The organism is Asticcacaulis sp. P4_H10 (assembly GCF_056400965.1).
Window position 1 is genome coordinate 115,343 of record NZ_JBFUKH010000002.1, and the last position, 110,512, is coordinate 225,854.

Below are 110,512 nucleotides of genomic sequence, written 5' to 3' on the forward strand. Positions count from 1 at the left end.
GGTCTGGACGGCGCCTTGGTCATTTCGACATAGTCAGTAAAAATTGTGTCGAAAGCGCCGCGTGTCCATTTCGCACGCTGACCGACGGCAGGCTGTACCACCCGCACCATCAGATCGGACGGTTGAACGACGGTCGTCATGAGACGAACTTCACCGGCGACAAAGCACGTCAACCAAAGACCGGCGCCAAGCACGACCGGCCACCAACCCCTGATGCCTTTTCCCACCTGTACAACCGCCACGGCGGAGAAGATCAGCACGGTGATAAAGCTCAGGCCGTAGACGCCGACATAGGCCGCCATCTGAGACATGGCGCCGCCGGCTTCCCAGGTCGCGCCGGCGGGATTCCATGGAAACCCGGACAGGATCGTGCCGCGCAGAACTTCGAACAGGCAGAAGAGACCGGTGAACAACAGGTAACGGTACGCGCCTTCGGGGCGCAGCCAGCGGTACAGGAGCGCAAAGGCGCCCCAGAACAGTCCTATGCCGGATGGCAGGAGCGTGGCGGCAAACGGTGCCATCCAGCCATAGGTGGCGGCATCGACGAGAAACGCCTCCGCGACCCAGAAACAGCTGACGAGGAAATAGCAGAACCCCGCCAGCCAGCCGGCGAAAAAGACATCGCGGCGCGGCTTGACACCGAAATCCTGCTCGAGGGCGAACAACAGGAGCGCGTAGCCCAGCAGGCCGGGCAGGAAGCCGAACGGCGGCTGGGCCAGGGCGATCAGAATACCTGAAACGGCTGCCAGGATACGCGGTCGTTGGCGCAGGCGGCCGATTTCGCCCACGAGACGGGCGGTAACGGGACGGTCAAGCCAGGCGCGCGCGCGTTCAATCATCCGCAGGCTGAAGATCTTCGGTCGCGGCCATGCGTTTGTGCAGGCGCAGCTTCTTGATGCGGCGCGCATCGGCATCGACGACTTCGATATCGTAGCCGGCCGCAGGGTAGGGAATGACCTCGCCACGTTGTGGGACGCGCCCCGCCAGCATAGTCACGAGGCCGGCCAATGTGTCGACCTCCTCTTCCGAGTCCGCCGGTACCAGATTGAGGCCCAGCCGGTCCTCGAGCGCGCTCAGCTCGACGCGGCCGTCGGCTTCGATCTGACCGCCCGGCAAGTTGCGGATATCCTCTTCCGCCGCCTCATCGTATTCGTCGTCGATGTCGCCGACCACAGCTTCCACCAGGTCTTCCATCGTCACCAGCCCATCGGTACCGCCGAATTCGTCGATCACCAGCGCCATGTGCGTGCGTTGCGCCTTCATGCGCAACAGCAGCTCGGCGGCGGTCATCGACGACGGCACATACAGGACTTCGCGGCGCAGGCGATGCAGCACGGGTTCAGCCCAGTTCGGCGCCGCCCGGCCGGGTTCCGGTGCCAGCAGTTTCAGCACGTCCTTGATGTGCAGGACGCCGACCGGGTCATCGAGTGTCTCGCGATAAATCGGCAGGCGCGAATGTTCGCTTTCGACGCACAGACTGACAACATCGGCCAGCGTCGCGGACAGGTCGACCGAGATGATGTCGACGCGCGGCGTCATGACATCGGCGACCGTCAGGGTCTGGAATTCGCGGGCATGCGTGATCAGGTCGCTGGTCGCCGCCGTGTCTTCGACGACGGCGCCAGAGGCATCCAGACGCTCCGTTGGCTTCTTGCCGAAGCCGAAAAAGGACAACAGGTTGAACCCCTCAGGCCTTCGATCGCTATCAGCCATGGGCGTGATCCTGGGCGTAAGGGTCGGGTAAGCCCAACCCTGCCAGAATATCGCGTTCCAGCGCTTCCATGGTTTCGGCCTCGGCGTCGTCGATATGATCGTGACCAAGCAGATGCAGCGCGCCGTGAACCGCGAGATGCATGACATGGTTTTTCAACGGCTTGTTCTGTTCTTTGGCTTCGCGCACGCAGGTTTCATAGCCCAGCGCCATGTCGCCCAGGTGTTCGAGCACGCCCTTGACGCGCATCGACTTGGGCGCCGGAAAGCTCAGGACATTGGTCGCCTTGTCCTTGTTGCGGTATTCGGCGTTGAGCTGCTTCATTTCGCCGTCGTCGCACAATAGGACGACGATATCGGCCTGTTCGGTGAACTTCGCGGCTTTCAGCGCAGCGGCAATGCCGGTTTCAACGATCTCACTCACGTCCGGCAGGGTGTCCAGCCAGCGTTCGTCCTCGATCTCGATATCTATAAGCGGCTCCATTAGCCGGCAGCTCCGAAAGCGTTCTTGTGTTCGTTATCATAGGCGCGAACGATGCGCGCGACCAGTTCGTGACGAACGATATCATCTGCCGTCAGTTCTGCAACGCCAACGCCTTTCAGCGTGCCCAGCAAACCCATGGCATGGGTCAGGCCGGAATCATTGCGGTTCGGCAGGTCTACCTGCGACGGATCACCGGTGACGACCATCTTCGAGCCTTCGCCGAGGCGGGTCAGGATCATCTTCATCTGCATGCGCGTCGTGTTCTGCGCCTCGTCGATGATGACATAGGCGTAGGACAGGGTGCGGCCGCGCATATAGGCCAGCGGCGCAACCTCGATCTCCTTGGTCTCGCGCTTCTTGGCCAGGGTCTGGGCGCCCAGAATGTCATCGAGCGCGCCCCAGATCGGCGTCAGGTACGGATCGATCTTCTCGTTCAGGTCACCCGGCAGGAAGCCCAGGCGCTCGCCGGCTTCGACGGCCGGGCGGGTGATGATCAGCTTGTCGACGCGGCCTTTCAGCAGCAGCGCCACGCCATGGGCCACCGCCAGGAAGGTCTTGCCCGAGCCTGCAGGTCCCAATGCAAACACCAGATCCTTTTCGGACAGCTCTTTCAGATAAGCCGACTGACCGGCAGTCTTGGCCGCGATGGCGCCACGGCGGCCCATGACGACCGTGCCGCGTGAATCGTTCTGCGGCGACGACTGGTTGGGCTCGCCTTCGCCGGCCAGCGGCTGTTCGATCAGCTGGCGGACATCGACTTCGGTGATGTCGACGCCCTGGTCGTACAGTTCCGCCAGGGCAACGATGACCGACTTCGCCTTCAGGCGCGCGCGCGGATCGCCGGACACGATGAGACCACCGCCGGGCATTTCGACCAGGACCTTGAACGCCCCTTCGATCATTGCGAGGTAGCGCTCGGTGGGGCCGACAATAGCCAGGACGCAGGCGTCGGACAGAGCGATGAAATCTTCTTTGTTTATGGCCATCAAGCGATCGCGGGCGAAATCAGCGCGCCCTGAAGAGAGTTATTGCCATTTGCGACGATCTTGACCGGCACGATCTGGCCCATGAGGTGATCTGCGTCTTCGACATAGACCGATTGCAGATATGGGGAGCGACCAATCGCTTGACGACCGAAGCGGCCTTTTTTTTCGAACAGGACGTCCAGGGTCTGGCCGACCAGCTTTTCCTTGAAGGCCTGCTGCTGTTCTATGATCAGCGCGTTAAGGCGTTGCAGGCGCTCATCCCCGACGTGGGCCTCGACCTGGTTCGGCATGGAGGCCGCCGGCGTGCCGGGACGCGGTGAATACTTAAACGAAAACGCCGAAGCGTGTCCGACCTGACGGACGATGTCGAGTGTATCTTCGAAATCCTTGTCCGTCTCGCCCGGGAAGCCGACGATAAAGTCACCCGACAGCGCCAGGTCCGGACGGACGGCCTTGATGCGGGCGATCAGGTCGATATAGGCCTGACGGCCGTGCTTGCGGTTCATGGCGCGCAGAATCTTGTCCGAGCCCGATTGGACCGGCAGGTGCAGATAGGGCATCAGGGCGGGCAGGTCGCGGTGGGCGTTGATCAGGTCGTCGCCCATATCGTTGGGGTGCGAGGTCGTATAGCGCAGGCGATCCAAGCCGCGGATTTCGGCCAGGGCGTACATCAGCTTGGCCAGGGTCGAGCCCGAGCCGTTATAGGCATTGACGTTCTGGCCCAGCAGGGTGATTTCGCGCACGCCTTTGGCCGCGAGTGCCTTGGCTTCGTCGAGGATGGATTCGACCGGACGCGACCATTCGGCGCCGCGCGTATAGGGCACGACGCAGAATGTGCAGAACTTGTCGCAGCCTTCCTGAACGGTAAGAAACGCGGTCGGGCCGGTGACTTCACGCTCAGCCGTCAGGGCGTCGAACTTGGCTTCGGGGGCGAAATCAGCGGCCAGGCGTTCGCCCTTGGTGCGGTGGGTGCGGGCGATCAGTTCGGGTAGTTGGTGGTAGGCTTGCGGCCCGATAACCAGATCAACCGCTGGCGCGCGGTTCATGATTTCCTTGCCTTCGGCCTGGGCAACGCAGCCGGCGATGGCGATGGTCATGCGGCCTTCGCCACGCGCTTCTTTTTCTTCGCGCAACTCTTTCAGGCGGCCGATTTCGGAATAGACCTTTTCCGAAGCCTTTTCGCGGATGTGACAGGTGTTTAGCAGGACCAGGTCAGCGCCGTCCGGCGTGTCGGAAACCTCATAGCCTAACGGGCGCAGGATATCGGTCATGCGCTCGCTGTCGTAGACGTTCATCTGACAGCCGTAGGTCTTGATGTGGAGTTTCTTGGACGGACGGACGTGTTGGTTCATCGGGGCGTTATGACGGCAGATCGGGAAAAAAGCAATAAGACGCAGGGGTCGCGGACCCCTGCACCCCGAAACTTATTCGAGAAGATACTTTAAAGCCGGGCCTTTTGGGGCCCGGCTTTAAAGTATCTTATAGGACAACTTCTGAGGTGCAGGAGGCTGTCCCTCCTGCGTCTTATTATTTCTCGTCCCCAATCGGCACGGCATAAAGCTCCAGCTTATGCCCGACCAGCTTGTAACCCAGCTTCTCCGCCAGGGACTCTTTCATCTTCTCGATTTCGGCATCGAAGAACTCGATCACCTCACCCGTCTTGATATTGATCAGGTGGTCATGGTGGTCATTGCCGGCTTCTTCGTAGCGCGAACGGCCATCGCCAAAGTCATGACGTTCCACGACACCGGCTTCCTCGAACAAACGCACCGTCCGATAGACGGTCGCCAGCGAGATGTGCGGATCGACGGCATGAGCGCGATTATACAGCTCCTCGACATCCGGATGGTCCTCGGCATTCGACAGGACGCGCGCGACTACGCGGCGCTGATCTGTCATACGCATGCCTTTTTCAATGCACTGTTTTTCAATCCGGTCCATAGCTGAGACCTCCGTATCCCTGCGAAGCACCTCACATGTAAGGCCCGCGTTAAATCAGCGCAAGCCTTAGTATATGCCCGTCGACCGGTGGACCGATCTTGCGGCTGTAATAGGCCTTGCGCAGGCCCGTCCGCTCAAAGCCGCAGCCGCTATAGAGCGCCAGAGCCGGAGCATTGTCGACGGCGACTTCCAGGAAAAGCGCTTCCTGCCCCTCGGTGCGCAGTTCGGTAATCACGCCCTCCAGCAGACGACGGCCGCACCCCCTGCCCTGCGCGTCCGGATCGGTGGCAAGTGTCAGGATTTCCCCCTCACCGACCACCACCGACAAAACGATAAAGCTCACGACCCGGCCATTGTCTTCCAGAATGTAGAGGCGATGATGCGGCTTTACTGCGAGATCGGCAAAGACACCGGCGCTCCACGGATGATCGAAACAGCGGGCATGAATGTCCGCGATCTCCGCCGGCGGCTGGTCGATCCGGCGGATCATGCCTGCAGCGAAATAATGCCGCGCGTCGATGCGATGGCGTCCGCTCCGCGCATATAAAGCGGCGTCAGGTCGTCGTGACCGCCGGCCACCGTCAGTGCGACCAGAGCTTCGAGCACCGGATAGGCCTGTGTGAAAACCTCACCGTCCAGCAGATGCGCACCTGGTCCGGTCAGGATACCGCTGACGATCTCGCCAGCCTGAACAGCGCGCGGCTCACCCTGCCCTGTGGCGGAAAATTCCTGGATATAGATCTGTCCGCGGCCGCCGTCGATCACCGCCACGCGGTCCTTACCCAGCAAATCGGGATGATGACCCATAGCTTCCAGGGTACCAATCCCCTGAAGCGGCAGGTTCAACCCCACCGCCAATCCCTTGGCGAAGGACAGGCCGACTCGCAGTCCGGTAAACGAACCAGGTCCAAGCGTCACGCCAATATGGGTCAGTTCACGCGGACGCACACCAGCATCATCAAAGGCGCGCGCCGCCATGGGGCCAAGCGCTTCCTGATGGCCGCGCTGCATCGGTTCGGATACGGAAAACAGTGCGGCGCCGTCACGGAAAAGCCCGACTGAGCAGGCATTTAGCGACGTATCGATAACAAAGGTCAGGCTCAGAGGACGGCCTCGATCTGCTTCACTTCGGGCACATAGTGCTTCATCAGGCTTTCAACGCCCTGACGCAGAGTTGCAGACGACGACGGACAACCGGCACAAGCGCCGCGCATATGCAGGTACAGCGTGCCGCTTTCCATGTCGAAGCTGTCGAATTCAATGTCGCCGCCGTCCTGCGCCACGGCCGGCCGGACGCGGGTATCAAGCAGATCCTTGATCTCAGCGACGATCTGGCCCAACTCGCCTTCGTAGACGATTTCGGTCTTGGTTTCGGTTTCGGTCAGGATCGGCTGACCCGAGGCATAGAAGTCCATGATCGCGGCCAGGATCGGCGGCTTCAGTTCTGCCCAGATCTTCGAGGATTCCGGGTCGCGGCGAACCGTCAGGAAGTCGCTGCCGAAAAACAGCGCCGATACGCCGTCGATGCCGAACAAAGCCTGGGCGAGCGGCGACACTGCGCCCTCGTCCTTTGAGGCAAACTGTTTCGTACCCGTTTCCAGCACGATCTTGCCGGGCAGGAACTTGATGACGTCAGGATTGGGCGTGGCTTCGGTCTGGATAAACATGGGCTGTAAATGGGCGCAGATGCTCAAATTGGCAAGGGGTTTGTAACGCCCCTTGCGCAAGTCACAGCTTTACGACCCATTCCCTGAGCAAGGCATTGACGATGGTCAGCTTGGCAAAGCTCCAGCCGCCCGTCGTCATATCCTGCATCATCTGACGCAGCGGCTCGACCAAGGCGCCATTTTCCGCCTCCCAGCTTTCGGCAATGGCGCGCGGACTTTCGTCGCTCTTCATGCGCGCCATCATGGCATTGACCACCGCCTTCTGCTCGGCGCGGACGTCTTCGATCAGGCGGCGTGTCGCCATGCGGTCCCACGGATCGGCGCTGGACATCTGGCCCGCCGCTTCCGCCAGCTTCTCGAAGCCGAAACGTTCGCCGGTCAGGAACCACAGCTCGGCCGTCTTGGTCAGGTCCTTCCTGTGATCCGTCGCCAGTTCGATGATTTCGGGCGCCCGGCGCATAAAGGCCAAACGCGCAATCCGGCGCGCCAGTTCCTCAGGCGCGCCCAGACCGGTCAGGGCCGTCACGCGGGCTTCGATATTGCCGCGTGTCGTATCGTTGAGCATCGCCGGATCAAGACCCGTCAGTGCCTGAACACCTTCGCCATAGGGTGCGATCATCGTCTTGAGGTCGTGTGGCACCTGCGCAAAGCGACGTGCCGTCCAGTAGGTCTGCCGGCGCAGGAAGCGCGCCAGTTCCTGATAAAGCGCAGTCTGGGCCGCGGCCGGGGCATGATTATCGAGCGCATCGATTGCACGCCACAGGCCGCTGACGTCATAGAGCCGGCGCGTCGCTTCAAAAGCCAGGACCAGCGCACCCGTATCGACGCCGGCCCCGCGCGTCACGCGCTCGGCAAAGCTTGGACCCGCCATGTTGACGATGCGGTTGGCCAGCACGGTAGAGACGATTTCGCGATAGAGACGGTGTTTGCGGATGGCGTCTCGCTGGCCATGCAGCGCTTCCGGGAAGTAGTCGATGGCGATGTCGAACAGGCCGTCGTCATCGGGCGCGGTGCTAGCGACGATATCGTCGAACAGGACGATCTTGCCGTAGGCGGTCGTAACAGCCAGTTCCGGACGATAAAGCCCCTTGCCTTCGATCTTCCGCGCTTCCATGGCTGCGTTGGACGGCAGGCCTTCGACCTTGCGGTTCAGCTTGCCGGCTTTTTCGAGCGACGTCATGAAGGCCTGGATAGCGGGATTGTCTTCCCGCGCCGTGGCTTCCTGAAGCGACAAGGCCAGGGTCTGGTCGTAGTTGTGACGCAGGACGTGTTGCGCCACATCGTTGGTCATCTCAGACAGCAGTTTATCGCGGGCTTCCAAAGTCATCTGGCCCGAGGCCACCAACTGCCCCACCAGAATCTTGATATTGACCTCGTGGTCGGAACAATCGACGCCGGCGGAATTGTCGATGGCATCGGTGTTCAGGCGGATGCCGCGTTCGGCACAGGCAATGCGTCCGGCCTGGGTCATGCCGAGATTGGCGCCTTCGCCGATAACGGCGGCGCGGATCTCGGTACTGTCGACGCGGACGGCATCATTGGCCTTGTCACCGACATCGAGATGCGATTGCGCCGGGGCTTTGACGTAGGTGCCGATCCCGCCGAAATAGAGCAGATCGACGCGCATGCGCAGGATGGCCTGCATCAGGTCGAACGGCGACACCTCATTGGCGTCTATGTCCAGCAGGGTCTTGATTTCCGGCGACAGCGGGATCGACTTCTGGCTGCGCGGGAAAACACCGCCGCCCTTGGAAATCAGTTCCTTGTTGTAATCCTGCCAGCTCGAGCGCGGCAGGGCGAACATGCGCTCGCGTTCCTTATGCGAAACGGCCGGGTCGGGATTAGGGTCGATAAAGATGTCGCGGTGGTCGAAGGCCGCCACCAGCAGGGTCTTGTCCGACAGCAGCAGGCCATTGCCGAAAACATCGCCCGACATGTCGCCGACGCCGGCACAGGTGAACAGTTGCGACTGGATATCCTTGCCGGCCTCACGGAAGTGGCGCTTGACCGCTTCCCAGGCGCCGCGTGCGGTAATGCCCATGGCCTTATGGTCGTAGCCGACCGAACCGCCCGAGGCGAAAGCGTCACCCAGCCAGAAGCCGTAGTCGGCCGAGACGCTGTTGGCGATGTCGGAGAAGGTCGCCGTGCCCTTGTCGGCGGCGACGACCAGATAGGGGTCCGGCGCATCCCAGCAGACAACGTCCTTCGGCGGAACGGTCTTGCCCGCGGCATCGATATTGTCGGTCAGATCCAGAAGGCCGCTGAGGAAGACCTTATAGGCCTTGATCGCCTCTTCGCGGATGGCGTCAGGCGTCCCGCCCTTGGGCAGGCGCTTCGGGAAGAAGCCGCCCTTGGAGCCGACCGGGACGATGACCGCGTTCTTGACCTGCTGTGCCTTGACCAGGCCCAGGACTTCGGTTCGGAAATCGTCCTTGCGGTCGGACCAGCGCAGGCCTCCGCGCGCAACCGGGCCAAAGCGGCAGTGGACGCCTTCGACGCGCGGCGACCAGACGAAGATTTCGCGATAGGGCTTGGGCTCGGGCAGGTCGGCCAGTTCGCGGCTGGCGATCTTGAACGAGATGTAGCGCTTGTCCTGGAAATAGTTGGTGCGCTGGATGGATCGCACCAAGGCGGAGAGACGGCGCAGGACGCGGTCGTGGTCGAGGCTGATGACCTTTTGCAGCAGTTGCTCGATTTGCGTGACCGCCTCGGCGACCTTGGGTTCGCGGTCAGCGACAGCATCACCCGGCGCGAACTTCAGCGTAAACAGATCGATCAGCGCCGAGGTCACAGCTGGATTGTCGCGCAGAGCCTGCTGCTGGACATCGGCGGCGGGATCGAGGCCGGATTGTGTGCGATAGCGGCTGAGCGCGCGGACCAGGGCGACTTCACGCCACGAATGACCACTGAGCGCCAAGGCGTTGAAGCCGTCGTTTTCTGTCCGGCCCCGCGACAGGGCCAGCAGGGTCTGTTCGAAATCGTCGCGGAAGGCGGCAAAACCGGCATGGCTTTCCGGCAGCTCGATGATGAATTCGTGGACCCAGAGGCTGCCGACATCCATCGAGCGGACATTGTAGCCGTATTCCTCAAGCGTCTTGCAGCCCATATTGTCGAGGACCGGCAGGATGTCCGACAAGGGAATGGCGCGGTCGCCGCGCGTATACAGCTTGAAACAGAAAACGCCTTCGGAATCTTCGAGACGCTGATAAGCCCTTACATCAACGGGATTGCCGTCGCTGAGGCGGCTCAGGTGGCCGATATCGCGCACAGCTTCGGAAATCTCATAGCGATCGCGATAACCGGCCGGGATGGCCTGCGCCCAAACCATCCAATCGGTGGCTTCGTCGATCGCCGGCAGGGTGGCCATAAAGCCATCGTCGTGGACCAGGGCGTCGAGCTTCTGCGGCCATGAGCGGACGATGTTTTCGATATCGGCTTCGACGTCGCTGATGTCCGGGTCAAAATGGTCGCCCGGCGTCACACCGATAATATAGTGGACGCACGACAGAAGCGATTCCGAGATATACGGGTAGGACGCCGAAACGCGGCCACAATAGGCGCGGGCCAGGATCTCGCCAGCTTGCTTCTGCATCTGCGACTGATAGAGTTCACGCGGCACATAGAGCAGGACCGAGATAAAGCGGTCGAAGGTGTCGTTGCGCGTAAACAAACGCACGCGCGGCCGGTCGGACAGATGCAGGATGCCACGCGCAATGCGCAGCAGATCGGCCTCCGCCATCTGAAACAGCTCATCGCGCGGATAGGTCTCGATGATGTTCTTGAGCCGCTTTTCGTTGTGGCCGCCGTGGAGACCGATCGTCTTGGCCTGTTCCAGCACGCGCTCGGCTTTGCGACGGATCAACGGCACCTCAAAGACCGGGCGGTCATAGGCTTCGGCAGTGAACAGGCCGACAAAGCGGACCTCGCCGGAGGGCTTGCCGTCTGGGCCGTAACGCTTGATGCCGATATAGTCCATATAGACGCGGCGGTGGACGCGCGACTTGATATTGGCCTTGGCGACCGTCACCGGCTCGGACAACACAAGCTGGTCGAGGACCTGCTGGGTCAGAACGGCCGGTTCGCTGGAGCGGCGCAGGACGCCGCGCCTGGCATCGCGCAGGATACCGAAACCTTCCTGAAGCTGGTTCAGCGGTTCTTCACGGGCATAGGCGCCATCGCCGCTGCGCGGATACTGATAGCCGCGCGCCCCGATAAAGACGAAGCGGTTCTCATCGATCCATTTCAGAAAGGCGATGTCTTCTTCCAGCAGGGCCGGATCTATCTGCACGGCCGTATTGCCACGCAACGATTCCAGATCGGCAATCTCTTCGGCCAGTAGGCGCTGCATACGCGGGAAATCGAGCACGGCCAGTTTGAGATCGTTTAGGCTCTCGTCGAGGCCGGCCAGAACGGCGGCGTGCTTTTCCGGATTGAGGCGCTCGATAAAGACCAGCATCAGCGATTCCGCCATCTGACCGTCTCGGTCCTGACGCACACCTGACGCATCACGCCCGACCTTGACGACCGGGTGGAACATGGAACGGACCGATACACCCTGTTCGATGAGCTCGCCCATGACGGTTTCGACAATGAAGGGCTGGTCGGCCTGGACAATTTCGACGACGTCGTAGGCCGTCGCTTCGCCCTTGGCGCCGGTGAATGGCCGGATGCGGCGCAGCGTCTGGTTCACATTGCCGCGCTCGGCCGCGTAGGCCCAGAAGCCGGCGATCGCCTGGTTGAGGTCGGCCGTCGACAGGTCGGGCAGTTCATCGAGTTCCAGGTCCTCCAGGATCTGGTTGAGATAGGCTGTCTCGAAACTCGCCAGGCTCTTGCCATCCTTGTGTACCGCGGCGGCAAATGCGGAAATCAGTGCCTCGCGCTCGGCGCCGGCAATGTGCGAGATGTCATCCATGTGACTGCCCTATTGGTTTGCTGGGTAATGGTCACGTTATGCCAGACCCGTGCCCTGTTTGATGTCACTCTCGCGTTATTTGTTTAACAAATGCTAAGATCGTTTGCGCAGCCATTAAGTTACCGACGTTACGAGTCTTGCCGGATAAAATCGACCGCGGCGAGACTCTATTTTAAACTTTTTGAGGCAGGATAAGGTCTTATGATCGAACCTGTACTCGCCCTCATTGTCTGGTCCATGGTGATGCTGGTCTGGCTTTACGCCCGCCGGCTGCCGTCACTGTTGCGCTATGCCGTCACCGAAGAGCGGCTGGAGACTGGTGAGGCCGTGCGCCGCTTGCCCGCCAGTGTGCAGTGGCCTGCTGACAACTATAACAACCTTATGGAACAGCCGACCCTGTTCTATGCACTCTGTATCGCGATCTACGCCACGGGCAAGACTAGCTTCGACGTCGAATATCTGGCGTGGCTCTATGTTGCCCTGCGTATCCTGCATTCGCTGGTTCAGGCGACGGTCAACATCACCGTCATCCGCTTCGGCCTGTTCATCGCCAGTTCTGGCGTACTGTGTCTGCTGAGCCTGGCCGCGATGCGGCTGGTATTCGATTTCTAAAGCATTGCCGGGTGGCTGAGGGCCATAGGGTCTCTTGGCTGTACGACCAAGCTATCGCCCTTAACTACCCGACCTTTTTTATTCAGCCGGTGGCGAGCCGGTAATCTGGCCGACCGGTTCCGCGCTGAGCCAGCGATAGCTGACCCCGCCGACAATGCCGCCGGCAATAGGTGCGATCCAGAAAAGCCACAGTTGCTGCAGAGCCCATCCGCCGGCAAACAACGCTACGCCCGTGCTGCGCGCCGGGTTTACCGACGTGTTCGTGGCATCGATGCTGATGAGGTGAATGAGCGTCAGGCCAAGCCCGATGGCCAGCGGCGCAAAGCCTGCGGGCGCCTTGCCGTGCGTTGCGCCCATGATGATGAACAGAAAAACGGCCGTAAGCACGAATTCAACCACCAGGCAGGCAAGCAGTGAATAGTGTCCCGGGGAGTGTTCGCCATAACCGTTCGACGCAAAGCCTGCTGTGACATCAAAGCCGGCCTTACCCGTTGCGATGACATAGAGGACGGCGCCCCCAATCAGGCCGCCGATGACCTGGGCAATAACATACGGGATGATCTCCTTGGCCGGAAAGCGACCGCCGGCTGCCAGACCCACGGTAACGGCCGGATTAAGGTGGCAGCCTGAGATATGACCAATGGCATAGGCCATGGTGACGACTGTGAGGCCAAAGGCAAGCGAAACACCGAGATATCCGATCCCAACGTCCGGCAAACCTGCGGCGATGACCGCGCTTCCGCACCCTCCAAAGGTCAGCCAAAACGTGCCGATCGCCTCTGCCGAATATTTCTTGATGTTCATAGCCAACCTCTCAAAGATGTCGCCGTTAACCACGGACGATCAATCTTATAGCGCGTGAAGATTGAAAAGCGCAATATTGCGCCTCAGGGTCGGCTGTACGCGCAATCCGGTTGCGACAAGGATAATGGGAACGCCGTGGTCGCGCACGCCTATGGCGTAAACGGCACGATGCGATACATGCGCAGCACGTGCTTGATGCGGCCAGCTTCTGTCCCGGCGCGCTTACCTGCACCGACATAGAGATCGGCGCGGACCCTGCCCTTGATCGCCCCACCCGTATCAAGCGCGGCGACGACTCGCTGATAGATCGGGAAGGCCCCCGTCAGGGTGCCGGCATTGGCATCGATCCAGTACAGATCGCCCATGGCGTGGTGCGCCGGGTCGACCGCAATGGCTGAGCCCGGCGGCAACGGAATCCCAGCGGCGCCATTCGGTTCGGTCTGAGTGGGATTTATGACGAAGAAGGCGTAGCGCGGATTGGCATTCATCACGTCCTGCGCTTCCGGTCCGCGATGGGCGGCCAGCCAGGCGTGGATATTGTCACCCGAGGTTTCGTTCTTGGCCAGCAGGCCGCGTTCGACCATGATCTTGGCGATGCCGACGAAGGGCCGGCCATTGTCAGCGGCATAGGCAGCATAGACGCGCTTGCCGTCCGGCATGTCGAGAAAGCCCGAGCCCTGGAGCTGCATGAAGAAATAGTCTTCCGGCCGCATGTAGTAGTTTGTCGTCACCGGCATCTGTTCGATTTCAGCGCGGCTGTAATAGGCGACATAGGTGTCATCCACCTTGCGCGCCGCGATCTTCGTGGCGGTCTGCGCCGGGGTGAGTTGTGAACCCGTAACAGTCTCCAGGTCCGCCGGACGCGGGCGTACGGGCTGCGAGAATTCTTCCGTTGCCGTGTAACTGGCTGGATAGTCCGGCACGAAATAACCTGTGAGGGTCCCCTGCCCGTCCAGCGGTTCGACCTTCATATTGTGGTCGAGGAAGGTCTTGATCTCTTCGGGCGAATTGAAGTCGCGGCCAGCAATCGCCTGGCAAAGGTTGGCGTACTGGCGGCCCTTCTTGTAGGTGCAGGTGCTGCGCAGGGCTTCGAGCGCGATAAAGGCATCGCTTGTTTCCCAGCCGGCCAGCTCCGACAGGCGCTGTCCGACAGGAACCGGATTCGGTCCTGTTGACGGTTGCACCGGCGGCTGGGTCGGCGGTGTGACGGGAGGCGTTATGACCGGCGGCGGCGTGCGTTCGGCACAGGCGGCCACGAACAAAGTCATGGCCAGGACGGCCAGAGTTTTGAATTTCAAGCCGCCCAAGATCGTCTCCCCCGCTTTTATTATGCTTTTGCCGCTTCGACGCGCGCCAGCAGCCACGGATTGGCCGGCGACTTAAGGCCCTTCTGGAAGGTCCAGTATTCAGCGGTACGGCGATAGGTCTTTTCCGGCTTGGCGTCAGCGTCCGTCGCTTCGGCTTCATAGAGCAGCTCGGACAGGAAGCGGACGCGGATTTGGGCGATGTCGTCCTTGAAATCGATGACGTCGATATCGGCCTTGGGCGTTTCGACGAAGCTCAGGCGAGTCGTTACAGCTGCACCTTCGCGCGCTTCAACCGCCTTGGCGAAACTGCCGTAGACCGTCTCGGTGAGGCGGTCTTTTACCGTATCCAGTTCGCCGCGATGAAAGGCCAGTACAACCTGTTCATAGGTTTCGCGCGCCTTTTCAACGAAGTTGATTTCGTTGAAATTGACGTCCCGGGATTTCAGCACATCAAGGTTCGGAAACTTCGGCGGTTCAGCCGGGCGTTCCAGTTGAAGCTTGCCGTCGACATCGTCACCGGTCTTGGCCAGCACCTTGTCTTCGACGCGAAAGCCGACTTTCCGGCCCAGCACGCTATACAGCTGTACCAGGATGATGACGGCCACGATGGCGAAGATAACAAGGACGACAATATTATTCACAGCACGAATCTCTGATTTTGTTCGGAAAACGCTTACAAGGGGCACGGCTGTCGCAGGCATATATGGATTGCCCGCGAACCTCAACTATATAGGATAAGTTTCGCTCAATGGAACTGTTCGTTTCATTGCGTAAATTTTTCTTATCTGGTACGGGCCTTTCCCACATCAATACGTGGCATGGCGAATGACCGCGTGACCACCCGGAGTTATTTCATCTATGTCCGACCTGCCCGAGGCCCTGCCTGAACAACCGCCCGCGCCGAACATGACCGTTCTGGCCCAGTTCATCCGCGATTTTTCGTTCGAGAATCCGCGCGCGCCGCAGTCGCTGCGCATGGAATCGCGTCCGGAAGTGGATCTCGGCGTCGAAATGAGCGCCAAGGGCCGCAATGACGGTCTGTTCGAAGTCGACCTGAAGCTGTCGGTCAAGGCTTCGACCCCGGACGGCGCCATGTTCGCCATCGAGTTGGTCTATGGTGGCCTGTTCCAGCTGGGTAATATCCCCGAGCAGATGGTCGAGCCGACCCTGCTGGTCGAATGCCCGCGCTATCTTTTCCCGTTCGCGCGCCGCATCATTGCCGACGTCTCGGCCGACGGTGGTTTCACACCGCCCTTCTTCCTCGATCCGATCGATTTCGGCGCCCTGTATGTGCAACAGCGCAACAATGTGTTGGCACAGCAGCAGACCGCAGGTCAGGCGTAAAAAAACGAATGGGGTTTGGGGCCTGAGGCCCCAAGACTTCTATCCAATAAAAAAGCCCTGCCTGAAGGCGGGGCTTTCTTTATTGGAAATAAGGTTTTGTGGGGTCACGGACCCCACGCCCCACTCGTTTTCTTCCACCCGATCAGCACCGGCATCACCACCAGCGACCACAGATCGATGCCCGCATGGATCGCCACGGCCAGCCAGATATTGCCGCTGTAGAGATAAACGAAACCCAGGACCGCTCCGACAATCGTCGTCATCACGATCCCGGATACACCCTGATAGATATGGCCGAGGCCAAAGATCAGCACCGCCAGCCAAAAAGCCTGTCCGCCATCGCCCACCAGCGGCAGCAATAACAATGGTAAGGCCAGGCGGAAAAACAGCTCTTCGGACAGGCCAGCGTTCAGAGACACCAGAAATCCCCAGCCGCGCTCCCTGCCCGTCTGCGGCAACAAAGCCCCCAAGGCGCCGTTCGGCATCTCCGCTCCGGATTCAACGATGCGCTTCATCTGCCAGCCGCCCATCAGCGACGCCAGGCAGATGACAAAGACCCACAGTGCAATCACGCCATAGATAAATTCCGGCCGCACGCCCGACAGTACCGAGCGCACGACTTCGGCGCCGAACACTTCGGGCACAGTCACCAGTGCATCGGTCCGCCTGAGCAGGATCAATGTCACCACCGCCCCACCGGAAAACAGGATCAGCGACCGTACAAGGCCCGAACGATAAAACGCTACCCGGTCGATCACCTGGTCGGCTTGCAACGCCTTGAATCGTCCGATGCTGAGCCACGCATTGATCGCGAAAGCTGCCAGCAGCAGGACTAGGAGGGCGATGTTTATTTCCAGAGGGTTTTCTCTTTGAGATACTTCTGCACGAAAGCCGTATGCGCGGCTGCCTCACATGCAGTGATGCGCGACGCCAGCGGACGCGGGCGTGGGCCATAGGATGTAAACGCCGCGATATTGATCGCATTGGTGCTGGCCGAGGCCATTTCGAGGTCGAGGCCCCGCTCCTTCCCGCCCAGCAATTCCAGATAGACACTGGCCAGCAAGCGGGCGTCGATAAGGGCGCCGTGGAGGTCGCGTTCGGCCAATGAGATGTTGAAGCGCTTACACAAGGCGTCCAGCGAATTGTGCATGCCCGGAAACTTGACGCGTGCCAGGGCCAGCGTATCGATCCACTGATCATCCGGCGGGCAGACCCGCGCCATGCGCTCGAGTTCCATATTCACGAAGCCACGGTCAAACGCTGCGTTGTGAGCGATAATCTTGCGATCGCCGATGAACTCCATCATCTCTTCGCAGATCTGGGCGAACTTTGGCTTGCCCCTCACCTTTTCATTGGTGATGCCGTGGACACGGATGGCGTCCGGCTCGATTTCGCGTTCCGGGTCGATATATTGGTGATAGGTCCGCCCGGTCGGCAGAAGGTCTTCGATCTCGATGCAGCCGATTTCGATCAGGCGATGTCCCTTGCGCGGATCAATGCCTGTGGTTTCAGTATCGAGAACGATTTCAGTAGCCATGGACGTTTATGTATTTGATCCGGAGTCCAGATCAAGAGGCATTCGTTTGTGAAACGAAGCGGTGCACAAGCGCGCGCACCTCTGCACGACAGGCATCCAGACTCTGCGACGTGTCGATAATGAAATGCGCGCGTTGGCGTTTTTCGGCGTCCGGTATCTGCCTGCTGAGGATCGCGGCGAACTTTTCCTCGGTCATGCCCGGCCGCGCCATGACGCGCTGGCGCTGTATATCTGCCGGCGCCGACACCACCAGGACGTAGTCAAGATGGCTTTCCGCCCCGGTTTCAAAGAGGAGAGGGATATCGGAGACGACCAGATCCGCGCCGTGTCTTTCCTGTGCGTCCAGAAAAGTCTTGCGGTCATCGACGGTCAGCGGGTGAACAATGGCATTCAACCGATCGAAACCGTTCTCCGCCGTCTTCAGCGCGGCCGAAAGCTTGACGCGATCTACGACTGTGTCGCTCAGGATGTCGCCAAACGCTTCGGTAAGCTGGGATTTCAGGGCCGGGGAGGTTGCGTAGAGCCGATGGACGGCCTCATCGGCATCCCACACAGGCACGCCTTCATCGCGAAACATCTGCGCGATGGTCGACTTACCCATGCCGATGGAGCCGGTGAGGCCCAGTCTGATCATTTTTCACCCAGATATTCGAGCGCCAGGCCGCGAATGTCGAATGCGCCGTCAGGAAGCTGGCCATAGAAGGCTTCGAAGCTCGGCCGCGCCTGTTCGATCAGCATGCCCAGGCCATCGACCGTTTTCAGACCACGCTCTTCGGCGGCCTTGAGCCAGTTGGTCTTCAGCGGCCGGTAGGTCATGTCCATGATCGTCGCATTGTCGTCCAGCGCATCGAACAAGGGCAGGGGGCCGCCCGACGCGGCATTGATGACGGCCACGGCGCCGGTGAAGGCACGATCGACGTCGGTCAGTTCAAAGGCGGTGACTTTCTGGCGGAAGGAGATCGTCTTTTCCTTACCTGTCAGGTGAATGTGCGCCTGGTCGGTGTGGAAGGCGAAGACCAGTTCTTCTGCACGGGCCAGGGTCCTGTTGACGATGCGCACTTCGGGGCTGCCGGCTTCCAGCATGGCGGCAACGGCTGCGCGTGAAGCCCCGCCGGCGCCCATAATGACGACAGGACCGGATTTCAGATCACAATCTGGCGCCTGAAGTTCGAAAGCACGGATCAGACCGTAGCCATCGGTGCTTTGGGCGTGGACATAGCCTTCATCGTCGAAGGTCAGGACATTGGCCGAACCGCAATGGCGTGCGCTTTCGGCGACTGTGTCGGCGAGGGCCAAGGCCTGGGCCTTGAAGGGGGCGGTGATGTTCAGGCCCTTGATGCCATTTGTGCGGCACGACAGGATCAGGCGTTCGAAAGCGTGTTCGTCCTTGGGTCCGAAAGCGGCATAGACGCCGTTCATCTTCATGGTGCGCAGCCAGGCATTGTGCAGAAACGGGCTCATTGAGTGGTGAACCGGCTGGCCGACGATGGCGGCGACCTTGGCCGCGCCTGTGGGGAGGGTATCGATCATGGGTTCAGCACCTTCAGTTGGCGGAGTTTGCCCAACAGGGGCAGGAGAGGGAGGCCGAGTACGGTGAAATAGTCGCCGCGGATGCTGTCGAACAGTTGCACGCCCAGGCCTTCGAGCATGTAGTTGCCGACAGTCGACAGCAGCTTTTCGCCGGCTTCTTCGAGGTAGCGGTCGATAAAGGCATCGGTGAGGGGGCGGACCGTCATTTCGGCGGTTTCGACGCCGGACCAGATCAGCTGGCCGTTTTCGCACAGGGCCATGCCGGCGTGAAGATAATGGGTCTTGCCACTCATGCGCTTAAGGAGGTCGCGGGCGGCATCCATGTCGGGTGACTTGCTGATCAGGTCGTTGTCGAGTTGCAGGACCTGATCTCCTCCCAAAACCATTCCGGGGTTGGCAAGTGCGATCTGCTGGGCCTTGGCTTCGGCCAGGCGCATCGCGATGGCCTTGGGCGTAAAGCCACGCAGCAGGCATTCGTCCTTGATCTGGTCTTCGTCGACCGTCGAAGGGATTTTGATGAAGGGGATGCCGGCATTGCTGAGGAGCATGGCGCGGGAGGCGGAGCCGGAGGCAAGGATCAAGGTCATTTAGATTATGCAGGGGTCCCAAAGAACGAAGCTTGGCCCCTGCACCCCATAACGCGACAGTGTTGAGTTGGATCAATAATAAAAGCCGGGCCCTTTTAGCCCGGCTTTTATTATTGAAGCAATTCATCACTTAAGACTTTTGGGGTGCAGCCCCCCCCGCCCCTGCGTCTGATCTAAATACCGCCCAGGCGCCCGGTCCGCTTCTCATTCAACAGGCTGATAATATTCGCCGCGGTTTCTTCCACAGACCGCCGCGTCACATCGATTACCGGCCATTCCTTGCGCTCGAAAAACCGCCGGGCGGCGATGATTTCCTGCCGCACGGCTTCCTGGTCGGTGTAGGTCGAGGGCCGGTCGTCATTATTCAGCGTCAGTAAGCGGTTGCGGCGGATCTGGATCAGCCGCTCGGGCGAGGCAATCAGGCCAACGATCAGCGGATCGTTGAGATTTTCGAATTCTTCCGACGGGTCGCGGCCAGGCACGAGCGGGACGTTCGCCGCCTTGATGCCACGGTGCGCCAGATAGATGCAGGTCGGGGTCTTCGAAGTCCGCGACACACCGACCAGCACGACATCGGCCTGGCGCAGCTTATCGGCCATAGCGCCATCATCGTGAGCAATGGCGTAGTTCAGCGCTTCGATGCGTTCGAAATACTCGTTATCGAGATTGTGCTGGGCGCCGACGCGCTTCGACACCGAAGCGCCGAGATGTCGCGAGAAGGCGACGACCAGGGGGTCCAGCACACCGATGGCCGGAATATCGAGCTCACGGCAGCGCATTTCCAGGGTTGTCCGCAACTCGGCGTCGACGATTGTGTGCAGGACAATGCCTGGAAAACTTTCGATTTCCAGCATGGCGCGGTCGAGCTGCTTTTCGGAGCGGATCAACACATAGATATGTTCGATCGGCAGGATGCCTTCGAAACGCGCGGCTGCGGCTTTGGCCAAAGCGTTCAACGTTTCACCGGTCGAGTCCGATATCAGGTGAACGTGGAAATAGGTGCCGATACGGCCGGCGGTCAGGGTGTTGGCGGTTTCGGACATGAGGAGCCTTTGTACCGGGGTGCGGGGTCTCGACCCCACGAACCTGCTTTTATCTTTCCCTGCCTTTCACCCGCAAGGGGTGAAAGCAGGAAAGATTGATGAAGCCTTGGGGCCCAAGAAGCGTTTCTGGCCTCAAACCCCGTTCAAAAAGAATCCTGTGCATCGAATCCGTGGACAATCCCGTACAGTTTAGGTGCAACTGTCAGGAGAATTTCAAGAACGCTGTTCCCCTGTGATTAGAGGTGGAAAACAGTCACATTTATCCCAAATCCGCCCAAATGGTTAATGATGTATGAATGTGTGACGGTTTCATGTGAATGGCTTAACACTTTATTAACCATTCACACCCAACTGGGAAAATCTCTTTACGAAGTTTTAACTATAGTTAGCATTTGGTTAACTATCCCAGCTTCCCACAGGCTGTGGACAGGCTTTTTCCAGAACGGGACGAATTGTGAAGAAGCCGGGAAAACCGCAAAGCCTGCGGCGATTTTCCACGCCATCCACCCTACTAAAAACCTCTACTTCCTCTTTCTTCTTACTAGAGGGTTCTCTAAGAGGGAGCTTCATTTTGTACCGGGATTGACTCCATGACCCTTCCTCAGGCATCCATACTCCGGGTTCTCGCCGGTGAGACCGTTAGCCCTACACCGGTATGGTTCATGCGTCAGGCCGGGCGCTACCTGCCGGAATACCGTGAGCTTCGCGCCTCGACTTCGGGCTTCGTCGATTTTTGTCTGAACCCGGAAAAATCAGCCGAAGCGACGCTGCAGCCCATCCGCCGGTTCGGCTTTGATGCAGCCATACTTTTCTCTGATATCCTGATGATTCCGCTGGCGCTTGGTCAGGACCTGACCTTTGCTGTCGGGGAGGGGCCGATCCTCGGAGAACTGCCCGACACCGCACTCATGCGCGACAAAGCTCAGGCTGCTGGCGAGGCCCTCAGGAACGTCGGAGAGACTGTGGGGCGGGTACGCAGCGCCCTGGGTCCAGAAACAACGTTGATCGGCTTCTGCGGCGGCCCCTGGACCGTCATGACCTATATGCTGAACGGCAAGAAGGCCCACGATCGCAGCCTCATCCGCAGTTTCGTCTATGAGCAACCGGAAAAGGTCGCAGACCTCCTCGATATCGTCATCGAAGCCTCCGCCCATTATCTCAAGATGCAGGCGGATGCCGGAGCACAAGTCCTGAAGATCTTTGAAAGCTGGGCAGAAGGTTTCCCCGATCCCTATTTCGACCAACTGGTTATCCAGCCGCATATCCGCCTGATCCAACGCGTCCGCGACCTGGGCGTAACCCTGCCGATCATAGGCTTTCCGAGGGGAGCCGAGGCCCGCTGCCAGAGCTATCTCGATGTCGTCCCGGTCGATGCCCTGGCATTGGGCACAGCGACACCCCTTTCGCTTGGCAAACAGCTTCAGGCGCAAAAGCCAATCCAGGGCGCGCTCGATCCCGTGGCCTTGCGTTCCGGCGGCGCGGCATTGGACGCACAGGTCGACGGAATTCTCGAAGCCTGGGGGCAGGGGCCCTTGATCTTCAATCTGGGCCACGGCATTTTCCCGGACACGCCCATCGCACATGTCGAACAGGCGCTGAAACGGATCAGAGGCTGATGAAACGCATTGCCGTCTTGCTGTTCAATCTTGGCGGGCCGAAAAACCCGGAAGACGTCAAGCCGTTTCTCTACAACCTGTTTCGCGACAAACGCATTATCGATTTGCCGTTCGGCATCCGTCAGGGCGTTGCCTCGATGATCGCCAGCCGGCGGGCGCCCGAAGCGCGCAAGAACTATGCGCATATGGGCGGCGGGTCCCCGATCCTGCGCGAGACTGAGGCGCAAGCCAACGCGTTGGAAGCCTATATCAACAGCCACACCAGGGGCCTCGAGACCCGGGTATTTGTCGGCATGCGCTACTGGCATCCATTCGTGGAGCAGGCGGCGGCCGATATCGCTGCCTGGCGCCCGGATGAGGTGGTCCTGCTGCCTCTCTATCCGCAGTTCTCGTCGACCACGACCCTGAGTGCTGTTGAGGCTTTCAAGAAGGCATACAAGGGTTCGGCGAAGGTCACCGAGGTCTGCTGCTATTCGCACAATGATCATTTCATCAAGGCACACGCTGACCTGATCCGGACGAAGCTGAAAGCCGTCAAGGATCGCAAGGACTATCGGCTGTTGTTCTCGGCGCATGGCCTGCCGGAAAAGATCGTCAAACAGGGTGACCCTTATCAGTCGCAGGTCGAAGCCACGGTTGCGCGCGTTATGACTATGCTGGACATGCCGGTCGAGCACATCATTTGCTACCAAAGCCGCGTCGGACCGTTGAAGTGGATCGGGCCGTCGACCGACGAAACCATCCGTCAGGCGGGGAGGGACGGCAAGAATGTCATCGTCGTGCCGATCGCCTTTGTCTCCGAGCATATCGAGACCCTGGTCGAACTGGACATGGAATATGGCCATCTGGCGAAGGACGCCGGCATTGCCGATTACATCCGTATCCCCGCGTTGGGTGTGGATGAAAACTATATCAAGGCCCTCAACGACGAGGTGCTGAAAGCCGTCGGGTCTTCCGAAGCGGTGATGGGCGATCATGATTGCGATTCCTGCCATCGCTTCTGTCCGAAGAGGAGGGCAGGGTAATGAACTGGTATGATCTGGCACGCGGGCTGCACATTCTTGCGGTGATCGCATGGATGGCGGGGCTTCTTTATCTGCCGCGCCTGTTTGTCTATCACGTCCAGAACGCCGAGAAGCCGGATGTCGTTAGCGTGTTCGCGGTGATGGAGCGCAATCTGCTCAAAATCATCATGAACCCGGCGATGATTGCCGCCTGGGTGTTCGGGGTGTGGTTGCTCTATCTGCGCTTTTCGCCTGATTGGTCGGTGGCGATGAAGCAGCCGTGGTTGCATGTCAAGCTTCTGGGGGTTGTGCTGATGACTGGTTATCACCACTTCCTACTGGCACGTTTCAAGAAGCTTCAAGCCGGTCAGCCGGCCGGCAGCGAGAAGTTCTGGCGCCGAATCAATGAGGTGCCCTTCTTGCTGGCGATTGTTATTGTGACGGCGGTGACGCTGGAGTACGGCGCAAGATAACTTATGGGGTGTGGGGTCTTGACCCCATAAACCTTTGTTCTTTTCTTAGCTCGGCCAAAAGGGCGGGCTAAGAAGAATAGAAGACTTGGGGCCGCAGGCCCCAAACCCACAAGTTTATCTTGACCGTTCCCACGGTAGGTGTATTTTCCCCTCGATTTTGCGCAGCTGCACTCTTCGCGCGCAATACACAAACACAAGGCGCCACGGTTCTCGTCGGATAGCCTCCCCACTAAATTTCATCGTCTTTTCAAACAGTTGTACGAAAAGGCATCAGGTTATTCGTCCCTCGCAGGTGTCATCACCTTGCGCGCGGTCGCATATCCTAAAGCATACGAAAGCAAGACCATGAGTGAAGATTCCGAAATCGAAGGTGTTGGCGAAGAACTGCTCGATACCGAAGCCGAAACGGAAACCGAGGATCAGGACGAAGAGGCCAGTGAAGGCTCCATGAAGGGCGAGAAAATGTCCCTTCAGACCCTGAAGGACAAATCGCCTACCGACCTACTCACCTTCGCCGAAACCCTCGGTGTCGAAAATGCCTCCAACCTGCGTAAGCAGGACATGATGTTCGCGGTCCTGAAGGCCCTGGCCGAAGAAGGCGTCGAAATCACCGGCTCTGGCGTCGTCGAAGTCCTCCAGGACGGCTTCGGCTTCCTGCGTTCGCCTGAAGCCAACTACCTGCCAGGTCCCGACGACATCTACGTTTCGCCCCAGCAAATCCGCCGTCACGGCCTGCGCACCGGCGATACTGTCGAAGGCCCGATCCGCAGCCCCCGCGAAGGCGAACGCTACTTCGCCCTGCTGAAAATCCAGACCATCAATTTCGAAGACCCCGAGACCATCCGTCACAAGGTCCACTTCGACAACCTGACGCCGCTCTACCCTGAACAGCGTCTGTGGATGGAAATCGAAGACCCGACCCTCAAAGACCGCTCCGGCCGCATCATCGACATCGTCGCGCCGCTCGGCAAGGGCCAGCGCTGTCTGATCGTCGCCCCGCCGCGCGTCGGTAAGACCGTAATGTTGCAGAACATTGCCAAGTCAGTCGCCGCCAACCACCCGGACTGCTACCTGATCGTTCTGCTCATCGACGAACGCCCCGAAGAAGTGACCGACATGCAGCGCACCGTGCGTGGCGAAGTCATCTCCTCGACCTTCGACGAGCCGGCCACCCGCCACGTCCAGGTCGCAGAAATGGTCATTGAAAAGGCCAAGCGCCTGGTTGAACACAAGCGCGATGTCGTCATCCTGCTCGACTCGATCACCCGTCTCGGCCGCGCCTACAACACGGTTGTGCCGTCGTCGGGCAAGGTCCTGACCGGTGGTGTTGACGCCAACGCTCTGCAGCGCCCCAAGCGCTTCTTCGGCGCCGCGCGGAACATCGAAGAGGGTGGCTCGCTGACCATCATCGCCACCGCGCTGATCGACACGGGCTCGCGTATGGACGAAGTCATCTTCGAAGAATTCAAGGGCACCGGTAACTCGGAAATCGTCCTTGACCGTAAGGTCGCGGACAAGCGCGTCTTCCCGGCCATGGATGTTCTCAAGTCCGGTACGCGTAAGGAAGAACTGCTCACCGAGAAGTCGAACCTGCAGAAGACCTACGTCCTGCGCCGTATCCTCAACCCGATGGGTGCCCAGGATGCAATCGAGTTCCTCAGCGACAAATTGCGCCAGACCAAGAACAACGCCGAGTTCTTCCAGTCGATGAACACGTAAGCGTTTTCGAACAACATAATTAACTCTTGCCAACCCGATATGACACCCTCATATCGGGTTGTCATCTTTCTGGAGCTCAACATGAAGTGCACGGTCAATGTCGAATGTACACCGCAAGAGGCCCGCGCGTTTCTGGGCTTGCCGGACGTTGAGCCGCTGAACGATTTTGTCGTCGAGCAGATGCGCCTGAAGGTCGAGCAGAACATGCAATCCATGCAGCCGGAAGAGATTATCAAGACTTGGTCGAGCCTGGGCATCACGGCTCAGGATCAGTTCTTCAAGCTGTTCCAGTCGGCGGCCAAGGCCAGCATGGGCTCGTTCGGAACGGGCAAGGATATCAAGTAAGGAGTGTTTCACGTGAAACACACCATCTTCGCCCTGGCGAGTGCGCAGGGCAGGGCAGGCGTGTCGATCATCCGCCTGTCCGGACCAGAAGCTCTTGCAACCGCACAAGCGTTGAGTGGCAAGACGTTCAAGCCGCGGTTTGCGACCTATACCGATCTGGTCCATGACGGTGAACTGCTCGACCAATGCGTCGCAATCTGGTTTCAAGGGCCGAACAGCTTTACCGGCGAAGATTGTGTCGAGTTTCATGTTCATGGGTCTCGCGCCATTATCGACCGGCTTTACAGTGTCCTCTTGTCCATGGGACTTACGCTGGCCGAACCGGGTGAATTCACGCGCCGGGCGCTGGAAAATCATAAGCTTGATCTAACCCAGGCAGAAGCTATTGCCGACCTGGTCGATGCTGAATCCGAAGCGCAACGCCGCCAGGCATTGACCCAGTTGGGCGGGGGCTTGCGCGCGCGCTACGAAGGCTGGCGGTCAGAGCTGATCGACCTTTTGGCGCGGCTTGAGGTCTATATCGACTTCCCGGATGAAGACTTGCCGGACGATCTCAGCCAGTCGATCTTGAAGCGCATTACGAGTTTGGAAGCGTCTTTGCGTGACGCCCTGGCTGATGAAAAGCGCGGTCGGCAAATCCGAGAAGGCTATCGTATCGTTATCCTTGGCGAGCCCAACGCCGGTAAGTCGAGCCTGTTTAACGTGCTGCTGAATACCGAGACAGCGATCGTCACACCGGTAGCGGGGACGACGCGTGATATTCTCGAGGCTCAGCTGCGCATCGGCCCTTATTCCGTTTTGCTCTACGACACAGCTGGTTTGCGCGAAACGGAAGAGATCGTGGAGCGCGAGGGTATTCGCCGGGCGCGTCAACGTGCCTCTGAAGCCGATCTTCGTATCTGGGTGATTGATAGCCAGAATCCCTCAGAGCCGGAACCTAAGCTATTAACAACTGGTGATTTTATCGTTTATAACAAGATGGATAACGGGAGTGTTTCACGTGAAACACGCCAGTTCGACGTCAGCACTGTAACGGGTGCGGGCTTAGATGCCCTTATCAAAGCGCTTGAGGCACATGTCGAAAGCGCCTTGTCGCTGCAAACATTCCCGGCCGCAACGCGCGATCGTCACCGCGCGCGATTGGCAGAGGCCCATGGGCATGTTCTGCACGCTTTGAATTCTCGTCTGCAGGTGCCGGAGCTAACGGCAGAAGACATCCGGATGGCGATTAACAGCTTCGAAGCGCTGTTTGGGCGTTATGATGTTGAGCAGGTTCTGGACGAAGTCTTCTCGTCCTTCTGCATCGGAAAGTGATCCGGTGTTTCACGTGAAACACCAATTGCAGAGTCGACCCCTCGGCCGTTGTCTGCTATAGGCACCGTCCATCTCCTGAGGACATTGATGACCGATTATTCGAACACGTTATGGGACGTGATCGTCGTTGGCGGCGGCCATGCCGGCTGCGAGGCCGCGACGGCCTCCGCGCGCATGGGAGCCAAGACCTTGCTGCTCACCCATCGCAAGGAAACCCTGGGCGAGATGTCCTGTAACCCCGCCATAGGTGGCCTGGGGAAGGGGCATCTGGTCCGCGAAATCGATGCTCTGGACGGCGTCATGGGCCGGATGGCAGATATCGGTGGCATCCAATACAAGGTCCTGAATAAGTCCAAAGGTCCGGCCGTGCGTGGTCCGCGCGCCCAGATCGATCGCAAACTGTACCGCGCAGCCATGCAGGCCGAATTGGCGCAGACCCCAAATCTCGATATCGCCGAAGCCGCCGTCGAAGATCTGATCCTGGAAACCGGCCGCGTTGTCGGTGTCTCCGACGCCAACGGCCAAAGCTACGAGGCGCGTGCCGTTGTCCTGACGACTGGCACCTTCCTGCGTGGTGTCATCCATATTGGCGAAAAGCGCATGTCCGCCGGTCGCTGGGGCGACCAACCCGCCAACGGGCTGGGCCAGCGTCTTTACGATCTTAAACTCGATATGGGCCGCCTGAAGACGGGTACGCCGGCGCGCCTCGATGGCAAGACGATCCAATGGGACCGTCTGGAACAGCAGGTTGGTGACGATCCGATCGAGCCTTTTTCCTATCTTACGGCGTCAATCGACCGCCCCCAGATTGCTTGCGGCATCACCTATACCAACGAAAAGACCCACGCGATCATCGCCGACCGTATCAAAGAATCTGCGGTTTACGGCGGGCATCTTTCGGGCCGCGGTCCGCGCTATTGCCCGTCGATCGAAGACAAGGTCGTCAAGTTCGCAGACAAGACCAGTCACCAGATATTCCTGGAACCGGAAGGTTATGACGATGACACCGTCTATCCGAACGGTATTTCGACCAGCGTGTCCGAAGCCACGCAGGAAGCTTTCCTGCGCACCATAGTGGGCCTGGAAGACGTGGTCATCAAGCGCTACGCCTACGCCATCGAATACGACTACGTCGATCCGCGTGAACTACATCCAACCCTTGAGCTGAAGCAGTTGCCGGGCTTGTTCCTGGCCGGGCAGATCAACGGCACCACTGGCTATGAAGAGGCGGGTGCTCAGGGGCTTATGGCCGGTATGAACGCCGCGGCGCAAGCCGGTGGTTATAGCCCTGTGATCCTTGGCCGCGACGAAGCCTATATAGGGGTGATGATCGACGATCTGGTGACGCGTGGCGTCACCGAACCTTATCGGATGTTCACCAGCCGGGCGGAGTTCCGCTTATCTCTGCGCGCCGACAATGCTGATCAGCGCTTAACGGATAAAGGCATTGCTAATCGCGTCGTTGGCAGCCACCGTGCGACAGCGTGGTCGGCAAAGCGAGATGCTCTGGCTGAGATTCGTAGCCGCGCGACCGAACTCGTTGCGACGCCGCGCGAGGCTTTGTCGCAGAATATTCAGGTCAATGGCGATGGCCAGCGACGCAATGTCGTACAGCTCATGGCCTATGACAGCTGCTCTCGCAGCAAGCTCGAAGCCCTGTGGCCGGAGATCGCCGCCTGGCCGGAAGCGCTTTATGAGCAAGTGGAAATCGATGCCCTCTATGCTGGCTATATGTCGCGCCAGAAGGCAGAGATCGAGTCCTTCCGTAAGGACGAGAACTTAAGCCTGCCTGAGGATGTCGACTACGCCACGGTGCCGGGGTTATCGAATGAAGCGCGCGAAAAGTTGTCGCGCATTCGGCCGCAAACCTTGGGGCAGGCGGGCCGTATCGAAGGCATGACGCAGGGCGCGCTGACCACCCTGCTGTTCTTTGTCCGCAATCGCGTGAAGAAGTCGGCCTGATGACAGACACACCCATGACGCCGCAAGAGATGGCGGCGAAGCTGGTGTTTCACGTGAAACACGAGGCGATCGCCGACCTCGATATCTTTCGCGAATACCTCGTTAAACAGAACGAAGTCATGAATCTGGTAGGTCCCGCGACCGTGCCACATTACTGGTCGCGGCATGTGCTCGACAGCGCGCAACTACTGAACCAGCGGCCAGATGCGCGTGTGTGGGCCGATCTAGGCGCCGGCGCCGGCTTTCCGGGCCTGGTATTGGCTATTCTGCTCAAGCACAGCGAGGGGCCGGCACCCAGGGTCTATCTGATCGACTCACTGACCAAGCGCTGCCGCTTCCTGCAAGAGCTGGTCGATCAGCTGAGTCTGCCGGCCGAGGTCATCAACGACCGGTCAGAAAACCTCAATCTCAAGGTCGATGTCGTCACAGCGCGCGCCTTTGCCCCGTTCCCACGTCTGTTTACCTTTTCCGAAAAATTCTTTCGAAACGGCGCCGAAGGCTGGTTTTTAAAAGGGGAAAACGTGGAAAGTGAACTGACTGAGGCTGGCAAACAGTGGCGATTCGAAGTAGAACAATACGAGTCCCTTAGCGATCCACGTGGTCGCGTTGTCCATATCCGGAGGCTGACACGTGGCAGATAGCGCCCTGGAACAGGAAAAATATCCCGTTCGCGTCCTGGCGATCGCCAATCAAAAAGGCGGAGTAGGAAAGACCACGACCGCCATCAATCTGGGTACCGCCCTGGCCGCCATCGGCCAACGCGTCCTGCTGATTGATCTGGATCCTCAGGGCAATGCCTCGACAGGATTGGGTATCCCCAAGGCCGATCGCGTCAGTTCGCTGTATGACGTCATCGTTGATCAGGCGCCGATTGGCGACACGGCTTTGAAGACGGCGGTGCCGGGCTTATGGCTGCTGCCGTCCGATCCCGATCTGTCGGGTGTCGAGATCGAACTGGGCCAGGCCGAGCGCCGTTCCTACCGTTTGCGCGACGCACTCGACAGCCTGGATCAGGACAAACCGCCTTATGATTATATCCTGATCGACTGCCCGCCATCGCTTAACCTGCTGACGGTCAATGCTATGAGCGCTGCAGATGCCGTCATGGTACCTTTGCAGTGTGAGTTCTTTGCGCTGGAGGGGCTGAGTCAGTTGATGCGGACGATCGATCTGGTGCGCGGCTCACTTAATCCGCGCCTCAGCCTGCAGGGCATTGTCCTGACTATGTTCGACAAGCGCAACGCGCTATCGGGTCATGTCGAACGCGACGTCCGGTCACACTTTGGTCAGCTCGTGTATGACACGGTCATACCGCGCAATGTGCGGGTGTCGGAAGCGCCCTCCTTCGGTAAGCCCGCCCTTATCTACGATATGAAATGTTCGGGCAGCCAGGCCTATATCAAGCTGGCCAAGGAGCTGGTGGCGCGTGAGAAATCGCGCCGCGCCCAGGCCGTCAAACAACCGGCCTGAGCCGGAAGGAAACATATAAATGTCTGAAAAACAAAGAGGTTTAGGTCGGGGACTGTCAGCGCTTCTTGGCGATTCGGGAGCCCAAGCCGTGGCCGCAGCGCCTGTCTCCGATCAGCCTTCCGAGCCTTTCCGCACGCCGGAACAGCCGATAGATCTGCTGGTTCGCAACCCGGATCAACCGCGCCGAATTTTTACCGAAGCGGACATCGACGATCTGGCGGCTTCAATCCGTGAGAAGGGGGTATTGCAGCCGATCCTGGTACGTCCAGCGCCCGGTCAGCCGGGTAAATACCAGATTATCGCCGGTGAACGCCGCTGGCGCGCGTCGCAAAAAGCCGGCCTGCATTCTGTACCGGTAATCGTGCGTGATCTTGACGATCTCGAAGTGCTGGAGATCGGCATTATCGAAAATGTCCAGCGCGCTGATCTAAACGGTATCGAAGAAGCGCGGGCCTATAAGGTGCTGATGGAGCGCTTTGGCCGAACCCAGGACGCCCTGGCGCAGGTCGTCGGCAAATCGCGTAGCCACATCGCCAATATGCTGCGTCTGCTGGCCTTGCCCGAGGTCGTTCAGGACCATGTGCTGCAAGGCCGTCTGAGTGTGGGTCATGCCCGCGCCCTGGTCACGGCTCAGGACGCTGAAGGTCTTGCGGAGAAGGTGATCGCGGCTGGCCTGTCGGTCCGTCAGACTGAAGCGCTTGTGCGCGATGAGATGGCGCCAGTGCGCAACGCCGCGCCTCGTGTCCGTGTTGCTGGCAATGCCGATACGCAGTCGCTGGAGCAGGACCTCCAGGAAGCCCTGGGCCTCAAGGTGCGGTTGGATGACAAGGGTGGGAAGGGTGAGATTCGCCTGGCTTACGCGACGCTGGAACAGCTCGATGAAGTCTGCCGCCGGCTGATGAAAAACTAATGGGGTGAAGGGGCCCGCGGCCCCTTCGTCTTATAACCCGGCGCGCGTCGCCTTGCCTGCGACCTGCATATACAGCCGCTCGGCAATCAAGAGGTCCGGCATTCCCGTCGACTTGACCATCTTGTCGGTATCGATGATGTCGCGCGCCAGCCCATCCAGGATATCAATATTCCACGACTTGGCCTGGCGCAGCATATCGTCCTCGTCCTTCCAGAATATCCCAGAATTCCGAGCCGCCGTCTTGGGATCGAGGCCGCGTAGCAGGTTACCCTTCAGCACCTTGACCTTGTTGTAGTGCATGCTGAGCGCGCGCAGAGCATCCGGTCCGCTTTCGCCCTCGGCAAACGCCCGGCGCAGACCCGCCTGAGCTGCCTTCATGCGGCCGCCAAAAGCATCCTGTGCAGCCTTGAAGAGGGAGGCTTCAGGCTCGACGCCGAGAAAATCCTGCAATTCCGTCTCGGTCAGGGTCTTGTTCGACCCAGGCCCGATAAACAGCACCAGCCGCTCGATCTCCTGGCGCGCAATGCCGCGCTCTTTCGGCAGGCGCTGGGCAAATATATCCATGGCCGCCGTGTTCAGCCCCACTCCATTTTCCTGGAGCGTCTCACGCGCCATACGGATGATGTCGCCGGTCTCATCGTCGTAACACGCGATGCTGACGAGGTTCTTTTCGGCATCGGCTAGCTTCCTGAGCGCAGAATCTCCGCCCAGATTGCCGGATTCGATGATGATAAAGGCATCGCGATTGTAGTCACCAGCCGCATGGGCCTTCACAATCGCTGCAACCGCCTTATCCAGCGCCGATTTTTCGGTGAAGAACTTCAAACGGATCAGACGCCGCCCGCCCATCATCGACAGGGCCTGCAGCTCGCCTTCCAGCTTACCTATATCGCCATCGATATCGGTTTCGGTCAGCAAAGAGACGTTGAATGGGTCGGTGATGTCCGGCACCGTCTTTTTAGCCAGGACGGTTGATCGCTCCAGCACCTGGCTACGGTCCTTGCCATAGATCAGCACGCCGACGACATTGGCCGGCGGTTTCTGGAAAAAGACGTCGATCTCTGCCTTTTTGGACAGCTTCATTGTCTAGGTCTGACGCTTACTTGCCGTGGAAGTGCAGGGCGATCGCTGTCTGGATCTTCTGCGCGGCACTGGTCGCAAGCCGTTCCTGCGCGTCCTGCTGCGACACAATGCCGGTAAAGGGCGACGACGAGGTTGAGTAGGTAACGGTCTCGGTAAAGCTGTCCTTCAGGACCACCTGGCGCGTGCGGTTGTCGGTCAGGGCGTAGACCACGCTCGACGTCAGTTCGGACCGCGTTGAAGTGTCATCGACGCGATAACCGACCTGATAGTGGCGTTCATCGAGTTCGATAGCCAGAGTGTAAAGCGGGGTCTTTTTCGCATCCGACGCCAGGCCATTGCGCAACTGCTGACCCAGGAAGTAGCCGGTCCGCGTCTGAGGCGTCTCGACAGCGACCTGCGACAAGTTGCTGGTGACGCCGGTCTGGGCGTACATCGGCGTAAAGCCACACGCTGTCAGTGACACAGGCAGGACCGCAAGGCAGCACAGGGCCAGAAGCTTGAAAACCTTCATCTATCCCACCACGAAGTTGAGGATCCGGTTCGGCACGATAATGACCTTGCGGATTTCGACGCCCGCAAGATGCCGCTTAACGTCTTCGTCCGCAAGCGCGGTTTCGCGAATCTCGGCCTCAGTGGCGCCATTGGGGATGCTGATCTCACCACGGCGCTTGCCATTGACCTGCACAGGCAGGATGTAGACGTCGTCTTGGGCGAGGGCCGGATCAAACTTTGGCCATTCGGCCTGGGCGATCAGGCCGTCCTTGCCAAGGCGGGCCCAGCATTCTTCGGCCAGGTGCGGCGTCACCGGTGCGATCAGCCCGGCCAACAGGGTCAGGGCTTCGCGGCGGGCAACCGAACCGGTGAGGGCGACGTCGCTGGTGCGGATGATGGTGACCAATTCGTACAGCTTGGCGATGGCGGCATTGAAGCGGAAGCCTTCGAAGCCTTCGGTGACCAGCTTGACCGTCTTGTGGGTGGCCTTCAGCAGCTCGCCGGCGGCTTTTTCATCCGCACACGGAATATTTTCGTCGCCCAGGCCGTCGAACAGATCCCACACGCGATGGGTAAAGCGCCATGAGCCTTCGACCCCCGAGGTTGACCATTGCACGTCGCGTTCCGGCGGCGAGTCGGACAGCACGAACAGACGGGCGGAATCGACGCCATAGGTGTCGAAGATATCGCCGGGGGCGACGGTATTCTTCTTCGACTTCGACATCTTTTCGCTGTCGCCGATGACCAGGGTCTCGCCGTTCGAGATACGCTTGGCGATGCGTTGCCCGCCGTCAGCCGAAACGTCGACATCGGCCGGCTCGACCCATTGGCCGTCGGCGGCCTTATAGGTTTCGTGCGTCAGCATGCCCTGCGTGAACAGGCCGGCGAACGGCTCCTTAACCTCGAGATAGCCGCAATGGTTCAGCGCACGCGTAATAAAGCGGGCATAGAGCAGGTGCAGGACGGCATGTTCGATGCCGCCGATATATTGGTCGACCGCGAGCCAGTAGTCGGCCGCGTCCTTGTTAACCGGCGCGTCGGCATTCGGATCGGTAAAGCGCGCGAAATACCACGACGAGTCGACAAAGGTATCGAGCGTGTCGGTTTCGCGGCGCGCATCCTTGGCGCAGTGCGGGCACTTGACGTGCTTCCAGGTCGGATGGCGCTCCAGCGGATTACCGGGAACATCAAAGGTGACGTCTTCGGGCAGGACGACGGGCAACTGATCATCAGGCACAGGCACGACGCCGCAATCATCGCAGTGGATGATCGGGATCGGGCAGCCCCAATAGCGCTGACGGGACACGCCCCAGTCGCGCAAGCGGAACACGGTCGCGCCCTGACCCAGGCCCATGCTTTCGATCTTGTCGATCGCGGCGTTTTTGGCGTCCTCGATCTCCAGACCGTCCAGGAAGGCCGAGTGAAAGAGGGTGCCGGGGCCGGTATAGGCCTCGTTGGCGACGGTGAACGCTTCCGGGTCGGCGCCTTGCGGCAGAACGACTTCGGTAACGCTCAGATCGTACTTGCGGGCGAAATCGAGGTCGCGTTGATCGTGCGCCGGGCAGCCGAAGATGGCGCCGGTGCCGTAATCCATCAGCACGAAGTTGGCGACCCAGACATCGAGCGTCTCGCCCGGCTTGAACGGGTGCTTGACCTTGACGCCGGTGTTGAAGCCCTGCTTCTCGGCCGTGTCGATATCGGCCTGGGAGACGCCGCCCTTGCTGATCGACTTGATAAAGGCGGCCAGTTCAGGGTTAGCGGCCGCAGCGGTCTGGGCCAGCGGATGGTCGGCGGCAATGGCGATAAACGAGGCGCCAAACAGCGTATCGGGACGCGTCGTGTAAACCTCAACCCCACCGTCACGATCGACAAACGGGAAGGTCATCTGCAGGCCGCGTGACTTGCCGATCCAGTTCGACTGCATCAGCCGCACCTTTTCCGGCCAGCGTTCCAGCGTCGTCAGGCCTTCGATCAGGTCATCGGCAAAGCGCGTGATGCGCATGAACCACTGGGTCAGCTTCTTCTTTTCGACAGGCGCGCCTGACCGCCAGCCGCGGCCTTCGATAACCTGCTCGTTGGCGAGCACGGTCATGTCCACCGGGTCCCAGTTGACCTGGCTTTCGCGGCGATAGACCAGGTCGTTCTTCAGCAGGTCGAGAAACCACTTCTGCTGCTTGCCATAGTAGGCCGGGTCACAGGTGGCGAATTCGCGCGTCCAGTCGATCGACAGGCCCAGGCGCTTCAGCTCGCCGCGCATATTGGCGATATTATCGTAAGTCCAGCCCTTGGGGTGGATCTTGCGTTCCATGGCGGCGTTTTCGGCCGGCATGCCAAAGGCGTCCCAGCCCATGGGGTGCAGGACATTGAAGCCGCGCGCGCGCTTGAACCGCGCCACCAGATCGCCCATGGCGTAGTTGCGCACATGGCCCATATGGATCTTCCCTGATGGATAGGGGAACATCTCAAGCACGTAGTATTTCGGCTTATCCGCGTCCTGGGTCGTCAGAAACACCTGCGCGTCGTCCCAGCGTTGGCGTTGTTTCGGTTCGGTCTCTTTGGGATTGTAGCGGGCCATGGCTTTGCAAACTTAAGGAAAATGTGGCCTGCTTATAAGGTGGTGTGCCCTGTGGCGCTATAGAAATATGGCATTAAGCGTTGTCGCATTTCCTAACGGCGAACCGGCGGCCACTTCGCCGGGAAATGCTTAGATCGCGTCGATCCTAAACCACGGATCGCGGTCGGGCACGGTCGCCAGCCGGAAGACGGGCAGGATGGGCCGTTTGTCTTCCGCCACGACGTGGTGGCGCGCCAAAAGGCTGGCCAGGATGATCTGGGCTTCGACCATGGCAAAGCCAGCGCCGATACAGATGCGCCCGCCACCGCCGAACGGCAGATAGGTGTCCATACTGGTCCATGGCGAGGGGATGCCGTCGAAGCGCGAGGGTTTAAACGCGGTCGGATCGTCCCAATGCTTGGTGTGGCGATGAATGATCCACGGGCTGATCCACACATCGGTGCCGGCGGTGACGGGGTTACCCATGATGACGTCGTCATTAATGGCCTTGCGCACGACATAGGCGACGGGTGGATAGAGCCTGAGCGCTTCCAGCAGGGTGTTTCTCAAACGCGGCCAGTTCTTGATATCGTCCATGGTGGTGACGCGCTCGACCGGAAAGGCGCGGACCTCGTCGCGGATGCGTTCCTGCTCAACGCTATCGAGGCTGAGGAGATAGGTCGCCCAGAACAGCAGGCGCGAGGTTGTTTCAAACCCGGCGGCCAGAAGCGTTGCGCACTGGTCGCGAATTTCGGCGTCATCAATGGCCGCGCCCGTATGTGGATCGCGCGCAGCCAGCAGGAGATCGAGCAGGTCGCCGCGCTTGTGCTGGTTGTCAGAGCCCGAGCTTTTGCGATCGGTGATCACTTCGTCGACCACGGTGCGCCATTCCTTCTGGAACCGCCGGCGGTTGCCCGACGCCCAGCCGAAATGCTCCTCGGTGGGTGCGATGGCGTCGAGTACGGTTGGCCGGCCCGCGCCTTCGAGGTACTGGCGCGCAAGCTGCGGAATGCGAGCGCGGTTGTCGTCGGCCTGGAGGGAGAACAGTGCCTTCAGGACAGCATCGAGCGCGGCGCGGTGGAAGACCTCGGTGAAACGCACGCGTGGCAGGCCTTCGAGGCGCTTCACCATCTGCTCACCGGCGGACTGGAAATGCGGGATCAGGTCGCCGATGGCAGCGGGGCTGAAGATCGGCGCCAGCATCCGCCTTTGCCGCCGCCATACCTGGCCTTCCGACAGGAACAGCCCGTTGCCCATGACCGGCCGGAACAGCCGCGCCTGGACGATCGGGCGCAGATAATTGTCCATATTGGTTTTAAGGACATGGTTGATGCCTTCGGGATCGGCGACAGCGACCGTATCGACGCCCAGCGCACGCGCGCGGCCGAAGGTTAGACGGAAGGAGTCTTCCGAATAGATGGTCAGCGGATTGATGAAGAACTGCGGGACCCACTGCCAGCTGGGCAGCGGCTTCTTGTGGACCGGATGAGCGGGGGGAACGATAGGGCGAAGGTCGTCCATGGGGCATCTCCTGGGCAGACTATCGGCTCGTCTGCAGGAGGGATCAACCCCCCTGCGGCAAAAGGTATCTGCGCCATTCATCCGCGCTTAATCCTGCGGCCACAAACCGGAATTTTACGTCTTTTTCACGCCCTTGAATTGCCGGGGAGGGGGTTTAGTGATCTATGGGACGAGAGATAAAGGACATAATATGCTGACCCGCCGCCTGCTTTTGACGACCCTGGCTGCCGCCTGTGTGACCGCGACGTCGCCGGCCCTGGCCCAGTCGGGCAAGAACAACTTCACCACCTATATCGTGCCGCCGAAGTTCAACGCCGCCGATCAGGCGCGCATTACCCAGGCGACCAGCTATCTTCAGGGGCTGCGCACCGCCCAGGGCCGTTTCGAACAAAGCGATTTTCGTGGCCGCAAGACGCAAGGCGCGTGGTTTCTGGCACGTCCGGGCAAGATTCGCTTCGAATATGACGCGCCGTCGTCGCTGCTGATCGTCTCGGACGGCAAGCAGGTCAAGATGTGGGACCCGCGCCTGAAGTCGTTCGACGCCTATCCGCTCGATGAAACGCCGCTGTCGCTGTTTTTGTCTAAGCAGATCCGCTTCGACCAGGGTGTGGTCGTCACCGCTGTGTCGTCGAGCCCGACCGGTTTCATGCTGAAGGCGCGCGACCGCCGCAAGCAGGTCGAAGGGGCGATCACGCTGAACTTTGCGCAGGCGGCCAATGGCGCTTTGACGCTCAAGGACTGGGTCATCGTCGACGCACAGGGTCGGGCGACGACCGTCCGTCTGGTCAGCCTGACACCTGATTCGCCGCTGAAGCCGGAATTGTTTGTGCTCAACAAGCCGCAGTTAAAAAAATAATGCCGGTTTGACATTTTTCATTGCGCTTTTTTAGAAATGGTGTCATTATTCACACATAGAAGGGCTACGGCGGTAGACTTTCTGGACGTGCGTTTTCCCTTTTTTCTCTTCGTGTTATGTGCCAAAATCTGGCCCGGTCCGCGCCCTCGGACCGGGTCTTTTTTGTTTGGCTTTTCAGTCTTTTAGGCAGCGCCTGGACACTGACGCCCTCTTTTTCCGGACACCATGCGCTTTTCTCTCGTTACCTGGAATATCAACTCCGTGCGCCTGCGTATGGAGCAGGTCGCCAAATTCCTGTCACTCGCCTCTCCCGACATGATCTGCCTGCAGGAAATCAAGTGCCAGGAGTCCGAGTTCCCCTATGAGGCGTTTGTAGAGGCCGGATATCCCCACATACATGTGACGGGTCAAAAGGGCTGGCACGGCGTCGCCCTTGCGTCAAAAGTGCCGTTCGAGCCGATCGGCTCACCGCCCTTCTGCCGGCGTGGCGAGGCGCGCGCCCAGGCGGTGCGCGTCCATGGCGTCGAGATTTGGAACTTCTACATCCCGGCCGGCGGCGATGTGCCCGACCGCCTGAGCAATGACAAGTTCGACCATAAGCTCGAATTCTACGAACGCATGAGCGAGCATCTGTTCAAACGTGCCAAGGACTATCCGCTGCTGATCTGTGGTGATCTGAACATCGCGCCGGGTGAATTTGACGTCTGGAGCCACCGCCAGATGCTGCGCGTCGTCAGTCACACGCCGGCGGAGATCGAGGCCTTTGGGGCCTTCATGGATGCCGGCCAGCTGCACGATCCTTTCCGTGTCGCCTATCCTGATCCACAGAAGATCTTCACTTGGTGGAGCTATCGCGCCGCCGATTTCCGCAAGAGCAATCGGGGCCTGCGGCTTGACCACATCCTGCTTAATCCAGGCCTGATGGAAAAGATCACCGGCCCGATCGCGGCGAAGATCCACGATACGATCCGTGAATGGGAAAGGCCGTCCGACCATGCGCCGATCCAGGTAACCTTCGAGATTTAGATGTCTGACTTGATTGAAAACAGGCTGCCGGCCGAAATCCTGGCCAAGGCCGACCTCCGCCATAACGAATACGCCTGGCGGGTTGACGATTTGCCGGCGGTCATCGCGGCGGCAAAGGCGCTCAACCTGCTCAACCTCGGTGGCCAGTTGCAGCTGCGGACGGCTGAAGCGATCGGGGAGGTCTACTGGGTTGCCGTCGATCCATGTCAGAATGTGCCCGAAGACCTGCCTTGGGACGTGCGCGTCCGCATGGCCGCGGATTTCTCCCTGCGTGATCTGGCGGAGATTCAGGCCGAGTTCGACTTCCTGCAGGAACTGCGCGATGCCTTTCCGGAGCCGGTTGCAGACCTTTTGGCCAACGGCGGCAAGCTGGAAGAGGCCCTGTGGTTTGCTTGGTATGTCGACGCAGAATCATAGAGCAATCGACTTTGCGCTGATCTAACCTGGCTTTGAAATCTAACAGCTAATTCCTTCCTCGTTCACGGGGAAGGTGGCGTCGCCGGAGGCGATGACGGAAGGGGGACGTCCAATTCCGCCATCCGCGCAAGTGTTACTTCGATCACACCTGTAATTGTCTCATCGGGAAACATCAATAAGTCGCGCGCGATTACGCGATGCGTGGCTATGCCTAGCTCGGCAAGATGCGCATCTCTGGCTGCGTCTTTTGCCTGTTGCTCATCGTGAGTGTGCGTCTCGCCATCGACTTCGATCGCAAGTTTGGCTTTGACACAATAGAAGTCGAGAATATACGGCCCGATAGCATCTTGGCGGCGAAAGACAGGTCCAGCCGCGTGCTGACTTTTCAAGCCACCCCACAGCCAGACTTCAGGCTTTGTCATCGCTTTGCGGAAACGACGAGCGATTGTGATCTTGGCGTCCTTCCGCATGTCCCCCTTCCGTCAGCTTCGCTTTGCTCGCTGCCACCTTCCCCGTAAACGGGGAAGGAACAACCGATTATCCTAAATAATAAAAAGCCGGAGCGTTTAAACTCCGGCTTTTGTCTTAGAACTGCAACCTGTACCCACCGGCATCCGTCATCAGCAGACGGGCATTGGCGGGATCGGGTTCGATCTTCTGGCGCAGGCGATAGACGTGGGTTTCCAGCGTATGGGTCGTCACGCCGGCATTATAACCCCACACCTCGGTCAGCAGCTCCTCGCGCGTGATCGGCTTGCCGCCGGCACGATAGAGGTATTTGAGGATATTGGTTTCCTTTTCGGTCAGGCGCGTCTTCTTTTGCGTCTGATCGACCAGCACCTTGAGCGCCGGCTTGAATTCATAAGGCCCGATGCGGAAGGTGGCGTCTTCCGACGTTTCATGGCTGCGGACCTGGGCGCGGATGCGCGCCAGCAGCACGGCAAAGCGGAACGGCTTGGTGACGTAGTCATTGGCGCCGGCATCGAGGCCGAGAATAGTGTCCGAATCCGAGGTCTGGCCCGTTAGCATAATGACCGGCGTCGTCAGGCCGCCCTTGCGCAACAGGCGGCAGGCTTCGCGCCCGTCCATATCCGGCAGGTCGACGTCCAGCAGGATAAGGTCCGCATTTATGGTCTTGCCGAGGCGAAGGCCTTCGGCGCCATTGGACGCCTGAACGACCTTGAATTCTTCGTGAAGTTCCAGCTGTTCGGCCAGAGCTTCGCGCAGTTCATCATCATCATCGACGACAAGAAGGGTTTTTTGTTGCACCATGATCCTGTATCTTTGGGTTTCTTATAGTTGTTAGCCGCAAATCACCCCGAATGGTCAAGAAATTTACCGCATATAGCGACGGACGGCTAGGTCTAAACCTACATAGTGTGCAGGCAGCCCTTGGAAAAGGGGGCGTAACCCCTGCCGCGGACAAAAGGGAAGGCGACGGCAAGTCGCCTGTGGGTGAATGGCCGATCCGCTACGTCTTCTACCGGCCGGATCGCATCGCGCCGCCGCAGACCGCGCTGAAGGTGGTTGCCCTGTCGCCGGATGACGGCTGGAGCGACGATCCTCAGAGCCCGGACTATAACCGCCACATCAAGCTGCCGTCCGAATTCGGTCATGAGAAGCTGTGGCGGGACGATCATGTCTACGACCTTATTGTCGTTTTAGGGCACAATGATGACCCGCCCATAGCCGGTATGGGGTCGGCTATCTTCATGCACCTGGCCCGGGATAATTATGCAGGGACGGAAGGCTGTGTGGCGTTGGCGAGTAACGATTTGCTGGAGTTGCTGAGAGAGGCAGAACCAGGAAGTACAGTCGAGATCAAGGCATAGGGCCTCCGGCGGCCAAGGTCCGAAGGACCTTGGAACCAGAACTCACCGAGTCCCGAAAATGGCAGAGCCGACGCGGACCTCAGTCGAGCCGAAGGCGATGGCCGGTTCGAAATCGTCGCTCATGCCCATGCTGAGATTGGCAATCCCATTGCGATCGGCGATCTTTTTCAGCAGGGCGAAGTAGGGGCCGCGTGGACCGTCGACCGGCGGAATGCACATCAGACCAGATATCGTCAGGCCGTAACCACGGGCAGTTGCGATGAAAGCGTCAGCCTCCATAGGCAAAACGCCGGCCTTCTGGTCTTCCTCGCCGATATTGACCTGGATCAGCAGTTCCGGTGAGCGGCCTTGCTTCTGGATTTCATCAGCAATGGCGCGGGCGATCTTGTCGCGATCGATGGTCTCGATGACGTCGAAGAAGTCCACCGCGTCGCTCGCCTTGTTGCTTTGCAACGGCCCGATCAGCCGCAGTTCGAGGCCCGGCCATTTATCGCGCTGACCCTCCCAGCGTTCCATGGCCTCCTGAACCCGGTTCTCGCCGAACCGGCGCTGACCGGCCGCCAATACCGGCAAAATCCGTTCCCACGGCTGGGTCTTGGACACGGCGGTCAGGATGGCGCTATCGGACGCGCGTCCTGAGGCCTTTAAAGCCGCATCCATTCGGTCTATAATCCGCTGATAGTCTTCGGTATCCGGCGATGACATATGCAACCCGCTTCCAGTATCTGCTCGACAAGGCGACCGTCATAGCGCACGCGCGGACGGCTTTGAACCCTGGCGGCCCGCCATTGCCGGTACTTTTCTTCGTCACCGACCCGGCGCGCATTACGCACCCCGAAGATATCGCCGAACATCTGCCTGCCGGCTGTGGCATCATCTACCGCCATTTTGGCGAAGGCCACGCCCTTCAACGCGCACGGCTACTCAGCCGGATCGCCACCGAGCGCCATCTGACCCTGCTTATCGGCGATGACGCGGACCTGGCCTTCGAAGTCGGGGCCCATGGCGTCCACTTGCCCGAACGCAGTCTCGACAAGGCGCCGGGGCTGGCTGCGGAATTTCCGGACTTCATCCTCACTGCCGCCTGTCACAGCGTGGAGGCCCTGCACCGGCCGGAAATCGATGCGCTGGATGCGGTTTTTGCCTCACCAATTTTCGCCAGCCGCAGCGCATCGGCCGCGGAAGCCACCGCCCTGGGCGTCAAAGGCATTCGCACCTTCGTCGATGCCTCGCCCGTGCCGGTCTACGGCCTGGGCGGGATCAGCTGTGACACGATACCGCAATTGCGCGACAGCGGCCTTTGGGGCGTCGCGGCGGTCGATGCATTCAGTTTGAAAGATTAGAACTTGCCAGTGCTCAGAGTCTACGGGTTCTTAAAACTTACCAGCTCTTAAAACTTGAACGTCGTTTCCAGACGGACGCGCGGCTGCGTCTTGGCGTTTTGACTGCGGCCGGTTGCTTCGGGCTTGAAGGCCTCGGTCTTTTCACCGAAACCGACGGTGCCGCCGACACGCAAAGACGGGGTCAACTTGTAGAAGGCGCCAGCGTCAACGTCATTGAAACCCGACGGACGGCTTTCGGCCTGGTTGACATCGAACTTCAGGCCCCACTTACCCTTGAGGTCGAACTGGAAGATGTTGGACTTCTGCTCGGGCTTGGAAAGGGTGGTCGTCTGTTCGCTGATGTAGCTGTCGCTGACCGTGATAGGCGCCAGACCGGCGATTTCCGTTTGCTTTGACGGCTTACCTTGCGCCAGCGCACCTTGGCTCATTCCGGCGGAGACCAGAAGGGCTAGTGTCACAGCGAAGGCGGCAACGGGTTTCATGGGTCTTACTCGAACTGCGTCTGTTGAACGGCATTACGGTAAGCTGTTGTCGTGGAAAAACGTTCGCCCCGAAAGATATCCTGCGATACCCCCCAAAGTGAAACAGCCCATCCCGAAACTAGCTGTCCATCATGTCAGAACTACACACTGTTATTGGCACTTATATGTCAAAAACCGATTAAGCCCAATTCGCTGACAGGGTCAATTTCTGTCAGCAGCGAAAACCCCTTTGGAGCAGATTCCCCGAACAGATGTGTTTTATTGGTCACGGATTCAGTGCCAAACGGCGTTAACGAAGGTAAACAAGCTGATAATTCAACAAGATGGGCAAAACTATGTCACGGCTGAAACTGAGCGTCTCAAAGGCCATAAGTTTGCGGTCTGTTGGACTTAAATTTGCCGGACTGTTGGGTTTGATGTAAACGAACTCTTGTCACACCCCCTTGCGCGCATGCTATAGAGGAGGTTGTATCAAGAGGCGACAAACCGGCGATAACCACCAGGTGGCCTATGGGGGCCTTTGCAAGAGCTTGCGGACCCAATCGCAACAACATGCGGAGTGAATTTTCGATGACGACTAAGCTTAGCCCGGCCCTGGTTCTGGGTGCACTGGCCGCCTGCCTTACCCTGAACGCCTGTGCCGGCAAGCCCGCCGCGTCGCCAACGGCTACGGCGCCTGTCGAAGACAGCAAGTTCCTGGGTCTGTTCGGCGGCAAGAAGTCGACCGCGCCGTCCTACAATGAGCAGGCCGGTATTGGCGTGAACGCCTATCTGTGGCGCGCCTCGCTCGACACCATTTCCTTCATGCCGCTGAACTCGGCCGACCCGTGGGGCGGCGTGATCATCTCGGACTGGTATGCCAACCCGCAAAAGCCCGATGAGCGTTTCAAGGCGACCATCTACATTCTTGACGCCCGCCTGCGCGCCGACGCGCTGAACGTCTCGGTCTACAAGCAGGTCCAGACCGGCGGCCAGTGGGTTGATGCGCCGGTGGCCCAGCAAACCCAGCTTGATATTGAAAACGCCATCCTGACCCGCGCGCGCGAGCTGCGCCTGTCGAACACGAAATAAGCGTTTTTACAGCCAAACAAAAAAGCCGCCGGATCATCTCCGGCGGCTTTTTCTTTGCGTGCGTTTCCGCTGTCGCGAATCCGGGCCCAGAGTCGTTACGACCCTGGCTAGATAGGCGGTGGGCCGACCAGGATATCGCGCTTGCCGACATGGTTGGCGGGGCCGACCACGCCTTCCTGTTCCATCTTCTCCATCAGCGAAGCGGCGCGGTTGTAGCCGATCTGCAGCTTGCGCTGGATGTAGGAGGTTGAGGCCTTGCGGTCGAAGGTGACAAAGTAGACGGCCTTGTCATAGAGGTCGTCGCCCGAACCCCCGCCTTCGCCCATGCCGCCGCCTTCGCCGGAACCGGCCTCTTCGTCGCCGCCATAGGTGACGTCATCGAGATAGTTCGGCTGGCCCTGGTCGCGCAGGAACTGGGCCACGGCTTCGACTTCGCCGTCGGAAACGAACGGGCCGTGCAGGCGGGTAATGCGGCCGCCGCCGGCCATGTAGAGCATGTCGCCCTGGCCCAGCAGTTGCTCGGCGCCTTGTTCCCCCAGGATGGTGCGGCTGTCGATCTTGGAGGTGACCTGGAACGAGATCCGGGTTGGGAAGTTCGCCTTGATGGTGCCGGTGATGACGTCGACCGACGGACGCTGCGTGGCCATGATCAGGTGGATGCCGGCGGCGCGGGCCATCTGGGCCAGGCGCTGGACGGCGCCTTCGATGTCCTTGCCGGCGACCATCATCAGGTCGGCGACTTCGTCCACCACGACGACCAGGTACGGCATGGGCTCGGGCACCATTTCATCGTACTCGTAGACGGGCTGACCCGTCTCATCGAAGCCGGTCTGGACCTTGCGGATGAAGTTCTTGCCCTCGGCAGCGGTAGCGCGGGCGCGTTCGTTGAACGAGGCGATGTTGCGGACGCCGATCTTGGACATGCGGCGATAGCGGTCTTCCATCTCCTTGACGGTCCACTTCAGCGCCACGACGGCCTTTTTCGGGTCGGTGACGACCGGGGCCAGCAGGTGCGGAATGCCGTCATAGACGCTGAGTTCCAGCATCTTGGGGTCGATCATGATGAACTTGCACTGTTCCGGATCGAGGCGGTACAGGATCGACAGGATCATGGCGTTGACGCCGACCGACTTACCCGAACCGGTGGTGCCGGCGATCAGCAGGTGTGGCATCTTGGCTAGGTCGGTGATGTAGGGCTCGCCGCCGATCGTTTCCCCAAGAGCCATCGGCAGGATGTGAGTCGAGCGCTCATACTCGCTGGAGGCCAGCAGGTCGCGGAAGAAGACGGTTTCGCGCGTCTGGTTCGGCAGTTCGATACCGATGGCGTTGCGGCCCTGGACGACGGAGACGCGGCACGAGCGGGCGGACATGTTTCGGGCGATGTCGTCGGCCAGGGCGACGACGCGCGCGCCCTTGACGCCGGCGGCTGGCGCCAGTTCGTAGAGGGTGACGACCGGGCCGGGCCGGATCTGGTCGATAACGCCGCGGACGCCGAATTCGGCCAGGACGCTTTCAAGCATACGCGCGTTCTGGCGCAAGCTGTCTTCGTCATAGGCCTGACTGCGCGCCTTGGGCTTGGCCAGGATCGTCAGGTCGGGCAGCTTGAAATTGCTGGGGCGCAGGAAGTCGAATTCCGGCTGCTTGGCGGCGGGGGCTGACGGAGCCTTGGTCTGAGTGACTGGCGGTTGGATCGGTACCATGCCGTCGTCGCCAAAATCGCCGTCGTCGTCGTCAAACATGGTTTCGGGCTGCGGCGCCGGACGGGTTGGTGCGACGGTCGGCTGGATGCGCGGCGCGACTTTTGCGGCTGGCAGTTCGGCGACGGTTTCAAAACCATCGTCGTCTTCGTCGGCAAGCGCCGGCTGAGCCTTGGTCTTCTTGACTTTCGGGGTCTGGACCGCCTTGGCCTTGGCGTTGACATTGGCGCGGAAGCCCGCGGCCAGGCCGCCGGCGACACCACCGAGACCGGTGGCCCTCAGACCGCCGCCCAGAAACTGGCCCAGGCGGAGATAGGACTGGATCTTCAGGTTGAGCGTCTGGTTGAAGCCATAGAGGGCCAGTACGGCGAACAGGCCGCTGGCAATGATCTCGCCGGCCGGCAGGCGCATGAAGCCGAATACCGAGGCCAGCAGATTGTTCAGGCCGCCGCCCCAGAAACCGCCGAGACTTTGCGCGACGATCGGGTCCTTCGAGGTCAAAACCGGACCGAAGGCGGCGCTGAGCGCCAGCAGGAAGAGGATGCCGAACAGGGCATGGCGGCGGATGGCGCCGCGCGTCTGGTCCGGATCGTGGTGAAAGGTACGCAAGGTGCCGAAATAGACCATCAGGACCGCGCCCGGCCACGCGGCCAGGCCGATTGACTGCCATGATAGGTCGGAGACGATTGCGCCAAAGCGGCCAAGTGCATTGCGCACGGGTGTGTGGCTTATGGCGTTCAGGCTGGAATCGTCCGGATGATAGGTGGACAGCGCGACCAGTGTCGTCAGCCCGCCGAGCGCGACAAAGGCGCCGCGCATCCGGGCCATCAGGGGCGATTGCCAGACGGCGCGCATCCGGCTTTCAAAAATATTCCAAAGGTCAAGAGTCAGGCTGGACATGACGATCCGGGCAAGCGTGGGAACTGCCGTCCAAGTGCCATGCAAAGGGTTAATACCTGTTTACCCTATGGGTTTTTGCGACCGAATTTTTACGCAACCCGTGGACACAAAGCCGCATTGCGCTTTGTCGGCCCGGCTCTATGATATCGGCTATGGAAAACCTTGATGTCATCATAGTTGGCGGCGGCATGGCGGGCATGACGCTGGCCCTGGCGCTGAAGTCGGGCGGGCTCGACGTCGCGCTGATCGAGCGCCAGCCCTTTACCGAACAGCTGGATACGGGGTTTGACGGCCGCGCTTCGGCGATCGCCTATGCCTGTTTCCGGCAATGGAAGGTGCTGGGCGTCGGCGATGCGCTCGAAGCCTCGGCCTGCCGTATGGACGAGATCATGGTGACCGATGGCCACCTGCCCGGTCCCGCCAGCCGCAAACCCCTGCCCTTTTTCCTGAACTTCAAGGCCGAAGAGATTTCCGACCGCACCGGCGACGAGCCGCTGGGTTATATGGTTGAGAACCGGCTGGTGCGGCAGACGCTCTATGACGCCATCCGCGAGCGCCATATCAACCTGATCGTCCCGGCCAGCGTCACCGAAATGACCGAGACCGGCGGCTTTGCCGAGGTGACTTTGAACACCGGCCAAACCTTGCGCGCCAGCCTGGTCGTCTCCGCAGAGGGCCGTAACAGCAATCTGCGCGACAAGGCTGGCATCAAACACATCAACTGGGACTACGACCAGAGCGCCGTGGTTGCGACGGTGAAGATGGAACGGCCGCACAACCACGTCGCCTATGAGCACTTCCTGCCGTCAGGCCCGTTCGCCATCCTGCCCTTGACGGAAAACCGCGCCTGCATCGTCTGGTCTGAAACGCATGCGAAGGCCAGGGCATTGATGGACGTGCGCGAAAGCCTGTTCCACGATCACCTGATGACGCGGTTCGGTGATTTCCTTGGCAAGGTTGAGCTGGTCGGGCCGAAGTTCATCTATCCGCTGGGCCTCGGACTGGCCGAAGAGATGTACAAGGGTCGCTTGGCACTGCTGGGCGACGCGGCGCACGGCATTCACCCGATAGCGGGGCAGGGCCTCAATCTCGGTCTGAAGGATGTGGCGGCGCTTGCCGAAGTTCTGGTTGATGCGGCGCGGCTGGGTGAGGATATTGGCTCCGGACTGGTGTTGGAACGCTACGCCAAATGGCGGCGCTTCGACAATGTCTCGACCTCCGTGGTCATGGACGGGTTTGTCCGCCTGTTTTCCAACGGCAATCCGATTTTGAGGACTGTACGCGACGTCGGCATGGGCATTTTCAACCGCATTCCCGCCTTGCGTCAGTTCGTCATGGAAGACGCAGGCGCAGCCACCGGCGATCTCCCTAAGCTACTGCGTGGGCAAGAGATTTAGGCTTTGACGGGATCAAACTTGCGGGCCTGATCGACAAGCATGATCGGCACGCCCGATCGGATCGGGAAGGCCAGGCCTACCGTTGGGCTAACCAGTTCCTGTGCTGTCCGGTCATAGCTGAGCGGCCGGCGCGTGACCGGGCAGACCAGCGCTTCGAGAAGGCGCGGATCGATTTCGAAGTCGGACTTGGTGTCGGCAGGCAGGATGGGCTCGATATCGGACATGGGGATTCTCAGCTGAACAGCATGGAAGACAGGCGGCGGCGGCCGGCGCGGACCAGTTCGGAGCCATTGCCGACGGCCGAGAAAATCTTGAACAGGTAGGCGCGGGCGGCCTGGTCGTTCCATTCGGGGTCGTATTTGACGACTTCCAGCAGGCTGTCGATGGCGCCCTTCATATCGCCCTGGGCAGCGAGCGCCCGGCCGAGATCATACAGGGCGTCGAAATCGCGGTCGTTCTGCGCGACGCGCGCACGCAGGCCCGCGACATCGGTCGGGGCGTCTTCGGCCAGTTCCAGCGCGGCCTTGAGACCCAGAATTTCGGCGTCAGTGGTGTGTGGCGGTGCCATATCGAGGAAGGCCTTGGCCTGTTCGGCCTGACCGACCTTGAGGTACAGTTTCGCTACGCCGGCGATAGCTTTCAGGTTCTTGTCGTCCTGCTCGAGGATGAAGGTATAGGCCTCGAGCGCGCTGGCTATATCGCCGTCGTCGGCCGATTGCTGCGCCAGGGCCAGGGTTTCCTCGATCGTGGGCGTACCATCACCGCCGACCCCCAGCTTTTCGATAAAGCTGCGCAGTTCGGTTTCCGACTTGGCGCCCATGAAGCCATCAACCGGACGGCCACCGACAAAGGCGTAGACGGTCGGAATGGACTGGACGCGCAGCTGACCGGCGACGCCGGGGTTCTTGTCGACGTCGATCTTGACCAGCTTGACCTTGCCCTTGGCTTCGGAGACGACCTTTTCGATCGCCGGGCCCAGCTGGCGGCACGGCCCACACCACGTCGCCCAAAAATCGACGATGACCGGCGTGGTCATCGATGCCTCGATGACGTCCGCCATGAAGCTCTGATCGGTGCCGTCGATGATGTTCGGGTCTGTGGAAGCCATTTTGCGTACCTGTAATTACCTGAATTTTGGCTTAGCTTAAGTGGGTAAGCGGTGCAATCCGTTCAAGGGACCGTGTCGAAGTCGACCACTACCAATTCGCGCCCAAGCGAGGCCAGAAACGCCCTGAAATCCGACTGGGTAAGCGCGGTGGTCGCCGTATTGGTCAGCGGGTGGAAGTTGACGATCGCTGCGTCAGCCAACGTCTTGTCGAGAAGGAACCTGACTTTCTTTTCCGGGTCGTTGATCAGGGCCAAAGCGGTCACCGATCCCGGGGTAACGCCAAGCGCGGCATAAAGCCGCTCCGGCGAGCCGAACGACAGGCGGCCAGAACCGATAAGTTTCGGCAACGCTTTCAGATTGATCTGCGCCTTCTGCTCGGCCGAGATCAGCCACAGCTGGCCCTTGTCGTCCTTGAGGAACAGGTTCTTGGTGTGCGCACCAGGAAGTTGGTCCTTGATGCCTTCACCTTCACCGACGCGAAAGACGGCTTCGTGGTGCAGGGTGCTTGTTTTCAGGCCCAAATCGTCTAAGGCTTTGAGCAGTTTTTCAGGCGTGTAAAGCGGTTCAGTCATAAGACCGCAAACTGGCCGCAATTATCCGCCAGATCAAGCGTTTGTCCCGCCTTTGAGCGGAAATCGGAGCAGGTTGAAGATGGAACTTGAGTGCTTTGTCATGACCCCCTATCCGCCGGAAATGGTTCCGGGGCGGCCGGATCGCGACTGGATGGACGATTTCATGCAGCGCTTCCCGTATCGCTGCCTGCCACTGGTCATGGCCAACACCACGGGCTGGGAAATCCTGTGTCCGACCGACATCACCATCGTGTGGAACGGTGGCATCCTCAAGAACGACCTGCAGATCACCTGCGATGCCGATCCTGCCTATAATCTGGAACATATCGTCCAGTCACACTTTACCCACGGCGTGGTGACTTTTCACACCGGTTATATGTTCCGCACGCCGCCCGGCTATTCGGTCATGGCGTCGGGCCCGCCGAACGTGGTCAAGGACGGCATCGCACCCTTGTCGGGGCTGGTTGAAACCGACTGGCTGCCCTTCCCCTTCACCATGAACTGGCGCATGACAAGGCCTGGCATGGTCAGCTTCAAGAAGGGCGAACCCTTCTGTTTCGTCCAGGTGGTGCAGAACAAGTCGCAGGACGAGATCCAGCCGGTCATCAAGCAGCTGGAGAGCGATCCTGATCTGAAGAAGCAGTTCGAAGCCTGGGCCGAGACGCGCCAGGCCTTCAATGACAGCCTGATGGCACGTAATCCGGATGCCATGAAGGAAGCGTGGCAGAAATTCTATTTCAAGGGCGAGCGCCCGGACGCCAAGGGCGAGGTCGTCAGCGACGGCCACGTCAATCGCCGCCGGCTAAAAACGCCCAAGATCATCCGGGCCAGGCCGGCCCGGTAAAAGCGCTTCCCAAAAGTGTGACGCGGTTTTTAGATAGAAAGCGCGACAAGATAAAAAACCGGCGGGGCCAAAGGCTCCGCCGGTTTTTTATTTCAATAATATGGTAGCTTACTGCCCAGGCTGCGGGCGAACGATCTTGCCTTCGAGATTGGCAACGACCGAACGCGCGTCGTAGGCATTGCCCTGGCCTTCCGGCTTGGAGCCCTTATGCATCAGGACTTCCGCGTTCGCTTCGTAACGCGTGAATTGATAGGTTTCGCGGTCCCAGTCGCTCAGGCCGCCGAAAGCGCCCCAACGGCCCCAGCGTCCGCCACGATAGAAACGCCACGACATGTTGCCATAGAGAGGATCGCTATCCCAGGTCGTAACCGTGCGTGTCTTTTGATCGGTGTCGCGATTGACGATTTCGAACCAGTCATAGCCTTCGGACAGGGTCAGTTCGGCGGCGCGGAACAGCATGTAGTTCTCGACGGTTTCGCGCGACGTCAGGTCATTGCCTGAAAAGGTGAGGCGATAGCGGCCAGCTTCGATACGGGTATCGGTATAGCCCGGGCGATACTTGGATGTGGATGTACCGGTTGCGGGTTGATAAGGCGTCGGCGTGGCGCAGGCCGACAGCAGGCTGAGCGCGGTAACGGCGACAGCAGCAATGAGAACTTTCTTCATTATGGGCACTCCCCCGCGAAACGCGACCTGTATAGCTATTGAAAGCTATTATGGACCAATAGTTAAAGCCGTCAATGCGGCGAAATATGGACTTTTCCACAACAGCCAAAATATAACAGCGATTGTTGTCACGCCTTGGTGTGCGTTTCGGCCGAAAAGGTTCTGAACACCTTGTCGCACAGCTCCATGCGGTCGATACGGACGCTCTTGTCTTTGAAAGTCAGCATATTGAAGCCGTTGGGCTGACGGCGGATACGCGCCGACATGGCCGTCGATGCGTTGAGAAACAGCGTCGTATGGCCGTTGACCACGCGGTTTTCGATATAGGCATGATGCTGGTGGCCGGCCAGGACCAGGTCTACCTTGTGTTCCGCCAGCACGCCCAGCATGCAATGCGCATTGAACAGCGAGACATCGAGCGGGAAGTCGCGCGAATTCATCACCGGGTGATGCATGACGAAGATGCGCCACGGCGCCTTTGCGGCTTTGAAGGATCGGCTGACCTCACGGCACTGGCGCTGGCTGATCATGCCGTTGGCCCAGTTCCAGTGCGGCAGGATACGGCGGGCGGTATTGATGCCTTTGACGTGGACCATGTCGAGGGCCATTTCGGGTTCCAGGTCTTCGCCGAGATATTCCTTGTACCGTTTCCATGGCGTCAGGAAGCGCGTCAGGTCCATGCCGGGCAGGTCGTGATTGCCGGGAATGACGAAGACGGGCGCCGTCAGGCCGTGCAGCCAGTCGCGGGCGCCGCGGAATTCTTCGACCGTGGCAGACTGGGTGATGTCGCCGCTGGCGATGACCAGATCGACGCCGGCCTCTTCGATGGTCCGTGCCAGTTCGTCGCGCACCCAGTCGATCTCGCAGCCGAAATGCAGGTCGGAGATATGGGCGATCTTCATGCACGGCCTCCAGGGTTCATGGGCGCGACTTCGCCGCCGGGTGTCCGGACGCGGTATTTCACCACGTCGTGGCCGTGATTGGCTACGATATTCATTCCGCCGGCGATGATGAGCGTGCTCACTGCCGCAATCATCAGACCCCTGACGTTCAGCGGTTCGGCCTGGCGATACATGTAGAACAGGCTCAGAAGCGCCAGCCACATGGCGCCGAAGACAAAGCCGCCCAGAACATCGGATGCCCAGTGCGCGCCGAGGTACAGCCGAGAAAATCCGATGAGGACGATCAGGATTGCCGCTACGACAGCGACCGGGATGCGCTGGCCCGGACGGCATTCGCGGATAATGATCATCGCCAGGCAGCCGTAAAGCACGGCATTGACGGTGCTGTGTCCGCTGGGGAAGGACCAGTTGCTGGCGCCCTGTAGATAGAGTTCGACCGGGCGCGGGCGTGCCAGCGCGGCCTTGATGGCGGTATTGATCACTGAAGCACCGGTGATCGCCGTCAGCCAGTAGATCAGGGTTCGCCAGGCACCCCGCCAGACCAACCAGAAGGCAACGATGGCCGTGACCATTATGACGACGCCCGTGTCCCCCAGTTCGGTGATGGCAATCAGGACGGCGTCGAGGCCCGGCGACCTCAGACGCTGCATCCCTTCATAGACAAAGATGTCCAATGGGATCAGCGGGTCCTCGATCATGTCCTCCAGCAACTCGACGAACACGAAGGCGCTGGCCGCCAGGACAAGGCCAAGCAGGGCAAGGATCCGCCAATCGGGCGTAAAGGCACGGGGTTCCGGCTTGCTGTCTTCCACCGAGCTCATGCCGTCTCCGGAACCAGCAGGTTGATGGATTTGGGCCTCAGCGTAAACTCAAGCGGGGTCGGAAGCTTGACCACTTCGCCATCGATCGAGACCAATTCCTTCTTGCGCTTGGTCCACACAGTTATCTTGCGGCCCGTTATTTCCTTGACGTCGGGATCACGCAGCCAATGGCCGAGCAACAGCTTGGTCAGAAAGCGCAGATGCTCGGTGCGCGTCTTGGTCGTGGCAACGTATGCGGCCAGTTCGCCGCCGGTCAGTGAGACGCGTTTGAAGTTGTTCTCGGTAAACTCGGTGTCGGCGAAACGGTTATTCGAGATGACGACGGCAGGTGATTTAAACTTGTGCATCTTGCCGTCGATATCCATGACGACCTTCTGGCTCTTGTTGCGGTCCAGGTTTTCGAGAACGAACATGAACATGCGCGGGATCAGCAGCATGGCGCCCTGTTCGCGGGTCTTTTCGCGATAGACGGATGCCTGGGGCATGGTGCCGATCGAGGCACAGCACAGGAATATCTCGCCGTTGACATAGCCGGCATCGACGGCCTTGGCCTCAGCGCCTTGTGTGTAGGCGTCGAGCGCGCCTTGAAGCGAGGTAAAGCCGAGATCGGCCGCCAGCAGGTTCATGGTTCCGAACGGCAGGATGCCGAAGGCGTTCTTCCTGCCGGCCATATATTTGGCGGTTTCCCGGATGGTGCCGTCGCCGCCGCCGACGATCAGCGGCTCATCGTCTTCGGCCAGACGTTCCAGATTGGCGTGCATGTCTTCGGGTTCCGACATACACAGCTCGGCTACGGGAATGCCGCTGGCCGTGATAGCGGCTTCGACAGCGGCAACACCCATGTTGAGAACGGTGCCGGATTTGACGTTGATGAGGATGTTGAAATTTTGTGCGCCCATGGCTCATTGCGTGCCGGTTGCGCTGCAAGGATTCAATGTGGTGCGGGCGGGGTAAAACTTAAGGGGCGTGGGGTCCGCGACCCCACAAACCTTGTGATACCTAAAGAAAATAGCCTGGCTTTAAGGGCCAGGCTTTTTCTTTAGGTTTTAAAAGACTTGGGGGCGCAGGCCCCACACCCCATTGTTTTAACCGCGCTGGTCGCGCTTCGCCGCCACGCGCAGGCGCAGGGCGTTCAGCTTGATGAAGCCGGCGGCGTCGCGGTGGTCGTAGGCGACCTTGCCTTCTTCGAACGTCACCAGATCCTGGTCGTACAGCGAGTACGGGCTGGTGCGGCCGGTGATCGTGACATTGCCCTTGTAGAGCTTTACCGTCACCTGGCCCGTGACCTTGTCCTGCGAATAGTCGATCGCCGCCTGCAGCATCTGGCGCTCCGGCGAGAACCAGAAGCCGTTATAGACCAGCGATGCGTACTTCGGCATCAGCTCGTCCTTCAGGTGCATGGCGCCGCGATCGAGCGTGATCGACTCGATGCCGCGGTGGGCGCTGAGCAGGATGGTGCCGCCCGGGGTCTCGTACACACCGCGCGACTTCATACCGACGAAGCGGTTTTCGACGAGGTCGAGACGGCCGACGCCATTGTCGTGGCCCAGCTCGTTCAGCTTGGTCAGCAGTTCCGCCGGCGACAGGGCCTGGCCATTGATGGCCACCGGATCGCCGCGTTCGAAATCGATAGTGAAGACGGTCGGCGTGTCCGGCGCGGCTTCGGGCGAAATGGTACGCTGATAGACAAATTCGGGGGCTTCGACGGCCGGATCTTCAAGAACCTTGCCTTCGGACGACGAGTGCAGCAGGTTGGCATCGACGCTGAACGGCGCATCACCGCGTTTGTCCTTGGCGATCTGGATCTGGTGCTTTTCAGCGAAATCGAGCAGGGCTTCGCGGCTCTTGAAGTCCCATTCGCGCCACGGGGCGATGACGGTGATGTCGGGCTCGAGGCCATAATAGCCGAGTTCAAAACGGACCTGGTCGTTGCCCTTGCCGGTCGCGCCGTGGCTGACGGCGTCGGCACCGACCTTGCGGGCGATGTCGATCTGGCGCTTGGCGATCAGCGGACGGGCAATCGAGGTGCCGAGCAGGTACTGGCCTTCGTAGACCGTGTTGGCGCGGAACATCGGGAAGACGTAGTCGCGGACGAACTCTTCGCGGACGTCTTCGATGAAGATGTTTTCCGCCTTGACGCCGGCGGCCAGCGCCTTGGCGCGTGCCGGTTCGATCTCGCCGCCCTGGCCCAGATCGGCCGTAAAGGTTACGACCTCGGCATTATATTCGGTCTGCAGCCACTTCAGGATGATCGAGGTGTCGAGACCGCCCGAATAGGCGAGGACGACTTTCTTGACGGACTTCTTATCGGCGGACATGGCGGGACCTTAACGTGAAAATTCACGCGCGCTTTAAGGGCTAAGCCCCGCCAAGGCAAGCAAGGATTTCATGCTTCTTTGAAACTACTGGGTGCAGGGTCACTTTGTGCGCTACCGCTTCGCTGCTTGAGCGCAGTACGGACCCTGCCCGCCAGAGGCCCTTAGTGCCTGAAAACCCGCACGCCGGTAAACACCATGGCCAGACCGGCTGCGTCCGCCGCATCGATCACGGCCTGATCGTTCATCGACCCACCCGGCTGGATAATCGCCGTGGCACCGGCAGCCGCCGCTTCCAACAAACCATCCGGGAAGGGGAAGAAGGCTTCCGACGCACAGGCCGAACCCTGCGCCAGCGAGTCCGTCAGGCCCAGGCCCTCGGCGGCTTCCTGGGCGCGCAGGCGGGCAATGCGGGCGCTGTCGCGGCGGTTCATCTGGCCGGCGCCGATGCCCGAAGTGCGGCCATCCTTGGCGTAGACGATGGCGTTCGACTTGACGTGCTTGGCGACGGTGAAGGCGAACAGCATGTCCTGGATTTCGGTCGGGGTCGGCTGGCGCTTGGTGACGACCTTGAGGTCAGACGCCTTGATGCGGGCGGTGTCGCGCGACTGGACCAGCATGCCGCCGGCCACCGAGCGGAAGACCTGGCCGCCGGCCAGCGGGTCGGGCAGGGCGCCTGTGGTCAGCAGGCGCAGGTTTTTCTTGGCGGCAAAGACGGCGATGGCGTCTTCATCGACTTCGGGGGCGACGACGACCTCGGTGAAGATTTCGACGATCTTTTCGGCGGTGGCGCGGTCGAGACGACGGTTGAGCGCGACAATGCCACCGAAGGCCGAGACCGGATCGCATTCCAGGGCGCGCTTGTAGGCGCTGATCAGGTCGTCACCGACGGCCACGCCGCACGGATTGGCGTGCTTGACGATGACGCAGGCGGCGTGTTCGGCCGGATCGAATTCGGCGACGAGTTCCAGCGCCGCATCGGTATCGGCGACATTGTTGTAGCTCAGTTCCTTGCCTTGCAGCTGCTTGGCGGTGGCGACGCCCGGGCGGTTTTCGCCGGTCTTGTAGAAGGCGGCCGACTGGTGCGGGTTTTCACCGTAGCGCATGGTCTGGAGGCGCGCGCCACCGACGGTCTTGCGCTCGGCATAGTCGTCGCCCAGCTGGCCAGCGAACCAGGTCGAGACCGAGGAGTCGTAAGCGGCAGTGCGGGCAAAGGCACGGGCGGCCAGGGACTTGCGCAGAGCCAGGTCGGTCGTGCCTTTGTCGGCGATGGCGGCCAGGACTTGGTCCATGCCGGTTTTGTCGACGCAGATGGCGACATAGGGGTGGTTCTTGGCCGACGAGCGGATCATGGCCGGGCCGCCGATGTCGATATTTTCGATGGCGGCTTCGAAACCGCCGCCCGAAGCCACGGTCGATTCAAACGGATAGAGGTCGATCCAGACGATGTCGATCGGCTGGATGTCGTGGTCGGTGAGCGCCTTGGCGTGTTCCGGCGCATCGCGATAGGCCAGGAGCGCGCCGTGGACCTTGGGGTGCAGCGTCTTGACGCGGCCGTCCATCATTTCCGGGAAGCCGGTGACGTCCGACACGTCCTTGACCGCAATGCCGGCCTTTTCGATGGCTGCCTTGGTGCCACCGGTCGACAGCAGCTCGACACCGGCATCGGCCAGGGCCTTTGCGGCGTCGATCAGGCCGGTCTTGTCGGACAGCGAGATGAGGGCGCGTACGGGCTTTACGAGATCAGGGGCGGGCGGAAAATCGGGAGCGGCGGGCATGGAGGTTTATCCGTGTGGGGAGGGATTAATGCCGGGCGTTTACACGACGCCTTGTGCTTTGCCTACCCCTCGCCCAAACAGCAAAGAAAAACCTCGCCCCCCCGGGAGGTGGGGCGAGGTTCTTCATGACCGGCGGTAAGGCGTGCGCTCCTTACCAGCGGCGATCGTCGTAGCGATCATTGCGATCGTTGTAGCCGTAGTCGCGGTATTGCTTGTAGCCGCGGCGCTCGTAACGGGCTTCTTCCTGGTAGGTTTCAACCTTCTTGCAGGTCGACTTGCCTTGGTCCTTGCCGATCTTGGAGCCGATGACGTAGCCGGCACCCGCGCCAACAACCGCGCCCAGGCCCTTTTCGTTCTTCGAAACTTGCGAACCCAGCAGGCCACCGGCGATGGCGCCGATGATCGCGCCCTTGTTCTTGGCGTCCTGCTTGGTGACCGCACAGGCTTCCGTCTTGGTGTAAGGACGGGCAGAAGCCATGGTCGGAGCGATGGCGGAACCCAGGATCAGGCCGGTGGTGACAACAGCGGCCATAGTGGTTTTGATAATCTTGGTCATAATCTTGGTCCTTCGTGTCTGCCTTGGGGTTGTTCCCTCTCGGCTTGATGAGGACCAATATAAGGGGCCGAACCTGAACGGGATTTGAGCGTCACGTTCATCCTCGTTCAGACTGCACTTTTTTCGAAAAAAGATTCCTGACACGAAAAAGGCCATCCGGAGATGGCCTTTTTGCTTGTAATTTCAAATGGTTGAAATTTTAGCCGTAAACGTAACGGTAGACGGTCTTGACCTTGCGGCCCTTGGAATCGCGCGACCAGACGACTTCTTCACGGTGGGCATTGCCACGGGTACAAGCCTTCTTGCCGCTGTCGTGGCCCATCTTCGAGCCAACGGCACCGCCGACGACGGCGCCTCCCAGCGCGCCGAGGCCGCGTTCATTCTTGGAAATCTGGCTGCCGATGACGGCGCCAGTCACAGCGCCAATGACGGTGCCTGTCTTTTCGCGCTTCTTCTGCTCATACTTGCAGACATAGCGGGTATAGGCCTCCGCAGTCGTGGGGATCGCAAGCGAACCCGCAACAAGGCTGCCGGCGACGGCAGCGGCGACAGTGCCATTGAGAAATCTGGACATGGTTCTTTTCCTCTCATCAGGAACGCAACGCGACATAGCCGGGAAGCCCGTAACGGTTTTCGACCAAATGCAGCGAAAAAACTAAAGCCAGGCCACGATGACGATCATATTTGACGTAATTATGGTCTAGCGCCCCGGCTGTAAAATTTCAGTGAGATATCAAGCCCTCATGCCTCAGCGGGCGATAACTTCCAGCGCACGCGCGTCGGCGCGTCAAGTCGGCCCACGCCCTTCAGCGACACCAGCAGGGTCTTGCGCAGTACATCGTGTTCGAACACGTGGCTGTCCTCGATCGTCACGTCCTTGGCGTCGTGGCGCAGCCACCAGCCACGCCCCCCCGGCCCGCGCAGCAGCACGCTTTTCTTGTCGCGCGCGATCGAAGCCTGGACTTCCGGGTGCAGCAGGAAATGGATGGCAAAGGGCGCGGCCATCGGCACGTCCTGCTTGGCATCCAGCGGCGTCAGGCGGTCTTCCCCGCGCAATTCGTCGCGTTGGGCGTCTATGTAGAGGCGGCGCTCGTGCCTGAGGCCAAACCTGGCCTTCCAGCCGTCGTGCTCCATCTCGAGCAGGCTGCCGGCGTCCTCGGCCTCGACGCGGCGCGAGCGGATCTTGTAGCGTGGTCCCTGCAGGCCGAAGTTCAGCAGTTCGCCGAAGCGGCCAGTGATCGGCGTCAAAATGCCGGTATCGGCCAGGCTCAGCGTATTGCCCGCCGGCACGATACGGAAGCCCTGGCGATCGCTTTGCTTGGGCGACCAGCCGGGCAGGACCATCAGCTTGTCGCGGCCGCCCGACACTTCGAACGCCATGGGATGGTCGCAGGCGGCATAGCCGTAATCATCCGCACGCGGCTCACCCGCATCAGCGATAACCACCAGGCTGCGGCCAGTCAGGCGATGGAAGCGGCCGTCATCAAGCTGTACAGGCGTTTCTGTCGCAGCCGGGCGGACATCGTTACGCACCAGGGCGGGCAGGACTTCGTCGGGCTGCAGCGATTCCGCGCCCTGGAAGGCGCACAGGCTGCCATCGGGGTGCGACAGGGCGCGGACGAAACGGCTCAATTGATCGACATGGGTGTCGAGCGTCTCGGGCGTCGCCAAACCACGCTGGTTCATGGCGTCTTCGATCAGGAGCAGATCGTAGAGCAGGTTCAGGCCTTGCTGCGGGCTGCGCGACACATGACTGCCGTCATTGAGCACCAGCCGCTTCAGTGCCTTGGGCAGCAGCTTCAGGCCTTGCTTCAGGAAGCCATAACCGGCCTTGCCCGACAGGACGCAGCCGAGGATGATCAGGGCGACGGCCTTGTCACCCTGCCACGCCGGATTGTTGCTGAGCCGCGACAGGTGCCGGCCCTGTTCGCTCAGGCACTGGGCGATATCACCTGTATGCTGCGGCGAGACCTGAACCAACCGCTTGGCGAAGATGGCGAGATTGATCATCCGCCGGGGCAGGATTTCTTCGCTCCACGAAAACGGCGTCCAGCGGCAGAAGGTCTTGTGCCATAGCGAAAACAGCCGCCCGGCTTCCCTGGCGCCTTCGTCGCCCTGACTCATCAGGGCCGGCAGCCAGTTGAAGCGGTGCAGCTCGACGGCAAATGCGCGCGACGGCGATGGACGGTTCCACGGGTCACCACTGCCCTGGACGCTCATGCGGGCGCCAGCCAGGGTGAAACGCCCTGCCAGTATCGCCTTACCGAGCTGGGTATTGACCGGGCGGACGTCGTGGGGTGCCGTGATAAAGCCTTCGGGCAGGCCGCCTTTCAGCGTCAGCCGGTAACCCGGCATGCCGAACAGTTCCGCACCCGTCTGGTTCTTCACCCAGGCAAGGATGACCTGCGCCCAGGGCGTCTGGACGGCATTCAGTTCCGGAATCGCGGTCGACTCGTAAGCCTGCATGGCGCCGTTAGTCCCTTAGTGGTCGCATGCTTGACGCGAAAAACCGGTTCCCACTTTTTCGCAGCATGCTCAGAGACCTTTCAGGGCCTTGATGTTACCGGCATAGGCGGATTCGCCGCCCTTGAATACGGCCGTTCCGGCGACCAGGGCGGTCGCACCGGCCGATACGCAGGCCGCGGCATTATTGGCTGTGACGCCGCCATCGACCTGCAGCAGGGCAGGGCTGCTGGCGTCATCGAGCTTCCTTCGCACAGCGGAGATCTTGCGCAGTTGCGTCTCGATAAAGCTCTGGCCGCCAAAACCGGGATTGACGCTCATGATCAGCACCAGGTCGACATCGTCGATTACCCAGTCGAGGATCTCGACCGGCGTGGCCGGATTGAGCACGACGCCGGCCTTGGCACCCAGCTGACGGATATATTTCAGCGAGCGGTGCAGGTGCGGGCCGGCTTCAGGGTGCAGGCTGATATAGTCGGCGCCGGCATTGCGGAAGGCTTCGAGGAACGGATCGACCGGCGAGATCATCAAATGGACATCGAACGGCAGGTGGGTGTGCGGGCGCAAGGCCTTCACCACGTCCGGCCCGATGGTCAGGTTCGGCACGAAATGCCCATCCATGACGTCGATGTGGACAAAATCGGCGCCCGCCGTGGTGATCGCCTTCACCTCGTCGCCGAGGCGCGCGAAGTCGGACGCCAGGATCGAGGGGCAGATAAGAGGCTGGGATGCGGTCATTTCAGTCCGGCTACTGTCGTTTTGAGGGTCATCTTTAAGCGCGCTTGCGCCCTTGCCGTCAACCGTTTTGGCAATCACGAATTGCGTTTGAGACGGGCGATGAAAAAGCCGTCCTGACCGCCCGGGCGCTGATGCGGCAGCAGGCGCAGCCAGCCTTCCCTGGCGATCGACTCCGCCGGCAATCCGGCGGCCGCGACCGCGTCAACGCTTTCGATGGCGAAGGCCTTGTTGCGGCGCAGGAAGGCCAGAACCTGGGTTTCGCCCTCTTCGCGCTCCAGCGAACAGGTGCAGTAGATCAGTTCACCACCGGGCGCGACCTTGGCCGCGCCGGCATCGAGCAGGCGATGCTGGACATCAGCCAGCTTGGCGATGTCGGAAGGCCGCGTCGCCCACAGCACGTCGGGCTGGCGGCGATAGGTGCCGGTGGCGCTGCAAGGCGCATCCAGCAGGACAACGTCGAACTGGCGCGGATCATCGAAGCCTTCGGCGTCAGCCATGTGCAGTTCGGCGGTGTATTGCGTGCGCGTGAGGTTTTCCTCGACGCGCTTCAGGCGGTTCTTGGAGCGGTCGAGCGCGACGACGCTTGCGCCTTTGGCCAGCAATTGCATGGTCTTGCCGCCGGGCGCAGCGCACAGGTCGATCGCCGTCTTGCCGGTCAGGTCGCCGAGCAATGAGACCGGCGTGGCAGACGCTGCGTCCTGAACCCACCAGACACCATCTTCATAGCCGGCCCACTCGCGAATGTCGCCGCGCAGCCCGCTGCGGATGGAGAGGCCGCCGAGAGACTGACCTTCGAGCGCTTCCGACAGGCGGTCGCGGTCGGCGGTGGTTTTGAAGGTAACGTCGGTGGCGGGTTCCTCGGTGAGGACCAGCGCCATGGCTTCGGCATTGTCGTTGCCGAAATTTATCTTCCAGCGCTCGAACAACCAGTCGGGCACCAGGCGTCCCGGCGTGGGTGCCTTCAGGCCGCCCTCACGGATAACCGTGCGCAGGATGGCGTTGATCAGGCCCTTGAACGGGCGGGTGTGGCTCTCGCGCTCGGCCAGCTTGACGGTGGTCGAGACGGCGGCGAAGCCCGGCACGTTCATAAAGCCAATCTGGGTCAGGCCGATGCGCAGCAGGGCGCAGACGGCGTCCGATGGCGTTTTCTTGGTCATCTTTTCGATGACTTCGTTGAGCTGGCCCAGGCGGCGCAGGACCAGCATGGCCAGGGCACGGGCAAAGCTGCGCTCGGACTCGCTCAAGGAGGTGAAGGAGGTGCGGGTCACGGCCTCGTCAAAGCCGGAACGCTTGGTCAGCGCGGCGTCGATCAGCTCCATGGCGGCGATACGCGCGGGCATGCCGATATCGCCATCGTCATCGACGAACACCTTGGGTTCGGGCTTGAACTGCGGCTTGGGCTTTGGTGCCGGGCGCACCTTGGGCGGCTTGTAGCCTGAACGGGACGACGGTTTGCGGGTGCGGGGGGGCTGGGTCATAAGGTCGGTCTTTAAGGTGCTGGGCATTTCAAAAAAAGAACCTCCCCTTTTGCGAGGGGAGGTGAAGAAGGCGCCTACATATCTGTCGCGGGGACGGTCGTAAATCCCTTTTGCTGCGGACGACGACGCAGGTCGGTCGCCAGCTTCATCAGCGCCTCGACCCGGTTCTTGGTATTCGGATGGGTCGAGAACAGATTATCCATGTTACGCCCGTTCAGTGGATTGATGATGAACATGTGCGCAGAGGCCGGGTTGCGCTCGGCGCCGTGGTTATAGGTACCGCGCGCATAGGACTCGATCTTGTGCAGCGCGCGGGCCAAAGCTTCCGGATCGCCGGCGATCTCACCACCGACGCGGTCGGCTTCGTATTCGCGTGTTCGCGAGATCGCCATCTGCACCAACATGGCGGCGATCGGCGCCAGAATCATCAGGGCCAGCGAGGCAAAGATGTTGTTGTTGCCTTCCTCATCGTTATTCGACCCGCCAAAGAACATGGCAAAGTTGGCGATCGACGAGATGGCGCCAGCGACCGAGGCCGTGATGGTCATGACCAGGGTATCGCGGTTTTTAACGTGCGCCAGCTCGTGCGCCATCACGCCGCGGATTTCGCTGCGGTCGAGCATTTCCAGCAGGCCGGTGGTGGCACAGACGGCGGCATTCTGCGGATTACGGCCGGTAGCGAACGCGTTCGGCTGGTCGCTGTGCATGATGTAGACCTTGGGCATCGGCAACTGGGCGCGCTGGCTCAGTTCCTCGATGTCGCGATAATAGGTGCGCAGCAGGGGATGCGTGGTGTTCGGATCGACGGGCTCGGCGCGATACATGCGCAGCACCATCTTGTCCGAATTCCAGTAGGTGAACAGGTTCATCGCGATGCCGAGGCCGAGCGCGATGAGCATACCCGTGGGGCCGGCCAGGGCAAAGCCGATGGCACCGAACAATGCGGTCAGGCCAGCCAGCAAAATCCAGGTCTTCAACGGGTTCATAATGATATCGGTTCCTTGAGTTGTTGATGTTCAGGAACTAGATATGGGGAAATATCCCTATTTCACCAAGGGCCTTACAAAAATGTCATCTGAAGTTGAAAAGCCCGCCGACCTGAGCCAGGTCACGCAAAGGGTGCTGACGCCCGAGGCACAGCGCGCCCTGGCCGAAGCCGCCGAACGTCGCGCGCTGGCCGAGGCCGAAGCGCAAAAAATGGCCGAGGAAGATGGCGGCCCGAAGGGACCCGAGCCGACGCGCTATGGCGACTGGGAACGCAAGGGTATCGCGGTCGATTTCTGACCACCGGAGTCTGCAAAATGAAAAACGTGTTGTTCGTCGGGCAGGATCCGAAGACTGTCGATTTCTCCGATCCGGCGCTGCCGCCCGGTACGAATGCTGAGAAAATACAGGCGGGTATCGATCTGGCCGCGCGTGATATCGCAGACCGGGGCTGGCATGGCGATCTGTGCATGATCTCGCCTGACGACGCGGGCATCGCCGTGCTGAAGGACCAGCTGTCGCGCAGGGCCTATGACTGCGTAGTGATCGGCGGTGGCCTCAGGCTGCCGCCGAAGAGCCTGAAGCTGTTCGAAACTGTGCTGAACACAGTGCACAAGGGCGCGCCGAACGCTGCGATCGCCTTCAATACCTCGCCCAAGGATACCGCAGATGCGGCGGGACGCTGGCTGGACGCCCTGGCCTAAACGTTATGGATCGCCGCCAGGATACTTTGGGCGGCGGCAACCGGATCGGCAACGCGTGTGATCGGACGGCCGACCACGACGTGTGAGGCGCCGTTCAGGAAGGCGTCCTGCGGCGTGGCGATGCGGTGTTGGTCATTGACGTCGGAACCTTCCGGGCGCACGCCGGGCGTTACGATCAGGAAGTCGGCTGGCACGCGCGCACGGATCATGGCCGCTTCGTGCGGGCTGGCGACGACACCGTCCAATCCACACTCGACCGCCTGATCGACGCGACGCATGACAAGGTCAGCCAACGGGACACCATAGCCCATTTCGTCCAGATCGGCCTGGCTCAGCGAGGTCATGACCGTCACACCGATAATCTTTGTCGCGCCATCGCCCCTGCCTTTGACGGCGGCACGCATGACTTGTGGTTCAGCATGGACGGTCAGAAGGTCGCAGGCGCCGGAACAGGCTGCCTTGGCCGCGCCTTCGACCTGGGCGCCGATATCGTGCAGTTTCCAGTCCTGGAAGATCAGCTTGCCCTGGTCCTTCAGCTCGCGCGCCAGGTCCAGACCGCCCTGGGACAGTAGGGTCAGGCCAATCTTATAATAGGAGACGCTGTTGCCGAGGGTCTTGACCAGGGCGCGGGCGCTGTCCAGGTCAGGCTCATCCAGCGCCAGGATCATACGGTCGTCGGCCTTGTAAAGCTCAGTCATGGCGGTCATCCCTTGTGCGCGGTGAGGGGCGATTACGCGATTTGCCAGGACTGCACAAGTCAGTCTAGACTTCGAGAATCACGGGGTGTGCCGCTATGTTCGACGATCTCAATCTCACGAAGCTGCTGCCCTTCTACATCAACTTCTTCATCACCCTGTTCGCGCTGATCGACCCGATCGGCAATGTGCCGATCTATGCGGCGGCGACGCAAGCCCAGTCAGCCACGGCGCGGCGCTGGCTCAGCATCTATATTTCGGCTTTCACGGCGGTGATCCTGTCGATCTTCTATTTCGCCGGCCTGAGCATTTTGCAATTCTTCGGAATTTCGATGGATGCCTTTCGCATCGCCGGCGGGCTGTTGCTGTTCCTGATGGGGCTTCAGATGGCGCAGGGCGATTTCATGGAAACCTTCGCCCATGCCGAAGAGGTCAAAAGCGGGGGTGACCCGACAACGGGCGTCCAGCCGCTGGGCCACCGTGAAACCGCGAAGAAGAGCTTCGAGAAGCTGGTCGTGCCGTTCGCCTTTCCGCTAATGGTCGGGCCGGGAACTATTTCGACGGTAATTATTCAGGCCGGCGTCGCGCAGGATCTGGGGCCGCTGGGGGTGATTATCGGCGTGCTGGCCATTCTGACGACGGCGGTGGCGATCCTGGTGTCATTGCTGCTGTCGAACACGATCTCGCGGATTTTCGGGCGGGTCGGGATGGTCGTGGTGGTGCGGGTACTGGGGCTGATCCTGTGCGCCCTGTCGGTGCAGATCATCATCTCGTCAATCGGCGCAATTACCCAGGACATCATCCTGCCTAGCGCTGCGCATCCGTATGAGAACGGACATGGTCGGTAAAAGGAAGCCGAAGGGGCCAGGGGTCCCTTCACCCCATAAGTTTTAGCGGTGTATCTTTCTCAACTGCCCTGACGCCAGCTCCATCACCCAGTCATCGGGCAGGACCTTCAGCAGTGCGGCCGCCGTCTTGTTCGGCGCGCCAGGTACACAGCAGGCGCGATTGGCCTCGGCGGCAACAAAGCCTTCACGCGCAACCTCATCAGCACCCATCCACCACCATTCGGGGATGGCCTTCGACAGCTTGGAGCGCGTGCCGACGACGTCGTGGAATTCGGAATAGGTCCATCCCGGGCACAGCGACGTCACGTGCACGCCGTGGTCACGGACTTCCAGGTGCAGGCTTTGCGAAAAGCGCGTCAGGCCGGTTTTCACAGGCCCATAGAGCGTATCGCCCGGCGACGCCGGCAGGTAGCCGGCCAGCGAAGACACATTGATGACTCGGCCGAACTTGCGCTCGATCATGCCGGGCAGAAAGCGGTGTGTTAGCTCGATCGGCGCCAGCCACATGACCTGCATGAAGGCACGATGCTGTTCCAGCGTGGTGCCCAGGAAGCCGCCAGGCTGGCCATAGCCGGCATTGTTGACCAGGCCGTCGACGCTGCGGCCGAGAGCGAGCACGCTTTGCTGCAAGGCTTCGGGGGTGGCGGAATCGGACAGGTCACCCGGCAGGGCATGGGCTTCAACACCAAAGCGCAGGCGAATTTCTTCGGCCAGCGTCTCCAGACGGTCCTGTCGGCGGGCGGTCAGCGCCACGTCCCAGCCATGCGAGGCGTAGGTACGCGCAAACGCCATGCCGATCCCTGCGGACGCTCCGGTAATCAGGACAAGACGGCGGGCCAAGGCTTTAGTTCCCCTAGAAAATCAGGCGCAGATCGAACACGACCGCTGCCAGAAATGCAAGTGGATTGATAGTGCGGAATATTTAAGAAATGGCCAAGCTCAAATCAGGCAGGGATCTTCTCGGCGCAGTCTTCTGCTTGTTCACCAACATGATTCAGCAAATCTGCGACCGTAATCTTGGACAGGCTGGTTGAGGCCGCCGCATTGGCGAGCTGCATGGCGTCGTTGACGGCGCGCGGAATGGCCTGGCTGACCGGGCAACCCTTGGCGCCGACCGGTGCGGAGCCCAGATGCGCGCAGCCATTGACGGCCTTGAGCACTTCATCGAGGCGAATCTGTTCCGGACGCTTGAGCAGCCATGCCCCGCCGGCCACGCCCGAGCACGTCGCAACCAGGCCGGCTTTGGCCAGCTGGGTTGTCATGCGACGGATGACAACGGGATTGGTCGGAATGCTGGCCGCCAATACGGAAGAGGACACCGCCTGCTCACGCGAATAAGCATTGCGGTGCGCGAGATACGCCAAGGTATGCGCTGCGACGGGAAATCTTTGACTGTCGGACATGATTATCTCGATATTACAACAGTTTTGGTTCTGTTCCTAGGGCAGCCAAGTCACAGCTCTGTCATGAACGCCCTAAATGGGCATTGAATGTGTTTTTAAATAGGCGTAAGAGCCCGTCGTTCAAGCGAGGGCGTCCTTGAAAAGACCGTGGTGTCATGCCCTCAGGAGAGTAGTACATGACAGGGGATTCCCCTGCCGGAACGCCGGGCTCCCAGCCGGCACCGGCAACCGCCGACGACGCGCCGACTACTGCTGTCGCGGCCACCGTTTCCACAACATCGAAGGATGCCGCTGCGGAAGCCCCTGCACACCATGGTCACGCGCATGCGGGATTCCTGGCGCTGGCGCTCGGCTCGGTTGGCGTCGTCTTCGGCGATATCGGCACCTCGCCCCTTTACGCCTTCAAGGAAGCGCTGCACGCCGCCGCCCATGACGGGGTGACACGGCCGGAAATCCTCGGGGTCATATCGCTGGCCCTGTGGGCCATGATACTGATCGTTGCGGTCAAGTATGTCGGCTTCATCATGCGCGCCGACAACAATGGCGAAGGCGGGGTCCTGTCGCTGATGGCCCTGGCCCAGCGCGCCATGGGACGCAGAACGCAGATCGTCTTTGTCCTCGGCGTCATCGGCGCGGCGCTGTTTTATGGCGACGCCGTTATCACGCCGGCCATGTCGGTGCTGTCGGCCGTCGAAGGCCTGCGCACCATTCCCGGAATGGAAAACAGCATTTCGACCGAAATGGTGCTGGCGATTGCCGGGGTGATGCTGCTGGGCCTGTTCATGTTCCAGAGCAAGGGCACGGCCAAGGTCGGCGTTGTCTTCGGCCCGATCTGTGCCATCTGGTTCACGGTCATGGCCGTGTTGGGCATAATGCAGTTTGTACAACGTCCTGAAATCCTTATTTCCATAAACCCCTTCTATGCGGTCAAGTTCCTGGCGGAACACGGCCTGTCGGGCTTTATCGTCCTGGGCGCGGTCTTCCTGACGGTGACGGGCGCCGAAGCCCTGACCGCCGACATGGGCCATTTCGGCCGCTGGCCGATCCAGGCGGCGTGGCTGTTCTTCGTGCTGCCGTGCCTGACGCTGAACTATCTGGGGCAGGGGGCACTGGCGCTGAAAGTGCTGGAAGCCACACCTCCCGGCCAGCCCTTCCACCAGATGAACTGGTTCTTCGAGATGGCGCCGGAAACCTATCGCCTGCCGCTGGTCATCCTGGCCGGCATGGCGACAGTGGTTGCATCGCAGGCGGTGATCACCGGCGCGTTCTCGCTGACGCAACAGGCGATCCAGCTGGGTCTGCTTCCGCGCCTGACCGTGACGCGGACGTCGGAAACCCAGTCGGGTCAGATCTATGTCCCGCAGCTCAACAACATGCTGCTGGTCGGTGTGGTCGTGGTCATGGTGACCTTCCAGACCTCGTCGGCCCTGGCGCATGCCTATGGCCTGGCTGTGACAGGCACCATGGTCGTGACGACCATGATGGCGACGGTTGTCATGCGTCAGATGTGGAAGTGGCGCTGGCCGATGGTGCTGGCTTTCGTTATCCCGTTCATGATCCTCGACCTGTCGTTTCTGAGCGCCAATGCCCTGCGCTTCTTCTCGGGCGGCTGGCTGCCGGTGCTGATCGGCGCGTCGCTGTTCCTGGTCATGGCGACCTGGGTGCGCGGCAGCCAGATCCTGATGGACAAGTCGCGGCGTGACAGCGTGATGCTGACCGACCTGGTCGAGATGATGAAGAAGCGGCCGCCACATCGCGTGGCAGGTACGGCGATCTTCCTGACGTCGGACGCGGAAATCGCGCCGGTCGCCCTGATGCACAATCTCAAGCACAACAAGGTGCTGCATGAGAAGAATGTTATCCTGACGGTGCGCACGGCCAATACGCCGCGCGTGCCGGATGCCGAGCGCGTGACGATCGAGATCATCAACGAAGACTTCAAGAAGCTGACGATCAGCTACGGCTTCATGGAAAGCCCGAACCTGCCGCGTGCGCTTGGTGTGTGCCGCAAGCTGGGCCTGAAGTTCGACATCATGGCGACCAGCTTCTTCCTGGGCAAACGGAACGTCGTGCCGTCGGCCAATTCGGGCATGCCGCTGTGGCAGGACAAGCTGTACATCTTCCTGATGCGCAATGCAGCGAACCCGACGGACTTCTTCCATATCCCGCCGGGTCGCGTTGTTGAGCTTGGCACTCAGGTGACTGTCTGATTCCAACCGCTTTATGGTTTGGCAAGGGCGACTGCCCTCCAAGCCTTTCGGCGCTTGAGCTGAAAAAGCTGGGTCAAGGGTCCTTCGGACCCTTGCCGCCGGAGGCTTTTTTAGACTGTCGGATTCGTCACTTCACCCGAAAACCTTCCTTTGAAGACCATGGCCGACAGTGGCTGGCGATCCGAAGGCGATTCACGCGTCTTCAGGAAGTCGGGCAGGCTGTCCGGGTCGCCCTTGTGGCCGATGGCATAGGCGGCGTCGAGCTTGACGTTGTCCGGTAGACCCAGGACCAGCGGCGCCTTGTCATAATGAAGACCGCCCATGCCATGGGCAACGAGACCCAGCTTATGTGCCTGAAGCGCCAGAGCGAAGGACGCGGCACCCGTGTCAAAGCTGTGAGTCGGGATGTCGCGCTCGCCATCGAACGTCGTGACCGAGGCGGCAAAGATCAGCGCGCCGGCATTCTTCGCCCAGCCTTCATTGAACGGCACCAGCAGGCTGAGAAGCGTGTCGAATTCCGGCGTGCCGTTGAGCGCATAGATGAAGCGCCAGGGCTGAAGGTTGGATGCCGACGGCGACCAGCGCGCGGCTTCGAGCAGGCTCAGGACCTGATCTTCGGTGACCGGGGTGTCGGCGAAAGCGCGCGGCGACCAGCGTTCCAGGAACTGGGGATCGATAGGGTGGGTCGGGTTGCGGAACGAGGTGCTCATCTGGGTCTCCATTATGTGACTGGCTTTCGCGGCCGAACTCTGGTTCACAAAGCCTACAACCAACATTCGTAACTAAAATAGTGACAGTTACATATGGTTCAAGAGGTCCCGTGTTAGATTCTTTACAGCGCCGCCATGATTTTTTAGCACCGTACATCACGGTGTATGGCCCGGCAGACACCACCCCCCGCCCGGCCGTGCTGATCTTCCACGCCTGCAATGGCATCCGGCCGCATATCCACGCCTATGCCAGGCTGGCGGAAAAGGCCGGGGTGCGGGCTTTTGTCATCGATAGTTTCATGCCGCGCGGCTGGGACCAGACGGCGGCGGTCAGCCTGGTATGCTCAGGCCTGGCGCTGCATGGCTATGAGCGGTCAGGCGACGTGCTGGCGGCCGTCTGGGGCATTGCACGGCGGCCGGATGTCGATGCGTCGCGCCTGTGCCTGGCAGGATGGAGCCACGGCGCGTGGTCGATCATGGACCTGATGACGCAGCGCCTGGAGCGCGAGGGCGCAGCGCGGTTGAAGGACCCGAGCCCGGAACCGCTCAAGGGCGTGAAGAGCGTCTTCCTGGTCTATCCGTACATAAACTTTCCGGCGCGCAGCAATACGCACCATTGGGAATACCGGCCGCAGACCCTGGCCGTGCTGGCGCGCAGTGATTTCCTGACGGCGCATGCCCATGCAGCCAATACCTTCAAACGCCTGAGGGACGAGGGTGTGCCGGTAGAGACGCTCGATCTCGACGCCACACATTGTTTTGACGAGGATGGCATTCATTTTGGATCGTTCATGTCCTATGATGCGGCCTGTCATGACCGGACCGAGCAGGCTTTTGTGCGGTTTCTGGAAGAGACGCTGGGGTAGTTCCAAAGCTTGCTTTGGTAAGCCCGACCGGGCGCCCGAGCTTGATGCGAGGAGCCTCGCGGCGCTTGAGCGCTAAAAAGAGGGGGATTACATGCAAACCATGGCGGAGCGCTACGCGCTGCTGGAAAAGGACATCACGGTGTACGGGCCGGACGACAAAAGCGTCCTGCCGGCGATTGTGCTGTTTCACGGCTGCGGCGGTATGCGGCCGCACATCCATACCTATGCCAAGGCTGCCGCGGCACTCGGCATTCGCGCCTATGTGGTCGACAGCTTCACGCCGCGCGGCTGGGACCGCGCCTTTGCCGTTTCACTGATCTGCACCGGCGCCTTCATGCAGGGTTATGAGCGGTCGGGCGATGTGCTGAGCGTGTTGTGGGGGCTGAAGCAGTCCGGCCGTGTCGATATGGACAATGTGGTGCTCGCCGGCTTCAGCCATGGCGGCTGGTCGATCATGGACCTGATGACGCAAGGCTTGACGAAAAGCGGCGAAGCCAGGCTTGCCGATCCGGATGCGGCGCTGGCGGACCAGGTCAAGGGCCTGTTCCTGGTCTATCCGTACATAAGTTTCCCGGCGCGCAGCAATACAAAGCCGTGGGTGCGCCATCCGAAAACCTTCGCCGTGCTGGCGGAAAAGGACCACCTGACGCCGGTCAAGCATGCGAAGAAGATCTTCGCCAATGTGACGGCGGCCGGGTCTGCGGTCGAAGTCCTGCCGATGGCGGCCAGCCATGCCTTTGACGAGGAAGGCAATAAGGGCATGGTCATGGCCTATGATCACGAAGCCATGGAGGCGTCGATCGCGGCCATGGTCAGGTTCCTGCGCGAAACCTTGCTGTTGCCGGAGCAGGCGAAGCCCGTTGCGGTCGGCGGTTAACCGGATATAGTCGGGCAGACGGATGCAACCCCTAACCCTCTCCTCTTAAAAGGGACGAGGGGATTTTCAGAGCGTAATCCGCTTAGTGTCCCCTTTCCCCACGAAGAGGGAAGAGGGTTAGGGTGAGGGGTTCTTCCAGCGGGCTCAGGGGAAATCATGGCACTCGATACGCTGCAGCAGCGGTGCGACCTGTTGATGCCGCATGTCCAGGTCTTTGGGCCTGAGGACGGCGTGCGGCGGCCGGCCCTGATCCTCTTTCACGGCTGCGGTGGTATAGCTTCAAACCTTGCCCTCTATGCGCATGCGGCCGTCGCCAGCGGCATGCGCGCCTTTATCGTCGACAGCTTCACGCCGCGCGGCTGGACGCGCAAGCATGCCGCCGCCTGGGTTTGCAAGGGGCTGAAACTGCGCGGCTATGAACGCTCGGGCGATGTGCTGGCGGCGGTCGCGGGGATCAGCCAAAGGCCGGATGTCGATCCGGACCGCCTGATGCTGGCGGGGCTCAGCCACGGCGCCTGGGCGATCATGGACCTGATGACACAAAAGCTCGACAAGGCGGGTGACGCACGCCTCAGTGATCCGGCACCGCAATGGCTCGATGGCGTGAAGGGGCTTTTTCTCGTCTACCCCTATATCAACTTCATGGCACGGTCGGTGACGCGGCCATGGCGGCACAAGCCCAAAACTCTCGCTGTGCTCACTCTGTCTGATCATCTGGCGGCCTACAGGCATTATCTCCGGCTGATCGTCAAACTGCGCAAGCAGGGTGTCGCTGCCACGACGGTATCGGTCGAGGCCACGCACGCTTTCGACGAGGAGGGCATCGATCGCACCGGCATCATGCGCTACGACGCTGAAGCGCTGACCGTGACGCTCGACACCCTGAAAGAGTTCATCGCCGAAACCATTTAACGAAAAAGGCCGCCAGAGTTTCCAGCGGCCTTCTTGTTACTATCGGTCTTCTTCGTCTGCACCGGGCAGGCCGTCGATCTCTTCGTCGAAGTCGGCGTCGTCTTCGTCTTCCAGGAAGGGGACGTCATCGGCATCGTCGTCGACCAGTTCGGCGTCTTCGATGTCCATGTCGACCGCATCGCCGGGAGCGCCGACGCGAGCCGGGTCAGCCGGATCGAGGTCTTCGTCTTCGTCGATGATAAGCGTGTCGTCTGCGACCACTTCGTCGATTTCAGGTGTGATGACTTCGGGCTCTTCGTCCTCGTCCTCGCTCGGGGTCTTGCCCTTCACCTGATCTTCGGCTTCCTCGTCCGTATCTTCATAGTCAGGGGCGGTGGTGCGGACGCGCGTACGACGCGTGCGGATCACTTCTTCCTGGTCGAATTCGAATGCGCATTTCGGGCAATGCGCCGGCCGGTTGTTCAGGTCGTAGAACTTGGCCGTGCAGTTGGGACAAACCTGTTTGGTGCCTAAGGCGGGATCAGCCACGGATGGTCCTTATCAATCGGAATAGAAAAAATGCGTTTGCGATTGGCCCCCTTGCCACTAGTAAGGCCTCCTGTCAAAAGCTTAAATCCGCGCCGGCTTCAATTTTTCTTGCTGGAAATTTTTTTGCGGCCGAAACCAGCCCCCTTTTATCGACGCATTCATGATACCCGATCAAGCTACCGCCGCCAAAACCGCTGTAAGACTGGCAACACCCGAGACAACTCTTACCGGCCGGATTGCCCTTCCTGGATCAAAGTCCATCACCAACCGCGTTCTGCTGATCGCGGCGCTGGCGCAGGGCAAGAGCCGGGTCAGCGGCGCGCTCAAAAGCGACGACACAAAATATATGGCGCGCGCCTTGGGCCAACTGGGCGTGACGGTCACTGATACCGGCGACACGGAGTTTCTGGTCGAAAGCTCAGGCACGCTGACGCCGTCTGTCGAGCCGCTGTTTCTCGGCAATGCAGGCACGGCGGTGCGCTTCCTGACGGCGGCCGCCGCCAATATCGACGGTACGACGGTGCTGACCGGCGACGCGCACATGCAGAAGCGCCCGATCGCGCCGCTGGTCGCCGCGCTCAACGATGCCGGTGTCACGGCGACTTCGCCGACCGGTTGTCCGCCGGTTACGGTTACAGGGACGGGCGGCTTCACCAATCGCACCATCGACGTCGATGCCAGCCTGTCGAGCCAGTACGTCTCGGCCCTGCTCATGGCCGGCACCAAGGGCGATGCACCTCTACGTCTGCGGGTCAAGGACGGCGACATTGGTGCGCTCGGCTATATCGATATTACGCTTGCCTGCATGCGCGCCTTCGGGGCGCAGGTCACACAGACTGGCCCACTGGCCTGGGAAATAAACAACAGCTCTTACGAGGCGCGCGACTACTGGGTTGAGCCCGACGCCAGTGCCGCCACCTATATTTGGGGCATCAATGCGCTTTTGGGCGCCAATATCGACATTGGCATCGCACCCGATGCCATGATGCAGCCGGACGCCAAGGCGTATGATTTCATCAGTCAGTTCCCGAACCTGCCGGCGGTCATCGACGGCAGCCAGATGCAGGATGCCATTCCGACCATTGCAGTCCTGGCGGCTTTCAACAATCATCCGGTGCGCTTCGTCGGGATCGCCAACCTGCGCGTCAAGGAATGCGACCGCATCAGTGCCGTCGCCACCGAACTCAACCGCATCCAGCCCGGCCTGGCCGAAGAGATCGGCGACGACCTTTTGATTACGCCCGACCGCACTCTGATCGGTAAGACGGTCGAGGCCAGCATCGAAACCTATCACGATCATCGCATCGCCATGTCTTTCGCGATTGCTGCCCTGGTCATCGATGGCGTGCGCATCCTCGATCCGGGCTGCACCGCCAAGACCTATCCCGGCTACTGGCGCGACCTTGAAAGCGTCGGTGTCAGCATGACATTCGAATAACGGAGCGGTTGACCATGGCGCTTATCATCGCATTCGACGGCCCGGCCGCCTCGGGCAAGGGCACTTTGGCCTCGGTGATCGCCGCTGACTACCGCCTGCCCTTCCTCGACACCGGCCTACTCTATCGCGCTATCGGCCACCTGGCGTTCCATCACGACGTGCCGCATTCCGAGGTTGATGTCCTGGCGGCACTGGCCAAGGAAATCGATACGGACCTGTTGTCCGACGAAGCCCTGCGCGGCCGTGAAGCTGGCGAGCGCGCCTCCCAGGTCGCCGCCATTCCCCAGGTCCGCGCCGCGCTCAAGCAGTTCCAGATCGATTTTGCGCAACAGCCGGCCGGCGCCGTGCTCGATGGCCGCGATATCGGCACGGTTATTGCGCCTGACGCTTCGGTCAAGGTCTTCGTCACCGCCCGTCCGGAAGTCCGCGCCCATCGCCGCTGGCTGCAGCTCAGGAAGATCAATCCGGACCTCAAACTGGAAGACGTTCTGGAAGATATCCGCGTCCGTGATGCCCGTGATTCCGGCCGCAGCAGTGCCCCGCTCGAAATGGCCAAAGATGCGCTCTTGCTTGATACCTCCGACTTAGGTATAGAAGCCGCCATCACAGCTGCGCGATCCCTTGTGAAAGACCGGTCTGGCGTTTTATAACGTCAAATCCCAAGCCCGGTCGAAGAGGCATCCACAAAAGACGCCCCCGGACGGTCCGCCGTCGCAGCGATACAACCGGCTTTGCCCGGACTCCATGAAATCAAAGCCGCACCCCGTGCGATCTCCCCAGAGGCGATTTGCCTCTTAAATGGCTTTGGGGATATCAGATCACCGGACACGCGCTCACAAACCAAAGAGACTACATGAGCGATTACAATCCCTCGCGCGACGATTTCGCAGCGCTTCTCGACGAAAGCCTGCACGGCCGCGATATGCTCGAAGGCCAGGTCATCCATGGCCTCGTCGTCGCCGTCGACAAGGACAGCGTCACGGTTGACGTCGGCCTGAAGACCGAAGGCCGCATCCCCCTGAAGGAATTCGGCGCCGACGGCCCGAACCTGAAGAAGGGCGACACCGTCGAGGTGTACCTGGAACGCGTCGAGAACGCGATGGGCGAAGCCGTCATCTCCAGAGAAAAGGCCCGCCGCGAGGAAGCCTGGACCCGTCTGGAAGCCGTCTTCAACCGCGGCGAGCCGGTCATGGGCACCATCGTTGGCCGCGTCAAGGGTGGCTTCACCGTCGATATGGACGGCGCATCGGGCTTCCTGCCGGGCAGCCAGGTCGACATCCGTCCGGTCCGCGACATCGCGCCGCTCATGGGCAAGGAACAGCCCTTCGCCATCCTCAAGATGGACCGTCCGCGCGGCAACATCGTCGTCTCGCGTCGCGCCATCCTCGAAGAAGCCCGCGCCGAACAGCGCACCGAGCTGGTTGGCCAGCTGGCCGAAGGCGAAATCCGTGACGGCGTCGTCAAGAACATCACCGACTACGGTGCGTTCGTTGACCTGGGCGGCATCGACGGCCTGCTGCACGTCACCGACATGTCCTGGAAGCGCGTCTCGCACCCGTCGCAGGTCCTCAATGTCGGCGACCAGGTCCGCGTCCAGATCATCAAGATCAACCCGGACACGCAACGTATCTCGCTGGGCATGAAGCAGCTTCAGTCCGATCCGTGGGAAAATGTCGACGTCAAGTATCCGGTCGGCGGCAAGTTCACCGGTCGCATCACCAATATCACGGACTACGGCGCGTTTGTTGAGCTGGAATCGGGCGTCGAAGGCCTGGTCCACGTTTCGGAAATGTCCTGGACCAAGAAGAACGTTCACCCGGGCAAGATCGTTTCGACCTCGCAGGAAGTCGACGTCGTCGTGCTCGAAGTCGATGCTTCGAAGCGTCGCGTTTCGCTGGGCCTGAAGCAGGCTCAGGAAAATCCGTGGGATCAGTTCCTGCGCAGCCACCCGATCGGTTCGACCATCGAAGGCGAAGTCAAGAACGCCACCGAATTCGGTCTGTTCGTCGGCTTCGAAAACGACATCGACGGCATGGTCCACCTGTCGGATCTCGACTGGAACGTTCCGGGCGAAGAAGCCATCAGCCGTTACAAGAAGGGCGACGCCGTCAAGACCAAGGTCCTGGACGTCGACGTCGACAAGGAACGCATCTCGCTGGGCATCAAGCAACTCGGCAGCGATCCGATGACCGGCGACACCTTCAAGAAGGGTCAGACCGTCACCGTGACCGTCACCGAAATCACGACCGGCGGTATCGAAGTCAAGTTCGGCGAAGACGATGCACCGATGTCGGCCTTCATCCGCAAGTCGGACCTGTCGCGCGACCGCAACGAGCAGCGCGTTGAGCGCTACGCCGTCGGCGACCGCGTTGACGCCCAGGTCACCAACATCGACAAGGCGGCCCGCAAGGTCTCCGTCTCGATCAAGGCGCTGGAAATGGCCGACGAAAAGTCCGCCATCGAACAGTACGGCTCGCAGGATTCCGGCGCTTCGCTGGGCGACATCCTCGGCGCCGCCCTGCGCGACAAGGTCAAGGAATAAGGGTCCTTAGGACCCTTAACCCGGAATCGCTACCGTGTTTAGGCGCGTGTAGCGGTTAGGGTGAGAGTATAAAAGAAGCCGGTGCTGGTGACAGCGCCGGCTTCTTTTATTACTCCGGAGCATTTTATTACTCCGGAGCAGGAGGACTGGGCTTGTCCCGCCTGAACGGATAGGCGAACTGCGCCAGCCAGCCTTTCGGCACCGGATGGCCGCCGATGCCGTAGCCGGACGGCCACTTGTCATCGGGCAGGTAATGCGTGCCGAACAGACGGTCAATCCACGGGAAGTGCACAGCGAAATTGACGTCGATCGCTTCCTTCTCGATGCCGTGATGCCAGTGGTGAAAACGCGGCGTGACGAAAAACGGCGCGATCCAGCGGTCGTCGAAGCGGATATTGGCGTGGACGAACGCTGAGACCAGGTAGATGAAGAAGATATAGCCGTAGAGGGCGTTTTCCTCGAAACCGAGCGCATAGAGCGGAATGATCGTCACACCGCGCAGGGCCAGGATTTCAAACAGATGCATGCGCGATCCGGCCATCCAGTCCATGGCCTGGGCCGAATGGTGGACGGCGTGGAAGCGCCACAGGAAGGGAACGCTGTGGAACAGGCGGTGAAAGCCGTACTGCATAACATCGGCCAGCAACATCAGTTCGATGAACTGCACGATATAGGGCTGGGATGCAACGGCGTTGCGCAAGGGCTGCCACAAGGCCGCGTGTTCCAGCACGGCCATGGTCGGTGCCAGCGAAATGAAGGCCATGATCTGGATCAGCAGGCTCGAGATCAGGAAATAGAGCAGGTCCTCGCGCCATTCGTAACGGAACAGGGGCTGGGGCCGGTCGCCGCTAAACAGCTTTTCCAGCGGCACGAACAGTAATCCCTTCATCAACAGATTCAGGATGAACCAGTCGACGCCGAACCCGATGCCTTCGCCGGGGAGGGTCTGTGCACCGATGGCGCCCAGTGTCATGGTCAGCAGCACGAAGGCGATGGCGCTGAAGCCCAGGATCTTGTTGCGGCGCAGGGTCAGATTGAGACAGGCCAGGCCAAAGGCAAGGAATGCCATGACCTGCACGCCAACCATATAGAACGGGCTGTCGTGGATGTGCCGCAGGTCCTCGACCGAGAACCAGGCTGGGTAATGGTGGGCCAGCAGCATCAGCAGCGCCGATCCGCCGAGCACGAGGGCCAGCATGCCGCTGAGCCAGCCTGACCCGAACGCCCGTTGTTCGGCTTCGGCTTCAAGATCGTTGCGAATAGCCAGACGCAGCTTGCTGAGCATGGTTCCCCCTGTTCGGTTTCGCCCTGCATAACAAAGATACCCTAACGGCAGGTTTCGCCTGGCAGTAGGCAGACCGGGCAAGAGCGGTTAGAAACGTCAAAAAATCCACGCCTGCGTCGATACCGTTGTCGATTCCGGCCACCGCCATTCGTAGATCCTGCAGGAGGGAACTTCGCCATGCACTACGCCATTCTTTGCTACGACTCCGAAGACGTCATCAGCGCCTGGTCTGAAGACAAGGACGCCGAAGTCATGCGTGATCTGGGACTGGTGAACGCGCGCTTGAGTGCCGAAGGCAAGATGGGCCCGGTAGCACGGCTGATGCCAACGACCGCGGCCGTGACCCTGCGCAAAGGCCGTGACACCACCGTTATCGATGGCCCGTTCGCTGAGACCAAGGAGCAGTTGCTTGGCTTCTACACCGTGGAATGCGAAACGCAGGACGAAGCTGTCGATATCGCCAGGGAGCTGGCTGGTGCGTCGGGCTCTGCCGGCTGTTTCGAGGTGCGGCCGATGATGGTGTTTATCCCCGACAGCCGTGCATCCTGACGATGGACTGCTGACAGAAATCTTTCGCGTACCGGTTCAAAGAGCTCGAATAATCACAGGAGACCATCATGACCAACGAACTGCACCGGGGTGTCATCCCCTATCTCAACGTCATCGGCGCATCCGACGCGGCGGAATTCTACAAGAAGGCATTCGCCGCCGAGGAAATCGCCCGCATGCCTGCAGACGATGGCAAGCGGCTGATGCACTGCCATCTCAAGATTCATGACGGTTCGCTGATGTTGTCGGATGTATTCCCGGAATATGGCTATGACCATCAACCGTCGCACAGCTTCACCATGATGCTGGTCGTTGACGATGCCGATCTGTGGTGGAACCGGGCCGTCGAAGCCGGCTGTGAAGTCGTTTCGGAACTGAAGGTCGAATTCTGGGGGGATCGCTTCGGGATGATGCGCGACCGGTTCGGGGTCCATTGGGGTGTCAACGAACCTGCCAAGACAAAATAGAGCGATATGCCGAAACGTAGTTCGGCGTAGCCAAAAGTGTGCAGCGGTTTTCGGCCTAATATCGCGCGAAAACAAAAAATCTAACCTTACTTGAGGTTGTTCGTGCGGTGCGGCCTCAAAAAAAGATGCATTGGGGTTACCTCCGGCGGGAAAGACTTTTGCGTCAAAGCCTTGTCCTGCCGGAGGTTTATTGTGCGCCGCACGCCGGGTGCAAAGGATATTTTTGTGAGTGATATCGTTATCACGCTTTAATTTTTATCCAACCCCTTGATCCCTATTCATTTTTCGATCAATGTCGGTTTGTCTGGAGATTCACTTGTTGGGGGACACAGCAATGCTGAAATCTGAACTGATTGAACGCCTCGCATCTGAATATCCGCACTTGACGCAAAAAGACGTCGAGCGCGCTGTAAACCTCATTTTCGAGTCGATGATCGGTACCCTTGAAAAGGGTGGTCGCGTTGAATTGCGGGGCTTTGGCGCCTTGTCGGTTCGTTCCCGACCCGCCCGTGCGGGCCGCAATCCGCGCACCGGTGAGTCGGTCAAGGTGCCGGCCAAGCACGTGCCCTTCTTCAAGAGCGGCAAGGAATTGCGCGAACGCCTGAACCTCAGCGGCGACGATAACGACGCTGATTAACTCCTGCGCAAAACGCAGGCGCCCCTGACTTAAAAGTGCGCAAACGTTTTTCGCTTAAATAATCAGACAAACAGTGCTTAGATCGCAGCGATTCCATTGGAATCGTTCGATTTTGATCCTCCGGCCGGAAGGGGAGCACCTATGAGCATTGTATCCGAATTCAAAACATTCCTGATGCGTGGCAACGTCATCGACCTGGCGGTTGGTGTTGTCATCGGTGGCGCCTTCGGCAAGATCGTTACGTCACTGGTCGAAAACATCATCATGCCGCCGATCGGCGTGGTTACCGGCGGGGTCGATTTTTCCGATCTGAAGTTCGTTCTGGTCCCCGCCGATGCGGCGACCAAGACTGCTGAAGCGGCCATTTCCTATGGCATCTTCATCAACACCCTGATCCAGTTCGTGATCATCGGCACGGCGATCTTCATGGTCGTCAAGGCAATCAACAAGCTGATGCCGCCACCGCCGCCTCCGCCGCCCGCCAACACTCCCAGCCAGGAAGAGCTGCTGGCCGGCATATTGGCCGAGTTGAAGAAGCAAAATAAGGGCTAAACATACTCTTGTGCACGAAAGGAGGGACGCCTAAACAACGTCCTTCCTTCGATAGGCAGCAACTACGTGTCACAGCCTCCGGCGTCCGGTCCTGAATCCGCTCCAGTGCCTCCAAAGTCTTCGGGCCTTATCAAGAATTCGCTGATCAACAGCGGCTTTACCCTTGTAAGCCGCTTCCTGGGCATGGCCCGGGACCTGGTCATCACCGCTGTTCTGGGCGCGTCGGGCAATATCGCTGCCGACGCCTATAATACGGCGCTCAGCTTCCCCAACGTGTTTCGCCGGATTTTTGCCGAAGGCGCCTTTACCGCCGCCTTCGTGCCGTCCTATTCGGCGGTGCTGGAACAGGAAGGACCTGAAGCCGCCGACAGGCTGGCGCGCGATGCCCTGGCGACCCTGTGCTGCATGACGCTGGTCGTCACAATTTTGGCCCAACTGACCATGCCGTGGCTGATGCAGTACATCATCCGTCCCGGCTTTGTGGACACGCCTGAAAAGTTCAAGCTCACCTGGGTTCTGACTCAGGTCGCCATGCCCTACCTGCCGTGCATGGCCATAGTGGCGCTGTTGTCGGGCGTATTGAACGCGCGCGGCCGTTTTATCGTCTCGGCGGCCGTGCCGACCCTGCTCAACATTGTCATGCTGGTTATTGTCTGGCCGCAGAAGGACCCGATCTCGGGCGCCTGGGCCGGGGCGATCGGCATTCTGGTCGCTGGTGTCGCCCAGGCGGGCCTGCTGGTCTGGGGTGTGCGCCGGGTTGGGGCGCGCATTGGCCTCAGCGTCATTCCGCGCCTGACGCCTGAGGTCCGCAAGCTGTTGTGGCTGGCGATACCGGGCGCGCTTGCCGCATCGGCGACGCAGATCAACGTGCTGGTGTCGGGCTTCTTTGCCTCGGCCGTCGATGGCGCCGTGTCGTGGCTGTCGGTCGCTGACCGGCTTTATCAACTGCCGCTCGGCATGGTCGGCGTCGCTATCGGCGTCGCGCTTCTTCCCGCTTTGTCGCGTGCCGTCCAGGCTGGTGACCACAAAGGCGCGCAAAACACGCTCGACAGTGCGCTGATCTATTCGATGGTCTTCACCCTGCCGGCGGCGGCGGCGCTGGTCTCCATTCCCTTCTTCCTGATCGATGGCCTGTTTACGCGCGGCGCCTTTCACATCTACGATGCCCAGCAGACGGCAGCCGCCTTGCTGCACTATGGCTGGGGCGTGCCGGCCTTCGTGCTGACGCGGATCCTCAGCCCGGCCTTCTATGCCCGCAAGGACACCTGGGGGCCGATGCGCTTTGCCCTGGTCAATGTCGTGGTCAACCTGATCGTCGGCGTCAGCATGTTCCACCTAATCGGTGTACCCGGCCTGGCCATCGGCACCTCGGCCGGGGCGTGGGCCAATGTCATCCTAATGGTCGTAGCGCTCTACCGCCGCAAGCTGTGGCAACTGTCGAACCGCAGCGGCGCCGCCCTTAGCAAGATCGTCCTGTGCGGCGGCGTCATGGGTGCGTTTCTGGCCGCCTGTTCCTTCTATCGTCCCGTCGTCCAGGCGCCAATCGCGGCTATCCTGCACGGTGGCGTCAAGGAAATCGCGGTGGTGGGGGTTTGTTTTGCCGGCCTGTTCCTTTATATCGCCTGTCTCTTTGTGACGGGCGCAGTGCGTCCGGCGGAACTGAAGGCAGCGCTTCGGCGCAGATAGACAATGACAAAACCCATGCGCATCCTGTCCGGCATCCAGGCATCCGGCTCGCTCCATCTCGGCAACTATCTCGGCGCGCTCAAGAAGTTCGCCGACATGCAATCGCTGGAGGCCGAGCGCTTCTACATGATCGCCGACCTGCACGCGATCACGGTCTGGCAGGATCCTGCCAAGCTGCTGTCGCAGACGCGCGAGATTGCCGCCTGTTACCTGGCGGCCGGCGTCGATCCGGACAAGTCGGTGATCTTTCCGCAATCGGCTGTGCCGGCGCACACCGAAATGGCATGGCTGTTCAACTGCGTGGCGCGCCTGGGCTGGCTCGATCGCATGACCCAGTTCAAGGACAAGGCTGGCAAGGACAAGGAACGGGCTTCGATCGGGCTCTACACCTATCCGGTGCTGCAGGCCGCCGACATCCTGATTTACAAGGCGACGCACGTGCCGGTCGGCGAAGACCAGCGCCAGCACCTCGAGCTGACACGCGACGTCGCCAAGAAGTTCAACCACGACTATGGCACTGAGTTCTTCCCTCTGCCCGAGACGCTCTATCAGGGCCCGGGCGCGCGGATCATGTCTTTACGTGACGGCCTGGCCAAGATGTCGAAGTCCGACCCTTCGGACAATTCGCGCATCAACCTGACAGACGATGCCGATACGATTGCATCCAAGATAAAGAAGGCCAAGTCGGACCCTGAGGTCCTGCCCGAAGCCGAAGATGGCCTGGCGGAGCGTCCCGAAGCCAAGAATCTGGTTGGCATCTATGCCGCTCTGGCCGGGATCAGCGCTCAGGACGTGCTTAATGAATTCGGCGGCAAGGGTTTCGGCGCGTTCAAGCCGGCGCTGGCAGATGTCGTGGTCGGCAAGATGGCGCCGATTTCCGAGACCCTGCGCCGGTTGCTGAATGATCCGGCGGAAATTGATCGCGTGCTGAAGCTGGGTGCGGAGCGGGCGCGGGAAGTGTCGGCGCCGGTGGTTGAGGAGACCAAGCGGATCATCGGGTTGTGGGGATAAGGCTCGCAGGGGTCGCGGACCCCTACACCCCGATACACGACGGTGTTATAGAAGCACGTAATCACTACAAGTACGAGGTGCAGGAGGCCTGCCTCCTGCAAGCACTTTCTTCCCGGAGCCACCCATGAAGCGCCTTGCCGTCCTCACCCTCGCCGCCCTGGCACTCGCAGCCTGCGACGGCGCCTCGACCACGACCGTTTCCAAGTCGAGCAACATCAACGGCGTCGTCACCTCCAGCACGATCACGATGACCGACTACGCCATGCGCGCGGCGCTGGGTAACAATCCGAACACCGGCGCCTATGTGACGATCCGTAACACAGGCAAGGAGGCCGATCGTCTGGTTTCTGTGTCGTGCGACTGCGCGACGACGACGGAGCTGCACAGCATGGCGACGAAAAATGGCGTCATGGAAATGGCCGAGGTGAAGGAAGGTTTTGCCATCGCGCCTGGCGAAACCCTCACGCTGAAGCCTGGCGGCAACCACATCATGCTGATGGGCCTGAAGGTCCGCCCGCAGGATGGCTCGACCGTCAATGTCAAGCTGACCTTCGAGAAGGCCGGCGAGATTACCCTGGCCATGCCGGTGTCCAACACGCCCCTGACCAAACAGCCTTCGTAAGACCGATAGGGTAAAACCCCATCGCCATTGACTCGCCCCCATATTTTGTTATTTTCCGAATAACCAAAATATAGGGGCGATATCATGAAGCACATCCTTGCCGTTCTGACTTTTGTCGGGCTCGCCTGTGGCCTGGCGTGGCTGGTAAGCTTGCCGCTTTGGCTCGATGGCGGGCTTAAAAACCCGCTATTCATGCTGATCGCCGTAGCCATGATGTTCACGCCGGCGGTGGCGGCTGCGATAGTGGGAAAGCTCTTCGAACCGGAGCAAAAATTCCTGAGTTCGGCGGGTATTGTCGTGGCCAAAGGATCGTGGGTACCGACCATAATATACAGCCTCGTCGCGATCGTCCTTATGCTGATCATTACGCTCGGCGCCCTGTTCGTTGCAGAGGCTATGGGTCTGTTTCAACTGGATCTGAAGGACTTTTCCGCCTTCCGCGCGCTGTTGGACTCGCAACTGAAGGGACGGCCATTGCCGGCCCAGATGCCACCGCTTGGCGTGTTGGTGGCCATTCAGCTCGTGACCGTGATTATCGCGTCACCGGTCAATGCCCTTGTTGCCGTAGGCGAAGAAATCGGCTGGCGCGGCTGGCTGCTGCCCCGCCTTATGCCGCTGGGCATCGTTCCGGCCTTGCTGATTTCGGGCGTGGTCTGGGGGCTGTGGCACGCACCGCTGCTTCTGCTTGGCTATAATTATCCGGATGCGCCGGGTTGGCTGGCGATTGCCTGCATGTCCGGCATGTGCGTCGCCACGGGCGCGACCCTGTCATGGCTGCGGCTGCGGTCGAAATCGGTTTGGCCGGCAGCGATTGGGCACGGTGCCATCAATGCCGCGGCGGGCTTCTATCTCATCCTGGGCGCGGCCGGGCAGGACGTCGATCTGACGCAGGTCACTCTGCTGGGCTGGAGCGGCTGGATCTTGCCCGTGCTGATCGGGATTGGCCTGTTTGTTGTCCTGCCAGTTCAGTCTCGCAAGGCGCGGTGAGCCCACCATGAATAGGCGAGGATGATGACGAGGGGCACTGTCCACCCGGCGATGAAGACGGCGCCCAGCCGATCAGGTGGAACGAAAAAGGCCGCTACGACAATCGCCAGTCCACCGACCATCAGCAAAGGCCCGGCAAGGCGGTGTGTCCTGTCCCAGACACGCTCGTCGGCCAGGGTCCATGGCGTCCGTATACCGATGAAATGGTTCCTGCGTGCCTTGGGCAGATAGTTGCCGGTAACCACCAGCAGCAGGCCGCCGCCCAAGGTCGTCACGGTGACCGGACTGACGGGCAGGCCAGCCGCCGCCAGCACCATGGCGATATACAGCGTCGTCAGCAGGGCGACAGTGGCAAGGCAGGTGGCGCCGTAAGGGGTCGATGAACGCGACAAAAGCTCACCCTTGCGGGCGATCGCCGGTACGACCGAAAACAAACCCAGATGCAGGCACAGGGCGACACCCGGCAAGAGGATCAACGCCTGGTCACGTGGCGCAAATCCATCCGCCTGGCCTTTTAAGTTGTAATGGATGGCGATCGGTGCGTCGGGCAGGGTGAAATGGCTCCACACACCCAATCCCGCCATAGTCAGAACCATGAGGCCCGACAGGATGGTTTCAGTTCTCAGGCGCATGGCCAAGCCTTCCGGGCGTCTCAGCCTTCGTCTGGCCGACCTTGAACATGTCCATGAGCGCGAATATGGCGTCTTCGAGCACAGAGGTGTTCAGGCGATAGATCAGTGTCGTGCCCGAGCGCGTGACGTCGATCAGCCCAGCCGCCTTAAGGACGGCGAAGTGGCCGGAGAGGGTCGGTTTCGAAACGTGGACGTGACCGGCGATTTCACCGGCGCTCATTTCGCCCTCGCGCAACAGTTCAAGGATGCGGCGGCGGGTCGGGTCGGCGAGCGACTTATATATTTCGGACATGGGGCTTATTGGCCTATTTCGGCATTTGCCAAATCAATAGCACTGTGACGGCGCCGTGCCTATGGAAATGCGCATAAATCCCGGAGCGAAGCGACTAGCGACCAAGTGGGAGCGCAGGCTGCGCGCCGCCAGAGGCCTTGGGCCCTGAGCGCCAAACAAAAATCAAATTTTCGTCGGAAATTTGGAAATGGTGGAGCTTAGCGGAGTCGAACCGCTGACCTCTTCAATGCCATTGAAGCGCTCTACCAACTGAGCTAAAGCCCCATCTTTCGACGGCCGGATCAGGGTGCCCCCGTCCGAGGCGGCGACTACTATTTCAAGGCCGCACGGCACGCAAGCTCTTTTTGAAACATTTTCCGCTTTTTTTTCAGGCGACATTCTTCTCAGAGGCAGTGCGGTCCGGGAGGCCCACAGGCAACACCGTTATTTTTCTCGGAGCCGATTCATAAATTCCTTATCGAATCTTGATACCGTGAACTTCTAGAAACGGTCTGCCGCCGTTGGGTGAGCAGAGCCCCTTGGTAGCCATGGTGATGGTCATGAAAAAAGTCGTTGGTTTGAACTGGATTTCCGCAGCCCGCGCCGTGTCGCCGGCGAGTTATGTGCCCTACCAGGCGCGTAGTGCGACCCTGGCGCCGCGTCCGCGCTTCGCAGCGCGCCCGACGGCTGGTGATCAGATGTCTGCCGGCTGAGCCACTCTGCCGGACAAAGGCATTCCGATTTTATGGATGAGTACCTATCTCTCCTGTTCAAGGAGCGTATCTCATGCCTGACACCCTGACTGATCCGATTACCGACAATACCGATGACAAGCGCTATGAGCTGGTTGTTGAGGGCAAAACGGTCTTCGCCGACTATAGTTTGAGCGGCGACACCCTGCACATCCACTATGTCGAAGCCCCGCCGGAACTGCGCGGGACCGGCGCCGCCAGCCGCCTGATGGCAGGCGTGGCGCGCATCGCCAAGGATAACGATTGGCGTATCGTGCCGATCTGCGGCTATGCCGCAGCCTGGCTGCGCCGTCACAAGGAATACCATTCCCTGCTGCGCTAACACAGGTTACATCTGAGGGATGATCACCACCCTCGCTATTTCCGGCTATCGCTCGCTGCGGGACGTTACCGTCTCGCTGGAAGCGCTCAATGTGGTGACGGGCGCCAATGGCGCTGGCAAGTCGAGCCTCTATCGTGCATTGCGGCTGCTGGCGGATATCGCCCAGGGCCGTATCGTCCGCGCCCTGGCTAGCGAAGGTGGCCTGAGTTTTACCCTGTGGGCCGGGCCGGAAAAGTTTTCGCGCGAGATGAAGGCGGGCACCCAGCGTGTGGAAGGCCTGGTGCGCAAAAATCCGGTGTCGTTGAAACTCGGGTTTTCAACGGACGACTACGGTTATGCGATCGACCTGGGCCGGCCATCAACCGGAACGCCGACGGTAACGCGGACCATGTTCGATGCGGATCCGCAGATAAAGCTGGAAAGCCTGTGGGTCGGGCAGGTTCTGCGGCCACGCAACGAGATTGCCAGCCGCAAGGGGCCAAGCGTGCGTATTCGCGGCGAAGACGGCAGCTGGTCGCAGGTTCTTACGGATCTGTTGCCATTCGACAGCATGATGACCCATGCGGCCGATCCCGGTGAGGCGGTCGAACTGCTGCGCCTGCGTGAGATGATGCGCAACTGGCGGTTCTACGATCACTTCCGCACAGATCGTGATGCACCCGCGCGCCATCCCCAGACAGGGACCTATACGCCGGTGCTGGCCAGTGACGGCAGTGACCTGGCGGCCGCCATTCAGACCATTGTCGAAGTCGGCTTTGTCGAAGACCTGTCGAGCGCCGTGGACGATGCCTTTCCCGGATCGGAAATCTTCATATCGGGTGACAACGGCTATTTCGAGCTGGAGATGCGGCAAAAAGGATTGTTGCGGCCACTGAAAGCATCAGAGCTTTCCGATGGCACGCTGCGTTACCTGCTGTTGATGGCGGCATTGTTGTCGCCCCGGCCGCCGGCCTTCATGGTGCTGAACGAACCGGAGATGAGTCTGCATCCGGACCTGTTGCCGGCCCTGGGGCGGCTGATCGCCAAGGTGTCGGAACGCAGTCAGATCCTGGTCGTGTCGCATTCGCATGAACTGGTCGACGCCTTGTCAGCGGCGAAACCGACAAACGGGATTGTGCTTGAAAAGTTGCTTGGCGAAACCCGGATCGCCGACAATGAGCCGCCGGCGTGGGAGTGGCCTTCGCGATGACCGTGAAAGACCTGGAAAGCGTATGGCAGGCGCTGGCTGGACGTTTGGGCCTTGGCCCCGAAATCTGGCCAGCCATTGTTGTGGCCTATGGCGAGCCGCAGCGGCACTACCATACGCTGGATCATATCGCCGCCGTCGTCACGGATTTCCTGCCGTTGCGCAATCGCTTCAAAGACGCTGATGCGGCGCTTCTAGCCCTGTTCTTTCATGATATCGTCTACGATCCAGCGCGCTCCGACAACGAAGAACGCAGCGCCGACGCCCTGCGCGTACTATTGACGGGCGATACAACCGATCGTGCCTGCGCCCATATCCTGGCAACGAAAAAACACGAGGCCCATACGCCTGACTCAGGCCTTGTCGTCGATATCGACATGGCGATCCTGGCGGCTCCGTGGCCTGATTATCTGCGCTACGCCGAAAACGTGGCGCGCGAATACCTGCCGGTTTACGGCGCCGACGCCTACAGGGCAGGGCGCTGCGAAATGTTTCTCAAACCCGTTCAGGACCGCCGCATTTTCCTGACAGAGGTCTTTGCGCCGCGTGAGGCCGACGCCCAGCGCAATATCCGCGACGAACTGCTGCTTTGGACGTCGGGCGGCTTGCCGGGGCTTTGAAACCGACCATATAAGACGCCACGACGGAGGATTTCATGGGCCAGATGATTGCGCTTACACGTCCCGACGGCGGCAGTGGTGCAACCCGTCCGGAAGTTTATGATGCCGATGCCGCCGAAGAGGCCTGGCAGCGGACGATCCGGTTCCTGAAGGCGAACGCATAAGCGACGCGCCAAAAAGTGTGAAGCGGTCTTCGGCTTAAGCATCGCGTCACGATAAAAGCCCGCTGTCATTGACCTTTTAACCATTTGGGCTTAGGCGGTTAGCCTTCTCGAAGACCTTCGCATAGGGCGTATCCCGTGACCGTATTCTACCACGAGGGCGATTTGCCCGATGGCCTCGACCTTGGCGCCGTTGTCGCCATCGACTCCGAGACGATGGGGCTGCGCTTCCGCCGCGACGGCCTGTGCGTCGTCCAGCTGTCGGCCGGTGACGGCAATGCGCATGTCGTGCGCTTCGATCGCAAAACCTATGACTGCCCGAACCTGAAGCGCCTGCTCACCGATGGCAATGTCCTGAAGCTGTTCCACTATGGCCGCTTCGATATCGGCATGTTCCTGCTGCATCTCGATGTCGTCACGGCGCCCGTCTACTGCACCAAGATTGCCTCGAAGCTGGCGCGGACCTATACCGACCGTCATGGCCTGAAGGATCTTGTACGCGAACTGCTGAACGTGGATATGTCCAAGCAGCAGCAAAGTTCTGACTGGGGCAATGGCACGCTTTCGCCTGAGCAACTGGCCTATGCCGCGTCGGACGTGCTGCATCTGCACGCGCTGCGCGACCGCCTGAATACCATGCTGATGCGCGAAGGCCGGATGGAGCTGGCCCAGGGCTGCTTCGACTTTTTGCCGCACCGCGTCAAACTGGATTTGGCAGGATGGGAAGATTGCGATATTTTCGCGCATAGCTGGGCGTAGGGCCCGGAGCATTTCCCGGCGAAGTGGGCATCGGTTCGACGTTAGGAAATGCGACAAAACAAAAATTAGAGAATTGTTCTGCTTCGTTTGAAGCTGAACAATTCTCTGCAGGAACGCACATCCAATGTCGACGCAATTGACGGAAATTTCTGCGCGCTTCGAGCCGGCCGTCGATGCCGAGACCGAAGCCGCCCAGCGCCGGACGCATCTGGCGCAGCAGGTCGCTGCCGTCCGCCGCCGATCGCGCCGCATCAAGACGCTGCGCACCGTGCTGCCCGCCCTGATCGTCGGCATCGCGCTGCTGAACGTCGGATGGATTGCCGTGACCAGCATAATCGGCGGGCTTAATCCCATTACCGCGAAAGGCCGCGAAATTCGCGCCATCAATCCGCGCTATTCGGGCCTGAGCGGCTCGGGCTCGCCGTTTACAATCAGCGGGCTGGAGGCCATCCAGCAGGGTAATGACCTGACCCTGGTCAATCTCAAGGGACCAGCCATCGACTTCAAGGGTGACAGTGACAAGTCGACCCACATTTCGTCGGCCAATGGCACCTATGACGCCAACAAGGGCCTGTTCCACCTCACGGGCAATGTCGTCATGCGTTCGGGCGGGTCGGACATGACCTTCCGGACCGAGGCCGCCGTCATTAACCTTAAGGACTTGACGATCTCCGGCGACAAACGCATTGAAGGAACCGGAAGCATGGGTCATATAGTGGGCGAGTCCTTTGTGATTTCGAAAAACGGCGCCGACGTCGTTTTCCGGGGGCGGGGCGACAACAAGGTCTGGACGACGCTTAACCGGAAATAGGCGCGTAAGGCATGAAGGACGGACGATGAAAATTCGCATTGCGGCAGCACTGACGGTTCTGGCTTTGACGGCCGGGGTGGCCACGGCGCAGGTATCGGGTCAGGGCGGACCGGTTCAGGTTGGCGCGGACTCCCAGCGTATCGAGCAGCAAGCCAATGCCATGTACCTGGACGGCCGGGTTGAGATCCTGCAGGACAAGGCGCGGCTGCGCACCGACCACGCGACCATCACCTATACCGAGGCCGGCGGCGATATCAACCGCATCGAGGCCACGGGCAACATCTTCTATGTGACGGTCGATGCCCAGGGCCAGCAGACCATCATGAAGGGTGACAACGCCGTCTACACCAAGGCGGACGACACCATGGTCGTGACGGGCAATGTCATCCTGCAGCAGGGCCAGAACATCTCGACCGGCAACCGGCTTGTGTCGCAGGTGTCCAAGGGCGTCACCACCTTCACTGCCTCGCCCGGCGGCCAGACCAAGGGCCGGGTGCGCAGTGTGCTTTACCCGTCGAACAAGCCCGCCCAATAAGCGAGCCAGTAAGCGAGACATATCCCCAGTGAGCGCGGACGCATTTTCAGCCATTTCCAAGACCTCGGCCGACCGGACACCTTCCGGCGACGGCATTGTTGTCGAAGGCATTGGCAAGACCTACAAGGACCGCGCCGTCGTCAAGAGCGTGTCGCTCAAGCTTGGTCGCGGTGAAGTGGTCGGTCTGCTGGGGCCCAACGGCGCTGGCAAGACCACCTGCTTCTACATGATCACCGGCCTGGTCGAAGCCGACTACGGTTCGATCACGCTCGACGGCCAGGACATCACGCACCAGCCGATGTATCAGCGTGCGCGTCTCGGTATCGGCTATCTGCCGCAGGAGGCGTCGATCTTCCGCGGGATGAATGTCGAGCAGAACATCACCGCCGTTCTGGAACTGCGCGAGAGCAACCCGGCCAGGGTCAAGGAGGACTGCGTCCGCCTGCTCGAAGACCTGCACATCACCCATATCCGCAATTCGCCAGCCTCCGCGCTGTCGGGCGGTGAGCGCCGCCGCGTCGAAATTGCCCGCGCGCTGGCCGGCAAGCCGTCCTTCATGCTGCTCGACGAACCGTTCGCCGGGATCGATCCGCTGGCCATCAGCGATATCCGCGATGTCATCAGCTACCTGAAAAGCCGCGGCATCGGTATCCTGATCACCGACCACAATGTCCGTGAAACGCTGGAAATTGTCGATCGTGCGTCGATCATCCATTCGGGCGAGGTTTTGTTCGAAGGCTCGGCTGACGCCATCACCCACGACCCGGAAGTCCGCCGCGTCTATCTGGGCGACTCTTTCCTCTAAGGGATATCCGAGCCTCTAAGCGATATCCGGGACGTTTGCAGGCCGTCTTCGACACCGTCGCGTCATAACACTCAGCAACGTCGTCAAGACATGGGTGCGACCGCGCAATTGCGCGAGAGTGAAAGCAATGCGGTGATGGGGTATCGAGCCTCCGTCCCCATCATCCCAACTTCGTTAACCATATTTACCCGCTGTTCACCCCTTTGCCCCACTTTGAAAAAGTTGGTTCCCGGCAAGACTTTAGTGATTAATTTCGGTCATAGTGCCGGCAATTGATCGGGAAAATTGAATGGCACTCGGACAAAGGCTCGAAATCAGACAAGGCCAGGGGCTGGTTATCACGCCCCAGCTGCAGCAGGCTATCAAGCTGCTGCAATTGTCGAATCTTGAGCTGGAAGCGGTCATCGAGGCCGAACTGGAACGCAACCCGCTGCTGCAGCGCGAAGATGGCGACGGACCGGCCGAAACAAGCCAGGAAAGCGATGCACCGGCCGACGGCGATAAGGACTACGAGTCGCGCGAGCTGGAGCTGACTGACCGCGACACAGCCGCCGCCAATAACGACATCGATGCCTCGGCGTCCGACGTCTATGGCGACGACGAGCCCGTGGTGCGCGAACGCGAGTCCTCGGCAGCCGATACCGGCGAAGGCCCTATGGTCGATTGGGCGAAGACTGGCAAGGGCGGCGGTGGCTTCGATGGTGACGACGACAGCCTGGAACGCTCGCTGTCGCGCGAAAAGACCCTCAACGAACATCTGACTGACCAGGCGCTGATCGCGCACTTCTCGGCGCCGGAAATGGCGATTGCGCAGATCCTGATCGATGCTGTCGATCCCGCCGGCTATATGCGTGCCTCGCTTGACGAAATCGCCGACCGGCTGGGCTGCGAACTGGCCCTGGTCGAAAAGGTCCTGACGGCCTGCCAGGGCTTTGAGCCGACCGGCATCATGGCGACCTCTGTGCCGGAATGCCTGAAGCTGCAACTGCTTGAGCGCAACCGCTTCGACCCGGCCATGGCGATCCTGCTCGACAACCTCGAAATGCTGGCGCGCCGCGACCTCAGCGCACTACGCAAGCTGTGCGGCGTCGATGACGAAGACATGGCCGAGATGATTTCGGAACTGAAATCGCTCAATCCGCGTCCGGGCGCCCAGTTCGACGCCGAGGTGTCGCACACTGTCGTGCCCGACGTCTTCGTCCGCCCGGATTCCGCCGGCGGCTGGCGCATAGACCTGAACTCCGACACCCTGCCGCGCATCCTGGTCGACCAGAAGTACCAGGCGAAGGTATCGTCCGCCGCCCGCAGCGACGCGGACAAGAGCTATCTCAACGAGTGCCTCAGCCAGGCCAATTGGCTGATCAAGAGCCTGGACCAGCGCGCCCGGACCATCCTCAAGGTGTCGGCGGAAATCGTCCGCCAGCAGGACGCGTTCTTCATCCATGGTGTTGAATATCTGCGTCCGCTGAATCTGAAGACGGTGGCCGAAGCCGTCGGCATGCACGAGTCGACCATCAGCCGCGTGACGTCGAACAAGTACATCGCCACGCCGCGCGGCGTGTTCGAACTTAAGTTCTTTTTCACTTCGTCGATCGCCTCTTCGGACGGCACGGCGGCGCACTCGGCTGAAAGCGTCCGTCACAAGATCAAGAGCCTGATCGACGGCGAAAAGGCGACCGGCGAAATCCTCAGCGACGACCGTATCGTCGAGATCCTGAAAGAGGCCGGTGTCGATATTGCCCGGCGCACTGTGGCAAAATATCGCGAGGCTTTGCGCATTCCGTCGTCGGTCGAACGCAAGCGCCAAACACGCTGAGATCGCTTCACAAGCGACTGAATAATAAAAATAAAGCGCCTTAGGCATGGCTTCTTTATGTCGCCGTTTTTATGCGTACACAAACGCGTGTTGTTCGGCACTCGGCTCTTTTTAAATGGTCAGAACGGCGTAGAGTAAAATGGCCTTCGGGCGTTTACCCCGGGGGGTTCAGGGCGGCCTGCTTATCCATGCAGGAACCGGTCTTTTGCCGGTTGCAGGCCGCGGTTCTATGAAGAACGGAGCGTGTTGCGCTATGCAAATTCAAGTCAGTGGAAAACAGTGTGAAGTCGGTGAAGCCCTCACCCAGCGCATTCAGGATGAACTGAATGCCGGCATCGCCAAGTATTTCGACCGTGGAGGCACTACGGCGGAGGTCACCATTTCCAAGGAAGGATACATGTTCAGGGCGGACTGTTTTGTCCGGCTCGCTTCCGGTCAGGTACTTGTTTCGCATGCATTCGGCGGTGACGCCCATTCGGCCTTTACGGGCACACTGGATCACATGGAAAAGCGCGTCCGGCGGTACAAGAACCGCCTGAAGCAGCACCATCACGGCACGCCGGTGAAAGAAGAGGTAGCCAATGTCACCGTCCTGCGCAGCGCGCCTTCCGATGTCGATGCCGAAGAGGAACTGGATGATGGCATGGACCATGAGTCCCCGCCCCAGGCCATGATCATCGCCGAGACCGAGCAGGCCCTGCGCACCATGTCGGTGCCGGCGGCCGTTGCCGAGCTGGAACTGTCCAACTATCCCCTGATCATGTTCCGCAACGCCGCGCACGGCGGTCTGTCGGTGCTGTATCGCCGCCCGGATGGCAATATCGGCTGGATCGACCCCGAGCGGACCCTCAACGGCAAAGGCAATGGCAAGGCCCACGCGTCCGCTTCGGCACAAGCCGCCGCAGTCATGTAATAAAGACTTCATGGCCGGGCGGGTTGACGCGGACAGCGCGCCCGGCTAATGCCTGCCCAGCAAGCCAGGGGGCTTAAGCACTATAACGCCGCGCATACTGGATTTGTTATGTTTTTGACGAGTTTGCTGGATCGCCACGGCATCAATGGCAATGTCAGCGTAAATTCCAAACGCCAGGCCCTTCAGGTCATCGCTGATATTGCTGCGCGACAGCTCGGCCTCGATTCCACGACGATCCATCACGCGCTTCTCGAGCGCGAAAAGCTTGGCTCGACCGGTGTGGGTATGGGCGTCGCTGTTCCCCACGCGGCTTTGGCGGGCTTGAACCGGATGTACGGTGTGTTCCTGCGTGTTGAAGCCGCCATCGACTATGAAGCCATCGACGATCGTCCCGTGGACCTGATCTTCGCACTATTTGCGCCGGAAGATGTGGGTACTGAGCACCTGCGCGCCCTGGCTAAGGTATCGCGCGTGCTGCGTCAGAAGGACCTTCGCGACCAGCTACGGGCGGTGGAAAGCAATGACGCGATCTATGCGTTGCTGACGGATATAGCGGATTCCAATGCGGCCTAATCGTCTCTGCGAGACAATTAAGCTTTAGTTTGCCATTTAAGCGCCACTAGGCTCGCGCACTTCGAAGCTAGAGCATGATGCGTTTAGGTCGAACCGCCATCATGCTCTAGGTTTTTGTTTTGTCGCGATATTTAGCCAAAAACCGCTGCACACTTTTTGGCATATCGCTCTAACGCTTCGCTTCTTGAGCGCACTATGCGCGGCGGGCGGTCGCCCTTGCCAAGCCAGGGTGGCTTGGAATCTACCCTGCACTGATCGGTATGATCCGGACGTCGTCAGACAGTTCCGGCCGGATCAGGCCGATGTGCAGCAGGCCATAGGCCAGCTCCGCACCCTCCACCTCGAAACCGTCACTGAGCACGAAGCCGCGATTGAAGGCACGCAGGCCAATGCCGCGATGCAGGAACTCCCGTGCATCCGGCTCGCCGGCGCGTTCCTTGGTGGCGATGACCATAAGCTGCCGGCCCTTGACCTCGACGCGCAGCTGGTCTTGCGTGAAACCCGCTACCGCAATGCTGATGCGGATATGGTCGGGCGTGATTTGCTCGACATTGTAGGGTGGATAGTTGTCGTGGCTGCGGCCGACACGCTCGATCATCAGGCGCATGTCGTCGAAGCCAAGCAGGAACGGGCTATCGAAGACGATTGTGCGGCTCATAAGGTTAGCCCTGGCTCTCCAGGAAATCGGTAATCGCCGCGCGGGCGGTCGGCTCGGTCAGCATGGGGGCATGGCCAACATAGTCGATATCGACGCGCTTGAAGTCGGTCGACATGGCTTCCATGGCCTGGGCCTCGGTCTCTTCCAGCAGGTCCGACAGGGCACCGCGCACCAGCAGGATGCGGCGGCCGGTCGCCAGGCTGAGATAGCACGGCGCCATGTCGTAGGTGCTCGACGTCACCGTCACGCTCTTGAAGGCTTCGGTGATGCGCGGATCGTAGGCCAGGCGCAGCAGGCCATCACGGCCCTTGATGAAGACGCGCTTGGCGAACTTCTGCCAGTCCGACGGCGAATAGTTCGGGAAGGCGACGCGATTGACTTCGGCGATGAAGACGGCGGCGTCATGCCAGTTCTTGAAGACCTGGTGCGTCTGCGATGCGTAGGACGAAATGCGCGCCAGGCCCTTGGACGACAGGACCGGGCCTACGTCGTTGAGCACGGCGGCCTTGATCAGGTTCGGGCGCAGGGTCGACAGCACCATGGTCACCAGGCCGCCCATCGACGTACCGACGAAGATCGCCTGGCCGATGCCCATGGAATCACAAAGGTCCAGAATATCGCGTGCATAGGTCCAGATGTGGTAGTTCATCGGGTCCTGGTCTTTTTCCGACAGGCCACGGCCACGGATGTCCGGCACGATGACGCGGCGATCGAGCGCGGCGATATAGGGCGCCACATCTTCGAAATCGGCGGAATTGCGCGTCAGGCCGTGCAGGCAGATGACCGGCAGGCGCACGCGGCCCGAGCTGGCCGGATAGTCGCGCGCATAGAGCCTCAGACCGTCGTCGGTCGACCACCACCGGTCCTGATAGGCCGGAGGTTTCCGCAACAAGAGACCGCGATCGGAATGATGCATTTCACCCGCTTCATGACCTGATTGATGCTGCGACGACGGTTTCAGACTGAGCAAAGAGGCCACCTGATTGGGGAAAAGTTAACCCTGATTGATGATTCTTTACAGCAATTCACTCATTTTGCGCGTAAAAAATGCATGATTATAACGGCCGGCAGAACGCGCCTTGCTTTTCACGCGCACTGTGGCTATGACGCGCCATCGGGCCGCTCAGGACGGCCCGGCCCCGCGAAAGGCGAGCGCCCTCCTGACGGATGATATCCAGTACCACAGTCTACTCTTTTGCGGTCTTCTCAGGATGGGGAAAAGGCCGGTAGCAAAGGAGCTTTCCCATGCCTGAACAGGCAACCCTTTCCCTTGAATCGATCAAACGCGATGCCGCCCGGCTGTTGAAACAGGCGCGTGCCGGCGATGCTGCTGCGCTTACGCGTTTTGCGTCGCTGCGCAATCCGCCCGAAGCCCTGCAACTGAAGCACGCCCTGGCCGTCGTGGCCGATGAGGCCGGCTTCGACAGCTGGACCGAGCTAAAGCAGGCGCAATCAGGGCTCGATTTTTCCGAGTTCTTCGCCGGGCCGTCCCTCCGCGACAGCCTCAATCCGTGGTTCAACAATTACGAGGAAGCGCGGGAATTCCAGGCGGCCAATGGCGGTGTGTTGCTGCCGTATCGCCACCACTTCTTCGTTAGTTCGCTGGCTATGCTGGAACGGCTGGGTTTTGAGGCCGACCATCCCGACTGGCGCGATATCGCGTATGACTTTGTGCGGCCAGCAACGCAAGATGCCCACGCGCGCATCAAGATCAGTCTGCAACGCAGATTTGGCCAAAGGTAGGGTAACGGCTCCTGCTATCATTAGCGGGAGCTGTTGCTATATTTGAAAATAATTTTATTGCCGAAAACGAACGCCGTGATAGCGTGACGCCTGCCGGACTACAGCGACAAAAACGGGCGGAAATGCCCTATGAGACAGGGGTTGAGACTATGAAGGTTCCGCGGATTACCCGCCGTACGGCGATGACTTCTGCCGCCGCTATCGGCGGGCTGGCTTTTGTGCCTAAAATCGGCCTGACAATGACACCGGTGGCAACGCCCAATGACCTAACGCTGTGGTATAAGGGGCCGGCTGTCGAATGGACCGACGCCTTGCCGCTCGGGAATGGCCGGCTGGGCGCCATGGTCTTCGGCGGCGTGGCGCGTGAACGCCTACAACTGAATGAAGACACCCTCTATGCCGGTGCGCCGTATCAGCCCGCCAACCCCAAGGCCCTGACCGCCCTGCCGGAAGTTCGAAAGCTGATCTTTGACGGCAAGTACCTCGAAGCGCAGGAACTCATCCAGGCGCAGATGATGGCCGATCCGATCCGCCAGGTGTCGTACCAGACGATCGGCGAGATGTGGCTAACCTTTGGCGTGTCGTCCAATGCATCTAGCTATCGCCGCGAGTTGGACCTGACGCGTGCCGTGTCGACCGTCACCTATCGCCAGGACGGCGTGACTTACAAACGCGAGACCTTTATCTCTCCGGTCGATCAGGTTCTGGTCATGCGCCTGACCGCCGATAAACCGGGCAGCATCGACTTCCAGTTAGGCTTCGAGACACCGCAGGTTGGCAATGTCTCGATCTCAGGCAATCGCGACATCGTGCTTTCCGGCCGCAATGGTCCGCACGCCGGCAAGGACGGCGCGCTGCGGTTTGAGAGCCGCGTCCGCGTGGTGGCCGAAGGCGGCGTACAGACCTCGGGCACCGACGAACTGGTCGTCAAGGATGCCGACAGCGTCCTCGTCTTTATGGCGGCGGCGACCAATTACAAATCCTTCCGCGATGTCTCGGGCGACCCGACAGCCATCACCAAAGGGCAGATCGATGCCGCCGCCGGCAAGAGCTGGGACCAGCTTTATGCGGCGCATCTGGCTGAGCATCAGCGCCTATTCAGCCGCGTTTCGGTCAATCTCGGCCGCACAGCCTTTGCCGATCTGCCGACGAATGAACGCATCGCCAAGTCGCAGACCCAGGACGATCCGGCCCTGGCCGCGCTCTATTTCCAGTATGGCCGCTACCTGCTGATCTGCTGCTCGCGGCCGGGCACGCAACCGGCCAATCTGCAAGGGCTGTGGAACGAGAAGCTGAACGCGCCGTGGGGCGGCAAGTACACCATCAATATCAATACCGAGATGAACTACTGGCCGGCGGAGCCGACCGACCTGGCCGAATGCGTCGATCCTCTGGTCGCCATGGTGCGCGATATTTCGATAACCGGCGCCGAGACGGCGAAGATCATGTACGGCGCGCGCGGTTGGGTCACCCACCACAATACCGACCTGTGGCGCGCGACGGGTCCGATCGACGCGGCCTTTTACGGCACCTGGCCGACGGGCGGCGCGTGGCTGTGCCTGCACTTGTGGGATCGCTATGACTATGGCCGCGACACCGCCTACCTGAAGGACATCTATCCGCTGCTGAAGGGCGCGTCGCAGTTCTTTGTCGATACGCTCGTGAAGGACCCGGCATCCGGCTACATGGTCACTGCCCCCTCGATCTCACCTGAGAACCGGCACAAGTTCGGCACCTCGATCTGCGCCGGTCCGACCATGGACATGCAGATCATCCGCGACCTGTTCAACAATACGCTCAAGGCCGCCGAGATCCTGAAAACCGACAAGGCTTTCCGCAAGGAGGTCATTGCCCTGCGGGATCAGCTGGTGCCGAACCAGATCGGCAAGGCCGGTCAGCTTCAGGAGTGGAAGGACGATTGGGACCTGGAAGCGGGCGATATGCATCATCGTCACGTCTCGCACCTTTATGGCGCTTTTCCGTCGTCGCAGATTACCACCCGCCACACGCCGGAGCTGGCGAACGCAGCCAAGAAATCTCTGGATATGCGTGGCGACCTGTCGACCGGCTGGGCAATCGCCTGGCGGATCAATCTGTGGGCGCGTCTGGGCGAAGGCGATCGTGCCCATAGTATCCTGAAACTGTTGCTGGGGCCTGACCGCACCTATCCAAATATGTTCGACGCCCACCCGCCGTTCCAGATCGACGGCAATTTCGGCGGTACGTCGGGCATGACCGAGATGGTTCTGCAATCGTACAATGACGAGATCCTGATCCTGCCGGCCCTGCCGAAAGCCTGGCCAAACGGTTCGGTCAAGGGACTGAAGGCACGCGGTGGCATCGGGCTCGATCTGGCGTGGCGGGAGGGAGCGCCTGAGCGTCTGACCCTGCGTGCGGCTAAGGCGATCAAGACGCGGTTGGTGCATGGCTCCGAGACGCTCGAGATTGCGTTGAAGGCGGGTGAGGTGGTCAGCTACGGTTATGTCGACGGCAAACTGACGCGGGTAACTTAACAAAGAAACCCCACCACCACATCTCATTCGCCATCTATCGATGGCTCAATCGTGCGGTCCCCTCCCCGGCAAAGCCAGGGAGGTGTAGGTGAAGTGCATTAATTCTATACCTCCCTGGCTTTGCCGGGGAGGGGGACCGCGACCCGAAGGGGCGTGGTGGTGGGGTCTCTTTCTTGCTGACTACCGCCGCGAGATCAGATTGTGCATCCGGCGGTTGGTCACTGCGCCGGGCACGCGGTTGAGCTTGATCAGCCCTTCCGGCTCGCCCCACAGATCGTAGGCATCCGCCTTGGTCACCTTGGCCTTGACGATGTCGCCAGCTTTCAGACCCGTAAAGCCTTTCAGGAAGATGTGGCCGTCGATTTCCGGTGCATCGCCGCGGGTTCTGGCGATCGCGGTGCCGTCATTGCGGATATCATCGACGATGGCGTCTTCGATACGGCCGACCTTGTTCGTCAGCTTCTGGGCGGAAATGCGCGAAGCAACGGCCATGAAGCGCGCCAGGCGCTCCTGCTTGACCTCTTCCGGCACGTGGTCGGGTAGCAGCTTGGCAGCTGCGCCTTCGACGTTTTCATAGGCAAAGGCGCCAACGCGGTCGATCTGTGCGGCTTCCAGCCAGTCGAGCAGCAGGTTGAAATCGGCTTCGGTCTCGCCCGGGAAGCCGACCACAAAAGTCGAACGCAGGGTAAGGTCCGGGCAGATTTCGCGCCAGGATTCGATCCGTTGCAGCGTCTTGTCCTGATTACCCGGCCGCTTCATCAGTTTGAGTATTTTCGGGCTGGCGTGCTGGAAGGGAATGTCCAGGTACGGCAGGATCTTGCCTTCGGCCATCAAGGGAATGACGGCGTTCACGTGCGGATACGGATAGACGTAGTGCATCCGCGCCCAGACGCCCAGCTCACCGAGCCCGCGCGCCAGGTCTTCGAACGAAGCGTCCCAGTTCTGGCCGCGCCATTCGCTTTGGGCGTACTTGATATCCAGCCCGTAGGCCGAGGTGTCCTGGGAGACGACCAGCAGTTCCTTGACGCCGGACTTCGCCAGCGTTTCGGCTTCGCGCAGGACTTCGGCGATGGGGCGCGAGGCCAGGTCACCGCGCAGGGACGGGATGATGCAGAAGGAACAGCGGTGGTCGCAGCCTTCCGAAATCTTGAGGTAGGCGTAGTGTTTGGGCGTCAGGCGGACACCGGGGCCGTCTTCCGGAACGAGTGGCCGGAAGGGATCGGGGCGGGGCGGGACGATGTTATGGACCGCGTCCATGACGGCTTCGTACTGGTGCGCGCCGGTGACGGCGGCGATGTTCGGAAAGCGCGACCGGATCAGGTCTTCTTCGCCGCCCATGCAGCCAGTAACGACGACCTTGCCATTCTTGGCCATGGCCTCGCCGATGGCGTTCAAACTCTCTTCTTTTGCTGAGTCGAGAAACCCGCAGGTATTGACGACTACGACATCGGCGCCGCTGTAATCGGCTGCTGTGCTATAGCCTTCGCCGCGCAGACGCGTCAGGATACGCTCGGAATCGACCAGGGCCTTTGGGCAACCCAGTGACACAAATCCCACTTTCGGCGCAGTTGTGTTAGCGGTATCATTCATTACAAAAAAGTACTTGAGTTTGATCGGGGAACAGTCTTTATGGCCCCAATAAAGAAAAATTCCGCCGGTTGAAAGCCAATTCCCGACTTAAGTGGTCAGGAACGTTCCGGCTGCCAGATCAGAGGGCTTCCAAATGCTGCTTTTTGCCGATACCGCCGACACCGCCATTCTGGCCGAGCTCAACGAAGCCGGCCTGGTCGATGGTGTGACCACCAACCCGACCATCATCGCCAAGTCGGGCCGTAACATCGCTGAAGTCATCAAGGAAATCTGCGAGTTGATCGAAGGCCCGATCTCGGCCGAAGTGGCCGCGACCGATGCTGCGACCATGATCAAGGAAGGCGAAAAGCTGGCCAAGATCGCATCGAACGTGGTCATCAAGGTGCCGCTGACGATCGACGGCCTGAAGGCGACGCGTGAGTTTTCGTCGCAAGGCTTGATGACCAATGTGACCTTGTGCTTCTCGGTCAATCAGGCACTGCTGGCTGCCAAGGCTGGCGCGACCTTCGTGTCGCCGTTCGTTGGCCGTCTCGACGACCAGGGCGCCGATGGCATGCAACTGATCCACGATATCCGCGCCCTGTACGACAACTATGATTTCGACACCGAAATCCTGGCCGCGTCGCTGCGTAACACCAAGCACGTTGAACTGGCGGCACTTGCCGGTGCCGACTGCGCCACCCTGCCACCGCAACTGCTTAAGGACATGGTCAAGCACCCGCTGACGGACAAGGGTCTTGAGACCTTCCTGGCCGACTGGGCGAAGACGGGCCAGTCGATCCTCTAAACATTCGGGGTTTGGGGCCTGCGGCCCCAAGGGCCTTCTAAAATCAAAGAAAACCCTCGCCCTTTTAGGGCGGGGGTTTTTCTTTGATATCAGGAAAGTCTGTGGGGTCGCGGACCCCACACCCCATATGTTAAGCAGGTTGCCGCATCACAAAGGGGCCAACCATGCGCAAACTGTTCGGGATTGTTCTGATCATGGCCACCATGGCGCTCCCGGCCTACGCCAAGCCCGCGCTGAAGGCCTTGACGCCGGGCGCGACCATCCTGTTCCAGGGGGACTCCATCACCGAAGGCGGACGCTGGCCCGGCGACGATCAGAACCACATCATGGGCCAAGACTACGCCTATATTGTCGCGGCGCAGATCGGCCTCGACTATCCCGAACGCCGGCTGCTGTTCATCAATCGCGGCGTCAGCGGGAATACGGTCGTCAACCTCGCCGCACGCTGGCAGGCCGATACGATTGCGCTCAAGCCCGATGTGCTGAGCATCATGGTCGGCGTCAACGACACCTTCTATGCGGACGGCGAGACGGTCGAGACCTACGAACAGACCTACGACACGCTTATCGCAGAAACGCTCAAAGCCCTGCCCAATGTGAAGATCGTGCTCGGCGAATCCTTCCTGCTGCCGTCCGGCGGTTACAAGGCCGACTACGACGCCAAGCGCGCCGAGCTGGCCAAGCGCCAGGCCGTCGCGCGCAAGCTGGCCGCCAAGTACAATCTGCCATTTGTCGAATACCAGCGCGCTTTCGATGAGGCACAGAAGCTGGCGCCGGCGGAACACTGGGCCTGGGATGGTGTCCACCCGACCTACGCCGGTCATGGCCTGATGGCGCGTGAGTGGACGAAGGCCGTCAATAAGGCGTGGAAATAGGCGTCAGCCCCCGCACGACTCGCGGATAACCAGGCGAGTGGGTATCCGCGTCATCTCGACCTTTTCGCCGTCGATCAGCTTTGCCAGCGTATCGACCAAGACCTTCGCCGCCGTAGTTGTATCCTGGCGCACGGTCGACAGTTCCGGATTGATGCAGGTACATACCCACAGGTCATCGAAGCCCATGACCGAAACATCCTTGGGCACATGCAATCCGCGCTTCTGCAGGCTTTGGACAGCGCCAATGGCCAGCAAATCGGTCACGGCAAAGACAGCATCGAACTGCGTGCCCTGATCGAGCAGGCGCTGCACGGCAGCGGCGCCTTCTTCGCGGGAGATAAAGCAGTCGACGGATAGCGTAGAATCGACACTCAGGCCGGCTTCGGCATGGGCGCGTTGATAGCCCTTGAAGCGCTCGAAAAACTCGGAATGGCGTTCCGACGCCTCGCCGAGAAACACAATGCGCTTGCGTCCAAGCCGGATCAGATGTGCCACAGCTTCATAGGCGCCGGTTTCGTTATCCGAGCCGACAAACAGGTCGGGTTCACCCTGCATGACGGGACCGAAGACGACCCATGGTTCCCCGACTTCCCGCAGCACATCGACCTTTTGCTTGTAGGTCTCGAAGTCGCGGTAACCGAGGAAGATGATCCCGTCGGCACGCCGCGCAAAGCCGTAGTCAGCGCCCCAGTTGGCGCTCTGCTTTTGCAGGGAAACGAGCACATCGACACCCTTGTCGCCGGCATAGTCGAGAATCGAGCTGATCAGCGGCAGGAAGAACGGATTGATGCGGCTGTCTTCGCTGTCGAGGTCTTCGGAAACCAGGACGGCGATGGTGTTGATCTTCTTTGAGCGCAGTTTGCGGGCGTTGATATCGACCGTGTAGTTCAGCTTGGCCGCCGCCTCGTAGACGCGGCGGCGGACGTCCTCACTTACTGGATAGGTATTCGACAGAGCGCGGGAGACCGTCGCCTGTGAGACGCCGGCCAGGGCTGCGATGTCGAAGGAGGTGGGGCGCTTCATGGTCTTTATTTTGTTCGCGTCAGCATGACAGGATATGCCGCCCTGTCAATCAAGGTAGGGCGCCATGACCTCCGTGACCCAGTCCATGAAGGCCCGGACGCGGCGGGCTTGATGGCGGCGGCGCGGATAGACAAGGGCGATCGGCAGGGGCTCGGCGTGGTATTGCGGCAGGACCTCGACCAGCGAACCGTCCGCCAGACTGTCCTGCACGCCCGATTTCGGCGCCTGGATGATGCCGAGGCCGGCCAGGGCAGCGCTGTTATAGGCTGCGGTGTTGTTGACGCTGAGCCCCCCCGCCACCGGCCGGCTCTGATAGGTCTGGCCGTCCCAGTATTCGAAGCCGAAGGGTTTGCTACCCAGCTGCATGACGTAGTGAACCATCCGATGGTGGTCGAGATCATCGAGCGTGTGCGGCATGCCATAACGCGCGATATAAGCGGGGCTGACGACGTTCAGCATCGGCATGCCGCCCAGCTGCCGCGCCATCAGGCCGGAATCGCCCATGACGCCGGCGCGGATCACACAATCGAACCCTTCGGCGACGACATCGACGCGCCGGTCGGTGCAGCTCAGTTCGATCTCGAGGCCCGGATGGCGGTCGAGAAATGCGGACAGGTTCGGGATGATATGATTGCGCGCCATGGCCACCGGCATATCGACACGCAGAGTACCAGTCAGGTCCGCCGGCGCATGCAGGAACATGCCGTCCATGTCTTCCAGATCGGCCAGCATATCTCGCGCACGGTCGAGATAGGCCTGGCCGTCGTGGGTGAGCTGCACACGCCGCGTGGTGCGGTAGAGAAGCTGGACCCGGAGGTGCGTTTCCAATTGCAGGACGGCTGCCGACACGCTCGATTTCGGCAAGCCAAGCGACAGGGCGGCCTGGGTAAAGCTCGACAGTTCGGCGACGCGGACAAAGGCGGTGATGGCGTCGAACTGGTTCATTGTTTCAAAAATCCGAACAGTGATGTCGCTTTTGCGAAATTTATCCGGTTTGAACGATCAAGTAAATGTCAGACAGCAACTGACAGGAGGGTCTATGACTATTGCACTAATTACCGGCGGCAGCCGCGGCCTGGGCCGCAATATGGCGCATCATCTGGCGGCCAAAGGCGTCGATATCATTTTTACCTACCATTCCAATCGCGAACAGGCGGAAAGCCTGGTGGCCGAACTGAAGCAGATGAACCGCAAGGCGGTCGCTTTGCAGCTGGATACGGGCAAGGTTTCGACGTTCGCGGGATTTGCCGAGCAGGTGCGGGCGGCGTTGAAGACGACGTGGAATGCTGACCGCTTTGATTTCCTGGTCAATAATGCCGGGACGGGGCTCTATGTGCCGTTCATGGAAACGACCGAGGCGCAGCTCGACGATATGGTCAACATCCACTTCAAGGGGGTGTTCTTCCTGACCCAGACCCTGTTGCCGATCATCAATGACGGCGGGGCGATTCTGAACCTGTCGTCTGGCCTGGCGCGCTTCTGCTATCCAGGATCATCCGTCTACGGATCAATGAAGGGTGCGGTTGATGTCCTGACGCGCTATCTGGCTCTGGAACTGGGACCGCGCCGTATCCGGGTGAACTCAGTCGCACCGGGCGCCGTTGAGACGGACTTTGGCGGCGGACGGGTGCGGGACAATCCCGACCTGAAGGCCTTGCTCGCCAGCCGTACGCCGCTTGGCCGTGTTGGCCTGCCGGACGATATCGGCGGCATCGTCTCGGTGCTGTTGTCGGATGAGGCGGGTTGGCTCAATGGCCAGCGGATCGAGGTGGCTGGCGGTATTCATGTGTGACGCTTGCCTATAGTATCGGGGTTTGGGGCCTGAGGCCCCAAGCCTTTAATATCAAAGAAAAGCTCGGCCTTTAGAGGTCGGGCTTTTCTTTGATTTCAGAAGATATGGGGTCCCAAGAAGCGTTCTTTGGCCCCAAACCCCGGTACTATGATTAGATGCCGCTGAGATCGACCACGATGATCCGGTCGCTCAGGCGAACTTCGGGCACATTTTCCGCGATGAACAGAAGATAAAAGTTTGCCCCTTCCAGCGGCTTGATATCCAGCAGGTCGCCGGCGCCGAAATTTTCGACATTAGAGACCTTGCCGACCGGTTGGCCGGCCGTATCGACGACGCTCATCCCGATCAGGTCGGTGATGTAGTATTCGTCTTCGTCCGGCTCCGGCAAATCGGCGCGGTTGATATAGAGCTTCAGGCCTTTGAGCTTTTCCACGGCCGTCCGGTCGGGTGCTTCCTTGGCGCGAACCAGCAGGGCGCCCTTGTGCTCGCGCGCGGCCGTAATCGACAGGACGGGTTCGCCCTTCTCGTTCAGCAGCGGGTCGTGCTCCAAGACGCTTGCCGGATCATCCATATGGCTGATCAGCTTGAATTCGCCCTGGACGCCGTGGGCAGCGCCGACCTGCGCGACGAAGATATATTGGGGAGTGTTCATGGTGTGCGCATAATCAATACGCGCAGCTTATGCAAGTTATGGCGCGCATGACTTCGGCAAGGCCAGCATCAGTGTCTTCGTCGATTTGCTCAGTTTTCCGCTGCGGATGGTCATCGGCTGGTAGGGCGGTTCGGTCTGCATGCCGAAATTGGTGATGTGCAGGACGTAACAGCCGCCGAAGACCTCTACCTTGCCAGCCTTGCTGACCGAACGGATGGCGACGGGTAGATTATAATAGATGTTGCCGGCGCCGGGATCGGCTATGGCCTTGCCAGTCAGGACTTCGACGGAGCGCGTGTTCTCGTAGCCCTTGGACCAAGTAGCAAAGGCCGGCAGGTTGTTCGCGGGATAATAGCTGTAGGCGCGGGAATATTCGCTGCGCGTGATGGCGTTGTAATAGGAGCGGATCAGGGTCTGCGGTGTCGAGCGATCATCGAGATAAGCCGGTGTGACTGCGGCGGCGGGAACGGCGGCAAGCAGGGCGAGGCAGGCAAAAACGCGGATCATGAGTGGCTCCTTTGCCGGTACTATAGAGTTGGCAGAGTAAGAAGGGGATACGGTTGCCGGACAAAGAAAAAAGGCCGGAGCGTGGGCTCCGGCCTTTCCATATCGATATCCCGAAAACCTTAGGCTTCTTCGGCCGGGGTTTCTTCTGCGGCCGGGGCCTCGTCAGCAGCCGGAGCTTCTTCAGCGGCAGGCGCTTCAGCTGGCTTTTCAGCTTCGGCCTTGGCGGCTGCAGCGGCAGCCGCCTTGGCTTCTTCAGCTTCAGCCTTGGCAGCAGCTTCGGCGTCCAGGCGGTCCTGTTCGCGCTGGGCGCGCTCAGCGGTACGCTCCTGGGCCTTCTTGCCCGGCGTGCCCTTTTGCGGGTTGTTGCCGTGTTCCCACTTCACCAGGCCTTCTTGCGACAGGAAGCGCGCGACGCGGTCAGTCGGCTGGGCGCCCTTCTTGAGCCATTCCTGGATGCGCTCGACCTTGAGCGTGACGCGCTGGGCGTCCTTCGGCAGCATCGGGTTATAGGTGCCGACCTTTTCGATGAACTTGCCGTCGCGCGGTGCGCCGGCGTCAGCGATGACGATCGTGTAGTAAGGGCGCTTCTTGGAGCCACCGCGGGACAGACGAATCTTAAGCATTTCAGAGTTCCTAAGTTTAAAGAGTTATTTCTTGGTTGGGTCGAACGGCTTTGCACCGGGGAGACCCGGCAGGCCACCGAACAGGCCCGAAGGAGGTTTGGCGCCGCCTAGGCCAGGCAGCCCGCCCGGAAGCCCACCGGCCCCGAGCTTTTTCAGTTGTTCCATGTCCGGCCCGCCGGGGCCGCCCAGAGCATTCGGGTCCATGCCCAGCTGCTTGGCCATCTCTTCGACATTGGGCGGCTGGCCGCCGGCACCCATGCCGAACATCTTGGCCATCTGGCCCATCATGCCGCGGCCGTTGGAACGCGCCATGGATTTGAAGGTATCGGCCATCTGGCGGTGCTGCTTCAGCAGGCGGTTGATTTCCTGGACCTCGACGCCAGCGCCGGCGGCGATACGGCGTTTGCGCGATGCGTTCAGCAGGTCAGGCTTCTTGCGCTCGATCTTGGTCATCGACGAGATGATCGCCACCTGGCGGTCAAAGGTCTTGTCTGAGATATTCGACTCTTCGATCTGCTTCTTGACCTTCTGCACGCCCGGCAGGAGGTTCATGATGCCGCCGAGGCCGCCCATGCGCTTCATCTGTTGCAGCTGCTGGGCCAGGTCGTCGAGGTCGAACTGGCCCTTGGCCATCTTCTTGGCGGCGGCAGCGGCTTTCGAAGCATCAAGCTCCTGCGCGGCCTTTTCGACCAGAGCCACGACGTCGCCCTGGCCCAGGATGCGGCCGGCGATACGGCGGGCGTCGAAGACGTCGAGCGCGTCGATCTTTTCGCCGGCGCCGAGGAACTTGATCGGCAGGCCGGTGGTGGCGCGCATCGACAGCATGGCGCCGCCACGGGCATCACCGTCGGCGCGCGTCAGGATCAGGCCGGTCAGCGGCAGGCGCTCATGGAAGGCAGCAGCCGTGCGCACGGCGTCCTGACCGGTCAGGCTGTCGGCGACCAGAAAGGTTTCGGTCGGGTTCGAGATCTTCGCGATGTCCGCAGCTTCGGTCATCAGCGCTTCATCGAGCGTCGTGCGGCCGGCGGTGTCGAGGATCAGGACGTCGAAGCCCTGGATTTTCGCGGCCTGCAACGCGCGGCGGGTGATGTCGAGCGCGCCCTGGCCGGCGACGATCGGCAGGAAGTCGACGCCGACCTGTTCGGCCAGGATCTTTAGCTGCTCCATGGCCGCCGGACGACGGGTGTCGAGCGAGGCCAGCATGACCTTCTTGCGGTCGAACTTCGACAGGCGCAGGGCCAGCTTGGCGGTGGTCGTGGTCTTACCTGAGCCTTGCAGACCCGCCATCAGGATGACGACCGGCGGCACGGCATTGAGGTTGAGCGGTTCGGCCTCTTCGCCGCCCAGCATTTCGATCAGGCCGTCATAGACGATCTTGACGACCTGATCGGCGGGGCGAACGGCCTTGATGATCTCTTCGCCGGTCGCCATTTCGCGGGCGCGCGTCATGAACTGGCGCACGACCGGCAGGGCGACGTCGGCTTCGAGCAGGGCGACGCGAACTTCGCGCAGGGCTTCGTCGACGTCCTTTTCCGAAAGGACGCCGCGACCCGACAGGCGGTCAAAAAGACCGGACAGGCGCTCGTTCAAACTGTCAAACATGCTCTAATTCCTCTCGCTCTTCGCGCCTTTGCCGCAAACAGAAAATCCCCGAGGGCGCAACGCGCTATCGGGGAGCCTTCCGATCCTCATTGCACCTATGTGCAGGGTCGTGATCGCGAAGGGTTTGAACAAGGGCGCAAAAGGCTTGCGCGGATGTGGTGCGTGCAATGCGATAAACGGGCCAAAGAGTCAAGCCTTAAGCCGGATTGGCCTTTGCTTCGGTGGGTTCATGCCGTATCGTCCGGTCGGAGATCCCAGATGACGCCCATATCTGAAAACCCAGCTGGTGCTCTTGTCTCGCCTGAGGTGCGGAAGCGCAGTCTGCGCCTGCTGATTAACGAGATCGACGACATCCTCAAGCCGCTGGGATATGAGCGTGAGAATTCCGGCCAGGGCACTGTCTGGATACGCAGGACCCTGGCGACCCAGACCTATGTCCACATCCAGAAAAGCAAGTATGGCGACGCCTGCTTTATCAATATCGGTCATGAGCCGGGGTCTTATAAAGAGGATGTCCCGTCATTTCGAAACGGCACCACGCAGCGGGTGGGCCAGCTTCTGGGCGATATTGCGCACGCCAATCGTCTCGATATGCTGAGTTACAAAGACCTGGATGGTGCATCGCCGCTGCGGCGTGAGATTGTGGACCTTATCCGCGACAAGGCCGAGCCTTATCTGGCGAAATATCACTCGGGCCTGGATCGCTTCCTGACCCGCCTTTTAAAGCCATTGATTGAAGGGAAGCGTGGCTAGAGCCTGCCACGGTTCATGCAGGCCTGCGATGGCGCGCCGGCCGTCCTCGCGCATTCTGCTAAGGCCCGCGCGGGTGTCGACCAGCTCGCGGATGGCGCTTGCTGCTGCGTCGAGGTCGGGGTCTGCCCAAACCTGGTCGGGGTCGTTTTCAAGACCGGTATAGGGGCCTTCGCGGTCGTCGATCTGGATCATTTTCGCCGCGATCAGCCAGGCATTGTCCCTGGTCATAAAGTCGACATTGCCGGACCAGCCGGTGGCGATGACCGGCACACCGGCCGCCATGGCTTCGGCGAGCGGCAGCCCGAAGCCTTCCGAACGATGCAGGGACAGGACGGCATCGAACGCAGCGATGAAGGTGTCCATATCGGCGTCGTTCAGCTTTTCGCTGATGATTTGAATATCGGCGCGTTCGGACAGCACCGCGTTCAGCCGTTGTTCGGTGGCGCGATCCATACTCAGGTCACTGACCTTCAGCGTCAGTCGCGCGGTTTCCGCTGGCACTGGAAAAGCGCGCGTCCAGGCGTCAATACTGCCCC

At 60.4% G+C, this 110,512-nt stretch carries 117 protein-coding genes and 1 tRNA gene (2 of these 118 cut by a window edge); 56 read left to right on the plus strand and 62 right to left on the minus strand.

Features of this window, described 5'->3' with window-relative positions; translation table 11 throughout:
* The 10 genes from lnt to AC1DON_RS04625 form a co-directional block, all read right to left on the minus strand.
* A protein-coding gene (lnt, locus tag AC1DON_RS04580; protein WP_476933571.1) for an apolipoprotein N-acyltransferase crosses the window boundary here: on the minus strand, positions 1–914 show its 5' portion. 886 nt of this gene lie to the left of the window's left edge; 914 of the gene's 1,800 nt are visible here — the first part of the coding sequence; its start codon is at positions 912–914; its stop codon lies beyond the left edge, outside the window.
* A complete protein-coding gene (locus tag AC1DON_RS04585) occupies positions 832–1,713 on the minus strand; it encodes a hemolysin family protein (RefSeq protein WP_476933572.1) in 882 nt (293 codons plus the stop codon). Before AC1DON_RS04585 ends, lnt begins: the two co-directional genes overlap by 83 nt.
* On the minus strand, positions 1,706–2,194 hold the full coding sequence (gene ybeY, locus AC1DON_RS04590) for an rRNA maturation RNase YbeY (RefSeq protein ID WP_476933573.1): 489 nt from the start codon (positions 2,192–2,194) through the stop codon (positions 1,706–1,708). Before ybeY ends, AC1DON_RS04585 begins: the two co-directional genes overlap by 8 nt.
* The gene (locus tag AC1DON_RS04595) at positions 2,194–3,180 is read right to left on the minus strand and encodes a PhoH family protein (RefSeq protein WP_476933574.1); all 987 of its coding nucleotides are present in this window, start codon (positions 3,178–3,180) and stop codon (positions 2,194–2,196) included. The genes ybeY and AC1DON_RS04595 overlap by 1 nt, the downstream gene beginning before the upstream one ends.
* On the minus strand, positions 3,180–4,532 hold the full coding sequence (miaB, locus tag AC1DON_RS04600) for a tRNA (N6-isopentenyl adenosine(37)-C2)-methylthiotransferase MiaB (protein ID WP_476933575.1): 1,353 nt from the start codon (positions 4,530–4,532) through the stop codon (positions 3,180–3,182). Before miaB ends, AC1DON_RS04595 begins: the two co-directional genes overlap by 1 nt.
* 175 nt (positions 4,533–4,707) lie before the next feature.
* Positions 4,708–5,121, minus strand: a complete 414-nt coding sequence (locus tag AC1DON_RS04605; RefSeq protein WP_476933576.1) for a Fur family transcriptional regulator — start codon at positions 5,119–5,121, stop codon at positions 4,708–4,710.
* A gap of 49 nt (positions 5,122–5,170) precedes the next feature.
* Positions 5,171–5,611: a ribosomal protein S18-alanine N-acetyltransferase gene (rimI, locus tag AC1DON_RS04610; protein ID WP_476933577.1), complete on the minus strand. Its 441-nt coding sequence runs from the start codon at positions 5,609–5,611 to the stop codon at positions 5,171–5,173.
* Positions 5,608–6,225: a tRNA (adenosine(37)-N6)-threonylcarbamoyltransferase complex dimerization subunit type 1 TsaB gene (gene tsaB, locus AC1DON_RS04615; RefSeq protein ID WP_476933924.1), complete on the minus strand. Its 618-nt coding sequence runs from the start codon at positions 6,223–6,225 to the stop codon at positions 5,608–5,610. Before tsaB ends, rimI begins: the two co-directional genes overlap by 4 nt.
* On the minus strand, positions 6,222–6,788 hold the full coding sequence (locus tag AC1DON_RS04620; RefSeq protein WP_476933578.1) for a NifU family protein: 567 nt from the start codon (positions 6,786–6,788) through the stop codon (positions 6,222–6,224). The genes tsaB and AC1DON_RS04620 overlap by 4 nt, the downstream gene beginning before the upstream one ends.
* 61 nt (positions 6,789–6,849) lie before the next feature.
* Positions 6,850–11,700: an NAD-glutamate dehydrogenase gene (locus AC1DON_RS04625; protein ID WP_476933579.1), complete on the minus strand. Its 4,851-nt coding sequence runs from the start codon at positions 11,698–11,700 to the stop codon at positions 6,850–6,852.
* A 201-nt stretch (positions 11,701–11,901) separates the two neighbouring features.
* On the opposite strand from AC1DON_RS04625, the gene AC1DON_RS04630 reads away from it, so the two are divergent.
* A complete protein-coding gene (locus tag AC1DON_RS04630; protein WP_476933580.1) occupies positions 11,902–12,312 on the plus strand; it encodes an MAPEG family protein in 411 nt (136 codons plus the stop codon).
* A gap of 78 nt (positions 12,313–12,390) precedes the next feature.
* On the opposite strand, the gene aqpZ is transcribed toward AC1DON_RS04630, so the two are convergent.
* From aqpZ to AC1DON_RS04645, 3 genes are all read right to left on the minus strand, one after another.
* Positions 12,391–13,116 (minus strand): aquaporin Z, encoded by a 726-nt coding sequence (gene aqpZ / locus AC1DON_RS04635; protein WP_476933581.1) that lies wholly within the window; start codon positions 13,114–13,116, stop codon positions 12,391–12,393.
* A 149-nt stretch (positions 13,117–13,265) separates the two neighbouring features.
* Positions 13,266–14,423 (minus strand): MltA domain-containing protein, encoded by a 1,158-nt coding sequence (locus AC1DON_RS04640; protein WP_476933582.1) that lies wholly within the window; start codon positions 14,421–14,423, stop codon positions 13,266–13,268.
* A gap of 20 nt (positions 14,424–14,443) precedes the next feature.
* A complete protein-coding gene (locus AC1DON_RS04645) occupies positions 14,444–15,064 on the minus strand; it encodes a Tim44/TimA family putative adaptor protein (RefSeq protein WP_476933583.1) in 621 nt (206 codons plus the stop codon).
* 217 nt (positions 15,065–15,281) lie between these two features.
* On the opposite strand from AC1DON_RS04645, the gene secB reads away from it, so the two are divergent.
* A complete protein-coding gene (gene secB / locus AC1DON_RS04650) occupies positions 15,282–15,767 on the plus strand; it encodes a protein-export chaperone SecB (RefSeq protein WP_476933584.1) in 486 nt (161 codons plus the stop codon).
* 104 nt (positions 15,768–15,871) lie between these two features.
* On the opposite strand, the gene AC1DON_RS04655 is transcribed toward secB, so the two are convergent.
* From AC1DON_RS04655 to AC1DON_RS04680, 6 genes are all read right to left on the minus strand, one after another.
* Complete coding sequence (locus AC1DON_RS04655) at positions 15,872–16,525, minus strand: CPBP family intramembrane glutamic endopeptidase (protein ID WP_476933585.1); 654 nt, start codon at positions 16,523–16,525, stop codon at positions 15,872–15,874.
* 89 nt (positions 16,526–16,614) lie between these two features.
* A complete protein-coding gene (gene dnaQ, locus AC1DON_RS04660; protein ID WP_476933586.1) occupies positions 16,615–17,304 on the minus strand; it encodes a DNA polymerase III subunit epsilon in 690 nt (229 codons plus the stop codon).
* Between the two features lie 31 nt (positions 17,305–17,335).
* Positions 17,336–17,938 carry a dephospho-CoA kinase gene (gene coaE, locus AC1DON_RS04665; RefSeq protein ID WP_476933587.1) on the minus strand — a complete coding sequence of 201 codons (603 nt, stop codon included), beginning with the start codon at positions 17,936–17,938 and terminating at the stop codon, positions 17,336–17,338.
* Complete coding sequence (locus AC1DON_RS04670; RefSeq protein ID WP_476933588.1) at positions 17,935–18,834, minus strand: shikimate dehydrogenase family protein; 900 nt, start codon at positions 18,832–18,834, stop codon at positions 17,935–17,937. The genes coaE and AC1DON_RS04670 overlap by 4 nt, the downstream gene beginning before the upstream one ends.
* Positions 18,831–19,421: a Maf family protein gene (locus AC1DON_RS04675; protein ID WP_476933589.1), complete on the minus strand. Its 591-nt coding sequence runs from the start codon at positions 19,419–19,421 to the stop codon at positions 18,831–18,833. Before AC1DON_RS04675 ends, AC1DON_RS04670 begins: the two co-directional genes overlap by 4 nt.
* Positions 19,422–19,594: 173 nt before the next feature.
* Positions 19,595–20,464, minus strand: coding sequence for a pyruvate, water dikinase regulatory protein (locus AC1DON_RS04680; RefSeq protein ID WP_476933590.1), 870 nt, complete (start codon positions 20,462–20,464; stop codon positions 19,595–19,597).
* A 590-nt stretch (positions 20,465–21,054) separates the two neighbouring features.
* Here AC1DON_RS04680 and hemE point away from each other — a divergent pair.
* The 10 genes from hemE to AC1DON_RS04730 all read left to right on the plus strand — a co-directional run bounded on the left by hemE (position 21,055) and on the right by AC1DON_RS04730 (position 31,277).
* The gene (gene hemE, locus AC1DON_RS04685; protein ID WP_476933591.1) at positions 21,055–22,080 is read left to right on the plus strand and encodes a uroporphyrinogen decarboxylase; all 1,026 of its coding nucleotides are present in this window, start codon (positions 21,055–21,057) and stop codon (positions 22,078–22,080) included.
* Positions 22,077–23,105 carry a ferrochelatase gene (gene hemH, locus AC1DON_RS04690; RefSeq protein ID WP_476933925.1) on the plus strand — a complete coding sequence of 343 codons (1,029 nt, stop codon included), beginning with the start codon at positions 22,077–22,079 and terminating at the stop codon, positions 23,103–23,105. The genes hemE and hemH overlap by 4 nt, the downstream gene beginning before the upstream one ends.
* Positions 23,105–23,557, plus strand: a complete 453-nt coding sequence (locus tag AC1DON_RS04695; RefSeq protein WP_476933592.1) for a CopD family protein — start codon at positions 23,105–23,107, stop codon at positions 23,555–23,557. Before hemH ends, AC1DON_RS04695 begins: the two co-directional genes overlap by 1 nt.
* A gap of 345 nt (positions 23,558–23,902) precedes the next feature.
* A complete protein-coding gene (gene rho / locus AC1DON_RS04700) occupies positions 23,903–25,276 on the plus strand; it encodes a transcription termination factor Rho (protein ID WP_476933593.1) in 1,374 nt (457 codons plus the stop codon).
* Positions 25,277–25,357: 81 nt separating this feature from the next.
* On the plus strand, positions 25,358–25,621 hold the full coding sequence (locus tag AC1DON_RS04705) for a DUF6489 family protein (protein ID WP_209721753.1): 264 nt from the start codon (positions 25,358–25,360) through the stop codon (positions 25,619–25,621).
* 12 nt (positions 25,622–25,633) lie between these two features.
* Positions 25,634–26,935, plus strand: a complete 1,302-nt coding sequence (gene mnmE, locus AC1DON_RS04710) for a tRNA uridine-5-carboxymethylaminomethyl(34) synthesis GTPase MnmE (RefSeq protein ID WP_476933594.1) — start codon at positions 25,634–25,636, stop codon at positions 26,933–26,935.
* An 87-nt stretch (positions 26,936–27,022) separates the two neighbouring features.
* Positions 27,023–28,897, plus strand: coding sequence for a tRNA uridine-5-carboxymethylaminomethyl(34) synthesis enzyme MnmG (gene mnmG / locus AC1DON_RS04715; protein ID WP_476933595.1), 1,875 nt, complete (start codon positions 27,023–27,025; stop codon positions 28,895–28,897).
* Between the two features lie 14 nt (positions 28,898–28,911).
* Positions 28,912–29,538 carry a 16S rRNA (guanine(527)-N(7))-methyltransferase RsmG gene (gene rsmG, locus AC1DON_RS04720; RefSeq protein ID WP_476933596.1) on the plus strand — a complete coding sequence of 209 codons (627 nt, stop codon included), beginning with the start codon at positions 28,912–28,914 and terminating at the stop codon, positions 29,536–29,538.
* 4 nt (positions 29,539–29,542) lie between these two features.
* The gene (locus AC1DON_RS04725) at positions 29,543–30,367 is read left to right on the plus strand and encodes a ParA family protein (RefSeq protein ID WP_476933926.1); all 825 of its coding nucleotides are present in this window, start codon (positions 29,543–29,545) and stop codon (positions 30,365–30,367) included.
* Between the two features lie 19 nt (positions 30,368–30,386).
* Entirely contained in the window at positions 30,387–31,277 is an 891-nt protein-coding gene (locus AC1DON_RS04730) for a ParB/RepB/Spo0J family partition protein (RefSeq protein WP_476933597.1), read from the plus strand.
* A gap of 30 nt (positions 31,278–31,307) precedes the next feature.
* Here the strand turns inward: AC1DON_RS04730 and holA are convergent, their stop codons facing one another.
* The 4 genes from holA to AC1DON_RS04750 form a co-directional block, all read right to left on the minus strand.
* Positions 31,308–32,360 (minus strand): DNA polymerase III subunit delta, encoded by a 1,053-nt coding sequence (holA, locus tag AC1DON_RS04735; RefSeq protein ID WP_476933598.1) that lies wholly within the window; start codon positions 32,358–32,360, stop codon positions 31,308–31,310.
* Positions 32,361–32,376: 16 nt separating this feature from the next.
* Positions 32,377–32,871, minus strand: a complete 495-nt coding sequence (gene lptE / locus AC1DON_RS04740) for an LPS assembly lipoprotein LptE (RefSeq protein WP_476933599.1) — start codon at positions 32,869–32,871, stop codon at positions 32,377–32,379.
* Positions 32,872–35,427, minus strand: coding sequence for a leucine--tRNA ligase (gene leuS / locus AC1DON_RS04745; RefSeq protein ID WP_476933600.1), 2,556 nt, complete (start codon positions 35,425–35,427; stop codon positions 32,872–32,874).
* A gap of 129 nt (positions 35,428–35,556) precedes the next feature.
* On the minus strand, positions 35,557–36,927 hold the full coding sequence (locus AC1DON_RS04750; RefSeq protein WP_476933601.1) for a cytochrome P450: 1,371 nt from the start codon (positions 36,925–36,927) through the stop codon (positions 35,557–35,559).
* A gap of 190 nt (positions 36,928–37,117) precedes the next feature.
* Here AC1DON_RS04750 and AC1DON_RS04755 point away from each other — a divergent pair, with 190 nt between their 5' ends.
* The 3 genes from AC1DON_RS04755 (at position 37,118) to AC1DON_RS04765 (ending at position 39,226) form a co-directional block, all read left to right on the plus strand.
* Positions 37,118–37,783, plus strand: a complete 666-nt coding sequence (locus tag AC1DON_RS04755) for a LolA family protein (protein WP_476933602.1) — start codon at positions 37,118–37,120, stop codon at positions 37,781–37,783.
* Between the two features lie 225 nt (positions 37,784–38,008).
* Positions 38,009–38,809 (plus strand): exodeoxyribonuclease III, encoded by an 801-nt coding sequence (gene xth / locus AC1DON_RS04760; RefSeq protein ID WP_476933603.1) that lies wholly within the window; start codon positions 38,009–38,011, stop codon positions 38,807–38,809.
* Positions 38,810–39,226 carry a hypothetical protein gene (locus AC1DON_RS04765; RefSeq protein ID WP_476933604.1) on the plus strand — a complete coding sequence of 139 codons (417 nt, stop codon included), beginning with the start codon at positions 38,810–38,812 and terminating at the stop codon, positions 39,224–39,226.
* Positions 39,227–39,288: 62 nt separating this feature from the next.
* Here AC1DON_RS04765 and AC1DON_RS04770 read toward each other — a convergent pair whose 3' ends face one another.
* Positions 39,289–39,696, minus strand: a complete 408-nt coding sequence (locus tag AC1DON_RS04770; protein WP_476933605.1) for an endonuclease domain-containing protein — start codon at positions 39,694–39,696, stop codon at positions 39,289–39,291.
* 115 nt (positions 39,697–39,811) lie between these two features.
* A complete protein-coding gene (locus AC1DON_RS04775) occupies positions 39,812–40,498 on the minus strand; it encodes a response regulator transcription factor (protein WP_476933606.1) in 687 nt (228 codons plus the stop codon).
* Positions 40,499–40,521: 23 nt separating this feature from the next.
* Here AC1DON_RS04775 and AC1DON_RS04780 point away from each other — a divergent pair, with 23 nt between their 5' ends.
* Positions 40,522–41,058 (plus strand): L,D-transpeptidase family protein, encoded by a 537-nt coding sequence (locus tag AC1DON_RS04780; protein ID WP_476933927.1) that lies wholly within the window; start codon positions 40,522–40,524, stop codon positions 41,056–41,058.
* Positions 41,059–41,100: 42 nt separating this feature from the next.
* On the opposite strand, the gene AC1DON_RS04785 is transcribed toward AC1DON_RS04780, so the two are convergent.
* Positions 41,101–41,763: a YggS family pyridoxal phosphate-dependent enzyme gene (locus AC1DON_RS04785; protein ID WP_476933607.1), complete on the minus strand. Its 663-nt coding sequence runs from the start codon at positions 41,761–41,763 to the stop codon at positions 41,101–41,103.
* Between AC1DON_RS04785 and AC1DON_RS04790 the strand changes: the two genes are divergently transcribed.
* Positions 41,757–42,401 carry a thiamine phosphate synthase gene (locus AC1DON_RS04790; RefSeq protein ID WP_476933608.1) on the plus strand — a complete coding sequence of 215 codons (645 nt, stop codon included), beginning with the start codon at positions 41,757–41,759 and terminating at the stop codon, positions 42,399–42,401. The two genes, AC1DON_RS04785 and AC1DON_RS04790, sit on opposite strands and share 7 nt — an antisense overlap.
* Before the next feature lie 47 nt (positions 42,402–42,448).
* On the opposite strand, the gene AC1DON_RS04795 is transcribed toward AC1DON_RS04790, so the two are convergent.
* On the minus strand, positions 42,449–42,883 hold the full coding sequence (locus AC1DON_RS04795; RefSeq protein ID WP_476933609.1) for an NtrZ family periplasmic regulatory protein: 435 nt from the start codon (positions 42,881–42,883) through the stop codon (positions 42,449–42,451).
* 570 nt (positions 42,884–43,453) lie between these two features.
* Here AC1DON_RS04795 and AC1DON_RS04800 point away from each other — a divergent pair.
* A complete protein-coding gene (locus AC1DON_RS04800; protein WP_476933610.1) occupies positions 43,454–43,954 on the plus strand; it encodes a DUF3576 domain-containing protein in 501 nt (166 codons plus the stop codon).
* 107 nt (positions 43,955–44,061) lie between these two features.
* On the opposite strand, the gene AC1DON_RS04805 is transcribed toward AC1DON_RS04800, so the two are convergent.
* Positions 44,062–46,551: a DNA translocase FtsK gene (locus AC1DON_RS04805; RefSeq protein ID WP_476933611.1), complete on the minus strand. Its 2,490-nt coding sequence runs from the start codon at positions 46,549–46,551 to the stop codon at positions 44,062–44,064.
* A gap of 152 nt (positions 46,552–46,703) precedes the next feature.
* Here AC1DON_RS04805 and AC1DON_RS04810 point away from each other — a divergent pair, with 152 nt between their 5' ends.
* Positions 46,704–47,948: a UbiH/UbiF/VisC/COQ6 family ubiquinone biosynthesis hydroxylase gene (locus AC1DON_RS04810; protein ID WP_476933612.1), complete on the plus strand. Its 1,245-nt coding sequence runs from the start codon at positions 46,704–46,706 to the stop codon at positions 47,946–47,948.
* On the opposite strand, the gene AC1DON_RS04815 is transcribed toward AC1DON_RS04810, so the two are convergent.
* From AC1DON_RS04815 to AC1DON_RS04825, 3 genes are all read right to left on the minus strand, one after another.
* Entirely contained in the window at positions 47,945–48,172 is a 228-nt protein-coding gene (locus tag AC1DON_RS04815) for a Trm112 family protein (protein ID WP_476933613.1), read from the minus strand. The genes AC1DON_RS04810 and AC1DON_RS04815 overlap by 4 nt on opposite strands.
* A gap of 8 nt (positions 48,173–48,180) precedes the next feature.
* The gene (gene trxA, locus AC1DON_RS04820) at positions 48,181–49,056 is read right to left on the minus strand and encodes a thioredoxin (RefSeq protein WP_476933614.1); all 876 of its coding nucleotides are present in this window, start codon (positions 49,054–49,056) and stop codon (positions 48,181–48,183) included.
* A gap of 62 nt (positions 49,057–49,118) precedes the next feature.
* The gene (locus AC1DON_RS04825) at positions 49,119–49,628 is read right to left on the minus strand and encodes a prolyl-tRNA synthetase associated domain-containing protein (RefSeq protein WP_476933615.1); all 510 of its coding nucleotides are present in this window, start codon (positions 49,626–49,628) and stop codon (positions 49,119–49,121) included.
* A 79-nt stretch (positions 49,629–49,707) separates the two neighbouring features.
* Here AC1DON_RS04825 and AC1DON_RS04830 point away from each other — a divergent pair, with 79 nt between their 5' ends.
* Positions 49,708–50,472 (plus strand): DUF6065 family protein, encoded by a 765-nt coding sequence (locus AC1DON_RS04830; protein WP_476933616.1) that lies wholly within the window; start codon positions 49,708–49,710, stop codon positions 50,470–50,472.
* A 108-nt stretch (positions 50,473–50,580) separates the two neighbouring features.
* Here the strand turns inward: AC1DON_RS04830 and AC1DON_RS04835 are convergent, their stop codons facing one another.
* The 12 genes from AC1DON_RS04835 to htpX all read right to left on the minus strand — a co-directional run bounded on the left by AC1DON_RS04835 (position 50,581) and on the right by htpX (position 63,175).
* Positions 50,581–51,138: a CC0125/CC1285 family lipoprotein gene (locus AC1DON_RS04835; protein ID WP_476933617.1), complete on the minus strand. Its 558-nt coding sequence runs from the start codon at positions 51,136–51,138 to the stop codon at positions 50,581–50,583.
* Positions 51,139–51,266: 128 nt separating this feature from the next.
* Positions 51,267–52,040 carry a metallophosphoesterase family protein gene (locus tag AC1DON_RS04840; RefSeq protein ID WP_476933618.1) on the minus strand — a complete coding sequence of 258 codons (774 nt, stop codon included), beginning with the start codon at positions 52,038–52,040 and terminating at the stop codon, positions 51,267–51,269.
* Entirely contained in the window at positions 52,037–52,861 is an 825-nt protein-coding gene (locus AC1DON_RS04845) for a phosphatase PAP2 family protein (RefSeq protein ID WP_476933619.1), read from the minus strand. Before AC1DON_RS04845 ends, AC1DON_RS04840 begins: the two co-directional genes overlap by 4 nt.
* Complete coding sequence (locus AC1DON_RS04850) at positions 52,858–53,760, minus strand: diacylglycerol/lipid kinase family protein (RefSeq protein ID WP_476933620.1); 903 nt, start codon at positions 53,758–53,760, stop codon at positions 52,858–52,860. Before AC1DON_RS04850 ends, AC1DON_RS04845 begins: the two co-directional genes overlap by 4 nt.
* A 186-nt stretch (positions 53,761–53,946) precedes the next feature.
* Entirely contained in the window at positions 53,947–55,179 is a 1,233-nt protein-coding gene (locus tag AC1DON_RS04855) for an argininosuccinate synthase (protein ID WP_476933621.1), read from the minus strand.
* Positions 55,180–55,340: 161 nt separating this feature from the next.
* Positions 55,341–56,954: a bifunctional phosphoribosylaminoimidazolecarboxamide formyltransferase/IMP cyclohydrolase gene (gene purH / locus AC1DON_RS04860; RefSeq protein WP_476933622.1), complete on the minus strand. Its 1,614-nt coding sequence runs from the start codon at positions 56,952–56,954 to the stop codon at positions 55,341–55,343.
* 151 nt (positions 56,955–57,105) lie between these two features.
* Positions 57,106–57,510, minus strand: a complete 405-nt coding sequence (locus tag AC1DON_RS04865; protein WP_476933623.1) for a glycine zipper 2TM domain-containing protein — start codon at positions 57,508–57,510, stop codon at positions 57,106–57,108.
* A 199-nt stretch (positions 57,511–57,709) separates the two neighbouring features.
* Positions 57,710–58,084, minus strand: coding sequence for a glycine zipper 2TM domain-containing protein (locus AC1DON_RS04870; protein ID WP_476933624.1), 375 nt, complete (start codon positions 58,082–58,084; stop codon positions 57,710–57,712).
* 167 nt (positions 58,085–58,251) lie between these two features.
* On the minus strand, positions 58,252–59,976 hold the full coding sequence (locus tag AC1DON_RS04875; protein ID WP_476933625.1) for a heparinase II/III family protein: 1,725 nt from the start codon (positions 59,974–59,976) through the stop codon (positions 58,252–58,254).
* 69 nt (positions 59,977–60,045) lie between these two features.
* A complete protein-coding gene (gene rpe, locus AC1DON_RS04880) occupies positions 60,046–60,711 on the minus strand; it encodes a ribulose-phosphate 3-epimerase (protein ID WP_476933626.1) in 666 nt (221 codons plus the stop codon).
* 74 nt (positions 60,712–60,785) lie between these two features.
* Positions 60,786–62,189: an RsmB/NOP family class I SAM-dependent RNA methyltransferase gene (locus AC1DON_RS04885; protein ID WP_476933627.1), complete on the minus strand. Its 1,404-nt coding sequence runs from the start codon at positions 62,187–62,189 to the stop codon at positions 60,786–60,788.
* A 74-nt stretch (positions 62,190–62,263) separates the two neighbouring features.
* Complete coding sequence (htpX, locus tag AC1DON_RS04890) at positions 62,264–63,175, minus strand: zinc metalloprotease HtpX (protein ID WP_476933628.1); 912 nt, start codon at positions 63,173–63,175, stop codon at positions 62,264–62,266.
* Between the two features lie 82 nt (positions 63,176–63,257).
* Here htpX and AC1DON_RS04895 point away from each other — a divergent pair, with 82 nt between their 5' ends.
* Together AC1DON_RS04895 and AC1DON_RS04900 are read left to right on the plus strand one after the other, a co-directional pair.
* A complete protein-coding gene (locus tag AC1DON_RS04895) occupies positions 63,258–63,473 on the plus strand; it encodes a DUF1674 domain-containing protein (RefSeq protein WP_476933629.1) in 216 nt (71 codons plus the stop codon).
* A 17-nt stretch (positions 63,474–63,490) separates the two neighbouring features.
* A complete protein-coding gene (locus AC1DON_RS04900; protein ID WP_476933630.1) occupies positions 63,491–63,877 on the plus strand; it encodes a hypothetical protein in 387 nt (128 codons plus the stop codon).
* Here the strand turns inward: AC1DON_RS04900 and pyrF are convergent.
* Entirely contained in the window at positions 63,874–64,575 is a 702-nt protein-coding gene (pyrF, locus tag AC1DON_RS04905; RefSeq protein ID WP_476933631.1) for an orotidine-5'-phosphate decarboxylase, read from the minus strand. The two genes, AC1DON_RS04900 and pyrF, sit on opposite strands and share 4 nt — an antisense overlap.
* Before the next feature lie 95 nt (positions 64,576–64,670).
* Between pyrF and AC1DON_RS04910 the strand changes: the two genes are divergently transcribed.
* Complete coding sequence (locus AC1DON_RS04910) at positions 64,671–65,420, plus strand: MarC family protein (protein ID WP_476933632.1); 750 nt, start codon at positions 64,671–64,673, stop codon at positions 65,418–65,420.
* A 42-nt stretch (positions 65,421–65,462) separates the two neighbouring features.
* Here the strand turns inward: AC1DON_RS04910 and AC1DON_RS04915 are convergent, their stop codons facing one another.
* Entirely contained in the window at positions 65,463–66,260 is a 798-nt protein-coding gene (locus tag AC1DON_RS04915; RefSeq protein ID WP_476933633.1) for an SDR family NAD(P)-dependent oxidoreductase, read from the minus strand.
* A 104-nt stretch (positions 66,261–66,364) separates the two neighbouring features.
* Positions 66,365–66,823, minus strand: a complete 459-nt coding sequence (locus AC1DON_RS04920; RefSeq protein ID WP_476933634.1) for an Rrf2 family transcriptional regulator — start codon at positions 66,821–66,823, stop codon at positions 66,365–66,367.
* 176 nt (positions 66,824–66,999) lie between these two features.
* On the opposite strand from AC1DON_RS04920, the gene AC1DON_RS04925 reads away from it, so the two are divergent.
* Positions 67,000–69,033, plus strand: a complete 2,034-nt coding sequence (locus AC1DON_RS04925; RefSeq protein WP_476933635.1) for a potassium transporter Kup — start codon at positions 67,000–67,002, stop codon at positions 69,031–69,033.
* 110 nt (positions 69,034–69,143) lie between these two features.
* On the opposite strand, the gene AC1DON_RS04930 is transcribed toward AC1DON_RS04925, so the two are convergent.
* Positions 69,144–69,743, minus strand: coding sequence for a nitroreductase family protein (locus AC1DON_RS04930; protein WP_476933636.1), 600 nt, complete (start codon positions 69,741–69,743; stop codon positions 69,144–69,146).
* Positions 69,744–69,853: 110 nt separating this feature from the next.
* On the opposite strand from AC1DON_RS04930, the gene AC1DON_RS04935 reads away from it, so the two are divergent.
* From AC1DON_RS04935 to AC1DON_RS04945, 3 genes are all read left to right on the plus strand, one after another.
* Entirely contained in the window at positions 69,854–70,609 is a 756-nt protein-coding gene (locus tag AC1DON_RS04935) for a dienelactone hydrolase family protein (RefSeq protein WP_476933637.1), read from the plus strand.
* Positions 70,610–70,700: 91 nt separating this feature from the next.
* Positions 70,701–71,486, plus strand: coding sequence for a dienelactone hydrolase family protein (locus AC1DON_RS04940; protein ID WP_476933638.1), 786 nt, complete (start codon positions 70,701–70,703; stop codon positions 71,484–71,486).
* 156 nt (positions 71,487–71,642) lie between these two features.
* Positions 71,643–72,398 carry a dienelactone hydrolase family protein gene (locus tag AC1DON_RS04945; protein WP_476933639.1) on the plus strand — a complete coding sequence of 252 codons (756 nt, stop codon included), beginning with the start codon at positions 71,643–71,645 and terminating at the stop codon, positions 72,396–72,398.
* Between the two features lie 39 nt (positions 72,399–72,437).
* On the opposite strand, the gene AC1DON_RS04950 is transcribed toward AC1DON_RS04945, so the two are convergent.
* The gene (locus AC1DON_RS04950) at positions 72,438–72,926 is read right to left on the minus strand and encodes a TIGR02300 family protein (protein ID WP_476933640.1); all 489 of its coding nucleotides are present in this window, start codon (positions 72,924–72,926) and stop codon (positions 72,438–72,440) included.
* 160 nt (positions 72,927–73,086) lie between these two features.
* On the opposite strand from AC1DON_RS04950, the gene AC1DON_RS04955 reads away from it, so the two are divergent.
* The 3 genes from AC1DON_RS04955 (at position 73,087) to rpsA (ending at position 76,906) form a co-directional block, all read left to right on the plus strand.
* Complete coding sequence (locus AC1DON_RS04955) at positions 73,087–74,364, plus strand: 3-phosphoshikimate 1-carboxyvinyltransferase (protein ID WP_476933641.1); 1,278 nt, start codon at positions 73,087–73,089, stop codon at positions 74,362–74,364.
* Positions 74,365–74,378: 14 nt separating this feature from the next.
* Positions 74,379–75,014 carry a (d)CMP kinase gene (cmk, locus tag AC1DON_RS04960; RefSeq protein ID WP_476933642.1) on the plus strand — a complete coding sequence of 212 codons (636 nt, stop codon included), beginning with the start codon at positions 74,379–74,381 and terminating at the stop codon, positions 75,012–75,014.
* A 203-nt stretch (positions 75,015–75,217) separates the two neighbouring features.
* A complete protein-coding gene (gene rpsA / locus AC1DON_RS04965) occupies positions 75,218–76,906 on the plus strand; it encodes a 30S ribosomal protein S1 (protein ID WP_476933643.1) in 1,689 nt (562 codons plus the stop codon).
* A 127-nt stretch (positions 76,907–77,033) separates the two neighbouring features.
* Here rpsA and AC1DON_RS04970 read toward each other — a convergent pair whose 3' ends face one another.
* Positions 77,034–78,191, minus strand: a complete 1,158-nt coding sequence (locus AC1DON_RS04970; RefSeq protein ID WP_476933644.1) for a sterol desaturase family protein — start codon at positions 78,189–78,191, stop codon at positions 77,034–77,036.
* A gap of 177 nt (positions 78,192–78,368) precedes the next feature.
* Here AC1DON_RS04970 and AC1DON_RS04975 point away from each other — a divergent pair, with 177 nt between their 5' ends.
* The 8 genes from AC1DON_RS04975 (at position 78,369) to AC1DON_RS05010 (ending at position 84,702) form a co-directional block, all read left to right on the plus strand.
* Positions 78,369–78,740 (plus strand): YciI family protein, encoded by a 372-nt coding sequence (locus tag AC1DON_RS04975; RefSeq protein WP_476933645.1) that lies wholly within the window; start codon positions 78,369–78,371, stop codon positions 78,738–78,740.
* 68 nt (positions 78,741–78,808) lie between these two features.
* The gene (locus AC1DON_RS04980; protein WP_476933646.1) at positions 78,809–79,207 is read left to right on the plus strand and encodes a VOC family protein; all 399 of its coding nucleotides are present in this window, start codon (positions 78,809–78,811) and stop codon (positions 79,205–79,207) included.
* A gap of 334 nt (positions 79,208–79,541) precedes the next feature.
* Positions 79,542–79,844, plus strand: coding sequence for an integration host factor subunit beta (locus AC1DON_RS04985; RefSeq protein ID WP_476933647.1), 303 nt, complete (start codon positions 79,542–79,544; stop codon positions 79,842–79,844).
* A gap of 141 nt (positions 79,845–79,985) precedes the next feature.
* On the plus strand, positions 79,986–80,396 hold the full coding sequence (gene mscL / locus AC1DON_RS04990; RefSeq protein WP_476933648.1) for a large-conductance mechanosensitive channel protein MscL: 411 nt from the start codon (positions 79,986–79,988) through the stop codon (positions 80,394–80,396).
* 105 nt (positions 80,397–80,501) lie between these two features.
* A complete protein-coding gene (murJ, locus tag AC1DON_RS04995; RefSeq protein WP_476933649.1) occupies positions 80,502–82,082 on the plus strand; it encodes a murein biosynthesis integral membrane protein MurJ in 1,581 nt (526 codons plus the stop codon).
* A 3-nt stretch (positions 82,083–82,085) separates the two neighbouring features.
* Positions 82,086–83,093: a tryptophan--tRNA ligase gene (trpS, locus tag AC1DON_RS05000; protein ID WP_476933650.1), complete on the plus strand. Its 1,008-nt coding sequence runs from the start codon at positions 82,086–82,088 to the stop codon at positions 83,091–83,093.
* A 124-nt stretch (positions 83,094–83,217) separates the two neighbouring features.
* Positions 83,218–83,715, plus strand: coding sequence for a copper chaperone PCu(A)C (locus AC1DON_RS05005; RefSeq protein WP_476933651.1), 498 nt, complete (start codon positions 83,218–83,220; stop codon positions 83,713–83,715).
* Positions 83,716–83,799: 84 nt separating this feature from the next.
* Positions 83,800–84,702: a lysostaphin resistance A-like protein gene (locus AC1DON_RS05010; protein ID WP_476933652.1), complete on the plus strand. Its 903-nt coding sequence runs from the start codon at positions 83,800–83,802 to the stop codon at positions 84,700–84,702.
* On the opposite strand, the gene AC1DON_RS05015 is transcribed toward AC1DON_RS05010, so the two are convergent.
* The 3 genes from AC1DON_RS05015 to AC1DON_RS05025 all read right to left on the minus strand — a co-directional run bounded on the left by AC1DON_RS05015 (position 84,681) and on the right by AC1DON_RS05025 (position 85,890).
* Entirely contained in the window at positions 84,681–85,334 is a 654-nt protein-coding gene (locus AC1DON_RS05015) for an SdpI family protein (protein WP_476933653.1), read from the minus strand. The two genes, AC1DON_RS05010 and AC1DON_RS05015, sit on opposite strands and share 22 nt — an antisense overlap.
* On the minus strand, positions 85,318–85,626 hold the full coding sequence (locus AC1DON_RS05020) for an autorepressor SdpR family transcription factor (protein ID WP_476933654.1): 309 nt from the start codon (positions 85,624–85,626) through the stop codon (positions 85,318–85,320). The genes AC1DON_RS05015 and AC1DON_RS05020 overlap by 17 nt, the downstream gene beginning before the upstream one ends.
* Positions 85,627–85,814: 188 nt before the next feature.
* Positions 85,815–85,890 (minus strand) — tRNA-Ala (locus AC1DON_RS05025).
* A gap of 275 nt (positions 85,891–86,165) precedes the next feature.
* Here AC1DON_RS05025 and AC1DON_RS05030 point away from each other — a divergent pair.
* The 12 genes from AC1DON_RS05030 to ptsN all read left to right on the plus strand — a co-directional run bounded on the left by AC1DON_RS05030 (position 86,166) and on the right by ptsN (position 94,858).
* Positions 86,166–86,318: a hypothetical protein gene (locus AC1DON_RS05030; RefSeq protein ID WP_476933655.1), complete on the plus strand. Its 153-nt coding sequence runs from the start codon at positions 86,166–86,168 to the stop codon at positions 86,316–86,318.
* Between the two features lie 73 nt (positions 86,319–86,391).
* A complete protein-coding gene (locus AC1DON_RS05035; RefSeq protein WP_476933656.1) occupies positions 86,392–86,679 on the plus strand; it encodes a GNAT family N-acetyltransferase in 288 nt (95 codons plus the stop codon).
* 19 nt (positions 86,680–86,698) lie between these two features.
* Positions 86,699–87,868 carry an AAA family ATPase gene (locus AC1DON_RS05040; RefSeq protein WP_476933657.1) on the plus strand — a complete coding sequence of 390 codons (1,170 nt, stop codon included), beginning with the start codon at positions 86,699–86,701 and terminating at the stop codon, positions 87,866–87,868.
* Complete coding sequence (locus tag AC1DON_RS05045) at positions 87,865–88,485, plus strand: HD domain-containing protein (RefSeq protein WP_476933658.1); 621 nt, start codon at positions 87,865–87,867, stop codon at positions 88,483–88,485. The genes AC1DON_RS05040 and AC1DON_RS05045 overlap by 4 nt, the downstream gene beginning before the upstream one ends.
* Before the next feature lie 35 nt (positions 88,486–88,520).
* Positions 88,521–88,649: a hypothetical protein gene (locus tag AC1DON_RS05050; protein ID WP_476933659.1), complete on the plus strand. Its 129-nt coding sequence runs from the start codon at positions 88,521–88,523 to the stop codon at positions 88,647–88,649.
* Between the two features lie 135 nt (positions 88,650–88,784).
* The gene (locus AC1DON_RS05055; protein ID WP_476933660.1) at positions 88,785–89,405 is read left to right on the plus strand and encodes a ribonuclease D; all 621 of its coding nucleotides are present in this window, start codon (positions 88,785–88,787) and stop codon (positions 89,403–89,405) included.
* A gap of 124 nt (positions 89,406–89,529) precedes the next feature.
* A complete protein-coding gene (gene lptC, locus AC1DON_RS05060; protein ID WP_476933661.1) occupies positions 89,530–90,216 on the plus strand; it encodes an LPS export ABC transporter periplasmic protein LptC in 687 nt (228 codons plus the stop codon).
* Between the two features lie 25 nt (positions 90,217–90,241).
* Positions 90,242–90,751, plus strand: a complete 510-nt coding sequence (gene lptA, locus AC1DON_RS05065) for a lipopolysaccharide transport periplasmic protein LptA (protein ID WP_476933662.1) — start codon at positions 90,242–90,244, stop codon at positions 90,749–90,751.
* A gap of 52 nt (positions 90,752–90,803) precedes the next feature.
* Entirely contained in the window at positions 90,804–91,556 is a 753-nt protein-coding gene (gene lptB / locus AC1DON_RS05070; protein ID WP_476933928.1) for an LPS export ABC transporter ATP-binding protein, read from the plus strand.
* Between the two features lie 289 nt (positions 91,557–91,845).
* Positions 91,846–93,372 (plus strand): RNA polymerase factor sigma-54, encoded by a 1,527-nt coding sequence (gene rpoN, locus AC1DON_RS05075; protein WP_476933663.1) that lies wholly within the window; start codon positions 91,846–91,848, stop codon positions 93,370–93,372.
* A 253-nt stretch (positions 93,373–93,625) separates the two neighbouring features.
* Positions 93,626–94,285: a ribosome hibernation-promoting factor, HPF/YfiA family gene (hpf, locus tag AC1DON_RS05080; RefSeq protein ID WP_476933664.1), complete on the plus strand. Its 660-nt coding sequence runs from the start codon at positions 93,626–93,628 to the stop codon at positions 94,283–94,285.
* A gap of 108 nt (positions 94,286–94,393) precedes the next feature.
* Entirely contained in the window at positions 94,394–94,858 is a 465-nt protein-coding gene (gene ptsN, locus AC1DON_RS05085; RefSeq protein WP_476933665.1) for a PTS IIA-like nitrogen regulatory protein PtsN, read from the plus strand.
* Positions 94,859–95,099: 241 nt separating this feature from the next.
* On the opposite strand, the gene AC1DON_RS05090 is transcribed toward ptsN, so the two are convergent.
* Both AC1DON_RS05090 and AC1DON_RS05095 read right to left on the minus strand, forming a co-directional pair.
* Positions 95,100–95,516: an Hsp20 family protein gene (locus tag AC1DON_RS05090; protein WP_476933666.1), complete on the minus strand. Its 417-nt coding sequence runs from the start codon at positions 95,514–95,516 to the stop codon at positions 95,100–95,102.
* 4 nt (positions 95,517–95,520) lie between these two features.
* Positions 95,521–96,432, minus strand: a complete 912-nt coding sequence (locus AC1DON_RS05095) for an alpha/beta fold hydrolase (RefSeq protein ID WP_476933667.1) — start codon at positions 96,430–96,432, stop codon at positions 95,521–95,523.
* 329 nt (positions 96,433–96,761) lie between these two features.
* Here AC1DON_RS05095 and AC1DON_RS05100 point away from each other — a divergent pair, with 329 nt between their 5' ends.
* Positions 96,762–97,259 (plus strand): hypothetical protein, encoded by a 498-nt coding sequence (locus AC1DON_RS05100; protein ID WP_476933668.1) that lies wholly within the window; start codon positions 96,762–96,764, stop codon positions 97,257–97,259.
* Positions 97,260–97,408: 149 nt separating this feature from the next.
* On the plus strand, positions 97,409–99,772 hold the full coding sequence (locus tag AC1DON_RS05105) for a glycoside hydrolase family 95 protein (protein WP_476933669.1): 2,364 nt from the start codon (positions 97,409–97,411) through the stop codon (positions 99,770–99,772).
* A gap of 180 nt (positions 99,773–99,952) precedes the next feature.
* Here the strand turns inward: AC1DON_RS05105 and rimO are convergent, their stop codons facing one another.
* Positions 99,953–101,320, minus strand: coding sequence for a 30S ribosomal protein S12 methylthiotransferase RimO (gene rimO, locus AC1DON_RS05110; RefSeq protein WP_476933670.1), 1,368 nt, complete (start codon positions 101,318–101,320; stop codon positions 99,953–99,955).
* Positions 101,321–101,495: 175 nt separating this feature from the next.
* Between rimO and fsa the strand changes: the two genes are divergently transcribed.
* Together fsa and AC1DON_RS05120 are read left to right on the plus strand one after the other, a co-directional pair.
* A complete protein-coding gene (gene fsa / locus AC1DON_RS05115) occupies positions 101,496–102,149 on the plus strand; it encodes a fructose-6-phosphate aldolase (RefSeq protein ID WP_476933671.1) in 654 nt (217 codons plus the stop codon).
* 164 nt (positions 102,150–102,313) lie between these two features.
* The gene (locus AC1DON_RS05120; protein ID WP_476933672.1) at positions 102,314–103,024 is read left to right on the plus strand and encodes an SGNH/GDSL hydrolase family protein; all 711 of its coding nucleotides are present in this window, start codon (positions 102,314–102,316) and stop codon (positions 103,022–103,024) included.
* Between the two features lie 3 nt (positions 103,025–103,027).
* Here the strand turns inward: AC1DON_RS05120 and AC1DON_RS05125 are convergent, their stop codons facing one another.
* Both AC1DON_RS05125 and AC1DON_RS05130 read right to left on the minus strand, forming a co-directional pair.
* Positions 103,028–104,047, minus strand: a complete 1,020-nt coding sequence (locus tag AC1DON_RS05125; RefSeq protein ID WP_476933673.1) for a LacI family DNA-binding transcriptional regulator — start codon at positions 104,045–104,047, stop codon at positions 103,028–103,030.
* Between the two features lie 45 nt (positions 104,048–104,092).
* Entirely contained in the window at positions 104,093–104,992 is a 900-nt protein-coding gene (locus AC1DON_RS05130) for a LysR family transcriptional regulator (RefSeq protein ID WP_476933674.1), read from the minus strand.
* 94 nt (positions 104,993–105,086) lie between these two features.
* Here AC1DON_RS05130 and AC1DON_RS05135 point away from each other — a divergent pair, with 94 nt between their 5' ends.
* Entirely contained in the window at positions 105,087–105,839 is a 753-nt protein-coding gene (locus tag AC1DON_RS05135; RefSeq protein ID WP_476933675.1) for an SDR family NAD(P)-dependent oxidoreductase, read from the plus strand.
* Positions 105,840–105,990: 151 nt separating this feature from the next.
* Here AC1DON_RS05135 and rimM read toward each other — a convergent pair whose 3' ends face one another.
* The 4 genes from rimM to ffh all read right to left on the minus strand — a co-directional run bounded on the left by rimM (position 105,991) and on the right by ffh (position 109,223).
* On the minus strand, positions 105,991–106,491 hold the full coding sequence (gene rimM, locus AC1DON_RS05140) for a ribosome maturation factor RimM (RefSeq protein ID WP_476933676.1): 501 nt from the start codon (positions 106,489–106,491) through the stop codon (positions 105,991–105,993).
* Positions 106,492–106,527: 36 nt separating this feature from the next.
* The gene (locus AC1DON_RS05145) at positions 106,528–106,998 is read right to left on the minus strand and encodes a hypothetical protein (protein WP_476933677.1); all 471 of its coding nucleotides are present in this window, start codon (positions 106,996–106,998) and stop codon (positions 106,528–106,530) included.
* Positions 106,999–107,117: 119 nt separating this feature from the next.
* On the minus strand, positions 107,118–107,621 hold the full coding sequence (rpsP, locus tag AC1DON_RS05150) for a 30S ribosomal protein S16 (RefSeq protein WP_476933678.1): 504 nt from the start codon (positions 107,619–107,621) through the stop codon (positions 107,118–107,120).
* Between the two features lie 24 nt (positions 107,622–107,645).
* Positions 107,646–109,223: a signal recognition particle protein gene (gene ffh, locus AC1DON_RS05155; protein WP_476933679.1), complete on the minus strand. Its 1,578-nt coding sequence runs from the start codon at positions 109,221–109,223 to the stop codon at positions 107,646–107,648.
* Positions 109,224–109,481: 258 nt separating this feature from the next.
* On the opposite strand from ffh, the gene AC1DON_RS05160 reads away from it, so the two are divergent.
* The gene (locus AC1DON_RS05160; protein WP_476933680.1) at positions 109,482–109,976 is read left to right on the plus strand and encodes a DUF4304 domain-containing protein; all 495 of its coding nucleotides are present in this window, start codon (positions 109,482–109,484) and stop codon (positions 109,974–109,976) included.
* Here the strand turns inward: AC1DON_RS05160 and AC1DON_RS05165 are convergent.
* Positions 109,944–110,512 carry the end of a glycosyltransferase gene (locus AC1DON_RS05165; protein ID WP_476933681.1) on the minus strand. 616 nt of this gene lie beyond the right edge of the window, so 569 of the gene's 1,185 nt are visible here — the last part of the coding sequence; its start codon lies beyond the right edge, outside the window; its stop codon occupies positions 109,944–109,946. The genes AC1DON_RS05160 and AC1DON_RS05165 overlap by 33 nt on opposite strands.

Excerpts from the sequence above, each read along its gene's own strand:
- AC1DON_RS04585 (WP_476933572.1), bottom strand. The coding sequence starts at position 1,713 with ATGGCTGATAGCGATCGAAGGCCTGAGGGGTTCAACCTGTTGTCCTTT.
- ybeY (WP_476933573.1), bottom strand. The coding sequence starts at position 2,194 with ATGGAGCCGCTTATAGATATCGAGATCGAGGACGAACGCTGGCTGGAC.
- AC1DON_RS04595 (WP_476933574.1), bottom strand. The coding sequence starts at position 3,180 with ATGGCCATAAACAAAGAAGATTTCATCGCTCTGTCCGACGCCTGCGTC.
- miaB (WP_476933575.1), bottom strand. The coding sequence starts at position 4,532 with ATGAACCAACACGTCCGTCCGTCCAAGAAACTCCACATCAAGACCTAC.
- AC1DON_RS04605 (WP_476933576.1), bottom strand. The coding sequence starts at position 5,121 with ATGGACCGGATTGAAAAACAGTGCATTGAAAAAGGCATGCGTATGACA.
- rimI (WP_476933577.1), bottom strand. The coding sequence starts at position 5,611 with ATGATCCGCCGGATCGACCAGCCGCCGGCGGAGATCGCGGACATTCAT.
- AC1DON_RS04620 (WP_476933578.1), bottom strand. The coding sequence starts at position 6,788 with ATGTTTATCCAGACCGAAGCCACGCCCAATCCTGACGTCATCAAGTTC.
- AC1DON_RS04625 (WP_476933579.1), bottom strand. The coding sequence starts at position 11,700 with ATGGATGACATCTCGCACATTGCCGGCGCCGAGCGCGAGGCACTGATT.
- AC1DON_RS04630 (WP_476933580.1), top strand. The coding sequence starts at position 11,902 with ATGATCGAACCTGTACTCGCCCTCATTGTCTGGTCCATGGTGATGCTG.
- aqpZ (WP_476933581.1), bottom strand. The coding sequence starts at position 13,116 with ATGAACATCAAGAAATATTCGGCAGAGGCGATCGGCACGTTTTGGCTG.
- secB (WP_476933584.1), top strand. The coding sequence starts at position 15,282 with ATGTCCGACCTGCCCGAGGCCCTGCCTGAACAACCGCCCGCGCCGAAC.
- dnaQ (WP_476933586.1), bottom strand. The coding sequence starts at position 17,304 with ATGGCTACTGAAATCGTTCTCGATACTGAAACCACAGGCATTGATCCG.
- coaE (WP_476933587.1), bottom strand. The coding sequence starts at position 17,938 with ATGATCAGACTGGGCCTCACCGGCTCCATCGGCATGGGTAAGTCGACC.
- AC1DON_RS04670 (WP_476933588.1), bottom strand. The coding sequence starts at position 18,834 with ATGATCGATACCCTCCCCACAGGCGCGGCCAAGGTCGCCGCCATCGTC.
- AC1DON_RS04675 (WP_476933589.1), bottom strand. The coding sequence starts at position 19,421 with ATGACCTTGATCCTTGCCTCCGGCTCCGCCTCCCGCGCCATGCTCCTC.
- AC1DON_RS04680 (WP_476933590.1), bottom strand. The coding sequence starts at position 20,464 with ATGTCCGAAACCGCCAACACCCTGACCGCCGGCCGTATCGGCACCTAT.
- hemE (WP_476933591.1), top strand. The coding sequence starts at position 21,055 with ATGACCCTTCCTCAGGCATCCATACTCCGGGTTCTCGCCGGTGAGACC.
- AC1DON_RS04695 (WP_476933592.1), top strand. The coding sequence starts at position 23,105 with ATGAACTGGTATGATCTGGCACGCGGGCTGCACATTCTTGCGGTGATC.
- rho (WP_476933593.1), top strand. The coding sequence starts at position 23,903 with ATGAGTGAAGATTCCGAAATCGAAGGTGTTGGCGAAGAACTGCTCGAT.
- AC1DON_RS04705 (WP_209721753.1), top strand. The coding sequence starts at position 25,358 with ATGAAGTGCACGGTCAATGTCGAATGTACACCGCAAGAGGCCCGCGCG.
- mnmG (WP_476933595.1), top strand. The coding sequence starts at position 27,023 with ATGACCGATTATTCGAACACGTTATGGGACGTGATCGTCGTTGGCGGC.
- rsmG (WP_476933596.1), top strand. The coding sequence starts at position 28,912 with ATGACGCCGCAAGAGATGGCGGCGAAGCTGGTGTTTCACGTGAAACAC.
- AC1DON_RS04730 (WP_476933597.1), top strand. The coding sequence starts at position 30,387 with ATGTCTGAAAAACAAAGAGGTTTAGGTCGGGGACTGTCAGCGCTTCTT.
- holA (WP_476933598.1), bottom strand. The coding sequence starts at position 32,360 with ATGAAGCTGTCCAAAAAGGCAGAGATCGACGTCTTTTTCCAGAAACCG.
- lptE (WP_476933599.1), bottom strand. The coding sequence starts at position 32,871 with ATGAAGGTTTTCAAGCTTCTGGCCCTGTGCTGCCTTGCGGTCCTGCCT.
- leuS (WP_476933600.1), bottom strand. The coding sequence starts at position 35,427 with ATGGCCCGCTACAATCCCAAAGAGACCGAACCGAAACAACGCCAACGC.
- AC1DON_RS04750 (WP_476933601.1), bottom strand. The coding sequence starts at position 36,927 with ATGGACGACCTTCGCCCTATCGTTCCCCCCGCTCATCCGGTCCACAAG.
- AC1DON_RS04755 (WP_476933602.1), top strand. The coding sequence starts at position 37,118 with ATGCTGACCCGCCGCCTGCTTTTGACGACCCTGGCTGCCGCCTGTGTG.
- xth (WP_476933603.1), top strand. The coding sequence starts at position 38,009 with ATGCGCTTTTCTCTCGTTACCTGGAATATCAACTCCGTGCGCCTGCGT.
- AC1DON_RS04765 (WP_476933604.1), top strand. The coding sequence starts at position 38,810 with ATGTCTGACTTGATTGAAAACAGGCTGCCGGCCGAAATCCTGGCCAAG.
- AC1DON_RS04770 (WP_476933605.1), bottom strand. The coding sequence starts at position 39,696 with ATGCGGAAGGACGCCAAGATCACAATCGCTCGTCGTTTCCGCAAAGCG.
- AC1DON_RS04775 (WP_476933606.1), bottom strand. The coding sequence starts at position 40,498 with ATGGTGCAACAAAAAACCCTTCTTGTCGTCGATGATGATGATGAACTG.
- AC1DON_RS04790 (WP_476933608.1), top strand. The coding sequence starts at position 41,757 with ATGACATATGCAACCCGCTTCCAGTATCTGCTCGACAAGGCGACCGTC.
- AC1DON_RS04785 (WP_476933607.1), bottom strand. The coding sequence starts at position 41,763 with ATGTCATCGCCGGATACCGAAGACTATCAGCGGATTATAGACCGAATG.
- AC1DON_RS04795 (WP_476933609.1), bottom strand. The coding sequence starts at position 42,883 with ATGAAACCCGTTGCCGCCTTCGCTGTGACACTAGCCCTTCTGGTCTCC.
- AC1DON_RS04800 (WP_476933610.1), top strand. The coding sequence starts at position 43,454 with ATGACGACTAAGCTTAGCCCGGCCCTGGTTCTGGGTGCACTGGCCGCC.
- AC1DON_RS04805 (WP_476933611.1), bottom strand. The coding sequence starts at position 46,551 with ATGTCCAGCCTGACTCTTGACCTTTGGAATATTTTTGAAAGCCGGATG.
- AC1DON_RS04810 (WP_476933612.1), top strand. The coding sequence starts at position 46,704 with ATGGAAAACCTTGATGTCATCATAGTTGGCGGCGGCATGGCGGGCATG.
- AC1DON_RS04815 (WP_476933613.1), bottom strand. The coding sequence starts at position 48,172 with ATGTCCGATATCGAGCCCATCCTGCCTGCCGACACCAAGTCCGACTTC.
- trxA (WP_476933614.1), bottom strand. The coding sequence starts at position 49,056 with ATGGCTTCCACAGACCCGAACATCATCGACGGCACCGATCAGAGCTTC.
- AC1DON_RS04825 (WP_476933615.1), bottom strand. The coding sequence starts at position 49,628 with ATGACTGAACCGCTTTACACGCCTGAAAAACTGCTCAAAGCCTTAGAC.
- AC1DON_RS04830 (WP_476933616.1), top strand. The coding sequence starts at position 49,708 with ATGGAACTTGAGTGCTTTGTCATGACCCCCTATCCGCCGGAAATGGTT.
- AC1DON_RS04835 (WP_476933617.1), bottom strand. The coding sequence starts at position 51,138 with ATGAAGAAAGTTCTCATTGCTGCTGTCGCCGTTACCGCGCTCAGCCTG.
- AC1DON_RS04840 (WP_476933618.1), bottom strand. The coding sequence starts at position 52,040 with ATGAAGATCGCCCATATCTCCGACCTGCATTTCGGCTGCGAGATCGAC.
- AC1DON_RS04845 (WP_476933619.1), bottom strand. The coding sequence starts at position 52,861 with ATGAGCTCGGTGGAAGACAGCAAGCCGGAACCCCGTGCCTTTACGCCC.
- AC1DON_RS04850 (WP_476933620.1), bottom strand. The coding sequence starts at position 53,760 with ATGGGCGCACAAAATTTCAACATCCTCATCAACGTCAAATCCGGCACC.
- AC1DON_RS04855 (WP_476933621.1), bottom strand. The coding sequence starts at position 55,179 with ATGTCCGCCGATAAGAAGTCCGTCAAGAAAGTCGTCCTCGCCTATTCG.
- purH (WP_476933622.1), bottom strand. The coding sequence starts at position 56,954 with ATGCCCGCCGCTCCCGATTTTCCGCCCGCCCCTGATCTCGTAAAGCCC.
- AC1DON_RS04865 (WP_476933623.1), bottom strand. The coding sequence starts at position 57,510 with ATGACCAAGATTATCAAAACCACTATGGCCGCTGTTGTCACCACCGGC.
- AC1DON_RS04870 (WP_476933624.1), bottom strand. The coding sequence starts at position 58,084 with ATGTCCAGATTTCTCAATGGCACTGTCGCCGCTGCCGTCGCCGGCAGC.
- AC1DON_RS04875 (WP_476933625.1), bottom strand. The coding sequence starts at position 59,976 with ATGCAGGCTTACGAGTCGACCGCGATTCCGGAACTGAATGCCGTCCAG.
- rpe (WP_476933626.1), bottom strand. The coding sequence starts at position 60,711 with ATGACCGCATCCCAGCCTCTTATCTGCCCCTCGATCCTGGCGTCCGAC.
- AC1DON_RS04885 (WP_476933627.1), bottom strand. The coding sequence starts at position 62,189 with ATGACCCAGCCCCCCCGCACCCGCAAACCGTCGTCCCGTTCAGGCTAC.
- htpX (WP_476933628.1), bottom strand. The coding sequence starts at position 63,175 with ATGAACCCGTTGAAGACCTGGATTTTGCTGGCTGGCCTGACCGCATTG.
- AC1DON_RS04895 (WP_476933629.1), top strand. The coding sequence starts at position 63,258 with ATGTCATCTGAAGTTGAAAAGCCCGCCGACCTGAGCCAGGTCACGCAA.
- AC1DON_RS04900 (WP_476933630.1), top strand. The coding sequence starts at position 63,491 with ATGAAAAACGTGTTGTTCGTCGGGCAGGATCCGAAGACTGTCGATTTC.
- pyrF (WP_476933631.1), bottom strand. The coding sequence starts at position 64,575 with ATGACTGAGCTTTACAAGGCCGACGACCGTATGATCCTGGCGCTGGAT.
- AC1DON_RS04910 (WP_476933632.1), top strand. The coding sequence starts at position 64,671 with ATGTTCGACGATCTCAATCTCACGAAGCTGCTGCCCTTCTACATCAAC.
- AC1DON_RS04920 (WP_476933634.1), bottom strand. The coding sequence starts at position 66,823 with ATGTCCGACAGTCAAAGATTTCCCGTCGCAGCGCATACCTTGGCGTAT.
- AC1DON_RS04925 (WP_476933635.1), top strand. The coding sequence starts at position 67,000 with ATGACAGGGGATTCCCCTGCCGGAACGCCGGGCTCCCAGCCGGCACCG.
- AC1DON_RS04930 (WP_476933636.1), bottom strand. The coding sequence starts at position 69,743 with ATGAGCACCTCGTTCCGCAACCCGACCCACCCTATCGATCCCCAGTTC.
- AC1DON_RS04940 (WP_476933638.1), top strand. The coding sequence starts at position 70,701 with ATGCAAACCATGGCGGAGCGCTACGCGCTGCTGGAAAAGGACATCACG.
- AC1DON_RS04945 (WP_476933639.1), top strand. The coding sequence starts at position 71,643 with ATGGCACTCGATACGCTGCAGCAGCGGTGCGACCTGTTGATGCCGCAT.
- AC1DON_RS04955 (WP_476933641.1), top strand. The coding sequence starts at position 73,087 with ATGATACCCGATCAAGCTACCGCCGCCAAAACCGCTGTAAGACTGGCA.
- cmk (WP_476933642.1), top strand. The coding sequence starts at position 74,379 with ATGGCGCTTATCATCGCATTCGACGGCCCGGCCGCCTCGGGCAAGGGC.
- rpsA (WP_476933643.1), top strand. The coding sequence starts at position 75,218 with ATGAGCGATTACAATCCCTCGCGCGACGATTTCGCAGCGCTTCTCGAC.
- AC1DON_RS04970 (WP_476933644.1), bottom strand. The coding sequence starts at position 78,191 with ATGCTCAGCAAGCTGCGTCTGGCTATTCGCAACGATCTTGAAGCCGAA.
- AC1DON_RS04975 (WP_476933645.1), top strand. The coding sequence starts at position 78,369 with ATGCACTACGCCATTCTTTGCTACGACTCCGAAGACGTCATCAGCGCC.
- AC1DON_RS04980 (WP_476933646.1), top strand. The coding sequence starts at position 78,809 with ATGACCAACGAACTGCACCGGGGTGTCATCCCCTATCTCAACGTCATC.
- AC1DON_RS04985 (WP_476933647.1), top strand. The coding sequence starts at position 79,542 with ATGCTGAAATCTGAACTGATTGAACGCCTCGCATCTGAATATCCGCAC.
- mscL (WP_476933648.1), top strand. The coding sequence starts at position 79,986 with ATGAGCATTGTATCCGAATTCAAAACATTCCTGATGCGTGGCAACGTC.
- trpS (WP_476933650.1), top strand. The coding sequence starts at position 82,086 with ATGACAAAACCCATGCGCATCCTGTCCGGCATCCAGGCATCCGGCTCG.
- AC1DON_RS05005 (WP_476933651.1), top strand. The coding sequence starts at position 83,218 with ATGAAGCGCCTTGCCGTCCTCACCCTCGCCGCCCTGGCACTCGCAGCC.
- AC1DON_RS05010 (WP_476933652.1), top strand. The coding sequence starts at position 83,800 with ATGAAGCACATCCTTGCCGTTCTGACTTTTGTCGGGCTCGCCTGTGGC.
- AC1DON_RS05015 (WP_476933653.1), bottom strand. The coding sequence starts at position 85,334 with ATGCGCCTGAGAACTGAAACCATCCTGTCGGGCCTCATGGTTCTGACT.
- AC1DON_RS05020 (WP_476933654.1), bottom strand. The coding sequence starts at position 85,626 with ATGTCCGAAATATATAAGTCGCTCGCCGACCCGACCCGCCGCCGCATC.
- AC1DON_RS05030 (WP_476933655.1), top strand. The coding sequence starts at position 86,166 with ATGAAAAAAGTCGTTGGTTTGAACTGGATTTCCGCAGCCCGCGCCGTG.
- AC1DON_RS05035 (WP_476933656.1), top strand. The coding sequence starts at position 86,392 with ATGCCTGACACCCTGACTGATCCGATTACCGACAATACCGATGACAAG.
- AC1DON_RS05040 (WP_476933657.1), top strand. The coding sequence starts at position 86,699 with ATGATCACCACCCTCGCTATTTCCGGCTATCGCTCGCTGCGGGACGTT.
- AC1DON_RS05045 (WP_476933658.1), top strand. The coding sequence starts at position 87,865 with ATGACCGTGAAAGACCTGGAAAGCGTATGGCAGGCGCTGGCTGGACGT.
- AC1DON_RS05050 (WP_476933659.1), top strand. The coding sequence starts at position 88,521 with ATGGGCCAGATGATTGCGCTTACACGTCCCGACGGCGGCAGTGGTGCA.
- lptC (WP_476933661.1), top strand. The coding sequence starts at position 89,530 with ATGTCGACGCAATTGACGGAAATTTCTGCGCGCTTCGAGCCGGCCGTC.
- lptA (WP_476933662.1), top strand. The coding sequence starts at position 90,242 with ATGAAAATTCGCATTGCGGCAGCACTGACGGTTCTGGCTTTGACGGCC.
- rpoN (WP_476933663.1), top strand. The coding sequence starts at position 91,846 with ATGGCACTCGGACAAAGGCTCGAAATCAGACAAGGCCAGGGGCTGGTT.
- hpf (WP_476933664.1), top strand. The coding sequence starts at position 93,626 with ATGCAAATTCAAGTCAGTGGAAAACAGTGTGAAGTCGGTGAAGCCCTC.
- ptsN (WP_476933665.1), top strand. The coding sequence starts at position 94,394 with ATGTTTTTGACGAGTTTGCTGGATCGCCACGGCATCAATGGCAATGTC.
- AC1DON_RS05090 (WP_476933666.1), bottom strand. The coding sequence starts at position 95,516 with ATGAGCCGCACAATCGTCTTCGATAGCCCGTTCCTGCTTGGCTTCGAC.
- AC1DON_RS05095 (WP_476933667.1), bottom strand. The coding sequence starts at position 96,432 with ATGCATCATTCCGATCGCGGTCTCTTGTTGCGGAAACCTCCGGCCTAT.
- AC1DON_RS05100 (WP_476933668.1), top strand. The coding sequence starts at position 96,762 with ATGCCTGAACAGGCAACCCTTTCCCTTGAATCGATCAAACGCGATGCC.
- AC1DON_RS05105 (WP_476933669.1), top strand. The coding sequence starts at position 97,409 with ATGAAGGTTCCGCGGATTACCCGCCGTACGGCGATGACTTCTGCCGCC.
- fsa (WP_476933671.1), top strand. The coding sequence starts at position 101,496 with ATGCTGCTTTTTGCCGATACCGCCGACACCGCCATTCTGGCCGAGCTC.
- AC1DON_RS05120 (WP_476933672.1), top strand. The coding sequence starts at position 102,314 with ATGCGCAAACTGTTCGGGATTGTTCTGATCATGGCCACCATGGCGCTC.
- AC1DON_RS05125 (WP_476933673.1), bottom strand. The coding sequence starts at position 104,047 with ATGAAGCGCCCCACCTCCTTCGACATCGCAGCCCTGGCCGGCGTCTCA.
- AC1DON_RS05130 (WP_476933674.1), bottom strand. The coding sequence starts at position 104,992 with ATGAACCAGTTCGACGCCATCACCGCCTTTGTCCGCGTCGCCGAACTG.
- AC1DON_RS05135 (WP_476933675.1), top strand. The coding sequence starts at position 105,087 with ATGACTATTGCACTAATTACCGGCGGCAGCCGCGGCCTGGGCCGCAAT.
- rimM (WP_476933676.1), bottom strand. The coding sequence starts at position 106,491 with ATGAACACTCCCCAATATATCTTCGTCGCGCAGGTCGGCGCTGCCCAC.
- AC1DON_RS05145 (WP_476933677.1), bottom strand. The coding sequence starts at position 106,998 with ATGATCCGCGTTTTTGCCTGCCTCGCCCTGCTTGCCGCCGTTCCCGCC.
- rpsP (WP_476933678.1), bottom strand. The coding sequence starts at position 107,621 with ATGCTTAAGATTCGTCTGTCCCGCGGTGGCTCCAAGAAGCGCCCTTAC.
- ffh (WP_476933679.1), bottom strand. The coding sequence starts at position 109,223 with ATGTTTGACAGTTTGAACGAGCGCCTGTCCGGTCTTTTTGACCGCCTG.
- AC1DON_RS05160 (WP_476933680.1), top strand. The coding sequence starts at position 109,482 with ATGACGCCCATATCTGAAAACCCAGCTGGTGCTCTTGTCTCGCCTGAG.